Raw genomic sequence first — 110,908 nt, 5'->3', positions numbered from 1 at the left:
TGCTGGAGCTGGTCCCGGGCGTCGGTCGGCCGGTGCCGGCGGCGCAACCACGCGCCGTACTCCAGGTGTGCGTTGGCCAGCTCGAACGGCCACTGCGCGGCGAGCGGGTTGCCGATCGCCTCGACGTGCCAGCGCTCGGCATCGTCGCCGCCGAGCAGGGCTCGGGCGCGGGCGAGCTGGAGCTGGTGGAAGGGGCGTGGCCGCGGCAGCCGGCGCCCGGCCGCCTCGACCACCGTGGCGAGCTGCTCGAGCTCGCCGACGCGGGCCGCGCTCGCCGCGTAGTGGCCGAGCTCGCGGTACGACAGGTGCGGGTGCGCGGCCGCGCCGTCGTCGTCGAAGAGCCCGCTGACCTCGTGCCACGCACCCCGGACGTCGTCCTCGCCCAGGCGGACCCATGACATCGTGATGCCGACCGTGAGGTCGATCGCCACGGCCTCGCCGGGCGGCAGCTCCTGGAGGACCCGGCCGCACAGCTCGCGGGCGACCTCGGTCTCACCACGCAGGGCAGCGACCCGGGCCCGGATCTCGTAGCCGTCGCTGAGACCGTAGCGCTGGTCGCGGGACTCGGCGATGTCCGTGACCAGCCGGCCGGCATCGTCAGCAGCGTCGTAGTCGCCGAGCTGCACCTGCACCAGGGCCAGCGCGATGAGGGTCTGGGCCATCTCCCCGGGAGCATCGGCGGCGCGCATCAGCTCCAGCGAGCGGCCGAGCCGGTCGCGGGCGATCGCGGGCTCGTCGAGCAGCCACGCGGCGGCGCCCAGGAGCATCTCGTGGCTCGCGGCCAGGAACAGCGGGTAGTCCGGGACCGGCGCCCGGTGCACCAGCTCGACGATGTCGTCGGGATCCGACAGCGGGTCGATCAGCATCCGGATCAGGGACCGCGCGGCCGGCAGCATGGCGGGGAAGTCACCCGTCTCCGCCGGGTCGGTGGCGGCGTCGTAGACCTCCAGCCACCGGGCGAGCTCGTCACGGTCCCACGCGGTCCGGTACGCGAGCACGGCGAGCGTGCTCAACGTGCTCCACCCCGAGGGCGGGTCGACCGTGACGACCCGCTCGAGGACGCGCACGAGCGCCCGGCGCGCCGCACTCGACCGGTCGGTCTGGGCCAGGGCGTAGGCAGCAGACTGCGCGGCGCGCGCCTGGACGGACACGTCCTCGGCCTCCAGCTCGAGCCGGCCACCGGCCTCGACCACCCAGTCGAAGCTGCCGGCGTTCACGCTGATCTGCAGGGCCCAGAGCAGTCGCTCCTCGCGGTCGGACCGGTCGGGGCTCAGCTCGGAGGCTCGCGCCATCAGCCGCCCCGCCTCGGCGCTCGCTCCTCGACGGGTCGCCAGCGACGAGGCGGTGACGAGCGCCCGGGCCACGTCCTCGTCCGGCACCACCGTTGCCTCGGCGCGGTGCCAGGCCGCACGCTCGACGTCGTCCTCGTAGGCGGCGGCCAGCGCGGCGTGGGCCGCCATCCGGTCGGTCGTGGTCGCGAGACCGCCCACCGCGGCGGCCACGAGCGGATGCCGGAAGGTCACGACGTGGTCGACCACGGTGACGAGACCGGCCGCCTCGGCCGGCGCCAGCGCCGCGACGAGCTCGGCGGCGTCCGTGGTCCGGCCCAGGACCGCGAGATCGCCGACACCGGTCGCCGCCAGGAGGAGCGCCGACCGGGTGGCGGCCGGCAGCTCGGCCACCTGTTCCCTGAACGCCGTCTCGACGCTCGAGGGGGCCGTCTCGCCGGCGCCGTCGGAGGCGGCTCGACCGAGCTCGAGCAGCGCGAGCGGGTTCCCGGCGGCTCGCTCGATCACCCACGCCGGCGGGCTGGCGACGCCGGCCCGCCGGAGCAGTACCCGCGCGTCGCGGTCGGTCAACCCGGGCAGCGCCAGGTGCGTGTGGTGCCGCAGCGGTGCGGGCGGGACGTCCGCGCGGGTCGCGGCGAGGACGGAGATGTCCGACCCCGCCAGCCGGTTCGCGACGAAGCCGAGCACCGACAGCGTGCTGTCGTCACACCACTGCAGGTCGTCGGCGACGAGGACGACGGCCCGCGACTCACTGACCTGCTCGAGCCAGGCGAGGACGTCGAGCCGGAGCCGCAGGGGGTCCACGACCGTGGCCCGGTCCGGGTCAGGCACGACGTGGTCGAGGACCTCCTCGGCGTCGGGCGCGCTGGCGAGCAGGTCGACGAGGACGCCGAACGCCAGGTCGCGGTCGCTCTCGTACCCGGTCATGCGCAGCACGAGCCAGCCGTCGGCCGCCAGGGCACGGGCGGCCACCGTCAGCACCGAGGTCTTCCCCGAGCCCGGCAGGCCCGTGAGCACGACCGTCCGGTCGCCGGCCGCGAGCAGGTCGCGCACGGCGACCAGGACCGGGTCCCTCCCCACCAGGCCGTCGAGCTCGCCAGCCCAGAATCCGCTCCCGTACGGGCTCACCCATGCACCATAGGTCGCGAAGCTCGCTTCGTGGAGGGTCGGCGTCGACGGACGCGACGTGCGGCTCGCCTACCGGCCGGCGCCGTGGTCGGTGATCTCGGCTGTCGCCGGCCACTGGGTGGAACGGAACAGCCACACCAGGGGCGGGAGCACGACGACGGCGGCGAGACCGACCGCGACCAGCAGGCCGACGAGCGTCGCGCGTGCGCCCGCTCCCTGCTCGATGGTGACCTCGTCGACCAGCAGCCACGGGTACTGCCCGAGGCCCCAGCCCAGCAGCACGGACCCGACCGCGAGCACGGCGGCGACCCGGGCGGCGGCGTACCGGTGCCGGACGAGCAGCACGAGCGTGGCGACACCGGCCAGCCCGGACAGCGCGACGAGCGGAGCGGCGCGGCCGGTGAGGCCGTCGGCCAGGGTCGGCGCGTCGTGGAGGATCGGGACCAGGGCCGCGAAGACCAGCGCACCCGTGGCCACGCCGACGCCCACGGTCCGCCGGCGGAGCGTCCGTGCCAGCGCGACGCGTCCGGCCCGGGCGGCGTCCGCCGTCAGGAAGACGCCCGCGAGGAAGGCGCAGGTCCCGACCGCGATCGCACCGCCGAAGAGCGACGTCGCGTTCAGCCAGGAGTGCCAGCGGTCGCCGTACCCCTCGGCGGGCACCCGGCCGGAGGCGATCGCACCGGCGATGGTCCCGAGGAAGAACGGCGCGAGCAGGGACGAGGCGGCGAAGACAGCGCCGAAGACCCGCGCCTGGCCGAGGGTGCCGGAGTACTTGCGGAACGCGAACGCCGCCCCCCGCAGCACGATGCCGAGCAGCGCGAGCAGGAACGGTACGAAGAGCGTCGTGGTTGCTGCGGCGAACGTCTCCGGGAAGCCGGTCCACCAGGTCACGAGCACGTAGACCAGCCACACGTGGTTGGCCTCCCAGACCGGCCCGATGCTCTCGTCCACCTGGGTCCGGACCGCGGCGCCGCGGGCGCTGCCCCCGGCGGTGAGGTCGAACCAGCCGGTGCCGAAGTCGGCGCCGCCGAACAACCCGTACGCCAGCACCCCGGCGAAGAGCGCCGCGGCCACGAGCTCGGGGAGGCTCACCGTGGAACCTCCTCCGGTCCGTACGGACTCGGCAGGTGCTCCTCGCCGGCCCGCCAGCGCCGCGCCATCGAACGCAGCACGACGTACGCCGCGACGGTCATGCCGAGGTACAGCAGGCAGGCACCCGCGAAGCTCCACCAGATGCCGGGGTTGTCGGTCGCCGCGGCAGGGGTGCGCAGCACGTGCCACACGGTCCACGGCTGCCGCCCGACCTCGGTGGCGACCCACCCGCTCTCCAGGGCCAGGACTGCCAAGGGCCCGGCCAGCACGGCTCCCAGCAGCACCGGTCGGTGGGCGAGCGGGTCCCGGCCCCGCCAGCGGGCGATCCAGAAGACGACCACGGCGACCGCGAGCAGCGTGCCGATCCCGACCATGGTCTGGAAGGCCACGTGGGTGACGTTCACCGGCGGCCAGTCCTCCCGCGGCACCGTGTCGAGCCCGGCGACCGGCTTGCGGAACGAGCCGCGCGCGATGAACGACCCCCAGCGGGGGATCGCCAGGTAGAAGCGCGGGTCGCCGTCGACGAGCAGCCCGCCCATGCGCAGCGGTGCGGGCTGCTCGGTGGTGGTGGCCAGCTCGAACGCCGCGAGCTTCGCCGGCTGCGTCTCCCCGAGCCGCATCCCGAGCACGTGGCCGATCACCGGCTGCACGACCGCGGCCACCGAGGCGAACCCGAAGGGCACCGTGAAGCCGAGCCGGTGGTGGTCGTCGCGGCGGCCACGGAGCATGCCGGCGGCGTAGACGGCGGCGACGACGAAGCCGACCACCATGAACGCTCCCACCCACATGTGGGCGAAGCTCAGGACGGTGCCGCTGCTGAACAGGACCGCCCACGGGTCGACGTCCGTGACCTGGCCGTCGACGACCCGGAACCCGGTGGGCATGTTCATCCAGGCGTTCACCGAGATCACGCAGTAGCTGCCGACGATCCCGGCGACAGCCATCGGGAGCAGCAGCAGGAGGTGCCGTCGCGGCGGCATCCGGTCCCAGCCGTAGAGGTAGAGACCGAGGAAGATCGCCTCGACGAAGAACGACAACCCCTCGAACGCGAACGGAAGGCCGAGCACGTCGCCGTACGGCCCCATCAGCCCGGGCCAGAGCAGCCCCATCTCGAAGCTGAGCACGGTGCCGGACACCGCCCCGATCGCGAACAGGACCGCGGCGACCTTCGACCATCGCCGTGCCAGCCGCAGGGCGACGGCGTCGTCGCGGACCACGCCGCGCCGGTGGACGACGAAGATCATCGTGGGGAACGCGACACCGAAGCAGGCCAGCACGATGTGCCAGCCCAGCGAGACGGCCATCTGCTCGCGCGCCGGTAGCAGCGCGGCGGGGTCGGCGGTGAGCGCACCGAGCAACAGGTCCGGCATGCGCGGCCGGTACCCGACTCACGTCCTCCCACGCGCGTGCTCGCGCGCCGCTGCGGGCACCGTCACGTCATGGCTGACCAGCTCGACGCCTACCGCCACAAGCGGGACTTCGCACGCACCCCCGAGCCCGCGGGAGAGGTCGCGGCCGACGGTGCGGGACGGAGGTTCGTGGTCCAGCGACACCGGGCGAGCCGGCTGCACTACGACCTGCGGTTCGAGATCGACGGCGTCCTGGTCAGCTGGGCGGTCCCGAAGGGACCGACGCTCGACCCAGCGGCCCGCCGCCTGGCGGTGCACGTCGAGGACCACCCGGTGGAGTACCTGCACTTCGAGGGCGTGATCCCGTCGGGGGAGTACGGCGGGGGCGACGTGATCGTGTGGGACACCGGCACCTGGGAACCCGTGCACACCGCGGACCCGGGCGCCGCCGTGCGGTCCGGCGAGCTGCACGCGGAGGTGCACGGCGAGAAGCTGCACGGCCGCCTGGTCCTGGTCCGCCGCGGCGAGGGTGAGGAGTGGATGCTCCTGCACAAGCACGACGCGCACGCCGTCGACGGCTGGGATCCCGAGGACCACCCTCGCTCGGTGCTCAGTGGTCGCACCAACGAGGAGGTCGAGGCGGATCCGGACCGGCTCTGGCGGTCCGACGCTCCGGCCGCGGAGGCGAGCGTGTCGCTGCTCCCCGAGCCGCTGCCCGACGCCGCCATCGACGCCCTCGGGGCGCTGGGACACCAGGGCACCTGGGAGGTCTTCGGCCGCCGGGTGAAGGTCACCAACCTCGACAAGGTGCTGTTCGGGGGCGACCCGCCGATCACGAAGCGGGAGCTGCTCGCCTACACCGCGCGGATCGCGCCGTACGCGCTGCCGTACCTGGAGGGGCGCCCGTTGAACATGCACCGCTATCCCGACGGCGCCGACGGCAAGGGGTTCTGGCACAAGCAGCGCCCGGAGCACGCTCCTGAGTGGCTGAGGTGCTGGGAGAACCCCGACGCGGACGAGGGCGAGACGACCGCGTACGTCGTGCCGGACGAGCCGGCCGCACTCGTCTGGGTCGCCAACTTCGGGGCGCTCGAGTGGCACCCGTGGACCTCGCGCGCCGAGGCCCCGCACGAGCCGACGTACGCCCTCGTCGACCTGGACCCGGGGGAGCGGACCAGCTGGGACGAGCTGCTGGTGCTGGCGCGGCTGCACCGCACGGCGCTGGAGCACCTCGGTGTGGCGGCGCGACCGAAGGTCACCGGGCGGCGCGGGATCCAGGTGTGGATCCCGCTCGTCGCGGGCTACACGTTCGACGACACCCGGGCCTGGGTCGAGAAGCTGTCGCGGACGGTCGGGAAGGTCGTCCCCGAGCTGGTGAGCTGGAAGTGGGAGGTCAAGGCGCGCCGGGGCCTGGCGCGGCTCGACTACACGCAGAACGCGATCAACAAGACGCTGGTGGCGCCGTACTCGCCGCGGCCGGCAGCCGGCGCCCCGGTCTCGGTGCCGATCGGGTGGGACGAGCTCGACGACCCGGACCTCCGGCCCGACCGGTGGACCATCCGGACGGTCCTGGACCGGCTCGCCGATCGCGGCGACCCGTTCCGGGCGCTGCTCGGCGCCGCCCAGGAACTGCCCGAGATCACCTGAGCAGTGCTCCCTACCGCGACCCGGTCGCCCGGAGCCTGGTGGAGATCGGCTCGAGCGCGATGACCAGCTCGCCGAGCTCGCCCTCGTCGAGCCCGGTGTACGGCGCCTCCGCCAGCGCGTCGGTCAGGGCCTCGATCCGCTCCTTGGTCGCACGCCCGGCTCCGGTGAGGTGGCCGGAGGCATCGACGAGGCCGCGGTCGCGCAGCCCGCCCATGACCGTGGCCAGCCTGGCTCGGGGGAGGTGGTGGATGCGGCCGAACGACTCCGCCGGGTGGATGCCCATCTCGAGGGCGCTGAGCACGTGGGCCTCGGTACCGCCGATCCGCTCCGACACCAGGGCCACGATGTGGCCGTCCCCGCGGTGTTCGCGCAGCATGTTGGCGGCGTGCCAGAGCCGGGCCACGGGCTCCTCGGGCACCGGCAGCGCGCGCAGGCCGGCGTACATCACACGCCCCTCGGTCGGCGCGCTCGTCGAGGCCCGGGCGAGGAGGTCGCCGGCCCGGGCGAACCCGGCGGTCTCCACGAGGTCGCCCAGGATTCGGCGCAGTGCCGTCACGCAGCCCTGCTCGCGCGCGGCGTGCGCTGCCGCCGGCGTGGTCGTGTCCCAGACCCGGGGGATGTGGCGGGCCGCCTCGCCGTCGGCGAAGTTGTAGAAGGCCGCATGGACCACCTCGGCGGGGACCAGTCCGAGCGGCGCCGCGCGACCGGCGAAGTAGCCGTCCCAGTAGTTGTCGAAGCCGAGCGCCGCCATCGAGTCGTTCGGCTCGTCGGAGAAGAAGTTGACCAGCGAGATCGGCTCGGTGAGGTCGTACAGCCGCCTGGCAACGGGCTCTCGGTGCTGCATCCTCGTCGTCTCCTGTGCTCGTGGTGGCCGTCTGTCACGAGTACCACGAACAGGTCGAACCCGATACGACAGCTACCCGCGTCGTACGGCGAGGGCCGCCACGTCGTCGTCGCGGGTCGGGTCGCGCACCTCGTCGACAACGGCCTCCAGCCAGGTGTCGAGGGCGGGGGCGTCGATCCGCCGGCACGCGTCGACCAGCCGGTCCATGCCGGCGTCGGTGTCCTCACCGCGCCGTTCGACGAGCCCGTCGGTGAACAGCAGGGCGACGTCGCCCGGGTCGAACGGGACGGTCACGACGTTGCGGGCACCGCCGCCGGCGCCGAGGAGCATGGTCTCCGCATGGGTGACCACCTCGATCGAGCCGCCGGGGCGCAGCAGCAGCGGGGCGGGGTGCCCCGCACTGATCAGCTCGAGGGTGCCGGCGGCCGGGTCGGCGAGGGCGTAGGCGATCGTGACGAGGTGCTCGAGGTCGAGCCGGTCGAAGACCAGGTCGAGGCCGGTCAGCACCGACTCCGGCGCCGGGTCGAGCGCGATGAGGGTGCGGATCGCCGACCGCATCTGCGCCATCACCGAGGCGGCCTGCACGCCCCGGCCCATCACGTCGCCGACGAACGCCGCGATCCGGCCGCCGCCGAGGTCGACCACGTCGTAGAAGTCACCGCCGGCGTCGGTGCGCCCGGAGGGCTGGTAGACGACCGCGGTCTCCCAGCCGGCCAGCTGCGGCAGCCGTTCGGGCAGCACGGCGTGCTGGAGTCGCAGCGCGACGTCGCGGACCTCGGAGTGCAGCTGGGCGTTGTCGATCGCGATCGCCGCCCGCCTCGCCAGGTCCTCGGCGAACGCCAGGTCGTCGGCGTCGAAGCGCCGGCTGCCCTCGCCGGCGACCCAGGTGACCACGCCGAGCGCGCGGTCCCCGGCGATGAGCGGGCAGGACATCATGCTGCGCGGCGCGACGTCCCGCAGCAGCCGGAGGTGCTCGTCGTCGACCGCCCGCGCCTCGAGCATCTCGTCGGTGATGTCGGGCACCAGCACCGACTGGCCGGTGCGCAGCACCTCGCCGGGGCTGGCGTACGCGTCCGGCTCGGGCGGGTAGTCGGTCTGCAGCCGGTCGACCAGGTCGCCCTGACCGGTGTCGGCGTGCGCGAACGCGATCGTGCGCAGCCGGCCGTCCTCCGCCACCACCACCGCGCACCAGTCCGCGAACCAGGGCACCGCGGCCTCGGCCACGGCGGCGAGCGTCGTCTCGTAGTCGAGGTCGCCAGAGAGCCGGACCGTCGCCTCCGCGAGGAACGCCAGCTTCGTCTCGCGGTCGTGGGCGGCTGCCTGCGCCTGGATCCGGTCGATCGCGTGGGCGCACATCTCGGAGAGCAGCGTGAGGAACGCGAGCTCCGGGGCGTCGAACCGACGCCGGCCCGGGAACGACATGGTCACCGCGCCGAGCTCTCGGTCGCCGACCACGAGCGGAAGGCACACCATCGACCGCTCCCCGGTGGCCGCGCGCTCGAGGTCCGGGTAGCGCGCGGCGATCTCGTCGCGCCCGTGCAGCACGAGGACCCGGCGGTTGCGGAGGCACTCGGCGGCCGGCGTCCGGCTGGCACGGGGGAACGACGTCCAGCGGTCGGCCACCCCCGGCGTACCGCCCTTGATCGCGACCAGGGTCAGCGTCTCGTCGTCGACGACCAGGGAGATCGAGCCGACCGTCGCGCCGGCGGCGTCGGTCATCTCGTCGGTGACGACGCGCGCGACGTCCTGAAGGGTGCGGGCGGCGAGCAGGTCGGTGCTGACGTTCGCGAGCCGGTTCAGCCGTCGGGTCAGGATGCGCGCGTGCTGGGTGTCCTCCGCGAGCAGCAGCACGCCGGTCACCCGCTTCCCGTCGTACACGGGCGACCACGACGTCGCGAGCTCGCGGACGTGCTGCCCGGAGCACCGGGCGGAGAGCTCGCCGCTCCACGTGGCACCCATGAGCACCCGTGCCGAGATCTCCTCGGCCGCGCCGACCTCGGCCTCCTCGAACAGCCGCTCCCGCAGCATCGACCCGACCAGGTCGTCGGGCCCCGAGCCGAACAGGGCGGTCGCGGCGCGGTTGGCGTAGACGATCCGCCCGGTGTCGTCGGCCGCCAGGGCGGCGACCATCAGGTCATCGAGCAGCTCCGCGGACGGTTGCCACGCCATGGGCCGATGCTCCCATGCAGCGGGGTACCGCGGAGTGGTTCCGCACAGGATCAGACCACGCGGACCGGGGTCCGTCGCGTGGCGAAGTCCCAGACCCGCTTCGACAGCTCCCGACTCAGCCGGATGCAGCCGTGCGACGACGCCAGATTCGTGCCGAGGAGCCAGTCGGCGTGGATCTGCCTGCCGGTGGCCTTGGACCGGGGGATCCGGTGGAAGCCGATCCCGCACGGCGCGAACCGCACGAAGTCGTCCAGCCAGACGTCGCCGCTGGTCGACTGGTTGAGCTTGATCCGCGCAGCCCGGCCGCAGTAGGAGCCGACGCCGTACGAGCCCCGGTGCAGCACGGAGGGGTTGTCGACCATCGGACCCTGGTCCGCCACGCCGCCCTTCGGGCCGACCAGCCAGACCCAGTTCTGGTGCTGCGAGACCACGATCCGTCGTCCGGACCCGGAGTGACCGGGGACCGGGCGCACGTCGCACCGCGGCGCGTCATCGTCGGCCAGGCGCTGCCGGGTCCGGGCGTCCAGGTGGCCGCTCTGCCGCACGCCCTCGCGGGACTGGAACCGGATCACCGCCGACCGGGTCCACTGCCCGACCTCGCCGTCCGCCGGGCCGGCGTGGCAGCCCAGGTGGTTGAGCCGCTGCTGCGCCGTCACGACCCAGTCCGGCGCCGCGGACGCCGGCGACGGCGCGGTGGAGGCGAGCAGGAGGGCGGCCAGGAAGGCGATGGCGCGGTGCACGACCTCATGGTGCCAACTTCCTCTACGGTGTGCACACCAGTGCTCGGGACGGAGGCGCCGATGGAGGGTGCGGGCGAGAACGCCGACCTGTGGCGGCTCATGCTCCAGCACTCGCCGATCGGCATGGCCGTCGTCGACCTGGGCGGCCGCCTGGTGATGGTGAACCGGGCGCTGGCGGAGATGCTCGGGTACGACGAGGCCGGGCTCTCCCGGCAGGGCTTCCAGGAGCTCACCCACGCCGACGACCTGGACGCGGACCTCGCGCTCTTCCACCAGGCGCTGGCCGGGGAGATCGACTCCTACCGGATCCGCAAGCGCTACCTGCACTCCGCGGGACACGTGGTCTGGGGGGACCTGTCGGTCGCCCTGGTGCGGACCGCGGACGGCGAGCCCCTGCACTTCATCTCCCAGATCCTCGACGTCACCGCGCAGCAGGAGTACGAGGAGCGTCTCGAGGCGGCCCGCGCGGAGCTCGAGGCGATCTTCGAGACGGTGAACGTGGGACTCCTGCTGATCGGACCGGACGGCACCTACCGGCGGATGAACAAGCGGCACGCGCAGAGCATCCACGTCCCGTTCCCCGACGGCCACGAGGGGGCGGCGGGTCAGCTCGGCCACGTGTACCACCTCGACGGCAAGACGCTGATGACGCGCGAGGAGATGCCGTCGTACCGCGCCACGCAGGGCGAGGAGTTCGACGACTACACGTACTGGGTGGGCGCTGACCCGGCGACCCGCCAGGCGTACTCGACCTCGGCCCGGCAGATGTGGGGTCCGGACGGCGAGCGGCTGGGCGCGGCGCTGGCGTACCAGCAGATCACCGAGCTGGTGCGCGCCATCCAGGTCAAGGACGAGTTCGTCGCGTCCGTCTCCCACGAGCTGCGGACGCCACTGACCTCGGTGCTCGGGCACCTGGAGCTGCTCGGGGAGCACCCCGAGCTCACCGAGCAGGTCGCGGCCCGGCTCCGCGTCGTGCAGCGCAACGCGCTCCGTCTCCAGGGGCTGTTGTCCGACCTGCTCCTCATCGGCCAGGTCGCCGACGGCACGCTGGAGCTCCAGCCCGCGCCGCTCGACCTGACCGCCGTGGTGACCGAGGCCGTCGAGGCCGCTCGCGTCTCCGCGGACCGCGGCGGCGTGGCGGTCCGCGTCGACATGCCCGAGCGGGTGCCCGTGGTGGCCGACGGGCAGCGGCTGCGGCAGGTCGTCGACAACCTGCTGTCGAACGCCGTCAAGTACAGCCGCGCCGGTGGCTCGGTCGAGGTGACCGTGCGGCAGGCGGGGGAGGGCGTCGAGCTCGACGTCACCGACACCGGCATCGGCATCGCCGAGGACGAGGTCGACCAGGTGTTCGGCCGCTTCTTCCGCGGCGGCGAGGCCGTCGCGCGACACCTGCCGGGCACCGGCCTCGGGCTGAGCATCGTCGCCTCGATCGTGGGCGCGCACGGGGGCTCGGTCGAGGTCGAGAGCGAGCTCGGCAGGGGCACGACGTTCCGCGTGACCCTGCCGGGCCCACCCGCGTCGACCTAGTGGAAGCTGCCGAGGCCCTCGCGCTCGAGCAGCATGGTCAGGCCGCCGTTCCAGAACGAGAAGCCGGCCCCGGTGATCATCGCCAGGTCCAGGTCCTCGGCCGCCGCGACGACACCCTCGTCGAGCATCCGGCGGGCCTCGTCGGCGAGGCCGGTGAGGACGCGGGTGCGCACCTCCGCCTGCCCGAGCACCATCGGGTCGGCGGGAGTCTCCAGCAGCGCCTCGACCTCGGGGTCGAGAACGCCGTCCGGGCCGTAGTACGACGACTTCCGCGCCGCCACCACGCGCTCGAGGGCGGGCGAGACGTAGAAGCGGTCCGGGAACGCTGCGTGCAGCGTCTCCACGTTGTGGAGCGCGATCGCCGGGCCCACGAGCGCGAGCAGCTGATGAGGCGGCATCGGCGCGACGCCCGCGAAGGCGCCGTCGACGACCGGCACCGGCGTGCCCTCGTCGACGATCCGGCCGACCTCGCCCATGAACCGGCCCAGCAGCCTGTTGACGATGAACGACGGGCTGTCGTTGACCAGGATCGTCGTCTTCTTCAGCGCCTTGCCGGTCGCGAACGCGGTCGCCAGCGTGGCGTCGTCGGTCCGCTCGCCCCTGACGATCTCCAGCAGCGGCATCACCGCGACCGGGTTGAAGAAGTGGAAGCCCACGACCCGCTCGGGGTGCTCGAGGTCCGCCGCCATCTCCGTGATCGAGAGCGACGAGGTGTTGGTCGCGAGGATGCACGCGGGGGAGACGGCCTTCTCGACGTCGGCGAACACCGACTTCTTGACCGACATCTCCTCGAAGACCGCCTCGATCACGAAGTCCGCGTCCCCGAAGACCTCGCCCTTGTCGACGGCGCCGGTCACGAGTGACCTGTGCCGGTTCGCCTTGTCGGCGTTGATCCTGCCCTTGGCGAGCAGCTTGTCGATCTCGGCGTGGACGTAGCCGACGCCCTTGTCGACGCGCTCCTGGTCCAGGTCGGTCAGCACGACCGGCACCTCCAGGCGGCGGACGAACAACAGCGCCAGCTGCGAGGCCATCAGGCCGGCACCGACGATCCCGACCTTGGTGACCGGGCGGGCCAGTGCCCGGTCGGGCGCACCCGCGGGCCGCTTGGCGCGCTTCTGGACGAGGTCGAAGGCGTACAGCGACGCGATCAGCTCCGGCGTGTGCGACATCGCCTCCAGGGCGTCGTCCTCCCGCGCGAAGCCGGCGTCGCGGTCGCCGTCGCGGGCCGCGTCGATCAGCTCGACGGCCTGGAGCGCCGCCGGGCTCGCGCCACCTGTCCGTGACTGCACGAGGCCCCGGGCCCGCTCGATCGCGGCGTCCCACCCGGCGCCGCGGTCGATCTCGGTGCGCTGGACGATCAGCTCGCCGCTCAGCACCGCGTCCGCCCAGAGCAGCGACTGCTCGAGGAAGTCGGCCCCGGAGAACACGGCGTCGGCGAGACCGGCCTTGTAGGCCGCCTCGCCGTTCAGCGTCCTGCCGTTGTTGAGCGGGTTCTCCAGGATCACGGTCACGGCCGCGTCGGCGCCCAGCAGGTTCGGCACCAGGAAGGCGCCGCCCCAGCCCGGGACGAGCCCGAGCATGACCTCGGGCAGCCCGAGCGCGGGCGCGCTGTCCATCACCGTGCGGTAGGTGCAGTGCAGCGCGACCTCGAGGCCGCCGCCCAGCGTGAGGCCGTTGATGAAGCCGAACGATGGCTTGCCACCCTCGCCGAGCTTGCGGAACACGTGGTGACCGAGCTCGGCGACGACGCGCACGCTGTCGGGCCCGCCGCCGGCGACCGAGGTCAGGTCGGCACCGGCCGCCAGGATGAACGGCTTGCCGGTGACCGCGACCGCGACGACCTCGTGGTCCGCGAGCGCGGCGTCGATCGCGCCGTTCAGGGCGAGCAGCGACCGCGGGCCGAACGTGTTCGGCTTCGTGTGGTCCTCGCCGTTGTCCAGCGTGATCAGGCCGAGCACGCCGGAGCGCGGGAGGCGGACCTTGCGCAGGTGCGCCTGCGTCACGCGCTCGGCGTCGGAGGAGATCTCCTGGGCGCGGGCGAGCAGCTTCTCGATCGCCATGTCAGGCCACCTCTCCGGTCCAGTGCGGGTTCTCCCAGATCACGGTGCCGCCCATTCCGATGCCGACGCACATGGTGGTCAGGCCGTAGCGCACCTCGGGGCGCTCCTCGAACGCCTTCGCGAGCTGCGTCATCAGCCGGACGCCCGAGGACGCCAGGGGGTGGCCCATCGCGATCGCGCCGCCGTACGGGTTCACCCGGGCGTCGTCGTCGGCGATGCCGAAGTGCTCCAGGAACGCCAGCACCTGCACGGCGAAGGCCTCGTTGACCTCGAAGGCGCCGATGTCGTCGATCCTCAGGCCGGCGTGCTCGAGGGCCTTCTCGGTGGCCGGGATCGGACCGGCGCCCATCACCTCGGGCTCGACGCCCACGAAGCCGTACGACACGAGCCGCATCTTGACCGGCAGGCCGAGCTCACGCGCGGTCTCCTCGTCGGCGAGCAGCGCCGCGGTCGCGCCGTCGTTAATGCCGGCGGCGTTGCCGGCGGTCACCTTGCCGTGCGGCCGGAACGGCGTCTTCAGGGTCGCGAGCGACTCCATGGTCGTGTCCGGGCGCATCGGCTCGTCGCTGACCGCCAGGCCCCAGCCGAGCTCCTCGGAGCGGGTCGCCACCGGCACCAGGTCGGGCTGGAGCTTGCCGGCGTCGTACGCCGCGGCGGTCCTCTGCTGGGACCGCACGGCGTAGGCGTCCACGCGCTCCCGGGTGATCGTCGGGTAGCGGTCGTGCAGGTTCTCGGCGGTCCTGCCCATCACGAGCGCGTCCGGGTCGACGAGCCGCTCGGACATGATCCGCGGGTTCGGGTCGACGCCCTCGCCCATCGGGTGCCGGCCCATGTGCTCGACGCCGCCGGCGATCGCGACGTCGTACGCGCCGAAGGCGATGCCGGACGCGGTGGTCGTGACCGCGGTCATCGCGCCGGCGCACATCCGGTCGATCGCGTAGCCGGGGACGCTCTGCGGCAGCCCGGACAGCAGCGCGGCGGTGCGGCCGATGGTCAGGCCCTGGTCGCCGATCTGGGTGGTGGCGGCGACCGCGACCTCGTCGACGCGCTCCGGCGGCAGCGACGGGTTGCGCCGCAGCAGCTCACGGATGCACTTGATGACGAGGTCGTCGGCACGGGTCTCGGCGTACTGGCCCTTGGCCTTGCCGAACGGCGTGCGCACGCCGTCGACGAAGACGACCTCTCGCAGCTGACGGGACACTCTGGTCTCCTTGGGGTCGGGATCGCGGTCAGGTTACCCTGCGGTAACTACGGGATCACCCGGTGCCCGTGTGACGTCGCCCTCGCCACTACGCTGTCCCGCATGCCCGACCGCCTGGTCCACATCGTCGACCACGTCCCCGAGCTCGACGACCTCTCGTCCCTGACGATGGTGCTCGTGCTCGACGGCTTCCTCGACGCGGGCAACGCCGCGAGCCGGGCCGCGCAGCACCTCGTCGACCTCTCCGACGGCCGGGTGGTGGCGACCTTCGACGTGGACGAGCTGCACGACTACCGGGCCCGCCGGCCGCCGATGTCCTTCGTGCGCGACCACTACGCGTCGTACGACGCGCCACGGCTGGTCGTGCGGCTGCTCGACGACGCCGGCGGTACGCCGTACCTGCTGCTGCAGGGGCCGGAGCCGGACACCCGGTGGGAGGCGTTCTGCCTCGCGGTGCGGGAGGTGGTGGAGCGCTTCGGCGCTTCGGCGTCACCCGCGTGGTCGGGATGGGGTCGGTCCCGATGGCGGTGCCGCACACCCGCCCGATCGCGATCACCCACCACGCCAACAACCCGGGCCTGCTCACCGGCGAGAGCCCGTGGCGCGGGGAGCTGCGGATCCCCAGCAGCGCGCAGTCCCTCCTCGAGGTCCGGCTGGGGGAGTGGGGCCACGACGCGATGGGCTTCGTCGCGCACGTGCCGCACTACCTCGCGCAGATGGACTACCCGCGCGCGTCCGCCGCGCTGCTGGAGCAGGTCGAGATCGCCGGCCGGCTCACCATCGACCTGTCCGGCCTGCGCGCCGAGGCCGAGGACCGCGAGGCGGAGATCGCCCGCTACCTGTCCGCGAACGAGGAGGTGGGCGAGATCGTCGAGGCGCTGGAGCGGCAGTACGACGCGTTCGAGCGCGCGGAGGAGAGCGGGTCCGGCCTGCTCGCCCAGGAGCAGCGGCTGCCGACCGGCGAGGAGCTCGGCAAGGAGTTCGAGCGGTTCCTCGCCGGCCTCGACGGACCGGACACGGCCGCCGAGGACGAGGACTGATGCCGCGCGACGCCGACGAGCTGCTCGCGCTGCTCGATCTCGAGACGATCGACGACGACCTGTTCCGGGGCGCCCAGATGCCGACCACGCGGCCGATCGTCTTCGGCGGCCAGGTCGCCGCGCAGGCGCTGGTCGCCGCGTCGCGGACCGTCGAGGCGCCGTACGCCGTCCACTCCCTGCACTCCTACTTCCTCCAGCCGGGCGACCCCTCGGTGCCGACGATCTACGACGTGGAGAACCTGCGCGACGGCCGGTCGTTCGTGACCCGGCGGGTGATCGCGCAGCAGCACGGTCGGCCGATCTACGCGCAGACCCTGAACTTCCACAAGCCCGAGTCCGGCTACGAGCACGAGGAGCCGATGCCCGCGGTGCCCTCGCCCGAGGAGTCGCGCCCGGTCGGCCGGCGCGCGCACGGCGAGGAGCACGCCGACGAGTGGGACGTCGCCGAGATCCGGCGGATCGACGAGCTGGAGGACGACCCCACGCGGCCGGCCCGGCAGCGCGTCTGGCTGCGGGTCTCCTCGGAGCTCCCGGAGGACCCGTTCTGGCACGCGGCGGCCTTCACCTACCTCTCCGACATGACGCTGACCGGCGCCGCGCTCTCCGCGCACGGCCTCAGCTTCGGCTCCGGCGAGGTGTTCGTGGCGTCGCTCGACCACACGATCTGGTTCCACCGGCCGTTCCGCGCCGACGACTGGTGGCTCTACGACCAGACGTCGCCCGCGGCCTCCAACGGCCGGGGCCTGGTGCTCGCCAACGTGTTCAGCCGTGGGGGCCGGCTCGTCGCCTCGGTCGCGCAGGAAGCCGTGATCCGGAAGGTGCGCTCGTGAACCCCACCGAGGAGCTTGTCCGCCTGCTCGACCTGGAGGAGCTCGACACCGACCTGTTCCGCGGTCACCAACCGGAGACGCAGCGGGCCCGCGTGTACGGGGGCCAGGTCGCCGCGCAGGCACTGGTCGCCGCCGTACGCACCGTGCCGCCCGAGTTCAGCGTCCACTCGCTGCACTCCTACTTCCTGCTCGGCGGCGACTACGGCGTCCCGATCGTCTACGACGTCGAGCGGCCGCGCGACGGCCGGTCGTTCGTCACCCGGCGCGTGGTCGCGCGGCAGCACGGCCGGCCGATCTACTACCAGTCGCTGAACTTCCAGCGCCCTGAGGAGGGCTGGGAGCACCAGGACGCGATGCCGCCGGTGGGCGCGCCCGAGACCGGCCTCGACCTGGTGGAGGTGATGCGCCAGGGCGGGAACGCCGAGGCGGACGCGCTCGGCAAGGAGTGGGGCTCGCTGGACGTGCGCTGGCTCGGCAACACCCGCTACGGGCTGGAGCCGGACGGCGGCCACGTCTCGCAGGCGCGGATGTGGATCCGGCTGCGCGAGGGCCTGCCGGACGACCCGTCGGTGCACACGGCGGCGTTCACCTACGCCAGCGACGTCAGCCTGCTCGGCTCGACCCTCGCCGCGCACGGTGGCAACCCGGCGAGGACGCAGATGGCCTCGCTGGACCACACGATCTGGTTCCACCAGCCGTTCCGCGCCGACGAGTGGTGGCTCTACGACCAGTGGTCGCCGTCCGCCCAGGGCGCACGGGGGCTGGCGTTCGGCAAGGTCTTCACCCAGGACGGCTCGCTCGTGGCGACCGTCGCCCAGGAGGGGCTGATCCGCCCGCGCCACGACGGGTACGAGGGGCCGGGTCAGGCCTAGCCGGCTCCCGCGATGCCGGCCAGGATCGTCAGGCCCGCGACGCCCAGCCCGAGGAGACCCACGACGACCGTCGCGCCGCCGAGGTGACGGGCGGTGCCGAGGGGTGCGGCGAGTGCGCGACGGGCCAGCAGCAGGGCGCCCGCGGCCAGCACCGCCTGGGCGATGCCGCTCAGGATCACGGTGTCGCTGAGCGCGCTGGAGCCGTTCCGGTTGAGCCACGCCTGCACGGCCAGCAGCCAGGTGCCGTTGCTCAGCAGGCTGAGGCCGGCGATCACCAGACCGGCGATGCCGGCCGCGGTGGGCGTGAGCCAGTCGCTCTCGGAGGGCTGCTGCGGTTCGGACATGTCTTCTCCCCGTGATCGACGCCCTGGGCCGGTGAGGCTACTCGACGTGACGCCAGAGGCACGCGCCGTCGGGGCAGGCCGCGACCAGCCACATCGAGTCCGTGGTCTGCGCGACGGAGATGACCGCGGTGGACGGCAGGCCGAGTCGCGTCCAGCGCCCCGACTCCTCGACCAGGACCTGGCCGCCGCCGGCTGGGTCGCTCACGGCGACGCCGAAGCGTCCGGCAGCGTGGCTCGTGGCGACCCGCACCGGTGCCGGGCCGGCAGGCACGGCCGGGGGACCGGCCACGGTGACGCCACCGCTCGCCGAGAGCCGCCAGGCGGCGAGGTGGTCGCCGGCGTACCCGCCGACGAGGCAGCGGCCCCCGGGGTCGCACGCGACGGAGCCGGCCTCGGCCGGGTCGTCCCCGTCGGTGGGCAGCATGGTCCTGGTCCACGGGCCGTCATCCGTCGGCGAGGTCCAGATCGCCGGCCTGGTGCGCACGCCGTCGCGGAAGGTCGTGACCGAGCCGGCGATCACGACGCCACGGCCCCGGACCGAGGCGCCGTGCGCGGCCGGCTGGGCGCCGTCGCTCGCGGCCAGCGGGCCTGACGATGGCCGGCGTAGCCAGGTCCGGTCGCCGTACTCCCAGATCGCGACGTCCAGCCCCGAGCCCTCGTCGCTGACGCGCGAGCCGACGAGCAGCGGCGGCCCGCCGGCGGGCGTGACGATGCCGACGATGCCCCCGGAGCTGGGGCCGCCGAACGTCTCGAAGTCCTGCACGTCCTCGCGCAGCCCGTCGGGCGCCGACCCCGACCAGGCCGTCCACCGGGTCATGCCGTGGGCGCCGCCCGACCGTCCGCCGATGGCGAAGAGCCGCTCGTCGGCTGCCGCGATGCCGTGCCAGACGACCCGGCGGCCGTAGTAGCTGGCCGGCGACACCGGCAGCTCGTGCACGTCGCCGCCGTCGACGTCGAGCAGGCGCGGCCCCGGGCGACCGCTGACGTCACCGTCGCTCGCGACCAGCACGGTGTCGCCGGGCCCGGCCGCCAGGAGGGCCGGCTGGAACCCACGCGGCAGCCGGACCTCCGTCCAGGCGGTCGCCGGAGCGGGGGAGTCGGCGGCCGTGCAGGCGGTCGCGAGCACCAGCCCGGCGAGCGCGAGCGGCGCGCGCCCGAGGAGCCGTCTCCTGCTCGTGGGCCACCCCCGTCGTACGTCGATGCGTCCGTCCGGCGGCGATCCTAGCGAGGGCCTGCGGGCCCGAGGCAGGATGGGAGCATGTCGGACTACAACGCCACGATCATCGAGGACTTCCGCGCGAACCACGGCCGGGTCGGCGGGGACTTCGAGGGTGCGCCGCTCCTGCTGCTGCACACCACCGGCGCACGCAGCGGGCAGGAGCGGGTCAACCCGGTGATGTACCTGCGCGACGGCGACCGGTACCTCGTGTTCGCGTCCAAGGGCGGCGCCCCCGACAACCCGGACTGGTACCACAACCTCACGGCCCACCCCGACGCCTCCATCGAGGTCGGCGACGACGTGCTCGAGGTCCGCGCGGAGGAGCTGCCCCGCGCCGAGCGCGACGAGAAGTACGCCCAGCAGGCCGCGCTCTACCCCGGCTTCGCGGACTACGAGCGCAACACCGACCGGGTGATCCCGGTGGTGGCGCTCGTCCCGCGCTGAGGCCCGCGCCGCGGGCGAGCCGATCAGCCGACGCGTGTCGCCGCACCCGCGAGATGCGGCGAGCCGTCCCGCGGGGACGAGAGCGAGAACGCGTGGCCGTCCTCGGTCGCCCGCGAGCCGAACGCCACCGTGCCGGGAAGCACGATCGGCTTCTTGAACGCCACGGCGACGGTGACCGCGTCGGGGAGCCGGTTCTCCAGCGCGCCGACGCACCGGGCCATCGACCACATGCCGTGCGCGATCTGCCGCGGGAACCCGAGTGCCTTCGCGGTCAGCGGGTAGAGGTGGATCGGGTTGTGGTCGCCGGACACCCCGGCGTACCGGCGGCCCAGGTCGCCCGGCAGCTGCCAGGTGATGCCGTGTGCGGGAGCCTCGGGGAACGTCGACCCCCCGGGCGCGTCCTGCGACCCGCGACCACGGCGCAGGAACGTCGAGGTCTCCTCCCACACCAGCTCGCCGCGCGAGTGGACCGCCGTGAGCATGTCGAAGACCTGGCCCTTGGGGTGTGCGCGCAGGTGGTCCGGCCGCGCCGTCACCTGCAGCTGCTCGGTGAGCGCGATCGGCCGGTGCTGGGTGATGGAGTTCTCCAGGTGCACCGTGCCGATCGCCGGGAACGGGAACGAGCCCGAGGTCATGATCTGCAGGTGCAGGCCGAACGCCAGCAGGTGCGGGTACGGCAGCGGCAGGGTGTCCTTGCGGGGGAACCCGCACAGGTCGGCGTACCTCCCGACGTGGCTCGCGTCGACGGGTACGTCGTGCCGCACCTCGGAGACGTCCGGGAGCCCGCCGCCGGTCCTGCGGATGCCGGGCAGCAGGTTGACGCCCGGGACGGCCGGCAGCGCGGCCTTGACCAGGGTGGGCAGCACGTCAGGCACCCAGCATCATCTGGCCGCAGACCCGGACCACGTTGCCGTTGACGGCGGTGGAGCCGGGGCTGGCGTACCAGGCGATCGTCTCGGCGACGTCGACGGGCAGGCCGCCCTGCGCCATGGCGTTCAGGCGCTGGCCGACCTCGCGGGTCGCGAACGGCACCGCCGCGGTCATCTGCGTGATGATGAAGCCCGGCGCCACCGCGTTGATCGTGATGCCGCGGTCGAGCTCGTCGGCGAGGGCGTCGACGAGGCCGATCACGCCCGCCTTGGAGGCGGCGTAGTTGGTCTGTCCCACGTTCCCCGCGATGCCGGCGATGGACGCCACCCCGACGATCGAGCCGTTGTCGTTGACCACCTTCTCGTCGAGGAGGTGGCGGGTGATCCGCTCGGGGGCGGTGAGGTTGACCGCGATCACCTGCTCGAACCGGTCACCCTGCTCCGAGCGGGCCATGTTCGCCAGCTTCCGGTCGCGGGTGATGCCGGCGTTGTGCACGACCACGTCGACCCCGCCGTGCTTCTCCCTCAGGTGCCGCGCGATCCGCTGCGGCGCGTCCTTGGCGGTGATGTCGAGCACGAGGTGGTCGCCGTCGAGCTCGGTCATCACGGCCTGGAGCTCGCTGGCCGCCTGCGGTATGTCGACGCCGACGACCGTCGCGCCGTCCCGGTGCAGCACCCGCGCGATCTGCTCGCCGATGCCGCGGCTCGCGCCGGTGACCAGCGCGACGCGGCCCTCGAGCGGGCGCAGCCAGTCACCGACCGCACCGGCGTCCTTGGAGCCGTGCGCGCCGATGCGCACCACCTGGCCCGAGACGTACGCGGACTTCGGCGAGAGCAGGAACGCGAGCGTGCTGTGCACCGCGCCCTCGGCACCCTCGGCGACGTACACGAGCTGGACGGTGCCGCCGCGGCCGATCTCCTTGCCGAGGCTGCGCGTGAAGCCCTCGAGCGCCCGCTGGGCCACCCGCTCGTCGTCCCGGGCCTGGTCCGGTGGCGTGCCGATCACGACGACCCGCGGGCAGCTGTCGAGGCGCCGGAGGAGCGGGGTGAAGAAGTCGCGCAGCTCGACGAGCTGCGCCGACGACGTCAGCCCGGTCGCGTCGAAGACCAGTCCCTTGAACGTGTCGGCACCCGCGTCGTCGGTGACGGCCGCAACGCCGAGCGAGTCGAGGATCCCGACCAGCTCGTCGGCCAGCCGTCCGCGGCCGCCGACCAGGACGGTGCCGTCCACCAGCGCCGCGCCCTCGGCGTACCGTTCGAGCCGGGCGGGCTGGGGGAGGCCCAGCAGCCTGGTCACCTGCTTGCCGATCGCGGACGCGGTGAAGCCCTGGTAGAGATCGCTCATGGTGGGTATGTAACTCCTCGTGTAACTCGGCGTCCACATTTCGTGATCTGCCCCTCATGCACTTCTCTCGTTCCCCCCGCCGAAGGAGGATGAACCCATGCCCACCCCCACATCGGACAGCACTCGCCGCGTCGCCGTCCTCGGCGGCAACCGGATCCCGTTCGCCCGCTCGAACACCGGCTACGCCGACGCCTCCAACCAGGAGATGCTCACCGCCGCGATCGACGGGCTGGTCGAGCGCTTCGGGCTCCAGGGCGAGCGGGTCGGCGAGGTCGTCGCCGGCGCGGTGCTCAAGCACGCGCGCGACTTCAACCTCACCCGCGAGTCGGTGCTGGGCTCGAAGCTCGCGCCCGAGACGCCCGCGATCGACATCCAGCAGGCGTGCGGCACCGGACTCCAGGCCGCCGTCGTGGTCGCCAACGACATCGCGCTCGGCCGGATCGACGCCGGCATCGCCGGCGGCACCGACACCACCTCGGACGCGCCGGTCGCGATCAGCGACAAGCTGCGCAAGAAGCTGATGAAGGTGAACGCCGCTCGGGACACCGCCGGCCGGATCAAGGCGCTCGGTGCCATCCGCCCCGGCGACATCGGCCTGGAGGTCCCGCAGAACGGCGAGCCGCGCACCAAGCTCTCCATGGGCGAGCACGCCGCCCTCACCGCGCTGGAGTGGGAGATCACCCGCGAGGCGCAGGACGAGCTGGCGGCCGCGTCGCACCAGCACCTCGCGGCGGCGTACGAGCGCGGCTTCCTGGACGACCAGATCACGCCGTTCCGGGGCGTCGAGCGCGACAACAACCTGCGTGCCGACTCCTCCGTGGAGAAGCTCGCCAAGCTCAGGCCGGTCTTCGGTCGCGGGGAGGCCGCGACGATGACCGCCGGCAACTCCACGCCGCTCACCGACGGCGCATCCGTCGTGCTCCTGTCCTCCGACGAGTGGGCTGAGGAGCACGGGCTCGAGGCGCTGGCGTACCTGGTCGACAGCGAGACGGCCGCGGTCGACTACGTGCACGGCAACGAGGGCCTGCTGATGGCCCCGGCCTACGCCGTCCCGCGGCTGCTCGCCCGCCACGGTCTCACGTTGCAGGACTTCGACTTCTACGAGATCCACGAGGCGTTCGCCTCGCAGGTGCTCGCGACGCTCAAGGCGTGGGAGGACCCGATCTTCTGCAAGGAGCGCCTCGGCCTGGACGCCCCGCTCGGCTCGATCGACCGCTCGAAGCTGAACGTCAACGGCTCCTCGCTCGCCGCGGGCCACCCGTTCGCCGCCACCGGCGGCCGGATCCTCAACGTCGCCGCGAAGCTGCTCGCCGAGAAGGGCTCCGGTCGGGCCCTCATCTCGATCTGCGCCGCTGGCGGCCAGGGCGTCGTGGCGATCCTGGAGCGGTGAGGTCGAGTCAGCGCTCGGCCAGCGCCACTGCGGAGGCGACCAGGTAGTCGCGGACCTGCTCCGGGGAGATCTGGCCGACGGTGGGGATGCCGGGCGCGGCCTCCTTGACGAGGATGCCGACCCGGGCGAGCTGCAGCGCGCCGAGGCCGCTGGCGTAGAGCGTGTTCGCGAGCAGGACCGGGTCCTCGATGCGGAACTCGCCGGCCTCGACGCCGTCCTCGAGCACCTGGGTGAGAAGCGCCAGGCACGAGGAGATGCCGCGGCCGAGCCGGAACAGCGCGCTCTCGGACATCTCGTCGAGCAGGTCGGGGCCGGTGCGCCGCATCAGCGTCTGGGCGCAGTCCACGAACGCCGGGTGCGCGACCCCGTAGTCGACGAACGCCCCGACCATCGCGGTCAGGCGCTGCTCGGCGTCCTCGCTCGATGCCGATGCCTCGGTCAGCGCGACCCGCAGCTCGTCGAGGTACTCGACCAGCGTGAGCGCGAAGAGCTCCTCCTTGCCGGTGAAGTGCCGGTACACGATCGCCCGGTTGATCCCCACCGCTCTCGCGATGTCCTCGATCTGGGCGTCCCGGACGCCGCGCTCGTCGAACAGCGCGCGGGTCGCGGCGATGATGTCCTTCTCCCGCGCCCGGCGCCGGGCGGCAGCGGCGGTACGCCGGCCGTCGGTCTCGGAGGTGCTCACCGGAGAATCGTACGGCTGTGCAACTGTCAGTTGCACGGGTGTGACGGAGTCCGCGTGCATACTGCTGCGATGGGAGTGCGCCGCTCCTCGACCGTCGCCGTCGCCGGGCTGCTCGCGCTCCCGGTGCTGATGGTCGGCTGCAGCAGCGGCGAGCCCGACCGACCGGCCCCTGTCGCGCGCGCCACCGGCCTCCCGCACGGGTCGCTCGACCAGCACGACTACGACGCTGCGGTCGCCGCCGCCACGGACGCGCTCGGGGCCGACGACACGATCAGTCGTGCGACCGCGACGGTCCAGACCGGACACGTGGGCGCCTCGAACACCGGTCATCCGTGCCGTTCCGAGCGCCGCCTCGAGGTCGCCCTGGTGGGCGACTTCCCCCACATCGTGACGACCGGGACCGTCGCCGGTGGCGACACGACCGTGCGTGAGGTCGACCTCACTGTCGACCCGCAGTCCGGCGAGACCTGCGTGATCTCGGTCCGGACCGCGGCAGCGAGGCCACCTGCCGGAGCGGCCGTCCTCGACCTCGGCTGACCGGCCCGGGCCGCCGCTCAGCCGGTCCGGCGGCCGACCAGGAGGTAGGCCAGCGGGCCGAACGGCTGGACGACGAACGAGAGCACCCACAGCGACTTGCGGCCACGCACCTCGCCGGCCGGTCGCCGCGCGAGGTCACGGCTCGCGGCCGTGGTGAGCACAAGCTCCGCGATCCCACCGGCGATGATCAGCCGCTGCTGCCGCTGGGTGAGGTCGCGCCAGCGCTTCTTCTCCCGTGCCATGCCTCGAGCCTAGGTTCCCGCGAGAAACCCGCGCACCGTGTCGACCGCTGGCGACCAGTCCGTCATCAACCGCCCACACTGGTCTGCAATTCGGCCACTGCGACCTTAGGTCCGGACGCAAGCTGCGAGCGACCCGCCGGCGCGGGGACCGGTCCCTAGAAGTGGCAAGTGGCGGTGACGCGTCCGCTCGGCGTCACCACGAGCTCTCCGGTGGCCTCGAAGCACGGAATGGTCGCCCTGACCGCGGTGTCGAAGCTGTAGCCGTCCGGCAGCCAGCCCCGGGCGACCACGGTCGTGCGTCCGCTGTCGGAGACCACGATCGTGCAGTCGGCGGGGAAGAACTCGTCGACGCCGGGGACGTCTCCCGGCTCGAAGAAGCACTCCTGCTCACCACTGTGGGTGACGTCGGCCGCCGCCGCCGACGGGGACGCGGTCAGGACTACGGACGCCGACGCACCGGCGAGGGCCGATGCGGCGACGAGCGCCAGGCGAGTGTGGGTCTTGGTGCCGATCATGGGGGCCTCCGAGGGACGCGTTGAATCGGGTTCCGCCGAGCGTCGGACCGAGTGGGGATGGGCCCCGCGGCGATCCGGCGGGCGACTTCCACTGCCCCGACGACGCTCCTCCCCGCGACCTGCTGAGTCAACGACACCGGGCAGAAATGACCCGCAAATGGCCTGAAAGTATGGAGGGTAGAGCGGCCGGCTCGGCCGACGCGAGAGCGCCGGATCGCGAGATCCACCGCCGGCCCGGATGCTGTGGCGCGAGGCGGGCCTCGACGGCGTGGACGGGGTGAACCAGTCCACGCTGCGTCGGTGGCGCGACAGGCCATGCCGGTGGCGCGACAGGTGGTGGGTCGAGCACCGGGAGGAGCCGGGCATCGCCAGTCCGGGTGACGGCCGACCTCAGCATCGAGCCCGGCGGACAACTCGCCCAGATTGCACGAGATGTTGCTGCGCTGGTCGTACTCGGCTAGCCGCCGGGTAGGTACGACAGCACGCTGTGGATCGTGTCGATCTCGGAGACCGGCTTGTCGTCGCGGTAGCGCACCACCCGCGCGAACCGCAGCGCCACGCCACCGGGGTAGCGCGTCGAGCGCTGGACGCCGTCGAACGCGATCTCCACCACCTGCTCGGGGCGGACGGTGACGACGTAGCCGTCGGTCGGACCGACGGCGAGCTCGGTGAAGCGCTCGGTCTGCCAGGCGAGCATCTCGTCGGTCATGCCCTTGAAGGTCTTGCCGAGCATCACGAACCCGCCGGTGGCGGGGTCGAGGGCGCCGAGGTGGATGTTGGAGAGCCAGCCCTGCCGCCGCCCGGAGCCCCACTCGATCGCGAGCACGACCAGGTCGAGGGTGTGCACGGGCTTGACCTTGATCCAGGCGGAGCCGCGGCGGCCGGCGTCGTACGGCGCCTGGAGGTCCTTCACCACCACGCCCTCGTGGCCGGAGCCGAGGGTGTCGCGGAGGAACGACTCGGCCTCGTCGGACGAGGCGGTGACCAGCCGGGGGACGCGGTAGCGCTCCGGCACGAGGCGCTCGAGCGCGGCTGCCCGCTCGGAGGCGGGGGCGTCGAGCAGGTCCCGGCCGTCGAGGTGCAGCACGTCGAAGAAGTACGGCGTGACCGCGATCCCTTCGCCCATCGCGGTCCGCGACGCGGTCTCCTGGAACGGCCGCGGCCGACCGGCCTCGTCGAGCGCCAGCGCCTCACCGTCCAGCACGAACGACGTGGCCGGCAGCGCCAGCGCCACCTCGACGACCTCGGGCAGCCGCGCCGTGATGTCCTCCAGCGACCGGGTGGCGACGAGCACCTCGGACCCGGACCGGTGCACCTGGATGCGGATGCCGTCGAGCTTCTGGTCGACCGCGACCGGTGCGCCCGACCCGGCCTTCGCCAGGGCAGCCGGCACGTCCGGAGCGCTGGACGCCAGCATCGGCAGCACCGGTCGGAGCACCTCCAGCCCGACCTCGCCGAGCGCGTCGACACCGGCGAACGCCGCCCGGGCTACCGCCACCGTGGACCCCCCGAGCATCGCGGCCCGGCGCACGGCCCTGAGCGGCACGTCGGCTGCCACCGCCAGGCCCTCCTGGACGAGCGAGTCGAGCGCGCCCTGCCGCACCGCGCCGGTCACGACGCCGCGCAGCCACTGCTGCTCCTCGCCCGTCGCCCGGCGGAGCAGGTCCGCGACCGCCGCTGCCCGCGCCGCCTGAGACCCGGCGCCGGACAGCGCCGCGAGCCGGTCGAACGCCTCGTGCACCTCCACGACGGTGAGCGTCGGCTCGGGAGCGTGCGCCGGCAGGGACGCCAGTCCGCGCCACCCGAGCCCGGTGCGCCGCTGGCGGAGCGTGCCCCCGACGTACGCCGTCACGGTCTCGAGCTCGTCGGGCGAGGCGCGGGCGAGCAGCTCGGCGATGGCCGCGACCTTGGCCTTGCGGGACCGGGTCGCGGCGACGGTGCCGGAGGTGGTGACGACGTCCGCGAGGAGCACGCCCCCATTCAAGGGCACGGCGCCGACAGTAGGGTCGCGCCGTGGGCCGCAAGCAGCGCATCCTCGTGGACGCCGAGCACGCGTTGGAGGCGTTGCTCCGCCGCCGGAAGCGGCGTCGACCGCCCGAGAGCTTCCGGATCGAGGCGTACGGCGGCCACGGCGGCCCGGAGGGTGTCGTGGTCCGCGGCCGGGTGCTCGACAACCCGGCGCCCGCGGCGGCGGTCGAGGGCGAGGGGATCGGGGCGGCGGTACGCCGCAGCCTCGGCCAGTTCGCGACCGACGAGCTCGCCGCCGTACCCCTGCGGGTCGCGGTCGGCGACGCGGTCGCCGACGTGGAGACCGACCGCGAGGGCTACTTCCGGGTCGAGCTGCGCCCGTCCAGGCTGGGTGAGCCGTGGGAGCGCGGCCTGGTCGAGCTGCGCGCGGCGTACCGCGGCCTGGAGCCGGGGTTCCGCACGACGACGGCGATCCGGGTGCCGGGCCCCGACGCCCGGTTCGGGGTCGTCTCGGACGTCGACGACACGATCGTGGAGACCGGGGTGCAGCGCCTGGGGGAGATGCTGCTGCAGACGTTCGCCGGGTCCGAGCTGACCCGCACGCCGTTCGAGGGCGCCCCCGACCTGTACCGCGACCTGGCCGACGGCGACCGCAACCCGGTCTTCTACGTGTCGTCGAGCCCGTGGAACCTGCACTCGTTCCTCAGCGGGTTCCTGCGCCACCGGGACTTCCCGATCGGGCCGTTGCTGCTGCGCGACCTGATCGGCGATCACGACGGCCGGGCCCGCAAGCACGAGCGGATCGAGGAGATCCTGCGGCTGCACCCGCAGCTGTCGTTCGTGCTGATCGGCGACTCGGGGGAGAAGGACCCCGCTATCTACGCCGACATCGTGCGGGCGCACCCCGGCCGGGTCAGCGCCGTCTACATCCGGGAGGTGCGTCTCGACCCGGGCGACGGCCGCGTCGAGCAGGTGACCGACGCCTGGGACGCCGACGTGCCGTTCGTGCTGGCCGCCGACAGCGACGCCGTACGCCGGCACGCCGCCTCGATCGGGCTGCTGTGACGAGGCTGCTGCTCGCGGTCGACGCGCCCTCGCTGCTGCACCGCAACCACCACGCCCGCGCCGAGTCCGGGCTGCTCGACCGCGGCGGCCGGCCCGCGTGGGCGCTGCACGGCATGCTCCGGCAGATCCTGGAGGCGATCGACCAGTTCGCGCCGGACGCCGTGCTGTTCGGCCTCGACGATCGCCGGACGTCGATCCGGGAGACGGCGTACCCCGCCTACAAGGCGGGCCGCGCGGAGAAGGACCCGGCCCTCGTCGACCAGCTCGAGCGGGCCGCCGCCCTCCTCGACGCGCTCGGCATGCTCACCGTGACGCCGGCGGGACTGGAGGCCGACGACGTGAACGCCTCCGCGGCCACCTGGGCCGAGGAGCACGGGTGGAGCTGCGTGCTCGTCACCTCCGACCGCGACGCGTTCGCGCACATCAGCGGGTCGACCCAGGTGCTGCGGCTGATCAGCGGCGGCATCAACGGCTCGCCGCTGCTCAACCCGGCGCGGCTGCGGGCGATGTACGGCATCGCCGCCGAGCACTACCTGGAGTACGCCGCCCTGCGCGGCGACGCCAGCGACAACCTGCCCGGTGTGCCCGGGATCGGCGAGAAGATCGCGCCGTTCCTGCTGTCCGAGATGGGCTCGATGCGGGCTGTCTGGGCGGACATCGACCACTGCGGCGGCGCGACCCTGGTGGCGACGCTGGACTCCTACTGCGCGGAGGTCGGCCGCCCGCGCATCGGTGCCTCCGTCCTGAAGAAGCTCGCCACGCCCGCGGCCCGGGAGCGGTTCGAGTTCAACCTGTCGATGATGTCGGGCCGCACGGACCTCGACCTCGGGCTGACCCCGGACCTGCCGGGCAGCCCCGGCCTGCTGCCCCTCGACCCGGACCGGATCGCCCAGGTGGTCGGCTACCTCGGCGTGCCCGCGACGACGGACCTGGCGATGCGGGTGCTCACCAGCCGGCCGGCAAGCTGGTGAAGTCCGGCTCCCGGCCCTCCGCGAACGCGGTCAGGGCCTCGAGGTTCGCCGGCCCGCCCATCAGCTCCGCGAACGCCGCGTTCTCCCGCTCGCGCGCCGCCGCGATGCCGGGCCGCAGCGGCTCGGTCATCGTCCGCTTCACGGCGACCAGCGACGAGATCGGCCTGGCCGCCAGGAGCTCGGCGTGCCGCCGCGCCTCGGGCAGCAGGTCGTCGGGCTCGCAGACCTTCCAGACGAGGCCCATCTCCCGTGCCTCCTGCGCAGAGATCCACTCGGCCGACAGCAGCACCCACGCGGCGGCCTGACGGCCGACCAGCCGCGGCAGCAGGTACGACGAGGCCGCCTCGGGCGCCACGCCCAGGCTGGTGAACGGGCACTTGAGCCGGGCCGTGGTCGACATGAAAGCGAGGTCCGCGAAGCCGAGGATCGTCGTACCGATGCCGAGGCCGACGCCGTTCACTGCGCAGACGAGCGGCTTCGGGAAGTCCGCGAGCGCGTCGACCAGCCCGACGAACCCGTGCTCGCCGGGCACGAACGCGGGGTCGGTCGCGCGGGCGTGCATCTCGAGCAGGTCGGTGCCGGCGCTGAAGCCGCGCCCGTTCCCGGTCAGCAGCACCACGGCGACGTCGGGGTCGTCCGCAGCCGCGCGCAGCGCCTCCGTGGTCGCGTCGTAGAGCTCCTCGTTGAACGCGTTGAGCGCCTCCGGACGGTCCAGGGTCAGCGTCCGGACCCGGGCCCGGTCCTCGATCTGCAGGGTCATGCCGCCTATCCTCGCGGACGTGGACGGTCGGGTGCGGGAGTGGCGTCCGGACTGGCCCTGCCCGGTCGGCGCCACCCTCGCGACCCACCGCCGCGGGAGCGGCGACCCGACGTATCGCATCGTCGGCGATCAGCACTGGCGCGGCATCGGCACCCCGGCGGGTCCGGCCACGCTCCTCGTGGAGCCCCTCACCAGCGCGGGCGTCGTGCGCGCCGAGGCCTGGGGGCCCGGCGCCGAGTGGGTCCTCGAGTCGGTCCCCGAGCTCCTCGGCGCCGGCGACGACACGACCGGCTTCGACGCGGACCGCCACCCGCTCGTCGCGGAGGCCTGGCGTCGGTACTCGCACTGGCGGATCGGCCGCACCGGTCTGGTCATGGAGGCGCTGACCCCGGCGGTCATCGAGCAGAAGGTGACCGGCCAAGAGGCGTTCGCGGGGTTCCGGATGCTCGTGCACCGGTACGGCGAACGGGCACCCGGCCCGGGCCGCGAGCTGAAGCTCTGGGTGCAGCCCGACGCCGCCACGATCCGCCGGGTCCCCTCCTGGGAGTGGCTGCGGATGCACGTCGACCCGGCCCGCTCGCGCACCCTCGTCGGCGCCGCCCGGGTGGCGGAGTCGCTCGAGCGCACCGTCGGGCTGCCGGGCGACGAGGTCGAGCGCCGGCTGACCAGCCTTCCCGGCATCGGCGCCTGGACGGCCGCCGAGGTGCGCCAGCGCGCCCACGGTGACGCCGACGCGGTGAGCTTCGGCGACTACCACGTGGCGAAGGACCTCGGCTGGGCCGTGGCCGGCCGGGACTTCGACGACGCCGAGATGGCGGAGTTCCTGGAGCCGTGGCGACCGCACCGCGGCCGGGTCCCGGTGCTGCTCGCCTTGGCCGCCGGGCGGCGCCCGCGGCACGGCGCGCGGATGGCGCCGCGCACCCACCTGCCCGCCCGCGTCACGAGGACCTGATGGACCTGACCCCGCTGCGCACGGCCACGCCCGACGAGGCGGCCGCGTTCTTCGCCGACGCCGATGCCGAGGCCCTGGTCGCCGCCGTCACCGGCACCCCGGACGAGGAGCTGCTCGAGCTGATCGGCCGCGACGGGATCCGGCCGGTGGCGATCGAGGGGATCCTCGCGCGGCTGCACGAGTACGCCGTACCGGAGCGGCTCGCCGCTCTGCACGGTACGGTCCGCATCGACCTGGAGCGCCGCGGGAAGCTGCTCGAGAGCCACGTCCTCCGGTTCGCGGGCGGCACCATCGAGCTCACCCGGGCCGACCCGGTCGACGTCGTGCTCCGGACCAGCATCCTGCGGTTCGTCCGGCTCGTGAGCGGCGAGCTCAACGCCGGGCTGGAGTACCTCTCCGGCAAGCTCGACATCGAGGGCGACGCGACGCTCGCGCTGGCGGTCGGCGGCATCTTCCGCGTGCCCGGCAGCGACGTCGTCGCCGTCGACCCGACCGCGCTCGACCCGGTCGACGTGGCGACCGTCCTCGAGGACGCACCGCGCGAGCACCTCGAGAAGGTGATGGCGTCGGGGTTCCGGCCGGTCGTGCTCGGCGAGATCTTCCGGCGCCTGCCCGAGTACGTCGACCAGCACCGGGCCCGCGGCGTCGAGCTGGCCGTGGCCTTCCGGCTGCTCGGCAACCCGTCCGGCGAGGTCGAGCGCTACGTCGTCCGCGTCTCCGACGGGGTCGCGACCGTGACCGAGGGCGAGGAGGGCGAGGAGCGCGACGCCACCGTGACGTGCCAGGCGCACGACTACCTGCGCCTCGCGACCGGCCACCTCAACCCGCTGACCGGCGTGCTCAAGGGACAGCTCAAGGTGAAGGGCGACCGGACCAAGGCGCTCAGGCTCAGCTCGGTGATCGACATCCCGCAGCCGCGCTGACCCTTGACGGCCCGCCACCGGCTGGGTTTGCTCGGGCCATGGGAAGCCCTACGGTCCAGCCGGGCGAGATGCGCCTGGAGGTGGTCGTCGTACCGGTCTCGGACGTCGACCGCGCGAAGAACTTCTACGAGGGCCTCGGGTGGCGCCTCGACGCCGACCTGACGGTCGAAGACGGGTACCACGTGGTGCAGCTGACGCCTCCGGGCTCCGGGTGCTCGATCATCTTCGGCGAGGGGGTCACGACCGCCCCGCCGGGGTCCTACCAGGGCCTCCAGCTGTCGGTGTACGACATCGACGCGGCGAAGGCGGACCTCGAGTCCAGGGGCGTCGAGGTGACCGGCCCGTTCCACGACGCGACCGGGATCTTCCACCACGCCGGCATGGCCGGCCGCGTCGACGGTCCGGCCCCCGACCACGCCGACTACGGCTCCTTCCTAGCGTTCAGCGACCCCGACGGCAACGGGTGGCTGTGCCAGGAGATCCGCACCCGGCTCCCGGGGCGGTGACCACGATGACGACGTCGTACGACTCGGTCGCCGACCTCGCCGACGCCCTGCGGCGCGCAGCCGCCGCGCACGGTGAGCACGAGGCACGCACCGGCGAGGCGGACGCGAACTGGCCGGACTGGTACGCGCTGTACATGGTGCGCGAGCGCGCTGGCGAAGAGCTGCCGACCTAGGCATTCAGTCCTGCGACAGCAGCTGCGACACCAGGACGAGGTCAGCGCCATGGAGAAGGCAGCAGGGGTCTGACGGACGGAGCGGCGGTGCTCCCGAGCCGGGGACCGCCGCTCCGACCTCTCACCAGTCGTGGTGGTGGTGCCTGAGCGGCTGCAGCTCGTGCGCGACCACGTAGCTCCCGACGCCGAGGCCCAGCGCCTTGCCCTGACGGTCCGCGTTGCGGAAGTGCAGGCCGGCCCAGATGCGGGCCTCGACGATCTCGGCGAGCACCTGCGAGAAGCTGTCGAAGCTTCGGACGGTCACGTCCCCTGGCTGCAGGAACGCCGAGATGCTCGTGATCGAGAAGCCGCCGTCGACCCTGTCGCCGAAGTACTTCCACAGGACGCGGACGTTGGCACCGTCGAGGCAGAGGTGCCCCGAAGGGTGCTCGGGGTACGGCGCCGCGATCAGCGGTGCCCAGTCCGGATCCGGGGTGGTGGCCGGGTTGCCGTCCTCCGCGGCGCGCTGGATGGCGTTCCAGGGACGCCAGAAGTCCCAGTGGTACTTGTCGTTCCAGCAGCTGATCGCCGCGTCGCCCGCGCTGAGGTTCTGCAGGGCGAGGAGCCGCGCCGTGTCCAGCGCGTCGAGCCCGTGGCGCATCGAGAGCTCGCGGCCGACCTCGTTCCAGCTCCGGACCGGCGTGCTCTGCCACCAACGGGCGATGTAGGTCTGGGTCGTCGTCCGAGTGGTGCTCTCGAGCGCACCGATCTGCTTGACCTCGTTGAACTCAGCCGCATACCTGGCGGTGTCGAGCCCGAGCGGGCCTCGGGTGCGGAACTGCGAGGCCGACTTCAGGACGAACGGCTGCACCCCGCCGACCCACGGCGTGGGGTCCAGGACCGGCAGCCCGGTGGCCGGGTCCGTCAACGGCGACCAGTGCCCGGGGGCGTCGTTGGGAACCCACTGCGAGGGTCCGAACCTACCGTCGCCCGTGCGGGCCGCGATCATGGCCGCGGCGGCGGCCTCGCCGGCGGCGATCCCCGCCTTCTCGGCCCAGCCGTCGGGAACGTCGGCGAGCGCGTCGGCGTACTGCGTCGCCAGTGTGCTGAGCATGGTGGTCCGCGTGGCCTCCGGGAGGTTGGGCACGCCGGCCAGGATGTTGTGGAGCACGCCCGCGCTGGCAGCTGCCACCGCGGCGTCCTCCGAGGCCCACCTCGGGTAGCGCTTCACCAGCAGGTACGGCCGGAAGTGCCGGTGACCGATCGCGTTGACCGCGTCGAAGACCGCACCCTGGACCATGGCCATGTGGACGGCCGCGGCGGGCGGAGCCCCACCGGCGGGGCCGGGCAGGCTGATCAGCGTGTTGACCGCGATCTCGTCCCACGCTCTGACCGCATCGCCGCTGGCGCTGCTCCCGTGGTCGTGGTCCGTGACGGCCTGGGCGGACGACGCCGACACGCTCGTGAGGGCGAGCGCCGCTGCAGTCATCACCCCGACAAACATCCTGCTCGATCTCATCGCTCCTCCTAGGGGAGTGACGAGGACGCGACGGCCCGAGGTGCGCCCTCCGGGTGGTGTCGATCCTTCCCAGTGAAGCCCACGACGACCCGAGCGCGCATCACACCGGTTGACGAGATCGGGACTAGGGCAGGAACGCGCGGGTCAGCGCCGCGTCGAAGGCACGGCCCGGCAGCAGCCGGCGTGCCGCGGGATGACCCGTGCCCCCTTGCCGGACGCGTAGCGGGTGCGCGGACGCGAGGCCGTCGGGCCTTCACGATCGTCCGCGCCGAGGTCGTGGGGCCACTGGACATCAGCCGGATGCGAATGCCGCGGAGGGGAGCGCAGCGTTCCAGGCCGCTGGGCCGGGTCAGGCGTGGGTGGCGAGGAACGCGGAAACCGTCTGGTCTGCGACGGTCAGGTCGACCGGTGCGGTCGGTGGTTCGTTGTGGCTCCGCTGCAGCACGTAGTCGGTCACGTCGTCGTTGAGGCAGCTGTCGGGCGGGCAGCCAGCGAGTCAGTGCCCCACTAGACCGGTCAGCAGTGGCGCTCGCATCCGGCGTCGACAGGTGCACGCTCATCGGCTCCGGTAAAGGCTCGCAGTCTCGGACCGCGAATAGGGACACACTCAGTCAGAGCAGCGGCCGCAGGGGCGCGAGGATCGCCTCGGTGAACTTGCGGTGCAGGTCCCGCGCCTCCCACTCGCCGTGGGTGAGCTCGAGGCAGTTCGACTCGTCGGTGCGGAAGATCTCCTCGAGGTTGGCCGCGAAGGCCTCGTCGATCACCTCGATGTTGATCTCGTAATTGCCCTGGAGGCTGAGGCGGTCGACGTTCGCCGTGCCGACCGTCGACCAGGTGCCGTCGATCGTGGAGGTCTTCGCGTGCACCATGGCGTCGCGGAACCGGAAGATCCGCACCCCGGCGTTCAGCAGCTGCGTGAAGTAGCCGCGGGAGATCCAGTCCGCGACGATGTGGTTCGACTTCAGCGGCAGCAGCAGGCGTACGTCGACCCCGCGCCCGGCCGCGTCCTTGATCGCGTCGACGAAGTCCTGATCGGGGCAGAAGTAGGCAGCCGTCAGCCAGATGTTGGTCGACGCGCGGTTGATCGCCTCGATGTACATCGACCGGATGGGGAACATCCACAGCCGCGGCACGTTGCGGTGGAACCGGATCCGCGGCTCCCAGGTGGACGCGGTCTCGAGCAGCAACGGCCGCTCCGACGTCCCGATCCGGCGCCGCCGGTTGAGGTTCCAGAAGTCCGCGAACGCGCGCTTGAGGTCCCAGACGCCCGGGCCGGTGATGCGCACGTGCGTGTCGCGCCACTCGGTGGCGTACGCCGACCCGACGTTGTAGCCGCCGACGAACCCGACCGCGTCGTCGACGACCAGGATCTTGCGGTGGTCGCGGCCGTAGCGAGCGAGGTCGAAGAACTTCCAGCCGGCCGGGTAGACCGGGTAGCGCAGGACCTTCATCGTCGGCGGGAACCGCTTGAACCGCGGCGAGACGACGAGGTTCGCGAACCCGTCGTAGATGACGTAGACCTCGACGCCCCGGTCGGCAGCCGCGGAGAGCGCCGCCTTGAACCGCTCGCCGACCTCGTCGCCCTTCCAGATGTAGGTCTCGAAGAGGATCTGCCGCTGTGCCTGCTCGATGGCGCCGAGCATGGCGTCGTAGAGGTCGCGGCCGTAGGTGTACGTCGTGAGCGTGCCCTCGCCGACCTCGACCTCGTGCGGCGCCGTGACGGGGAACGGCCGCGGCTTCTTGCCGCGGCGGCGGTAGGAGTCGACCAGCGACATCCCGATCGCCAGCGCGAGCTGGACGCCGAAGACGGCCATCAGCGTGCGGCGGAGGATTCGGATCACCCGCGCGGACGGCGAAGGCGTGCGGCGGGTCACGGAGACAATCTAGCCAGACGAGAGGAGCCCCCGCCGGTCGGCGGGGGCCCCTCTGACGACGCTGCCGGTCACTCCTCCGAGTAGGTGACCACGACCGGGATGTTGGTCTTGGGCACGCACAGCGCCCAGATCTTCGTCTTGAAGGGGTGCTGCACGCCGTCGAACTGGACCGACCGGGGCCAGGAGTCCGCACGCTCCGGAGCGACGCTGTCGGTGCCCCCGTCTACGCTCGGAGTATGCGACCAGTGACGGATCTCGAGCGCCGCGTGGCGCCGTTCAAGGTGGTCTCCGACTACCAGCCGTCGGGCGACCAGCCCACGGCCATCGCGGAGATCTCACGCCGGATCCGGGCCGGCGTCCAGGACGTCGTGCTCCTCGGCGCCACCGGCACCGGCAAGACCGCGACGGTCGCCTGGGTCGCGGAGCAGGTGCAGCGCCCGATCCTGGTCATGCAGCCGAACAAGACGCTCGCCGCGCAGTTCGCCAACGAGCTGCGCCAGCTGTTCCCGGACAACGCCGTCGAGTACTTCGTCTCCTACTACGACTACTACCAGCCCGAGGCCTACGTCCCGCAGACGGACACCTATATCGAGAAGGACTCCTCGATCAACGAGGAGGTGGAGCGGCTGCGCCACTCCGCGACCAACAGCCTGCTCACCCGCCGCGACGTGATCGTGGTCAGCACCGTCTCCTGCATCTACGGCCTCGGCACCCCGCAGGAGTACGTCGACCGGATGATCCGGCTGAAGGTGGGGGAGGAGCACGACCGCGACTCGATCCTGCGCCGGCTCGTCGAGATCCAGTACACCCGCAACGACATGACGTTCACCCGGGGCACGTTCCGGGTGCGCGGCGACACCCTGGAGATCTTCCCGGTCTACGAGGAGCACGCCGTCCGGGTCGAGTTCTTCGGCGACGAGATCGAGCGGCTGATGACGCTGCACCCGCTGACCGGGGAGGTCGTGACGGAGGACCAGGAGCTCTACGTCTTCCCGGCGACCCACTACGTCGCAGGTCCGGAGCGGATGGAGCGCGCCATCCGGGGCATCGAGCTCGAGCTCGAGGACCAGCTCGCGAAGTTCGAGCGCGAGGGCAAGCTGCTGGAGGCGCAGCGGCTGCGGATGCGCACGACCTACGACGTCGAGATGATGCGGCAGGTCGGGTCGTGCTCCGGCATCGAGAACTACTCGATGCACATCGACGGCCGCTCCCGCGGGTCGGCGCCGAACTGCCTGCTCGACTACTTCCCCGAGGACTTCCTGCTCGTCGTCGACGAGTCGCACGTCGCCGTGCCCCAGATCGGCGGCATGTACGAGGGCGACATGTCCCGCAAGCGGAACCTCGTCGACCACGGGTTCCGGCTGCCCAGCGCGATGGACAACCGACCGCTGCGCTGGGAGGAGTTCCTGGACCGGATCGGGCAGACGATCTACCTCTCCGCGACCCCGGGCAACTACGAGCTCGACAAGGTCGGCGGCGACACCGTCGAGCAGATCATCCGGCCGACCGGCCTGGTCGACCCCGAGGTGATCGTGAAGCCGACCAAGGGCCAGATCGACGACCTGATCCACGAGATCAACACCCGGGTGGAGAAGAACGAGCGGGTCCTGGTCACCACGCTGACCAAGAAGATGTCCGAGGACCTCACCGACTACCTCCTCGACGCCGGCATCCGCACCCGGTACCTCCACTCCGAGGTGGACACGCTGAAGCGGATCGAGCTGCTCCGCGACCTGCGCCTGGGGCAGTACGACGTCCTGGTCGGCATCAACCTGCTCAGGGAGGGCCTCGACCTGCCCGAGGTGTCGCTGGTCGCGATCCTGGACGCGGACAAGGAGGGCTTCCTCCGCTCCGACAAGTCGCTGATCCAGACGATCGGCCGCGCGGCGCGCAACGTCTCCGGCCAGGTGCACATGTACGCCGACAGGATCACTCCCTCGATGGAGTCGGCGATCGACGAGACCAACCGGCGCCGGGCCAAGCAGGTCGCCTACAACGAGGCGAACGGCGTCGACCCCCAGCCGCTGCGCAAGAAGATCGCCGACATCACCGACATGCTGGCCCGCGAGGACGAGAGCACCCAGGCACTGCTCGAGACCTGGCAGCACCAGGACCCGAAGAACCGGAAGGCGCCGGTCCCGGCGCTCTCCCGGCTGGCGGGCGGCGAGGCCGGTCAGCACAGCAAGGACCTCGCCGGGCTGCCGAGCGCGGAGCTCGCCCAGCTGATCCAGGAGCTCACCGACCAGATGAAGGGGGCGGCCGCCGAGCTGCACTTCGAGGTGGCGGCGCGGCTCCGCGACGAGATCTCCGACCTCAAGAAGGAGCTGCGGCAGATGATGGAAGCGGGCGTGAAGTGAGCCGGGTCCGGCAGGTGCAGGTGACCTTCGACTGCGCCGACCCGCGGTCGCTCTCGACGTTCTGGAACGCCACTCTCGGCTACGCCTTCCCGCCGCCCCCGCCCGGCTTCGGTTCCTGGGACGACTTCTCGGCGACCTTGCCCGAGGAGAAGCGCAACATGGCGTCCGCCTCGGTCGATCCCGGCGGCGCCGGCCCGCGGCTGTTCTTCCAGCAGGTCCCCGAGGGCAAGACCGTGAAGAACCGCGTCCACCTCGACGTCCGCGCGGCGCCCGGGCTGGAGGGCGACGAGCGGATGGCCGCCCTGGAGGCCGAGGCCGACCGCCTGGTCGCGCTCGGCGCGACCCGGATGAAGCGGTTCGAGCCGGAGCCGCCGATGAGCGCCGGCTTCCTGGTCATGCAGGACCCCGAGGGCAACGAGTTCTGCCTCGACTGAACCACCTAGAATCCGCGGAGTGAATCAGCCCCCGACCACCACGGCCCGCGCCTGGTCGGTCTGGGTCGTCGGTCTCCTGGTCTACCTGGTCGCGGTCTTCCACCGGTCCTCGCTCGCGGTGGCCGGCCTCGCGGCCACCGAGCGCTTCGACATCTCGGCCTCGCAGCTGGCGACGTTCACGATGGTCCAGCTGGTCGTGTACGCCGCTATGCAGATCCCGGTCGGGCTCCTGGTCGACCGGTTCGGCTCGCGCAGCGTGCTGCTGTGCGGCACCGTGCTGCTGACCTGCGCGCAGGCCGGGTTCGCGCTGGCCGAGACCTACCCGGAGGCGCTGGTCGCCCGGGTCTTCGTCGGCATGGGCGATGCGATGACGTTCATCTGCGTGCTGCGCCTGGTGAGCAGCTGGTTCCCGGCCCGCCGGATCCCGCTGGTCACCCAGCTGACCGGCACGCTGGGGCAGCTCGGCGCGGTCGGGGCCGCCGTCCCCATGACCTGGGCGCTGGGGCACCTCGGCTGGACCGAGGCGTACCTGATCGCAGCCTCGCTCGGCCTCGCCCTCGCGGTCGCCGTCCTCCTCGTCCTCCACGACTCGCCCACGCACCGCAATCTGCGCGGCCCCTCGCTCTCGCTCGCGGCCGTGCGCGCCAGCCTCGCCGCGTCCTGGGCGCACCCCGGCACCCGCCTGGGGTTCTGGATGCACTTCTCCACGCAGTTCAGCGCCACCGCCCTGAGCCTGCTCTGGGGCTACCCCTTCTTCGTCAAGGGCGAGCTCCAGTCGTCCTCGACGGCAGGCCTGCTGCTGACGCTGATGGTGCTGGCGGTGATGGCCGCGGGCCCGACGCTCGGGTGGCTGGTCGGCAACCACCCGTGGCAGCGCTCGACGATGGTGCTGGGCATCGTCTCCTCGATCGTCGTCGTGTGGACCGCCGTGCTGCTCTGGCCCGGCCACGCGCCGACGCCGCTCCTGGTCGTCCTGGTGATCGTCGTCGGCGTCGGGGGACCGGCCTCGATGATCGGCTTCGACGTCGGCCGCACGTCGAACCCGAAGGAGCGGTTCGCCAGTGCCAGCGGGATCATCAACCAGGGCGGGTTCATCGCCAGCCTCCTGCTGGTGATCGCGATCGGCCTCGTCCTCGACTGGCGTACCCCCGGCTCGAGCACCGACTACACGCCCTCGGGGTTCCGCTGGGCGATGTCCGTGCAGTACGTCCTGTGGGCGGTCGGCCTGTCGCAGGTCTACCGCTACCGGGTGCAGGCCCGCCGCGTCATCAACCGCGCCGAGCTCGAAGAAGGCGCGCGAGCACCGGGGTGAACGCCAGGATCACGAGCAGCCGGAACAGCTGCACCGCCATCACGTAGGTCACGTCCGAGCCGCTGTCCGCGGCCGTGGCGAGCACCGCGAACAGGCCGCCGGGCGTGGTCGCGAGGTACGCCGTCAGCCCGTCGACCGGCGTCAGCCGGGCCAGCACCGCGCCGAGCAGCGCGGTCGCCGCGACCATCGCCGCGATGATGAGCAGGACGACGGGCAGCATCCGCGCGATCGAGGCCAGGCTGGCCCGGGTGAACCGGAGTCCGACCTGGACGCCGATCAGCGCGTAGGCCAGCCACTGCAGGGCGATCGGCACCGCCGGCGCGCCGAGCCAGCCGGTCGCGGTCAGGGCCACCGCCACCGCCAGCGGGCCGAGCAGGGTCGCGGTGCTGATCGGCACCAGCCGGGCGAGCACCATGCCGAGCGCCAGCGCGATCGCGGTGTAGGCGAGGTCCTCGGCCCAGCCCTCGCCGTTCGCCGTGAACGTCCCCAGGCCGTGGTCGGGGTGGAAGACCACCGCGGTCACCAGGGGCATCGAGACGAGCACGACGAACACCCGGAGGTACTGCACGACGGTGACCACGCGGTCGTCGGCGCCGAGGTCGCGCGCGATCGCGACGACGCCGGACGCACCGCCCGCGATCATCGCGAAGGCGCCGGTCACCTCGCTGACGTCGCGCCGGATCGCGAGGGTGCGGCCGGCGAGCAGGCTGATGACGACCGTCGCCGCGGTGACGCCGAGGATCGGCAGCAGCGCCGGGCCCATGTCGGCGAGCGCGGACAGGCTGACCAGGGAGCCGATGGTGATGCCGATCAGCGCCTGGCCCAGCCGGAACGACCACGGCGGCAGCGTCAGCGGGGTCGGCGAGGTCAGCGCGTGCGCCATGCCGCCGAGCAACGAGCCGAACAGCACGGCCGACGGCACCCGCAGCACGGACAGGGCCACGCTGAGGGCGACGGTCACGCCCAGGACGAGCAGCACCGCCTGCAGGGGTGTCCGCTCGCGCCCGGTCATCGCACCTACGCTACGGACGTGACCAACATCGATCTCGGAAGGCCCGTGCAGGGCGATGTCGTCGACCTGATCCTCGATGATCACCGTCGATTCGAGGCGCTGCTGCGGGACCTGCGTGACAGCAGCCAGGACCGCGACGCCGTACGACGAGCCTTCGCCGCCCTGCACGTCGCGCACGCGGAGGCGGAGGAGAGGTTCGTCTACCCGAAGCTGAAGCGGAAGAACGCCGTCGACGACCACGAGGCCGACCATGGCGTCGAGGAGCACGCCGAGGGCAACCAGGCGCTGCTGGGGGTGCTCGAGCTCTCGGGCACCGACACCCAGGACTTCGACGACGCGGTCGAGGAGCTCGCCCGGCTGGTGAACCACCACCTGACCGAGGAGGAGCTCACCATCCTCAACCCGGCCCGCGAGGCCGTCGGCCCGCAGGTCCGCGCCGACCTCGGCGAGCAGTTCGCCACCGAGCGCAACCGGCAGATCGACGAGGACTGCGGCCGGCTCGAGAACGTCCGCCGGATCGTGGCCGAGGCGCGCCGCACGGGCCTGCTGGACGACGAGGACGGCGATGACTAGATCAGGTCATCGAGGCGGGCGACCAGCGAGTCCCGCACCGCCTGGGTGACGGCGGCGTCGACCCGGCGCTCCAGGTCGTCCTGGTCGTCGAGGTCCGCCAGCACGGCGCGCAGGTCCAGGTCGTCGATCGCGCGGGTCAGCACGTCGTCGGTCTTCAACGCCGCGTCGACCACGGCGCCGGGCAGCGCCCGGATGGCGGCCTCGAGGAACGGGTTGAGCTCGGCGTTGTCGAGCGCGTCGTCCACGAGGTCGGACGCCGGCGGCAGGATCCCCTCGTCCTTCATCCGCTGGACCGCCGCGAGCAGTCCGTCGTGCAGGGCGTCGACCTGGGCATCGGTGCGCGGCCCGGGCTGGGCGAGCTCCAGCGTCAGCGCCTCGCGGCTGACGCCGAGCGTGCACGCGGCGTCGTCGAGCCCGATGAGCACCAGCCGCTCGGTGAGGCCGTCGATCCCGTCGGCCTGGGAGCTGACGGTCCGCGCGGCGCACGGGTCGGCGCTGTGGAGCGGCTCGAGTCCGCCACCACCGGCCACGAGCTGGACGGTGAGCACGGCGCCGACCAGCGCGAGGCAGAACGCCGGCAGCCCGTTCACGTCGCGACCTTCCGGCGGGGTGCGACCACGACGAGCAGGGCGAGGAGCGCGAGCCCCGCGCCGATCAGGAACGAGTCGCGGAACGCCCGCGTCGCCGCCCGCTCGACCTGGGCGCCGAGGTCGCGCTCGAGGCGGTCCGCCGCGGGCTGCTGGGCGGGATCGAGGTCGAGCGTCGCGAAGGCCGCGTGCAGGTCCGGGACCCGGCCCTGCTGCGCCCTCAGCTCGCCCCCGAGCGCCTGGGCGACCGCGATCTTGTCCTGCGGGGGCAGGGGCGCGTCGAGCACCAGGGAGGTGATCGCCTCCTGCGCCGGGACCTGGGCGTCTAGCAGGTCCGCGGTGAACACCGGCGTGAGGATGGCGAGCCCGACGACGACGCCCGCGTGCCGGGCGCCGATGGTCCATCCCGCGTGCTTCACGCGCGGCAGCCGCAGCTCCATCGCCTGCGAGGTGAGGTGCTCGACGGTGAGGCCGAGCCCCAGGCCGACCAGCGCCTGCGGCGCCACGGTCCAGAGCAGGTCGGCCGCGGGCAGCAGCGCCAGGCACACCAGCCCGCCGGCGACCAGGAAGCACCCGGACGCCACCTCGACCTCGCGGGACGGCCGGAAGAGGCGCGCGACGGGTCGCGCGGCCAGGGCCGCGAGCGGGACGACGGACACGGCCAGCGCCGCGGTGGCGGGGGACCGGCGCCAGCCCTCGACGAGCAGGAGGACCAGCAGGAACAGCGCCGCGGTCAGGGCGGCCGACAGCAGGGCGAGGGTCAGGTTCGGGCGCAGTGCCGGGCGGTGCCGGTCCGCCGACGGCTGCGGGGGAGCGGACAGCAGCAGCGCGGCCGGGACGGCAAGGATCGCGAAGGGCACCTGCACCACGAAGATCGCCTGCCAGGAGAACGCCTGCGTGAGGATGCCGCCCGCGACCGGGCCGGCAGCGGTGCCCACCACGCCTGCGGCCACCCACGTCGCGACGCCGCGACGCTCGCCGTACTCCGCGGCCAGCAGCTCCAGGCAGCCGAGGAGGGCGAACGCGCCACCGACCGCCTGCACGCACCGCGCGCTGACCAGCCCCTCGATGGAGCCAGCACCGGCGCACCACGCCGAGGCGACCGCGAAGACCGCGATGCCCGCCGCGGTCAGCCGCCGCGGCCGGGTCCGGGCCAGGAGCAGCCCCGCCGGCACGGCGACCAGCGCGAGCACCAGGTTGTAGGCGATCAGCACCCACGCGACCTCGCCCACGGTCGTCCGCAGGGCGAACAGGATGGCGGGCAGTGCGAGCGTGACGATCGCGGAGTCGGCCAGGACGAGCGCCACGGTGACCGCGAGCAGCGGGGCGGCGAGGCGGCGCACCCGGCCATCCTGTCAGGTCCGTGCCGGGCCGGTGCCGCGGATTGCAGGCAGCACCAATGTGGAGGCGGCGGATCCGGCGTAGGCAGGGGGAGTCGATCCACGCCCGAGGGCGCATGACCCCCGGGCAACCCGTACAAGGAGCGTGGCATGGGAACCATCACGACGGCTGACGGCACGGAGATCTTCTACAAGGACTGGGGCTCGGGCCAACCGATCGTGTTCAGCCACGGGTGGCCCCTGTCCGCCGACGACTGGGACAACCAGATGCTGTTCTTCGTCCAGCAGGGCTATCGCGTCGTCGCCCACGACCGCCGCGGGCACGGGCGCTCGACGCAGACCGGCGAGGGCCACGACATGGACCACTACGCCGCCGACCTGGCCGCGGTGGTCGACCACCTCGACCTGCACGACGCCGTGCACGTCGGCCACTCCACGGGCGGCGGGGAGGTCACGCGGTACGTCGCCCGCCACGGCGGCGACCGGGTGGCCAAGGCGGTGCTGGTCAGCGCGGTTCCCCCGCTGATGCTCCGGACCGACGCCAACCCCGGCGGGCTCCCGATGGAGGTCTTCGACGGCTACCGGGAGGGTACGGCGACCCAGCGCGCCCAGTTCTACCTCGACGTCGCCTCGGGACCGTTCTACGGCTACAACCGGCCCGGAGCCGAGCCCTCCCAGGGCGTCATCCGGAACTGGTGGCGGCAGGGGATGATGGGCGGCGCGAAGGCCCATTACGACGGCATCAAGGCGTTCTCCGAGACCGACTTCACCGAGGACCTCCGGCAGATCCGGGTCCCGACGCTGGTCATGCACGGCGACGACGACCAGGTCGTGCCGATCGCCGACTCGGCCGAGCTCTCCGCGGAGCTGCTCAGCGACGGCGCGCTCAAGGTGTACCCGGGATTCCCCCACGGGATGTGCACGGTCGACGCAGACGTCATCAACGCCGACCTGCTCGAGTTCGTGAAGTCGTGAGAGCCCGGCGCGGCGGCGTGGCGAGGCTCAGGCCTCCGGCCGGCGAGCGACGACGGCCAGGCTGACGAGCCGCGCGACGACGAGCGCGACGTAGAAGACCCCGGCGACCATCTCGACCATCGCGAAGGATCGGGCGTGCCCGCCGACGGGAACGACGTCGGAGAGCCCGACGCTCGTCAGCGTGCTGAACGACAGGAAGAGCAGCTCGAACCAGCTCCGGTCACCGACGCCGGTCGCGCCGATGAACGAGCCGGGCCAGACGACCTGGCAGGCGGCGAACACGTAGGCGAACCCCCAGGCGACGACCGTGAACGCGGCTCCGGTCGCGAACAGCTCGTCCCGGGTCACCCGGTCGTCGTGGAAGAGGTACCGGATCATCGCGTAGGAGATGTAGAAGTAGAAGGGCGCGTGGAGGAACGCCGAGGTCAGCACGATCGGGTCGCTGTGCGGCTGCCAGGCCTCGAGGATCGTGAGGACCATCGCGGGCGCACCCAGCAGCACGGCGACCCAGGTCAGCGCCGGCGTCGGTCGGACGGCCGCGAGCGCGGCGAGGACGATCCCGAGCTGCACGGTCCCGACCACGGCGCGGCCCCACGCCGTCTGGTCGAGGAACGGGTACGCCAGCACGGCGACGAGCTGGGTGGACATCAGGACCGCGGACGGGTGCGCGCGGACGGTCGCGGCGCGCGTCCGCAGGCTCACCACGGCAGCCAGCCCGGCGGCCGCTGCTGCTTGTCGCGCTGCCGCTCCAGGCGCCGGATCTCGTGGTCGACGATCTCGGTCCGGGACATCGCGGTGCGCACGAGGTTCAGCAGGCTGAAGGCGATCACGAAGGCCGGCCAGAAGAAGTAGGGGTCGAAGCCCCCGTGCCGCCAGGAGGTCGCGAACCAGATCGCGGTGGTGACCAGGCTCGCGCCGAGGAAGGAGAAGGACGCCTCGCGCCGCTTGGTCCGCCAGTGCCGCTCCGCCATCGCCTCGAGGTCGGACCGGGTGGCGTGCGCCAGGCTGGTGCCGGTGGACGGCTGCCGAACGACCAGGTCGCCGAGCAGCGGGTTCAGCTCGCCCAGCACCCGCACCCCGAGCGCCTGCTCGGAGCGCTGCTCGTACTCGTCACGGTCGAGGCGGCCGTCGGCGTACGCCTCGTCGAGGACCTGCTGGACCACGATCCGGTCGTGGTCGGAGGCGCGGATCGGCGCGTAGCGGCTGTCGCGCGGGTCGTGGGTGAACGACGACCAGACCTCCCTGTCCACCTCCACATCGTAGGAGGCGGCCCGGCGGGGCCGGTCCAGCCCACGTTTCGCCCCCGTCACCCCGGGGGAGGACGGTCGTTGACATCGGTGGGAGAACCGGTTCTACCCGGAGTGGACGCTCGTTGCCTGAAACGAGAACACGTTCTACTCTGTGGCAGCTGTCTAGACATGGGCAGCGAACAGGGGAGGTGAGGGATGGCGTTCTCTGCCGTGTCGGTGATCCGGGGACCCGGCGAGATCGCGGCGATGGTCGTCGAGGTCACCAAGCGCATCTTCACGCGCCCCTTCCAGTTCCGGGAGTTCGTGGAGCAGGCGTGGTTCATCACCAGCGTCACCCTCCTGCCGACGATCCTGGTCTCGATCCCGTTCGGAGCGGTCATCTCGCTCCAGGTCGGCAACCTCACCGGGCAGCTCGGCGCCCAGTCGTTCGCCGGCGCCACCGCCGTGCTCGCGACCGTCCGGGAGGCGGCGCCGATCGCGGCCGCCCTGATCATCGCCGGCGCCGCCGGCTCCGCCATCTGCTCCGACATGGGCGCCCGCAAGATCCGCGAGGAGATCGACGCCATGGAGGTCCTCGGCGTCGACCCCCTGGAGCGGCTGGTGGTCCCGCGCGTGGTGGCGACCATGTTCGTCGCCGCGATGATCAACGGCATCGTGATCGCCGCCGGCATCGGCGGCGGCTACTTCTTCACCGTCATCGTCCAGGGCGGCTCCGCCGGCGCCTTCCTCGCGAACTTCACCGTGCTCGCCAGCCTGCCCGACCTCTACATCGCGATGATCAAGGCGGTCGTCTTCGGCTGGCTGGCCGCGATCGTCGGCGCCTACAAGGGCCTGAACGCCGGCGGCGGGCCGAGCGGCGTCGGCCGGGCCGTCAACGAGTCCGTGATCGTGGCGTTCATGCTGCTGTTCTTCCTCAACGCGATCATCACCGCGATCTACTTCCAGGTCGTCCCACCCCCGGGGCTCTGACGACTGACATGGCCAGCATCGGTGCCATGGGCAGCTCCTTCGTCAAGGGACGCCGCGACTCCCTCGAGACGTACGGCGACCAGCTGCTGTTCTACGTCAAGGCGCTGGCGTGGACGCCGCGCGCCATCAAGCGCTACCCGCGCGAGATCGTCAACACGCTGGCCGAGGTCACCTTCGGCGCCGGCGGCCTGAGCCTGATCGCCGGCACCGTGGGCGTGATCGCGTTCCTGGCGTTCTTCGCCGGCACCGAGGTCGGCATCCAGGGCTACGCGTCGCTGAGCCAGATCGGCGTCGCGAAGTTCAGCGCGTTCATCTCGGCGTACTTCAACACCCGGGAGGTGGCGCCGCTGGTCTCGGCGATCGCGCTGGCCGCCACCGTCGGCTGCGGCTACACCGCGCGGCTCGGTGCGATGCGCATCTCCGAGGAGATCGACGCGCTGGAGGTGATGGGCATCCCGTCGCTGCCGTTCCTGGTGACGACCCGGATGATCGCCGCGTTCATCGCGGTGATCCCGCTTTACATCGTCGCGCTGTCCGCGTCGTACCTCTCGCCGCGGCTGATCACCACGATGATCTACGGGCAGTCACCCGGCACGTACGACCACTACTTCCTGCAGTTCCTGCCGCCCGTCGACATGCTCTGGTCGTTCTTCAAGCTGCTGTTCCTCGCGGTCGCGGTGATCCTGGTGCACTGCTACTACGGCTACACCGCCTCCGGCGGCCCCGCCGGGGTCGGCATGGCGGTCGGCCGTGCGATCCGGACCAGCATCGTGACGATCGTGGTCGCGGACTTCTTCCTCAGCTTCGCGATCTGGGGCTCCACCACCACGGTGAGGATCACCGGCTGATGCTGGTGAACGTCTACCACGACAGCCCGCGTGAGCACCGACGGCTGCTGGTCGCGGGCGTCGCCTTCCTGACCGTGATCGCGCTGCTGATCGGTCTCTCCATCGCGGTGTACAACAAGACCTTCTCCCGGGTCACCACGGTCACGATCGAGGCCGACCGGGCGGGCCTCCAGCTCGCGAAGTTCGGCGACGTGCGCGTCAACGGGGCGCTGGTCGGGCAGGTCCGCAAGGTCGACCAGAAGGGCGACCAGGCCCTGATCACCGTCGCGATCGACCCCGACGAGGCCGAGCAGATCCCGGAGAACGTGTCGGTGCAGATCCTGCCGACGACGCTGTTCGGCCAGAAGTTCATCTCGCTCGTCGTGCCTGACGACCCGTCGTCGACCCCGCTCGCGGATGGGGACGTCATCCCCGCCGACCGGGTGGACACCAACGTCGAGCTGAGCCAGGTCCTGAACCGGCTCTTCCCGCTGCTGCGCTCGATCCGGCCCGCGGACCTGAACGCGACGCTCAACGCGCTCTCGACCGCGCTGGCCGGTCGCGGCGAGCAGCTCGGCCGGACGATGGACCAGCTCGACCACTACCTCGGCCAGATCGACGACCACCTGCCGACGCTGCGGACCGACCTGGTCAAGCTCGCGGACGTCGCCCGGACCTACGACAGCGCGGCGCCCGACCTCCTCGGCGTGCTGCGGGACGTGACGATCACCGGCCAGACCGTGATCGACGACAAGCAGCAGCTGAGCACCTTCTTCTCCGACCTCGGCGGGCTCGCCGACACCTCCACCCGAGTGCTGCACGAGAACGCGACCAACCTGATCCGGGTCGGCCAGGTGACCGAGCCGGTGCTGCGGCTCCTCGCGGTCTACTCGCCCGAGCTGCCGTGCCTGATCGAGGGCGCGGCGCGCTACGCACCCCGCCTGGCCCGGACCTTCGAGGGCAACCAGGTCAAGCAGTACATCGAGTTCGGCACCCCGCAGTACCACCCCTACGACCAGCACGACAAGCCGGTGTACGGCGAGGTCGGGCACGGTCCCTGGTGCCTCGGCCTGCCGGACGCACCGGTCCCGGCCCCGCCCGTCGCGCTCAAGCAGGGCAGCGACATCGACGAGCACCCGCCCACGTCGCCGGTGCCGACGCAGCTCGGCCTCAACCGGCCCGGCGCGGACTACTCCGGGTCCGAGGGCGAGCAGCAGATCGTCAACGCGCTGCTCGCCGAGCGGACCGGCCGGGCCGCCGACACGTTCGGCTCGCTCGGTGCGCTGATGTTCGGCCCCCTCCTGCGTGCGGGGGTGGGCGCGAGGTGAGCCGCAACTCGACCACGATCGCCGCCGGCATCAAGCTCGGCATCTTCACGCTTGCCTCAGTGCTGGTCACCGGCCTGCTCGCGGTGATCATGGGCAACTTCGGCTTCGGCAGCCAGACGACGTACCACGCGATCTTCAGCACCGCCTCGATGCTCCAGAAGGGTGACGACGTCCGGGTCGCGGGCGTGAGCGTCGGCGAGGTGAAGGACGTCGAGCACTACGACCGCACCGGGGCACTGGTGACGTTCAAGGTCGCCTCCGACGTGCCGCTGACAACCGCGTCGCACGCGGAGATCCGCTACCTGAACCTCGTCGGCGACCGCTACCTCGCGCTCGAGGAGGGCGCGGACGCCGACGCCGAGCCGCTGGAGGACGGTGGCACGATCCCGATCGCGCAGACCAGACCCGCGCTGGACCTGACGGTGCTGTTCAACGGGTTCCAGCCGCTGTTCCAGGCCCTGAACCCGCAGCAGGTCAACGACCTGAGCATGAACCTCGTGCAGGTGCTCCAGGGCGAGGGCGGGACCGTCCAGGGCCTCCTCGCGAAGACCGCGTCGCTGACCAACACCCTCGCCGACCGCGACCAGCTGATCGGGCACGTCGTCGACAACCTCACCCAGACCCTCCAGACCGTCGACAGCCGGCACCAGCAGCTCAACGACTTGGTGATCGGCCTGAAGAACTGGATGGCCGACCTCGCCCGCGACCGGCACGTCATCGGCTCCTCGATCGACAACATCTCCGACCTGACCGTGGTGGTCGCCGACCTGCTGCGCCAGGGGCGACCGCTGGTGAAGTCCGACGTCGCGAAGCTGCGCCGGCTGGCCACGCTCCTGAACGAGCCGAAGAACCGGGCGAACCTCACCGACCTGCTCGACCGGCTGCCCGAGTCGATGACGGACCAGACCCGGACCGGCACGTACGGCTCCTGGTACAGCTACTACATCTGCGGCTTCAGCGGCCGTATCACGCTGCCGGCCGGGCTCAGTGCGCTGCCGGGCGTCAAGCAGCTGCTGGGCCAGCTCAACCACCTGGACTTCCACTCGACCGCACCGCGCTGCAACGGAGCCACCGCGCCATGAGCATCTCGAGGACGTACAGCCAGACCCAGATCCTGCGGCTGGGCGCGATCACGGTGGTCGCGATGCTGCTGGTGATGGCGGCGGCCTTCAACCTCTCCCAGTTCCCGGGCTTCAAGGGCGGCACCTACAAGGCGGAGTTCAGCGACGCCAGCGGGCTGCACGTCGGGAACATGGTCCAGGTCGGCGGCATCCGGGTCGGCCGGGTGGACGACGTCAGCCTCGAGGACAGCAACAAGGTGCTGGTCACCTTCGACATCGACAAGGGCGTCGACTTCGGTCCCGAGAGCCGGGCGTCGATCGAGGTGCTGAACCTGCTGGGTGAGAAGTACCTCGACCTCCAGCCTGCGGGGGACGGGCAGATGCCCGAGAACGACGTGATCCCGCTCGACCGCACCGAGTCGGCCTACGACATCGTCGGGGTCTTCGGCGACCTCACCCAGACCACCGAGCGGATCGACACCGACCAGCTCAAGGACGCGCTCGACGTGGTGGCCGACACGACCAACCACGCGGCGCCGGAGATCGAGTCGAGCTTCCGCGGCATCGCGCGGCTGTCCGAGAGCATCGCCTCGCGCGACGACCAGATCCAGGCACTGCTGACGAGCTCCCAGAGCGTCAGCAAGGTGCTCGCGGCCCGCAGCCAGGACCTGGTCGACCTGATGAAGCACAGCGACCTCGTGCTCCAGGAGGTCAAGCAGCGCAAGCAGGCGATCCACCTGTTGCTCGTGAACGCCCGGCAGCTCGCCATCCAGCTGAAGGGCGTCGCCCGGGACAACCAGGCGCAGATGGCGCCGGCGCTGAAGCAGGTGAACGACCTGCTCGGGCTGCTCAACAGCAAAGACCAGGAGCTGAAGGCGACCCTGCACGCGCTCGGACCGTACGTGTCGATCCTCGGCAACATCATCGGCACCGGCCCCTGGTTCGACGCCTACGCGTCCAACCTGGCCGCGATCCCGACCGGCGAGTTCCAGCCCGGCCCCCTGGAGGGACAGTGAACGCCCTGAGCAGGGTCAGCGGGCGCGCCATCGCGGTGGCGCTCGCGGTGGTGCTGCTGACCACGACCTACTTCGTCTTCCTCCGCGACCACACCGAGACGAAGACCGTCACCGCGCACTTCCCGCGCGCCGTCAGCATCTACCAGGGCAGCGACGTCCGCATCCTCGGCGTGAACGTCGGCCGGGTCACCGCGGTGATCCCCGAGGGCAACTCGGTGCGGGTCGACATGGAGTACGACGCGAAGTACCACGTGCCCGCCGATGCCAAGGCGGTCATCGTGACGCCCACCCTGGTCGCCGACCGGTTCGTCCAGCTGACGCCCGCCTACCAGTCCGGGGACGAGCTGATGGCGGACGGTGCGGACATCGCGCTCGCCGACACCGGCGTGCCGGTCGAGCTGGACCGCATCTACGCCAGCCTGCGCGACCTGTCCGAGGCACTCGGGCCCAACGGCGTCAACAAGGACGGCACCCTCGACCACGTGCTGGCCGCCGGCGCGCACGCGCTTGACGGCAAGGGCCAGCTCGGCAACCAGATGCTGACCCAGCTCGCGGCCGCCGCACAGACGTTCGGCAACGGCGCCGGACCGCTCTTCGACACCGTCAGCCGGCTGGCGCAGTTCACGACCACGCTGGCCCAGAACGACCGCTTCGTGCGCGCGTTCATCCAGGACCTCGCCGGCGTCTCCGGCCAGCTCGCGGACGAGCGGACCGAGGTCCAGGGCGCCCTCGCCGCCGTGGCGGACTCGGTCGGCACCGTGAAGAGCTTCGTCCACGACAACCGGGCGCGCCTGGTCGAGAGCGTCGAACGCCTGACCCGCGTGATGAAGACCATCAACTCCGAGCGGTCCAGCATCGAGACCGCGCTCCGCGTCGCCCCGACCGCGATCGGCAACCTGACCCTCGCCTACAACACCAGGACGGGCACCATCGGGTCCCGGATCGGGATCAGCGGCAACGTGTGGGACGCCGACGGGTTCCTGTGCGGGGTCGTGCAGCAGTCCGGGCTGCCGCAGGCCAGTGCCGACCTGGCCTGCCGGCTGTTCAAGCAGCTCCTGGAGCCGGTCGAGGGCCAGCTGCCGACCATCCCGCCGGGTCAGGGCGGGAAGAGCTCCACCTCCGCATCGACCGGCGGCTACAACCGGGTGCAGCAGTACGCCGCATCGGGCGCCGGGTCCCTCGACTCGCTGATGGGAGGCGGGTCGTGATCCGGCTGCTGCGCACGGGAGTCCTCCTGGTCGTCCTCGCCCTGGTTGCCGGTGCGTGCAAGTTCGACGGCGCCTACGACCTCCCGCTGCCCGGCGGGCCGGTGTCCGACGACAACTCGTTCCAGGTCACGGCGGAGTTCCAGGACATCCTCAACGTCGTACCCAAGTCGCCGGTCATGGTCGACGACGTCACCGTCGGCGAGGTGACCGACGTCGAGCGGGTCGGGTGGCACGCCGAGGTCACGCTGCGGATCAAGAGCGACGTCGACCTGCCCGACAACGCGGTCGCCGAGATCCGCCAGGTCAGCCTGCTCGGTGAGAAGTACGTCGCGCTCGAGGCGCCCGCGACCGGGGCGACCGGCAAGCTCTCCGAGGGTGACAACATCGATCTGTCGGACACCGGACGCAACCCCGAGGTCGAGGAGGTGCTGGGCGCGCTGTCGTTCCTGCTGAGCGGCGGCGGCGTCGAGCAGCTCGGCACCATCACCCACGAGCTGAACGCGGTGATGGACGGCCGGACCGACCGGCTGCGGCACCTGCTCGGCTCCCTCGACGACGTCGTCGGCACCATCGACGCCCAGAAGGACGACATCCTCGACGCGATGGATGCGGTGGACCACCTGACGGCCACCCTGAACGGCGAGAAGCACACGATCACGAGCGCCCTCGACGTGATGGGCCCGGCCGTCCAGGTGCTGGCCGCGCAGCACGACCAGCTGATCGCCATGCTGACCTCGCTCGACAGGCTCGGCGCGGTCGGCACCCGCGTGATCGGGCGGAGCAAGGACGACATCCTGAAGTCGCTGGACCACCTGCAGCCCCTGCTGCAGCGGCTGTACGAGGCCGGCGACAAGCTCGCACCCGGCCTCAACCTGCTGGTCAGCTTCCCGTTCCCGAAGGAGGCGTCGGAGATCGTCAAGGGCGACTACGCCAACACCTCGATCCGCGCCGACATCAACCTCGAGAACATCATCCCGAGCGGCCACGACGGCGGCGGCCTCCCGCCGGTGATCCCGGACCCCGGGCAGACCGTCGACGCGGTCACCAAGTGCCTGCAGAGCCTCGACCTCCAGAGCAAGGCGTGCCAGAAGGTGCTCGACAGCGTCGACCTGGTCAAGAAGCTGCAGCAGGAGTGCAAGCGGAAGAAGTACGACGGCAACCCGGTCTGCACGATCGTCGAGGCGCTCCCCGGTGCCGGGGACGGCCCGCTCGGCGGCCTGCTCGGCCGGGCCCTCATCGACGGCACGCCGAGCCCCGCTCCGAGCCCGGCGGCCCTCTACGGAGGCACCCCATGAGCCACGGCGTCAAGCTCCGCATCGCGGCGTTCCTCGTCCTCAGCGCGGTCGGGGTGGTCTACATCGCCGGGTCCTACCTCGGCCTGGTCGACCGGGTGCTCGGCCGCGGCATCACGGTGCACGCGACCCTGCCGACCTCCGGCGGCCTGTTCGAGGGCAGCGAGGTGACGTACCGCGGCGTGAAGATCGGCAAGGTCTCGGCGATGAACGCCAAGACCGACGGCGTCGACCTGACCCTGGCGCTCCAGGACGGCACCGAGCTGCCCGAGGACTCGCCGATGTACGTGCACAACCTGTCGGCGGTGGGGGAGCAGTACCTCGACTTCGAGCCGCCGAACGAGGAGGGGCCGTACGCCGAGGCCGGCTACACCTTCCACGGCGACGCCGACTCGCTCCCCGTCGACGAGGGCGACCTGCTCGTCGAGCTCGACAGGTTCGTGAGCTCGGTCGACAAGGACAACCTGCGGACCGTCGTCCGCGAGCTCGGCACCATGTTCGACGACACCGGCCGGCCGCTCCAGCACCTGCTGGACAGCGGCAGCGAGTTCGTCCGCCAGGCGTCGGAGCACACGGCCGACACCATCCGGCTGCTCGACCGCGGCGAGCGGGTGCTGAGCACGCAGCAGGGGCAGGGCGACAACATCCGGAGCCTGGCGCGGAACCTGCACAGCATCACCAGCGCCCTGGCCGCGAGCGACGACGACCTCGACAAGGTCCTCACCGACACCCCGGGCGCCGCGCGGGAGGTCGACGGGCTGCTCGAGGACCTCGAGCCGACCCTGCCGGTGCTGCTGGGCAACGCCGTCAGCGTCAACCAGGTCGTGGTCTCGAACCTCGCGGGCGTCGAGCAGCTCCTCGTGACCTACCCGCGGGTGATCTCGGCGGGCTTCACGGGCACCCCCGGCGACGGCTACGGCCACGTCAACCTCCAGCTCGACAACTCCGTCCCCCCGTGCACCGAGGGCTACAAGCCGCGCAACCAGTGGCGGCCGCCGAGCGACCTCACCGACAGCCCCATCTTCCCGGCGCAGTGCGCGAGCGGACCGCCGTACGTGATGCGCGGCCCCCAGCACTCGCCGGAGAACACGCGCACCGGCTCGCCCGGGGCGGTCTACCGGTCGTCGTACGACCCGGCGACGGGTTTCGTGTCGGGTGCCGTCGACGCACAGGGAGACCCCGTACGCTTCGTCGATCAGGGCAACCTGTCGATCCTGGGAGGGGACGCATGGAAGTGGCTGCTGGTCGGCCCGGTGACGAGCCGGTGACCGCTGGCGGTACTCGGGCCCGTCTGGACATCGGTCTCTTCGTGCTGGTGCTCGTCCTCGCCTGCGCGTGTGTGTTCGGCGGCGTGCTCGTCGTCCAGCAGCACCGGGAGAACCAGCGCGCCGCGGTCGAGCAGGAGCGGTACGGCGACGTGCTCGCCGCCGCCCGCGACGAGGTGAAGGCGTTCATCAACATCGACTACCGCAACGCCCAGGAGAGCATCGGGGCGGTCGCGGCCGGAGCGACCGGCGACTTCAAGAAGCAGTACGACAGCTCGACCGACGGCGTCGTGAAGGTCCTCCGGCGCGAGCAGTCGGTCATGGACGGCGACGTGCTCTGGGCCGGCGTCGTCGACGTCGACGCCGACAGCGCGACCGTCCTCGCGGCGACCACCGGCACCGTGGCGAACCGGTCCACCAGGAACCAGCAGGTCGCGCGGTACTTCCGGCTCAAGCTGGACCTCCAGAAGGTCGGTGACCAGTGGCTCACCTCGAACCTGGAGTTCGTCGGATGACGACCTCCGGCGGACTGGGGTCCCGCAACCCGACCGGGCGCCCGCGCAAGATCGCCGGCCAGACCCGCCCGGTCGACGCGCCCGCCGACAAGTCCGTCGACGAGCCCGGGCACCAGCCGGACCACGAGGCGCCCGCGCCGCCGGGACCACCGGAGCCCGGTGCTCCCGGGGCGGAGCAGCCCCGTCGCGGCGGACGGAACCGGACCACGATCGCCCTCCTCGTGGCGGCCGTGGTGCTGGTCGTCGTCGGTGCCCTCGAGCTGGTCTACCTCAACCACGACCCGTCGCCGACCGTGTCGGCGTCCCGGCCGGTCGTCGTGGGTGACGCCACCCGCGGCGAGGCGGTCGAGACGGCGGCGCGCTCGACCGAGGAGATCCTCTCCACGACGTACGAGAACTACGACGACCAGGTCGCGCAGGCGACCGCCAAGATGACCGACTCCTTCGCGAAGCAGTACCAGCAGACCGCCGACGGCATCCGCGACCAGTTCATCGCCAACAAGACGCAGCTCCAGGTGAAGGCCGTGGGGCAGAGCGTCGTGCAGGCGTCCCCGTCGCAGGTGCAGGCGCTGCTGTTCCTCAACCAGTACGTGCAGAAGGTCGAGGACGGGCAGCCGAAGACCGACTTCGCGCAGTACCGGGCGCTGGTGACGGTCGTGCACACCGACCACGGCTGGTTGGTGTCGAGCATCGACACGAAGTGACCGGTGTGCGAAACTAGAACACGTTCCAGTTGAGGCCGGCTTCGGGGAAGGGCAGGATCGCGGCGTGTCCCAGCAGTCAGCAGCGCACACCCACGACACCGACCTCCTCGTCATCGGCGCCGGCCCCACGGGGCTCTTCGCCGCCTACTACGCGGGCTTCCGGGGGATGCGGATCGCGGTCGTCGACTCACTCCCGGAGCTCGGCGGCCAGATCACGGCCATGTACCCGGAGAAGCAGATCCTGGACGTCGCCGGCTTCCCGAGCATCAAGGGCCGCGACCTCGTCGAGGGTCTGGTGAGCCAGGCCGCGACCGGGAGCCCGGCGTACTTCCTCGACCGCACCGCGAGCACCCTCACCGAGCACGAGGAGGGCGTGGTCGTCGGCCTCGACGACGGCACGGAGATCCACGCGAAAGCGGTGTTGATCACCGCCGGGATCGGCAAGTTCAGCCCTCGGCCCCTGCCCGCCGGGGACGGCTGGCTCGGCCGCGGCCTGGAGTTCTTCGTGCCGAGCTTCGCGCCGTACGCCGGCAAGGACGTCGTCATCGTCGGCGGGGGAGACAGCGCCTTCGACTGGGCGCTCCACCTCGAGCCGGTCGCCCACTCGGTGACGCTCGTGCACCGGCGCGACGCGTTCCGCGCGCACCAGCGGACCGTCGAGGCCGTGCGCTCCTCGTCGGTCGAGATCGTCACGAGGGCGGAGGTCTCCGCGCTCAAGGGCAACGGCGTCCTGGAGTCGATCGACATCACCGTCGACGGCGAGGTCACCAACCGCCCGGCCCAGGCGGTCGTCGCCGCCCTCGGTTTCGTCGCCGACCTCGGTCCGCTCCAGCACTGGGGCATCGAGGTCGAGAAGCGGCACGTCGTCGTCGACTCCGCGATGCGCACCAACCTGCAGCGGGTCTTCGCGGCCGGCGACGTCACCGAGTACCCCGGCAAGGTCCGCCTGATCGCCGTGGGCTTCGGCGAGGCCGCCACCGCCGTCAACAACGCCGCGGTCGTCGTCGACCCGAGCGCCCACGTGTTCCCCGGTCACTCCTCGGAAGGAAGCTGAGCATGAAGATCAAGGTCGACTTCGACCTGTGCGAGTCGAACGCCCTGTGCGAGTCGCTCGCGCCCGAGGTGTTCGAGCTGGACGACGACGACTTCCTCCAGCTGCGCACCGAGGAGACGACGCCCGAGAACGTCGATGCCGTGAAGCGGGCCGTCGCGGCCTGCCCGCGCGCCGCCATCTCGCTGGAGGACTGACGTGGGAGACGTGTCCCTGGACGGCAAGGTCGCGGTCGTCACCGGAGCCGGTGCGGGCCTCGGCCGGGCCGAGGCCCTGGCGCTGGCCGACGCCGGGGCGCGGGTCGTGCTGAACGACCTGCCCGGCGGTGCCGACGAGGCCGCCGAGGAGATCCGCTCCCGCGGCGGGAAGGCGACGGTCGTCGCCGGCGACGTGGGGGAGCGGGCGACGGCCGACGCGATGGTCACCGCTGCCGTCGACGGCTTCGGTCGGCTCGACGTGGTCGTCAACAACGCCGGCATCACCCGGGACCGGATGCTCTTCAACATGTCGGACGAGGAGTGGGACCAGGTGGTGCACATCCACCTGCGCGGTCACTTCCTGCTCTCGCGCAACGCGGCGGCGTACTGGCGCGCGCAGGCCAAGGAGTCCGGCCCGGTCGGCGCGGCCGTGGTCAACACCGCCTCCGAGGCGTTCCTCTCCGGACCGCCCGGACAGGCCAACTACGGCGCCGCCAAGGCCGGCATCGCCGCGCTCACCGTCTCGACGGCGCGGGCGCTGGCCAGCAGCGGCGTGCGGGCGAACGCGATCTGCCCGCGCGCCCGGACCGCCATGACTGCGCAGGTCTTCGGCGCGGACGAGTCCGGGCTCGACGTCGACCCCTACTCACCCGACCACGTCGCACCGGTCGTGGCGTACCTCGCCTCCCCGGCGGCGGCGAACATCACCGGCCAGGTCTTCGTCGTGTACGGCGGCATGGTGGCCCTGGTCGCGGCGCCGGTGGTGGAGCAGCGGTTCGACAAGTCCGGCAACCTCTGGACGCTGGACGACCTGGACAAGCAGCTCGGCGGCTACTTCGACGGCCGGGACCCGGCCCAGGGCTTCGCCGCCGACTCGATCATGAAGCTGACGGTGTGAGATGAGCAGGCTCGAGGGCAAGGTCGCGATCGTCACCGGCGGCGCGATGGGACAGGGCGCGGGCATCTGCCGCGCGTTCGTGGCCGAGGGCGCGCGGGTGGTGGTCGCGGACATCGCCAAGGAGCAGGGTCAGGCGCTCGCCGACGAGCTCTGCGAGGTCTCCGGGGGCGCCAACGCCCACTTCGCCCACCACGACGTCAGCGACCAGGCGTCCTGGAGCACCCTGGTCGAGGACGCCAACCAGCGCTTCGGCCCGGTCAACGTGCTCGCGAACAACGCCGGGCTGCTGCGCTTCGGCGAGATCGAGACGATGCCGCTCGACGAGTTCGAGCTGCTGTTCCGGGTGAACCAGCTCGGCTGCTTCCTCGGCATGCAGGCGGTCACGCAGACGATGCGCACGAACGGCGGCGGCTCGATCATCAACGCCTCGTCGGTCGAGGGCCTGGCGGGCATGGCGAACTGCACTGCGTACGCCGCGACCAAGTGGGCGATCCGGGGCATGACCAAGTGCGCGGCGATGGAGCTCGGCCCGAAGCAGATCCGGGTGAACTCCGTGCACCCCGGCATGATCGACACCCCGATGACCCGGGTCCACGGCGGCGACGCCGCGATGGAGTTCGGCGCCTCGAAGGTGCCGCTGCGCCGGGTCGGCCACCCCGAGGACGTCGCACCGCTGTACGTCTTCCTGGCCAGCGACGAGTCGGCGTACATCAACGGCGCCGAGATCTCGATCGACGGCGGCGTCACCGCGACGCACGCGTTCGGCGGCTGAGGTGCCCAACCAGCGCGGCCAGGTCGTCATGTCGGACGACGAGGTCACGGAGTTCCTGGTCCAGCAGCGCTCGTCGACGCTCGCGACCCACGGCCCGCAGGGCCAGATCCACCTGGTCGGCATGTGGTACGCCGTGCTCGACGGCGAGATCTGGTTCGAGACCAAGAAGAAGGCGCAGAAGACCCTCAACCTGCGCCGGGACCCGCGCTGCTCGTTCCTCGTCGAGACCGGTCACACCTACGACCAGCTCCGCGGCATCGCGATCGAGGGCGAGGGTGTCGTCGTCGAGGACGAGGACGTCGTCTGGGACGTCTGCCTCAACATCTTCGAGCGCTACAACGGCGAGTACACCGAGGAGATGAAGCCGTTCGTGGAGTTCATGGCGCACAACCGTGCCGCGATCCGCCTCGACCGGCGACGGACCCGCTCCTGGGACCACCGCAAGCTCGGGCTCCCCGTGATGGAGCTCGGCGGATCGACCGCGGCGTACCTGGAGTGAGGGGCCACCGCTAGCCTTCCCCGGTGAGCACGCCGTCCGCCCCTGCGACGTCGGCGCGGCGCGTGCTCGGCGAGGTGGTGCGGTTCCTCCTGGTGGGCGGCCTCGCGACCGTCGTCTCCTTCGTGGGCTTCAACGCCCTCGTCCACGGACTGGCGCTGGGCTCGGCGCCCCTGCACGACCAGCCCCTGACGGCGTTCGTCCTGGTCAGCGTGCTGGCGGGCTGCGTGGCGTACGCCGGGATGCGCGCCTGGGCGTTCCGCGATCGCGAGATCGGCGACGCCTCGACCGGGCTCGTGCGGTTCTTCGGGCTCGGCGCGCTCACGATGGCGATCCCCGTGGTCTGCCTCTGGGTCAGCCGGCACGTGCTCGGGCAGGCCGGTCCGATCGCCGACAACCTGGCGGCCAACGTCATCGGCCTCGGCCTCGGCACCGCGACCCGGTTCTGGGTCTTCCGCCGGTTCGTGTTCGACCAGCCGGGCCCCGAGCCCTGCTCGAACGCCGCATGAGCCGCGGGGACCACGTCTACGTACGTCGGCGTCGGCACTACAGCCACCACGGGATCGACTGCGGCGACGGCACGGTCATCCAGTACGTCGGCGTACGCCGCTCGATCCGGCGCATCGTCCGGACGTCGTGGACGGAGTTCGCGGCCGGCGACGAGGTCCACGTGCGCTCGTACAAGGTCGGCCTGCCCGCGGACAAGATCGTGGCCAACGCCGAGTCGCTCCTCGGGACGGAGGGCTACCGCCTCGTCACGAACAACTGCGAGCACTTCGCGACCTGGTCGTCGACGGGCGCCAAGGCCAGCAGCCAGGTCCGGAAGTGGGCGGTCGCGGCGCCCGGGGCGGTCGCCTCGGTCGGCGCCGTCGACGCGGTCGGCGGGCACCTGATGGTGCTGGGCTCGCTGAGCATGGGCGTGTACGCGCTGGTGCGGCCGCTGCGGCGTCGCCGGGTCCAGGTCGCCTGACGCCGGCCGCGTCCCGGCCGCATCGGTGGGGGCGTAGGGTCGTGGGACGGAGCCGTTCAGGCTTCCTCTCAGAGAGATTCCCCATGAGCGACAAGTCGCCGCGGCAGAACATGTCCAAGAAGTCCGGGAAGTCCATCAAGGAGAAGCGCGCCGAGAAGCGCGGCAAGGGCGTCGAGGAGACGTTCTCCGACAAGGTCCACCCGGCGAAGAAGAAGTAGTGACGCTGCTGGGGCTCGGGGTCATCGGCTCGTCGGCCAAGGAGAACGAGCACCGGCTGCCGCTCCATCCCGAGCACATCCCGCACCTGGACCCCGACCTCCGGGCCCGGATGACGCTCGAGCACGGGTACGGCGCGCGGTTCGGTGTCTCGGACGAGTCCCTCGGCGACCACGTCGCCGGATTCGCGTCGCGCGCCGAGCTGCTGTCGGCCTCCGACGTCGTGCTGCTGCCCAAGCCGCAGCACGCGGACGTCGCCGCCCTGGGTCCGGGTCAGGTGCTGTGGGGCTGGCCGCACTGCGTCCAGGACCGTGAGCTCACGCAGCTCGCGATCGACCGGCGGCTGACCCTGATCGCCTTCGAGGCGATGAACCACTGGACCCGGGACGGCGGAGTCGGCCTGCACGTGTTCCACAAGAACAACGAGCTGGCCGGGTACTGCTCGGTGCTCCACGCGCTCCAGCTCGCGGGCATCACCGGTGACTACGGGCGACGCCTGACGGCAGTGGTGATCGGGTTCGGAGCGACCGCCCGGGGTGCGGTCACCGCGCTCAACGCGCACGGCGTCCACCAGGTCGCCGTGCTGACGAACCGGGGCGTGGCGGCGGTCGGGTCACCGATCCACTCCGTGCTGATCCGCCAGTTCGACCACGAGCCGGACGGCGAGCACCTGAGCCACGTCATCACCGAGCGCGGCCGCGAGCCGCTCGCGGCCTACCTGGCCGAGAACGATGTCGTCGTGAACTGCACCCTCCAGGACCCAGCGCACCCGCTCGTCTACCTCCAGACCGAGGACGTGGACGCGTTCCGTCCCGGCAGCGTGATCGTCGACGTCTCCTGCGACCTGGGGATGGGCTTCAGCTGGGCGCGACCGACGGGCTTCGAGGACCCCACCTTCCTGGTGGGGAACAACGTCCTCTACTACGCGGTGGACCACAGCCCGTCGTACCTGTGGGGCTCGGCGACCTGGGAGAACAGCAACGCACTGATCCCCTTCCTGCGTCCGGTGCTCGAGGGCCCCGCGGCCTGGGACGCGGACGAGACCCTGAGCCGGGCCATCGAGATCCGGGAGGGCCGGGTGGTCAACCCCGCGATCCTGGCGTACCAGGGCCGGTCCGCGGAGCCTCCGCACGTGCGAGTTGCGGTGCCCGAGTAGCGTCGAGAGCAACCGACCTGTCGGGCCAGCTCGTCGAGCTGCAGGACAGGACTGAAGGGCGGACGTCGTGCCGACGTCACCGACCACCTCCATTCCCGTCGCGACCGTGGAAGGGCGCGTGCCGCTGCGGCTCGAGCTCGACGACGATCCCGTCGGCTTCCTGCACGGCGCCTGGTGGCCCCGGTCCCGCGACCTCCAGCCCGAGGCCGCCGACCTGGTCGACCACTTCCCGGCCGCCGTGGGCAGGATCAATCGCCTGCTGATCTCGCGACCGGACTGGGACAGCCCGGCGGCCGACGGCCGGGCCCTCCGGCGGATCGTTGCGCGGCGCGGGCCGATCAAGGTCGGCTCGTTCCCCAGCGACGACACCCACCTGATGATCCTCACCATGGCCACGGGTCGGCGCCTGCGCCTCGTGGTCGTGCCCAGCGACCTCGACGATGCCGAGGGCGCGCGCCGGATGCGAGCGGTGGCCGAGCACGGCATGCCGGCCGGCACCGACGCCGACTGGGACCGCTGGGACGACGAGACGCCCGCGCACTGAGTGCGAGGCGCGCCTGCCCCCCCCGACGATTCCGGACACAGCGGGGCGGGAACGTGGCAGCATCGCGCCATGGGAGCGCGGAGGGTGGCGGCTGCGGCCGTCGCGTCGGGATGTGTGCTGGCCGGCCTGCTGACGAGCGGGGCCACCGCGGCAGGTCCCACGACGTACACGATCCGGCCGAGCGTGAACCAGCTCTACGTCCTGGATGCGACACCGGGCGCGGAGCTCTCGCTGGTGCACGACGGCGCGGTCGTCGGGACCGGCACCGTCGATTCCCTGGGCAGCCTGGCCTGGCGTGAGCTGGAGGCCGGCACCTACTCCGTGCGCGAGGAAGGGACGGAGTCCGGACCTGTCGCCGTCACCGACTTCGACGGCCAGCCCCCGGCGCAGTCGTTCTACGACGGCCAGACGCTGAGCAAGGGCTTCAACTACATCACCACGCGGGACGGGACGACGCTCTCGGCCGAGGTGTCGCTGCCGGGCGGCCCGGGCCCGTTCCCGACGGTCGTCGAGTACTCCGGGTACGACCCGAGCAACCCCGCGAACACGACGTTCGCCCAGCTCTTCAACAGCCTCGGCTTCGCGTACGTCGGGGTGAACGTCCGGGGCACCGGCTGCTCGGGCGGGGCGTTCATGACCTTCGAGCCGGTCCAGAGCGTCGACGGGTACGACGTCATCGAGACGGTGGCCGCCCAGCCCTGGGTCGCCGGCAAGGTCGGCATGGTCGGCATCTCCTACCCGGGCATCGAGCAGCTCTACGTCGCCCGCACCCAGCCGCCGGACCTGGCGGCGGTCACTCCGCTGTCGGTCATCGACGACACCTACCGCGGCACGCTGTACCCGGGCGGCATCCTCAACACCGGCTTCGCCGTCCCCTGGGCGAACGACCGGGCCGAGCAGGCGATGCCGTACGGCCAGCAGTGGAGCAAGGACCGGGCGGACGCCGGCGACACGGTCTGCGCCGACAACCAGCGGGTGCGCCTGCAGAACGTCGACCTCGGCAGCATGATCGAGGCGAACCCGTTCTACTCGCCGGAGATCGGCGACCCGATCAGCCCGAGCGTCTGGGCGCACGACATCGACGTCCCGGTCTTCATCGCCGGTGCCTGGCAGGACGAGCAGACCGGCGGCCACTGGCCGGCGCTGCTCGACGACCTCACCGGCTCGCCGCACGTGTACGCCAACCTGGTCAACGGGTCGCACATCGAGTCCCTGAGCCTGGGCATCTTCGGCCGGTACGCCGACTTCCTCGACCTGTACGTCGGGCACCGGGTGCCCGGCACGTCGAAGAACTTCGTCGCCCCGATCCTGGCGCAGTCGCTCACCGGGGTGGGCGGGCTCCAGCTCCCGAAGGGCATCGACTACTCCGGCCTGGACTACGCGCAGGCACTCGCGAAGTACGAGTCGCAGAAGCCGGTTCGGGTCCTCTTCGAGGAAGGCGCCGCAGCCGGGCAGCCGGCCGGTTCGCCGCTGCCGCGGTTCACCCGGACGTTCTCCTCCTGGCCGCTCGAGTCCGTCCGGCCGACGTCGTTCTACCTCTCGGGCCGCAGGCTGGGCGCCGCCCCGCCGAAGGACACCCAGCGGACCGGCCGGCGCAGCTACCGGGCGGACCCGTCGGCACTCCCGGCCACGGACTTCCCGGGCGGCAACATCTGGGCCGCGAACCCGACGTACGACTGGCGGCAGATCCCCGCGGGCAAGGGCCTCGGCTGGATCACGGCACCGTTGAGGAGGACGGTGGTCGCGGTCGGCACCGGGTCGGTGGACCTCTGGGTCCGCTCGTCGGCCCCGGACACCGACCTCGAGGCCACGCTGAGCGAGGTCCGGCCCGACGGCACCGAGGTCTACGTGCAGTCCGGGTGGCTGAGGGCCAGCCATCGCAAGCTGGACCTGACCCGCTCGACCCAGATCTCGCCCGTGCACACGGACCTCGCGTCGGACGCGGCCCCGTTGCCGGCCGGTGTGTGGACCAAGGTGCGGGTCGAGCTGTTCCCGTTCGCCCAACCCTTCCGGAAGGGCTCGCGTATCCGGCTCACGCTGGACGCCCCCGGCGGTGCCAAGCCGCTGTGGGCCTTCGACAGCACCGTCTCCCACGGTGAGCGGGTCCTCGTGGCAGCCGACCGCCGGCACCCGTCGCGCCTGGTCCTGCCGGTCGTCCCGGGCGTGCAGGTGCCCGCAACGGCGCCGGACTGCGCGTCGCTGCGCAGCCAGCCCTGCCGGACCTATCCCGGCTGAGCGGCCGGCGACCTCAGTCGCGTAGCAGCAGCTTGACCGCGACCTCGATCTGCTGACCGGTCTCGGCGGCGTTGGTGCGGCCGGTGACCCAGCCGACGAGCGCCGAGAGCCAGACGTCGCCGATCACGCGGGCGACCTGGACGTCCTCCTCGGTGACCTCGTCGTGACCGGTGGGGTACATCGCGCGGGTCAGCATCGCGGTGAGCAGCATGCCGACCTGGTGGATCTCGGCGGCGACGGAGGAGTCCGCGAACATGAAGGCCCTGGTGAGCGCCTCGGTGAGCTTCGGGTCGCTCTGCATGCCGCGGGTGGTCCGCTTGAGCACGGTGATGACGCGCTCGGCGGTCGTGTCGCCCTCGATCGGCCGGTCGCGGAGCGCCAGCTCGGTGCGCTCGAACTCGCGCTGCAGCGCGGACACCAGGAGGTGGATCTTCGAGGGGAAGTACCGGTACAGCGTGCCGAGGGCGACGTCGGCGCGCTCGGCGACCGCCCGCATCTGCACCGCGTCGAATCCGCCCTGTGACGCGAGCGCGATGGTCGCGTCGAGGATGCGCTTGCGTCGGTCGCGCTGGGCGGCGGAGCCCAGGTCCTCGACCGTCAGCGAGTTGGCGCTGCTCACACGGACCCCCATGGTGGTCTTCGGTTCGGAACTGGTGGCCCGTCGAGTCTAGAGAACCCCCGAGTGTTCCGTTGGTCAGGGCCATTAGGCTAGCAATTCATGGGCTAAAATAGGAACACGTTCCAGTTTGCCGGTACGGCGCGTCCCCCACGCCCGTCGTTCAGCCAGAGCCAGAGAGGGTGCGGATGCGGGTCGCGCTGTTGTCGTACCGGAGCAAGCCCCACTGCGGTGGTCAGGGCATCTACATCCGGCACCTGAGCCGGGAGCTGGTGGCCCTGGGCCACTCCGTGGAGGTGTTCTCCGGCCAGCCGTACCCGGAGCTCGACCCCGGCGTCGAGCTCACCAGGCTGCCGAGCCTGGACCTCTACCGCGAGCCGGACCCGTTCCGGGTGCCGAAGCTCAAGGAGTTCCGGGACCGGATCGACGTCGAGGAGTTCGCGACGATGTGCGCGGCGGGCTTTCCGGAGCCGAAGACGTTCAGCCTGCGTGCGGTCCGCGCCCTGAGGGACCGGGTCGACGACTTCGACATCGTCCACGACAACCAGGTGCTCGGCTACGGCATGCTCGAGATCGAGAAGCTCGGGCTGCCGCTGATCACCACGCTGCACCACCCGATCAGCTACGACCGCCGCATCGACATCGCCTCCACCCGGAACCCGTGGCGGAAGTTCACGCTGCGACGCTGGTACGGCTTCGTGAAGATGCAGGCGAAGGTCGCCCGGCAGGCACGCCGGATCCTGACGCCGTCGCAGACCTCCCGCCGCGACATCGCCCGCGACTTCGGCGTGGACCCGGCGAGGATGCAGGTCATCCTGCTCGGCGTCGACGACGCCTTCGTGCCGCCCACCAAGCCGCGCGTCCCGGGCCGGATCATGGCGATGGCCAGCGCGGACGCGCCGATGAAGGGCATCTCGACGCTGCTCGAGGCGTTCGCCAAGCTGCGCACCGAGCGCGACGTCGAGCTCGTGCTGGTCACCAAGCCGACGCCGGGCGGCCGCACCGAGCAGCTCATCGAGAAGCTCTCGATCGGCGACGCGGTCCGGTTCGTCCACGGCATCAGCGACGCCGAGCTGGTCGAGCTGATGGGCTCGGCGGAGCTGGCGTGCGTGCCGTCGCTGTACGAGGGATTCTCGCTGCCCACGGCCGAGCTGATGGCCTGCGGTACGCCGCTGGTCGTGTCCGACGCGGGCGCCATCCCCGAGGTGGTCGGCCCGGACGGGCTCTGCGCCGACCTGGTCACCCCGGGCGACGTGGGCGAGCTGGAGGGCGCGATCGCCGCGATGCTCGACGACCCGGACCGCCGGGTGCGGTACGGCCTCGCCGGGCGCAAGCGCGTCGAGGAGCTGTTCAGCTGGCGCGCGGTGGCCCAGAAGGTCGCCGCGGCCTACGAAGAAGTGATCGAGGACTACCGAGGAGAACAGCAGTGCTGACCGTTGACTTCGACCGGCTGGGGCTGCGCCCGGGTGACCGCGTGCTCGACATGGGCGCCGGCGGCGGGCGGCACGCCTTCGAGATGTACCGGCGCGGCGCCGACGTGATCGCGTTCGACATGGACGCCGACGAGCTGGCCGGGGTGCTGGAGATCTTCGGCGCGATGAAGGAGCAGGGCGAGGTCCCCGAGGGCGCCCAGGCCGACATCAAGCAGGGCGACGCGCTCGAGCTGCCCTTCGCGGACGGCGAGTTCGACCGGATCGTCGCCGCCGAGGTCCTCGAGCACATCCACGCCGACGTCGACGCGATCAAGGAGCTGGTCCGGGTCCTCCGCCCGGGGGGCACGCTGGCCATCTCGGTGCCGCGGTGGCTGCCCGAGGTCATCAACTGGAAGCTCTCCGACGACTACCACAACGCCGAGGGCGGGCACATCCGGATCTACACCGACCACGAGCTGGTCGACAAGGTGACCAAGGCCGGCCGCTACAACGACGGCACGCCCGGCGCCGCGATGGTCTTCGAGGGCAAGGAGTACGCCCACGGGCTGCACGCGCCGTACTGGTGGATCAAGTGCGCGGTCGGCGTCGACAACGACGACCACCCGGCCGCGAAGGCGTACCACAAGCTCCTGGTCTGGGAGATCATGAAGCAGCCCCGGGCGCTCCGGTACGCCGGCAAGGTCCTCGACCCGCTGATCGGCAAGAGCATGGTCCTGTACTTCCGCAAGCCGGACGTGGCATGAGCCTTCCCTACGTCGACGGCGTGCTGAGCCCCGGCCAGGTCGCGGACACCGCGGCGTCCATCGCGGCCATGCAGGAGCCGTGCGGGGCCGTCCCGTGGACCGTGGGCGAGCACGTCGACATGTGGAACCACGTCGAGGCCGCGATGGCCATGCTCGTCGGCGGCCAGGTCGAGGCGGCCGAGCGCGCCTACGCGTGGATGCCGGGCCTGCAGCGCGCGGACGGCTCGTTCCCGATGAAGATCGTGGCCGGTGAGCCCGAGGACGAGCGCGGGGACGTCAACATGTCGGCGTACCTCGCCGTCGGCGTCTGGCACCACTGGCTGGTGCGTCGCGACATCGGGTTCGTGCACCGGTACTGGCCGGTCGTGCGGTCGGCGCTGGACTGGGTCGTGGCGCAGCAGGTGTCGTGGGGCGGCATCAACTGGACGCCCACCGAGGACTTCTGCCTGCTCACGGGCAACGCGAGCATCTACCACTCGCTGCGCGCGGGGGTCGCGCTCGCCGACCTGCTCGACGACCCGCAGCCGGAGTGGGAGCTGGCCGGCGGCCGGCTCGGGCACGCCGTGCGCGAGCACCGCGACCTGTTCGAGGACAAGTCCGCGCACTCGATGGACTGGTACTACCCGGTCCTCGGCGGCGCGGTCCGGGGCCGCGACGCGTTCGAGCTGCTCGAGAGCCGGTGGGACGACTTCGTCCGGCCCGGTCTCGGGATCCTCTGCGTCGACACCAACCCGTGGGTGACCGGCGCCGAGACCTGCGAGCTGGCGCTGGCGCTCGACACGCTCGGCGACCACCGGCGCGCGCTGACGCTGCTGAAGGACATGCAGCACCTGCGCGAGGAAGACGGTCGCTACTGGACCGGCTGGGTCTACGACGACCACACCCAGACCGAGGAGCCGCGCGACGTCCACTGGCCGGTGGAGCACACGACGTACACCGCTGCGGCCGTGATCCTGGCGGTGGACGCGCTCGGCGAGGTCGCGGGGCACAGCACGGCCGGCTCGGGGATCATGCGCGGGACCTCGCTGGCGCCGCACTTCTCCGAGCTCGCGCTCGAGTGCGGCTGCCCGTCAGCCGACTCCGTCGCCGGCGTCACCGGCCGTCCGGCGTAGCACCCGCACCGAGCCCAGCGCCTCCACCTCGGTGAACGCACCGCCCTCGAGCGCGCGGAGGAACACGTGGTACGGCGGCTGCCCGCCGTCCGCCGGGTCCGGGAAGACGTCGTGGATCACGAGCAGGCCGCCACGCATGATCCACGGCGCCCAGCCGGAGTAGTCGTTCTGCGCGTGCTCCTCGGCGTGCCCGCCGTCGATGAACAGCAGGGACAGGGGAGTGCGCCAGAGGGCGCTGACCGTCGTCGACCGGCCGACGACCGCGACCACGACGTCCTCCAGCCCGGCACGCGCGATCGTCCGGCGGAAGACCGGCAGCGTGTCCATCAGCCCGGTCTCGTGGTCGACGAGCGAGGTGTCGTGGTGCTCCCAGCCGGCCTGGTTCTCCTCCGAGCCGCGGTGGTGGTCCACGGTGAACACTGTCCCGCCCACCTCGCGCGCGGCGGCGCCGAGGTAGATCGCGGACTTGCCGCAGTAGGTCCCGACCTCGAGCGCCGGACCGTGGGGAAGGCGCTCGCGGGCGTACCGGTGGAGCAGCAGGCCCTCGTCCCCGGGCATGAAGCCCTTGGCGTCGAGCGCGTGCGGCAGCAGGTCGGCGGGCATCTCGGTCACGGGGCCGGAGTCTAGTAGGATTGGAACACGTTCTAGTTTCGAGGAGCCGCATGTCCATCGGGATCTCCGACGAGCACGTCGAGCTCGCCTCAAGCCTGCGCAAGTGGGCGTCCGACCTGAAGGGCCGCGAGCTGGCTCGTGCGGCCGAGGACGACCCCGGCGAGACGTTCGCGAGCGCCTGGGGCGCGTTGGTGGAGATGGGCGTGCCGGGGATCGGCGTGCCGGAGTCCGCCGGCGGCGGGGGCGGCACGACCCTCGACGTCGCGGTGGCGCTCGAGGCCTGCGCCCACGAGCTCGTCCCCGGGCCGCTGCTCGGGCCGGCGGTCGCCGCCGCACTGCTCGACGGACTGCCGGAGGACGCGGTGGTCGGACTCGTGCTGGGCGAGGTCGTCTGGGACGCGCCGTCGGCGACCCACGTGCTCGCCGAGGTCGACGGCCGGTGGCGGCTGCTGCCCCGCGGCGCCGTCGAGCTGAGCCCGGTCCTCGGGCTGGACCTGTCCCGCCGCTTCGGCGGCCTGCGGGTGCTGGACCCGGCCGCCGGCGACCCCGTGGACGTGACGACCGGGCTGGTCCGGCGTACTGCCGTCACGCTCGCGGCCGCCGAGGCCGCCGGCGTCGCGCGCTGGTGCCTGGCGACCGCGGTGGAGTACGCCAAGGTCCGCGAGCAGTTCGGGCAGAAGATCGGCAGCTTCCAGGCGATCAAGCATCTGTGCGCCGAGATGCTGGAGACCGCCGAGTCGGTGACGGCGACCGCCTGGGACGTCGCGGCCGTGGCCGGGGGAGATGAGGAGCAGTGGGCGTTCGCGGCCGACGTCGCCGCGGCGATCGCCTTCGACGGCGCGGTCGCGGTCGCCAAGGCCTGCATCCAGGTCCTCGGGGGCATCGGCTTCACCTTCGAGCACGACGCGCACCTCTACCTGCGTCGCGCGCTGACGCTCCGGGCGCTGGTCGGCGACCGCGACGAGGCGGCCGAGCGGCTGACCGCCGCGGCGGTCTCGGGCGTACGACGGCGCGTCGAGCTCGACCTGGAGGGACGCGACGAGCCGCTCCGGGAGGAGATCCGCGAGAACGTCGAGGGGATCGCGGCGCTGCCGGAGGACGAGCGGCGGGCCGCGTTCGTCGAGACCGGGTACCTGGCGCCGCACTGGCCGGCGCCGTACGGCCTCGGTGCGGACCCGGTGGCCCAGATCGTGATCGACCAGGAGCTCGCCCGGGCCGGCGTGGGTCGTCCGGACATCGTGATCGCGGGCTGGGCGGTGCCGACGATCCTGGAGCACGGCACCGACGAGCAGCGGGAGCGGTTCGTGCGGCCCTCGCTGCTCGGCGACCTGGTCTGGTGCCAGCTCTTCTCCGAGCCCGGTGCGGGATCGGACCTGGCGTCGCTCCGCACGAAGGCCGAGAAGGTCGACGGCGGCTGGCGGCTGACCGGCCAGAAGGTCTGGAACTCGGTCGCCGAGCGCGCCGACTGGGGCATCTGCCTCGCCCGCACCAACCCCGAAGCCAAGAAGCACCAGGGGATCACCTACTTCCTCGTGGACATGAGGAACAGCGACGGCATCGAGGTCCGTCCGCTGCGCGAGATCACGGGCAAGGCGCTCTTCAACGAGGTGTTCCTCGACGAGGTCTTCGTGCCCGACGACCTCGTGGTCGGTGACGTGGACGACGGGTGGAAGCTGGCCCGGACCACCCTCGCCAACGAGCGCGTCGCGATGGGCTCGACCCGGCTGAGCCACAGCGTCGAGCGGGCGGTCGGGATCGCCGGGGACGGGGTCACGGCGGCGCAGCGGGTCCGCGTCGGCCACGCCGTCGCGCTGTCCACCGTCTGCTCGCTGCTGGGGGTGCGCTCGACGATGCGTTCGCTCGCCGGTCAGGGCCCGGGCGCGGAGTCGAGCGTGGCCAAGCTGCTCGGCGTACGGAACCGCCAGGACGGTGCGGAGCTGGTGGTCGAGCTGCACGGGGACCGGATCCTGCTCGACGCCGACGACCGCCTGGCGGCCGACGTGTGGGAGCTGCTCAACACCCGGTGCCTGTCGATCGCCGGCGGTACGACGCAGATCCTCCGCAACGTGGTCGGCGAGCGCATCCTGGGGCTCCCACGCTGAACAGTCGGCTGAGTGCCGGGCGAAGGACTCGGCCTTCCTCCGTTTTTCCCCCTTATGGGTTGCGCGACAGTTCCGCGACCGGAGTTACGCTGGCCAGACCATGCCGACCGTGCGACCGCTGCGCCTGGCGCTGACAGCGACGCTCACGCTCGTGAGCGTCGCTGTCGTCGTGCACCCGTGGACGAGTCAGCCGTCCGTCCAGCAGGTGACCGGCCCGATCGACACGCTGGTCACGACCGCGGAGCCCTCGTCGCCCGCACTGCCCGCACTGCCGCCGCTCCCGGTGACCGCGGGCGGCCGGGTCGACGCCGCCCGGGACGTGGCCCCGGCGGCCGCGACGCCGTCCGGCGACATCCCGCTCACGGCGATGCTCGCCTACCAGCGCGCGGCGACCGTCGTCGACCAGGTCGACGGCACCTGCGGGCTGTCCTGGACGCTGCTGGCCGCCGTCGGAGGCGTCGAGTCCGACCACGGCCGGTTCGGCGGCGCCGTGCTCGGTGACGACGGCGTCTCGGCCCCGCTGATCCGCGGTGTCGCGCTGAACGGTGCCGGCGATGTCGCCCGGGTGACCGACACCGACGCCGGACGCCTGGACGGCGACCGGCGCTGGGACCGCGCGGTCGGCCCCATGCAGTTCCTCCCCTCGACCTGGACCAGCGTCGGGGTGGACGCCGACGGCGACGGCAAGCGCTCCGCCGACGACCTCGACGACGCCGCTCTCGGTGCCGCGGTGTTCCTCTGCTCCGCGCCCGGCACGCTCGACACCCGAGCCGGTGTCCGGACCGCGCTGCACCGCTACAACCCGTCGGCGGCGTACGTCGCCCGGGTGATGGCGCTCGCGCACGCGTACCGCACCGGCGACTACACGCTCCCCACCCCGTCCGACGGCCCGAGCATCATCGCGCGCGCGGCGGCGCCGCTGCCGACCGCGGGGCATCCCGGAGCCAGCCAGCACGAGCAGCACGCCGCAGGCCAGCAGCACTCCGCCCAGACCGGCAGCGGGCACCAGGGCAACGGTCACCAGACGGAGCCGGCCCCGCAGCCCACGCCCGACCCGACCCCCGACCCGACCCCCGACCCGACGCCCGACCCGACGCCCGACCCGTCCACCGGCCCGGCTCCTCCGACCGAGCTCACCGGCGTGCTGCAAGCCTGCGGCACCGAGGCCGAGCCGGCCTGGTGCGTGGACGACACGGTCCTCGACGTCGGCGACGCCGCCTACCTGGCCGCCCACGCGCTGGCCGACTTCGACGCCGACGGCACGACCGAGACGAACGCCGATGAGCTCGCCGGACTCGCCGGCGCCGAGGTCACCGTCACGGTCGCGTCGGCCGGCGACGCGCCGGCGGTGCTGCTGGCGCTCGGCGACGACGACTACGTCGTGGCCGAGGACTCCGACCGCGGCCGCTGATCACGCGCGCGCCGCCAGCCGTTCCAGTGCCAGTGCAGGTACCGGTCGATCGCCCGCACCACGTGCGCGCTGCGGATCGACGGGAACACGTCGAAGGCGTGCTGGGCGCCCGGCAGCTCGGCGTACACGACGGTGGCCCCTGACCTCTCGCGCAGCCGCTGCACGAAGAGCCGGGCCTGCTCGACCGACACGAGTGAGTCGTGCGCGCCGTGCAGGACGAAGAAGTCCGGCGCCTCGTCGGTGATCCGCAGCAGGGGGGTCCCGGCCTCGAAGACCTTGGGGGTCTCGGCCCAGGTGCGCCGGACGACCCGGGGTGCCAGGAAGCGGTCCCGCATCTGTTCGGCGCTGCGCAGGCCCGTGGAGCCGGCGAAGTCGTACACCCCGTAGTGCGGGACCGCGACGGCCACGCTGGTGTCCGCCTCCTCGAAGCCGGGCTGGTACGCCGGGTCGTTCGGGGTGACCGCGGCCAGGGCCGCCAGGTGGCCGCCGGCCGAGCCGCCGGTGATGGCGAGGTACTCCGGGTCGCCGCCGTACTCCTCGATGTTCCCGCGGATCCAGGCGATCGCGCGCTTCACGTCGATGATCTGGGCCGGGAACGGGTCCCGGGGCGCGAGGCGGTAGTTGATGGCGACGCACACCCAGCCCTTCGCGGCGAGGTGCTGCATCAGCGGGATGCCCTGCTGGTCCTTGGTGCCGATCGTCCAGGCGCCGCCGTGCACCTGGAGCAGGACCGGCGCGGCCTCCTGCCCGCGACGATCGCCGGCGGCCGGCCGGTAGACGTCGAGCAGGCCGCGCTTGCCGTGCTCGGGCGCGTAGGCGATGTCCTTCTCGACGACCACGTCGGCGTTGCGCATCCGGAACGGGTTCACCAGCTTCCGCCACGGGGTGGCGAGCTCGGCCGGAGTCGGCAGCTCGTCGAGCTGCTCGGCGTAGTCCGCGCCGATGCCCTCGGCCAGCGCGTCCTCGGCGTCCTTCTGCACGCGGCGGGCCTGGTCGACGAGGTAGGCCTGACCGGCCAGGTTGAGCGCGGCCAGGGCCAGCCCGCCGCGGCCGCGCGGGCGGCGTACGGCGTGCAGGGCGGTGTCGGCAGCCGTCAGGCCGAGCAGGTGGGGGGCGAGCTCGGTGGTGAGCCAGCCGGCCGCGAACGACGGGATGGCGGTGCGGTAGCCGGGCAACGGGCGGATCGCGTTCGCCGTCAGGGCGGCGGTCACGAGCTGGCGGCGCAGGAACGACATGTCAGCCAATCTAGGAGGGGGTCGATCCGGGAGCAGGACTGAGAGTGTGGTCACGCGTGTCGTCGGCGTGCGACCCTCGTTACGAATTGAAACACGTTCCACTTGGTGAAGGGGAGGCTCATGGAGCGGCTGTCGGGACTCGATGCGAGCTTCCTGTACCTGGAGACGCCGGCGCAGCTGATGCACGTCTGCGGCGTCATCGTGCTGGACCCGGGGACGATGCCGGAGGGCTACTCCTACCCGGCGTTCCGCGACGAGCTCGAGCGGCGGGTCCGCGACGTCCCGGAGTTCACCCGCAAGCTGCGCCGGGTGCCGATGGGCATCGACCACCCGGTCTGGGTGCAGGACAGCCACTTCGACATCGACCGCCACGTGCACCGGCTCGCGCTGCCGTCCCCGGGCGGGTACGCCGAGCTGGTGGAGCTCACCGGCCACCTCGCCGGCCTGCCCCTGGACCGCTCGGCGCCGTTGTGGGAGATGTGGGTGATCGAGGGCTACCAGGACGACAAGGTCGTGGTGTTCTCCAAGATGCACCACGCGACCGTCGACGGCGTCTCCGGCTCGAACCTGATCTCGCACCTCTGCAGCCTGGAGCCGGACGCCGACCCGATGGTGTCCGCCGAGCCGCGGTCCGCCGGCCACGAGCCGGGCCACGCCGAGCTGTTCGGCCGCGGAGTGCTGGGCCTGCTGACCCGGCCGCTCGCCGCCGTACGCCTCGTCGCCCCGTCGGCGCAGCTGGTCACGAAGACGGTCGGCCGGGCCCGGGCGGGCACCGCGATGGCGGCCCCCTTCTCGGCGCCGCGCACGTCGTTCAACGGCACGATCACCGGGCACCGCGCGATCGCGCTGGCCGACATGTCGCTCGACGACATCCGGCAGATCAAGAACGCCACCGGCACCACCGTCAACGACGTGGTGCTCTCCGTCGCCGGCGGCGCGCTGCGCGCGTACCTCGAGGATCGCGACGAGCTGCCCTCGCACTCGCTGCTGGCGACCGTGCCGGTCTCGGTGCGCGAGCAGTCGCAGCGCTCCGGCGGCGCCAACAAGGTCTCGGCCCTGTTCGCCAAGCTCGGCACCGACACCGAGGACCCGCTCGAGCGGCTGCGAGACCTCGCCGAGCGCAACAGGTTCGCCAAGGAGCACCACTCCGCGATCAGCGCCGATTCGCTCCAGGACTGGGCGGAGTTCGCCGCGCCCCGGACCTTCGGCCTCGCGGTGCGCACGTACGCCAGCCTGAAGATGCCCGAGTGGCACCCGGTCGTGCACAACCTGGTGATCTCCAACGTCCCGGGCCCGCCGGTGCCGCTCTACTTCATGGGGGCCCGGATCGAGGCGCTCTACCCGCTGGGCCCGGTGTTCCACGGCGCCGGCCTCAACGTCACCGTCATGTCGAACAACGGCCGGGTGCACGTCGGGATCATCGCCTGCAAGGAGTCGGTGCCCGCCGTCGACGACCTGGTGCAGCGGTTCCCGGCCGAGCTCGCCGCGCTCAAGGCCGCCGTGGTCGCCGCGGACACCCCGACGCCGATCCGGCGGGCCCGCAGGTCCGGTGCGAAGACGGCGGCCGCCGCGAAGGCGTGAGCTCAGGCCGACTCGGAGGAGGACGGGGGTGAGGGGCTCCGGCGCGGGAAGTCGCGGCGCCGGGCGTTGACGGTGCCGACGGCCTCGACCAGGGCCGGTACGAACAGCTCGGACTCCAGCACGCACGCGGCATGACCGGCCGGGATGTCGTGGATGGTCGCCCCGGGGATCCGGCGCGCGAGCCCGACCTGGTTCTCCGCCGGGAGCACCTTGTCCTTGAGCGTCACCACGACCGCCGTGGGGACGTCGATGCGGTGCAGCCAGGGGCGCGAGTGGTGCCGCCCCAGGGCGGCCACCGCCTGGCCGACCGCCCAGGGCGAGGTGCTGCGGAACTCCTCCACCGCCCAGTCGTGGATGTCCAGCGGTGCGATGCCGAGGGTGCGGTTCGTGGCCCGGCCCGCGGCCCGCGCGGCGCGCGCCGCCGTGCGGTTGCGGGACAGCCCGCGCGTAGCGAGCATCGTGAGCTCCATGCTCGCGTGGAAGCTCCGCTCGGCGACCGTGGAGCGGAACCGGTCCGTGGTCGCGCACAGCACCAGCCCCCCGATCCGGTCCGGGTGCTGGCGCCAGACCCGCTGCGCGACGATCGAGCCCATCGAGAAGCCGGCCACGATCGGCTCGGACAGCCCGAGCTCGTCGATCAGGGCGGCCACGTCGTCGGCACAGTCGACGAGCGAGAACTCGGGCGACTGGATGCCGCGGCCGTGCCAGCGCTGGTCCATGGTGACGACGCGGAAGCGCTGCGAGAGCGCCTCGATGGACGGGAACCAGGTGAGCAGACCGGTGCAGCCGACGGCGTGCAGCAGCACGACGGCGGGGGAGTCGGGGCTCGGCCCGGGGGTGTCGGTCACGAAGGTCGACCCGCGTCCCGGGAGGTCGATCATCCGCCCCTGGGGGATCCGCACGTACGGCACGTACACGCGGCTCTTGAGGAGGCCACGCGGGGACAGCATCAGGAGCCTTCTCACTCTCGACGGGCATGCGGTTCTGGAGTAGAACAGGTTACAGTTTCGCACGGCAGGTATCCGAACTGCGGCAGGAGATGCTGGTGACCGACGAAGTCGAGGCCGTCCGCTCGGTCGTGCGCGAGGTCCTGGGCCGCGCCACCGACGACGCCGAGGCGACCTGGGCGGCGCTCGGCGCTGCCGGGCTGCTCGCCCTCCCGGTCCCGGAGGCACAGGGGGGCGAGGGGCTCGGGCTGGCCGAGGTCGCCGTGCTGCTCCGCGAGAGCGGTCAGCAGGCGCGGCCGCTCCCGATCTGGGAGACGCTCTGCTGCGGCGTGCTGGCCGTCGCCGCGGCCGGCTCCGAGGACCAGCGGGCTGCGCTGCTGCCCGGCGTGGCCGCGGGCGAGACGCTGCTGACGCCGGCGCTGCGCGACGTGGCGGGCGGGAGCACGACGTACGCCGACGGCACCGTGCGCGGCCGCAAGATCGGGGTCACGTACGCCGACCGCGCGGCCCGGCTGCTGGTGACCGCGTCCTCGGCGGACGGCCCCGTGGTCGCGCTCGTCGACCCGCACGGTCCCGGCGTCGAGCTGCTGGAGTCGATGTCGAGCCTCGGCACGCCGCAGCACACGGTCGTGCTCGACGGCGCGCCGGCCGAGCCGCTGCCGGGAGCGAACGCCGCGCGGGTGCTCGAGGAGCTCGCCGCCGCCGGCCTCTGCCTGACCGCCGCCGGCCTGGTCGCCGGGGCGCGCGACCTCACTGCGACGTACATCAAGGGCCGCACCCAGTTCGGCCGGGCGCTCGCGGAGTTCCAGGCGGTGGCGATGCAGATCGCGGACGTCTACATCGCCTCGCGGACCGTCGACCTCGCGGCGGAGAACGCCGCCTGGCGGATCGCGAACGGCCTGGACGTCACCGACGACCTCGCGGTCGCGGCGTACTGGGTGTGCCACGAGGCGCCGGGCGCGATGCGCACCTGCCACCACCTGCACGGCGGCATGGGCGTCGACATCACCTACCCGATGTCGCGCTACTTCTCGTGGGTCACCGACATCGTGCACGCGCTCGACATACGCCCGGAGGAGGTGCAGGTCGAGGACCCCACCACCAAGAACCTCGAGCTCACCGAGTCCCAGCGCGCGCTCAAGGCCGAGCTGCGCGCGTACTTCACCGGCCTCGCGGACGAGAACGAGCACCGCGACATGGCGCTCGACCGGCACGGCGAGACCTACCAGCGCGTCGTCCGCCAGATGGGGGAGGACGGCTGGATGGGCATCGGCTGGCCGAAGGAGTACGGCGGCCACGGGCTCGGCGAGATCGAGCAGACGATCTTCGCGAACGAGGCCCAGCGCGCCGACGTGCACCTGCCGGCGGTGACGCTGCAGACCGTCGGCCCGACGCTGATCCGGTACGGCACCGAGAAGCAGAAGGACCTGTTCCTGAAGCGGATCCTGGCCGGGGACGTGCACTTCGCGATCGGCTACTCGGAGCCGGACGCCGGCACCGACCTCGCGTCGCTGCGGACCACCGCCAGGCGCGATGGTGACCACTACGTGGTCAACGGGCAGAAGCTGTGGACCACCGGCGGCCACCAGGCCGACTACCTGTGGCTCGCGGTGCGCACCGACCCGGACGCCCCGAAGCACCGGGGCATCTCGATCCTGATCGTCGACACCACGGACCCGGGCTACTCACACACCCCGATCATCACCGCCGACGGGTCGCACCACGTCAACGCGACGTACTTCAACGACGTACGTGTCCCCGTCGACATGCTGGTGGGCGAGGAGAACCAGGGCTGGAAGCTGATCACCACCCAGCTCAACCACGAGCGCGTGATGCTCGGCCCGGCCGGCCGGCTCGAGGGCCTGCGGGACCGGGTGGCGGAGTGGGCCACCAAGGCGGGGGTCGTCGACCGGCCCGACGTACACCGGACGATGGGCGAGGTGACGGCGGTGTTCCGCGTCAACGAGCTGCTCAACTGGGAGGTCGCGCGAGCCGCCGCGGTGGGCGAGATCTCCGTGGGCGACGCGTCGTCCTCGAAGGTGTTCGCGGCCGACCAGGTCCAGCACCTCGCGGCCGACCTGGCCGGCATCGTGCACCGGTACGGCGACCCGTCGGACGAGGAGACCGACCAGCTGATGAGATACCTGGACGGGCAGGCCAAGCGGAACCTCGTCCTCACCTTCGGTGGCGGCGTGCAGGAGGTGCAGCGCGAGCTGATCGCGATGTTCGGCATGGGCCTGCCGCGGGTGCCCCGATGAGTGGCGACGCGAGCACGGACCGGCACCGGCGGATCATGGCCGAGGCCGAGCGGATCAAGGCGCTCGGCGAGGCCTCGGAGTCGATGGCACCGTACGAGGTGAACCAGCCGACGATCGGCACCTGGCTGGACGCGATGGGCTACGAGAACGACCGGTTCCGCAAGGGCGAGGCCCCGCCGTCGATGGCGCAGGTGTGGACGATGCCCGGGCTCGGGCGCCGCCGTCCCGACGACGACCCGCTGAGCCGGATGATGGAGGTGCTGACCGCCGAGGGCTACACCGCGGTGCTCGGCACCAACTGCGAGCAGACCTATGAGCGCTACCTGCGCGTGGGCGAGGAGCTCCGGGTCACCACGGCGCTCGACTCGGTGGCCGGGCCGAAGAGTACCGCGATGGGCGAGGGCTACTTCGTGACGTCGCGGAACACCTGGTACGTCCGCCATCAGGACGGGCAGACCGAGAAGGTCGCCTCGATGCTGTTCCGGGTGCTCAAGTTCGTCCCGAGGGAGAAGGCATGACCGCCGGCGTCATCCGGCCGATGATCGGGCAGGACTCCCGGTTCTTCTGGGAGGGGACGGCGCTCGGCGAGCTGCGGATCCAGACCTGCAACGCATGTGGCCTGCTCCGCTTCCCGCCGGGGCCGGCCTGCCCGTCGTGCGGCGCCCTGGACCGCGGCCACGTGGTGGCCGCCGGCACCGGCACGGTCTTCTCGTACGTCGTGCACCGGCACCCGCCCGTCCCGGGCAAGGAGCTGCCGATCGTGATCGCGCTGATCGACCTCGACGAGGGCGTGCGGATGGTCGGCGAGGTCGTGGACGTGGCCGACGACGAGATCGAGATCGGGATGCCGCTGCGGGTGGACTACCGGCGCATCGACGACGAGCTGACGCTGCCCGTGTGGAGGAGAGCATGAAGGTGGGCGAGACGATCCCCGAGTGGTCGCTGCCGATGACCCCGACCACGATCGTGAGCACCGCGATCGCGACCCGGGACTGGCAGGACGTCCACCACGACCGCGACGTCGCGCAGGCGGCCGGGTCGAAGGACATCTTCATGAACATCCTGACCACCAACGGCCTGGTCGAGAAGTACGTCGTCGACTGGGCCGGCCCGGACACCGAGCTCAAGGGCATCGCGATCCGGCTCGGGGCGCCCGCGCACCCCTACGACACCCTGACGTTCAGCGGCACCGTCGAGTCCGTCGAGGACGGGATCGCGACGATCTCGGTCGTCGGCCGGGTCTCGCTCGGCGACCACGTCACCGGGACCGTGCAGGTGGCGGTGTGAGCCTCTACCGCAAGGCCGCGATCGCCGGTATCGGCGCGACCGAGTTCTCCAAGGAGTCCGGCCGCTCCGAGCTCCAGCTCTCCGTCGAGGCGGTGCAGCACGCGCTGGCCGACTGCGGGCTGACGCCCGCGGACGTCGACGGGTTCACGACGTTCACCATGGACACCTCCTCGGAGATCGCGGTCGCCCGCGAGCTCGGCTGCGGCGAGCTGCGGTTCTTCAGCCGGATCAACTTCGGCGGCGGCGGCGCGTGCGCGACCGTGCAGCAGGCCGCGATGGCGGTCGCCACCGGCGTGGCCGACTGCGTGGTGGCGTACCGCGGCTTCAACGAGCGGTCCGGCTCGCGCTTCGGCCAGTTCTCGGTCGCGGCGGCGACCCAGGTGAACACCAACGGCCTCGACAACGCCTGGACCTATCCGATGGGCCTCGGGAGCCCGGCCGCGACGGTCGCCATGCAGGCGCGGCGCTACCTGCACGAGTACGGCGCCACCTCGGAGGACTTCGGCCGCGTGGCCGTGGCCGACCGGAGGCACGCCGCCACGAACCCGAACGCGTTCTTCTACGGCAAGCCGATCACGATCGAGGACCACCAGGCCTCGCGGATGATCGTCGACCCGCTGCACCTGCTCGACTGCTGCCAGGAGAGCGACGGCGCGGTCGCGCTGGTGATCGTCTCGGCCGAGCGCGCCCGCGACCTCGCCCGGAAGCCGGCGTACGTCTCGGCGGCGGCCCAGGGCAGCGGCGTGGACCAGTTCGTGATGACGTCGTACTACCGCGACGACATCGGCATCCCGGAGATGGGCGTCGTCGGGCGCGAGCTGTGGCGGCAGAGCGGACTCGGCCCCGACGACATGCAGATGGCGATCCTCTACGACCACTTCACGCCGTACGTCCTCATGCAGCTCGAGGAGCTCGGCTTCTGCGGCCGCGGCGAGGCGCCCGGCTTCGTCGCCGACGGCGCCATCGAGATCGGCGGCAAGCTGCCGCTGAACACCCACGGCGGCCAGCTCGGCGAGGCCTACATCCACGGCATGAACGGCATCGCCGAGGCCGTCCGCCAGGTCCGCGGCACCTCGGTCAACCCGGTCCACAACGTCGAGCACGTCCTGGTCACCGCCGGCACGGGCGTCCCCACCTCGGGCCTGGTGCTGTCCGCCTGACCGGGTCGTCCGCCTCTGGGCGGTGAATACGCCGCCCTCAGGCGGACGACCCGAAGCCCGGACCCGCGTCGACCAGGCGTTCCACGTCCGCGAGGTCCAGATCGAAGGGCCCGACCCGGGTGAGGACCCAGGACGCGCCGCTCTCCAGCCACGGCTCGTGGTCATGGTCGGCGCGCAGGTCGACGACCAGGTCGTACGGCGCTCCCGGCACCTGGTCGGCCACCATCGTCACGTCGGCCGGCGAGCCGAGCCCGATCACGAAGAACCCGTCGTACGCCGCGGCCCGGCGCATCGGAGCGGCGTTCGGGAACCGGCCCGCGAGCCAGATGGGCACCCGCGGCGCCGGGAGGAACCGCACGTCGCGTGCGACGTAGTGGGGACCCTCGTGGGCCACCTGTCCACCCGACAGGAGACCGGTGAGCACCGCGAGGCCGTCGTCGAGCATCTCACCGCGGACCTGCGGCGAGGCCTCGTCGCCGAACGCGCTGAACTCGCCCACCCAGTCGTCGCCGAGGCCGAGCCCGAGGACGAACCGGCCCTCGGAGAGCACGGCGAGCGAGGCCGCCTGGCGGGCCAGGACCTGCGGCCGCCGGCGGGCCAGGGGAGTGACCATCGGGCCGAACAGGACCGACGAGGTGCGCATGGCCACGGCAGCGCAGCAGGTCCACACGTCCGCGATGGCCGACACGCGCTCGCCGTACTGCAGGTGGTCCCAGAGGAAGAACCCCTCCCAGCCCGCCGCCTCGGCACGAGCCGCGAGGTCGCCGACCACCCGCGGGTCGGCGAGGGCGTCGAACGGCGCGACGAACAGTCCGCGGCGGATCACGAGAGCTTCTCGCCGAAGAACGCCAGTACGCGGTCGACCGCCTCCTGGGAGCGGTGCTCGGTGACGGTCGAGTGACCCCTGCCCTCCAGTTCGACCCGGATGAACGCGTCGCCGATCTCCCGGGTGAGGGTGTCGAAGCGGGTCCCGACCGCGGGGTCCTTCCGGTAGCGCAGCCCGAGGACCTCGCAGCCGCCGGCGGCCCGCGAGCGTACGGCGGCCAGGTCGCCGGCCGACAGGTTCAGGTCGGCCGCGCGGCGGCGGCCCACGGCGAACGGCAGCGACGGCTGCGCCAGCACCGGCGCCGCCACGGAGGTGTCGACCATCATCGCGAGCGCGAACCCCCCGGTGAAGCACATCCCGACGGCGCCCACGCCGGATCCGCCGAGCTCCTCGTGGAGCGAGCGGGCCAGGCTGCGCAGCCAGACCGCGACCGGCGATGTCTCGCCACGGGCCATCGTGGTGAACTCGCGGCTGACGCACGTCCGCGGCAGGACCTTGAGCACGTTGACCGCCGTCATCGGCGCCTCGGGCGTGCCGAACAGCTGCGGCATCACCACCGTGTAGCCGGCCGCGACCACCTCCTCGCCGAACCCGATGACGCCCGGCGTCAGTCCCGGCATCTCGTGGATCACGATCACGCCCGGGCCGGTCCCCTTGCGGTACGTCGGGTGCGTGGTCCCGTCGTCGCTGTGGGTGCCGTGCGTCCAGCTCGACAGGAGGCTCATGGGGACGAGTATGTCGGGCCGCGATGAGTTCGCGGCTCCGCCCGGATCACAGGAGACGAGGGCAGCAGCAGACGCTGCCCCTTCCGGGAGGACACCATGCTCGACGCTCGACACCGCCGGTGGGTCATCGTGCTCACCTCGATCGGTTCCTTCATGGCCGCGATCGACACCCTCGTGGTCGCGACGGCCATCCCGACCATCCGGGGCGACCTGCACGCGTCGCTGCCGCAGCTCGAATGGACCGTCAACGCCTACAACCTCAGCCTCGCCGTCCTCCTGGTCCCCGCCGCCGTCCTCGGCGACCGGCTCGGCCGGGCGCGCTGCTACGCGGCCGGCATCGGCCTGTTCGCCCTGGCCTCGCTCGGCTGCGCGGTCGCGGACGGAGCGGGCGTGCTGATCGCGATGCGCGCGTTCCAGGGCGCCGGTGGTGCGCTGGTGCTGACGCTCGGGCTCGCCCTGCTGACCGGCGCCTTCCCGGCGGAACGGCGCGGCCAGGCGGTCGGCCTGTACAGCGCGGTCACCGGCATCGCGGTCGCGTGCGGGCCGTTGCTCGGCGGCCTGGTGGTCGGCGGCCTCGACTGGCACTGGATCTTCTGGGTCAACGTCCCGATCGGGCTGGTCGCCGTACCGCTGGTGCTGCGGTACGTGCCGGAGGTACGGGTGCCGGACAGCACGCTCGACGTAGCGGGCGTGGCGCTGCTCGGTGCCGGCTGCTTCGCGCTGGTCTGGGCGCTGGTCCGCAGCGCGACCGAGGGCTGGAGCGCGCCCGAGGTGCTCGGGATCACCGGCACCGGCGTGGTCCTGCTCGGGTCCTTCGCGGCCTGGGAACGCCGGGCCGCGCACCCGCTCATCCCCGCGGCCCTGCTGACCAGGCGCGGCTTCTCCGCCGGCAACGTCGCCGCGTTCCTGACGTTGGCCTCGCTGTTCTCCGCGGTCTTCTTCTACGGGCAGCTGCTCCAGTTCGGGTACGGCGACAGCGCCCTCGAGGCAGGTGTGCGGCTGATGGCGTGGACCGGGACGTTCATCGTCGTGGCGCCGTTCGCCGGGGCCCTGGCGGACCGGATCGGGGAGCGGCCGCTGCTCGCGACGGGGCTCGCGATCCAGTCGCTCGCGATGGTGTGGTTCGCCACCACGGTCACCGCCGGCGGCGACTACCTCGATGCGCTCGGGCCGTTCGTGGTCGGCGGCATCGGCGTCTCGATGGCGGTTCCGTGCGGCCAGAGCGCGGTCGTCGGGTCGGTCGAGGACCGGGACGTCGGCACGGCGTCCGGGGTGAACGCCACGATGCGCGAGCTCGGTGGCGTGTTCGGCGTGGCGCTCACCGTGGCGGTGTTCGGGGCGTACGGCGGCTACGGGTCGCCGCAGGACTTCGTGGACGGCTTCCGGCCGGCGCTGCTGACCGCGGCGGGACTCTCGGCCCTGGGCGCGCTCACCGGGCTCGCCCTGCCCGCCCGCCGACGGTCCGTCGTCCCGGCGGCCGTGGCGGTGGCGTCATGAGCCGGATCATGGTGCGGTACCGGGTCCGGCCCGACGCCGCCGCGGAGAACGAGCGGCTCATCGGCGAGGTGTTCGAGGAGCTGGCCGCCGAGCAGCCCGAGGGGTTCACGTACCAGTCGATGGTGCTCTCCGACGGCGTGACGTTCGTGCACATCGTCGACGGCGACAGCGCGGCGCTGCCGACCTTGGCGGCGTTCCAGCGGTTCGCGTCGACTGTCGGCGATCGGTGCGAGGATCCTCCCCAGCAGACATCGGTCCGGATCGTCGGCAGCTACGAGGGGAGGACGGCGTGACCGCCATCGACACCACGACGTTCGACGAGCTCGTCGCACCGCTGCGCCCCGGCCTGCTGCTGCACTGCTACCGGATGCTCGCGTCGTCCCACGACGCCGAGGACGCCGTGCAGGAGACGTTGCTGCGCGCGTGGCGGAGCATCGACCGGTTCGAGGGCCGCAGCGCCCTCAACACCTGGCTGGTCACCATCGCCACGAACGTCTGCCTCCGCGAGATCGAGCGCCGGGGCCGCCGGCTCCGGCCGGTGGACCTCTCGCCCGCGGGAGACCCCGTGGCCGGCCTCGGCGCACCCCTCACCGAGACGGTCTGGCTCGACCCGCTCCCGGCGGCCGGGCTCACCTGGTCGGCGACCCCGGCCGACGCGGTCTACGAGCAGAAGGAGGCGGTCGAGCTCGCGTTCGTCGCCGCGCTCCAGCACCTCCTGCCGCTGCAGCGCGCCGTGCTGGTGATGCGCGACGTCCTGGCGATGTCGGCTGCCGAGGTCGCCACGGCGCTCGAGACGTCGACGGCCGCGGTCAACAGCGCGCTCCAGCGCGCCCGGGCCGGGATGCAGGAGCGGCTCCCGGACCGCAGCCAGCAGCGCGTGCTCCGCGATCTCGGCGACGAGACCGTCCGGGCCAGGGTCGGGGCGTTCGTGGCGGCGTGGGAGCGCGCGGACGTCGACGCCGTGGTGGCGCTGCTCGCCGATGACGCCGTGATCACGATGCCGCCGTACGCCGAGTGGTACGCCGGCCGGGAGGATCTCCGCTGGTTCCTCTCGCACGTCCCGCTGCAGCCGGGCCGCCGGTGGTCGTGCACGCCGACCCTCGCCAACGGGCAGGTCGCCGTCGAGAAGCGGCTCTGGGACGACGGGATCGGCGCGCTCCTCTCGCACAGCGTCAACGTGCTGACGTTCGACGACCGTGGCGACATCCTGCGGATCGACGCGTTCCTGGACCCGGAGCTGGTGCGCTGAGGACGGTCACTCGCTGACCAGGGTCGCCACGTGGTCGGGCACGTACGTCGCCTGGTCGCGTGGCGGCCGTTCGTACCCGGTGCCCGGCGGCCGCTCCGGCACCTCGATCTCCGGCTGGTCGACCTGGGTGTAGGGGATCGTGGAGAGGAGGTGGGCGATCATGTTCAGCCGCGCCTCCTTCTTCACGTCGCCCTCGACGACGTACCACGGCGCCTCCGGGATGTCGGTGTGCGTCATCATCTCGTCCTTGGCGCGCGAGTAGTCCTCCCAGTGGGTGATCGACTCGAGGTCGGTCGTGGAGAGCTTCCAGCGGCGCATCGGGTCGTCGATCCGGCCCCGGAACCGTCGCTGCTGCTCCTCGTCGCTGACCGAGAACCAGTACTTCCGCAGCATGATCCCGTCCTCGACGAGGAGCCGCTCGAAGGTCGGGCACTGGTGCAGGAACCGCCGGTGCTCCTCGGGCGTGCAGAAGCCGAGCACGTGCTCGACGCCGGCGCGGTTGTACCAGGACCGGTCGAACAGCACGACCTCGCCGCGGGCCGGGAGCTGCTCGACGTACCGCTGGAAGTACCACTGCCCGCGCTGCCGCTCGCTCGGCGTCGGGAGCGCCGCGATGCGGACGACCCGCGGGTTCAGGTACTGCGTGATCCGCTTGATCGCCCCACCCTTGCCAGCGGCGTCGCGGCCCTCGAAGACCACGACCACGCGCTCGCCCTCGGCGCGCACCCACTCCTGGACCTCGACCAGCTCCTGCTGGAGCCGGAGCAGCTCGGCCTCGTAGGCCGCCGACCCCAGGCGCTTGCGCTGCTTGCCCATGGGGCAGCCTAAGCACGTGACCGACCTCCCCGTGCTCGACCCCGAGGAGCAGCGGGTCCTGGGCAGCCTGCTGGAGAAGCAGCTGACCGTCCCCGCGACGTACCCGCTCACCCTCAACGCGCTGCGGACGGCGTGCAACCAGAGCAACAACCGGGACCCGGTCACGGGGTACGACGAGCAGACCGTCGAGCAGGTCGGTCGTCGGCTCAAGGACCGCGGGCTGGTCCGGATCGTGTGGTCGGCGAGCGGCCGGCGCACGCTGAAGTACCACCAGGTCCTCGACGAGGTGCTCGACCTGGGCGAGGACGAGCGCGCCCTGGTCACGGTGCTGCTGCTGCGCGGTCCCCAGGCGCCGGGCGAGCTGCGCACCCGCACGGACCGGCTGCACGCCTTCGCCGACCGGACGGCCGTCGAGGAGACGCTGGGCCGGATGGGCGCTCGGGGCCTGGTCCGCGAGCTGCCCCGGCGCGGCGGCGACCGCGACAGCCGCTGGACGCACCTGCTCGGCGCGGACCCCGCGCCCGAGGAGCCGAGTTCCACGGTGGAGGTCGCGCGAGGCGCGGAGCGGGACGACCGCGTGCGGGCCTCCTACGACGCGGTCGCGACGGCGTACGCCGACAGCCTGCTCACCGAGCTCGCCGGGCTGCCGTTCGAGACCTGGCTGCTGGACCGGGTCGCCGCGCACGCCGACGGCGGCCCCGTCGTCGAGGTCGGCTGCGGGCCCGGGCACGTGACGGCGTACCTCGCCGCGGCCGGCGCCGCCGCGACCGGCATCGACCTGTCGCCGGGGATGGTCGCCGAGGCCCAGCGCCGGTTCCCCGACGGCACCTACGAGGTCGGTGACCTGCGCACGCTGATGCGGCCGACGACGGCGGCCGGCTGGGCGGCCGTGCTCGGCTGGTACTCGCTGATCCACCTGGCACCGTCCGAGCTCCCGGCCGCGATCGAGGCGCTGGCCCGGCCGCTCGACGCAGGCGGCTGGCTGGTGCTCGCGATGCACGCCGGCACCGAGGTGCGCCACCACGACGAGTGGTTCGACGCCCCGATCGACCTGGACTTCGTCCACCACCAGGAGGACGAGGTCGTCGCGCTGGTGCGGGCGGCCGGCCTGGTCGACATCGAGTGGTACCGCCGGGGCGCCCTCGAGCACCGCGGGGAGACCTCGAACCGCCTCTACGTCCTCGCCCGCAAACGTTGAGACGGTCAGGCGAGGGTGAGCAGGACGTCGGCGAGGACGGGGGCGCCGTCGCGGTCACCGCCGGCGACGCTCGCGGCGGCCAGGATCCGGCCGTCCTCACACCAGCCGCGGACCCGGATGGTCTCGCCGGGGTAGACGACGCCGGCGAACTTCACGCCGAAGCCACCGACCCGCGCGGCGTCACCGTCGAGCAGCGTGTCGGTGAGCGTGTGGAGCACGATGCCGTACGAGCAGAGCCCGTGCAGGATCGGCGCCGGGAACCCGGCGGACTTCGCGAAGTCCGGGTCGGCGTGCAGGGGGTTGCGGTCACCGCACAGCCGGTAGAGCAGCGCCTGCTGGGGGAGTACGTCGTACGTCGTGTCGACGTCCGGGTCCCGATCGGGCAGCTCGACCGGCGTCGCGCTGCCGCGGTCGCCGCCCCACCCGCCCTCGCCGCGCACGAAGATCGAGGAGCGCGTGGTCCACAGCCGCTCACCGGAGGGCGCGGTGGCGACGCCCTCCTGCCAGATGACAGCGGCCCTGCCCTTGTCCCAGATCTCGCTGATCCGGGTGGTCACGCTGGCGGCTCCCGACGTCGGCAGCGGCGCCTCGACGGAGATCGACTGGGAGCCGTGCACGACCTGGGCGAGGTTGATGTCGCACCCCGGCAGGTCCAGCGGCGGCGGGTCGGTCATGTGGAACGTCGGCGCGACCACGCCGAAGGACGGCAGCACCTGCAGCGCCGGACCCTCCAGCGTGTACGAGAGGTCGGTGGCGCCGATCGCGAGCTGGTAGAGCAGCACGTCGCTCTCGGTCCAGGAGAACTCGGTCGTGCCGAGCTCGGCGCCGATCGCGACGTCCGGGTCGATGGGCATCAGGCGCTCTCCTGCGAGATGGTCTCGGCGGCCAGGTAGCCGAAGGTCAGGGCGGGACCGATGGTGGCACCGGGGCCGGCGTACGTGCGGCCCATGACGGCCGACGAGCAGTTTCCGGCGGCGTACAGCCCCGCGATCACCGAGCCGTCCGGCCGGAGCACCCGCGCCCGCTCGTCGGTGACGAGCCCACCCTTGGTGCCGAGGTCGCCGGGCACGATCCTCACGGCGTAGAACGGCCCGTGGTCGATGGGGTGCAGTGACGGGTTCGGCTTCACGGTGGGGTCGGAGTAGTACTTGTCGTACGCCGACTCCCCGCGGTGGAAGTCCTCGTCGATCCCGGCCCTCGCGAAGCCGTTGAAGCGGGTCACCGTCTCGGTGAGCGCGCCGGGCGGCAGGTCGATCTGCTCGGCGAGCTCCTCGAGCGTCGCGGCCTTCCTCACGGTGCCGTTCTTGTACCAGCGGCCGGGGAAGGGCTGGCGCGGCGAGAGCCCGGCGAACAGGTAGCGGTTGCGGTAGCGCTGGTCGATGACCATCCAGGCAGGCACATGGCCGACGCCGGTGGCCTCGCCCCTGTAGATCTCGTGCACCGCCTCGACGTACGGCAGCGCCTCGTTCATGAACCGCCGGCCGGCCTGGTTGACGATGATCGACCCGGGCAGGTTGCGCTCGGCCAGGCAGAACCACGGGCCGGACGGCAGCGGGATCGTCGGCCCCCACCAGGCGTCGTCCATCAGGTCGACCTGCGCACCCGCGGCGATGCCGGCGAGGACGCCGCCGCCGGTGTTGAACTGCGAGCCGGTCGTCCAGTCGACGGAGGTGGGCTGCGGCTGGTACTTCTCGCGCATCTCGAGGTTCTTCTCGAAGCCGCCGCTGCCGAGGATCACCCCGCGGCGGGCGCTGACCACGACCTCGGCGCCGTCGCGCCGCACGCGTACGCCGACCACCCGACCGTCCTCGAGGACGAGGTCCAGGAGCTCGGTGTCGTAGCGGACGGGTACGCCGGCGTCCATCAGGCCCTTGCGCAGGCCGATGGCGATCGCGTTGCCCATCGCGAACATCTGCTGGCCGCGGACCAGGCTCACGACCCGCCGGACCAGCACCTTGAGCATCGTCAGCGGGCCGCGGACGGTGCGCAGCCCCAGGCTGATCTTCCGGTAGTCGGCCTGCGTGACGATCAGGTTCGCCGGGGCCTTGGTGTACTGCGGGTGCAGCCGGTCCAGCTCCTCGCCGAGGAACCGGGCATCCATCGGGATCGGCTCCGCCGACCGGCCGGCGGCGCGGCCGCCGGGCGCCTCCGGGTGGTAGTCGGCGTACTGCGGGACCCAGGTGAACCGCAGCGGCGTCCGCTCCTTGATGAAGTCCAGGACCTCGGGGCCGCGGTCGAGGTAGGTGTCGCGCCGGACCTTCGGGACGACGTCGCCGACGATCGAGTCGAGGTAGAGCCTCGAGAGCTCCGGGTCGTCGCCCTGCCCGGCGGCTCTCAGCGCGTAGTTGTTGGGGATCCAGACGCCCCCACCGCTGCGTGCGGTCGACCCGCCGAAGTACGAGCTCTTCTCGAGGAGGACGGTGTCGAGGCCGCGCGCGGCGGCCGCGAGCGCGGCCGTCATGCCGGCACCGCCGGCGCCGACGACCACGACGTCGACGCTCTCCGATTCCCGGGGAGGAAGGGGGGTCGTCATGGCCAGAAACTGTAACAGGTTCTACTATCGTCACGTGACGTCCCAGGACTCGATCTCCGCCGCCGTGAGTCGTCTCTCGGAAGCGCAGGCGACCCGCATGCCGTGTGCTCCGGTGCGTGACCTGATCGGCACCGACGACCTCGACGCGGCGTACGCCGTGCAACAGGGTCTCGTGCAGGCGCGGATCGCCGGGGGAGCGCGCGTCGTCGGCCGCAAGATCGGCGCGACCTCGGAGGCCGTGCAGACCCAGCTCGGCGTCGACCAGCCGGACTTCGGCTACCTCCTCGACGACATGGACGTCTCCCCCCGGGACGGCCGGAGCGGCCCGATCTCGATGCGCACGCTCCTGCAGCCCCGGGTGGAGGCCGAGGTCGCGTTCGTGCTGGCGCGTGACATCGACGACGAGGGCATCACGCTGGACGTGGTGCGGGACGCGGTGGACGTCGCGCTGCCGGCGTTGGAGATCGTCGACTCGCGGATCGCTGACTGGCGGATCGGCTTCACCGACACGGTGGCCGACAACGCGTCCAGCGGGCTGTTCGTCGTCGGCGCCGACGGGCAGAAGCTGGACGACCTGGAGCCCCGCGACGTCACGATGTCGCTGACCATCAACGGCGAGGAGCGCTCGGCCGGCACCGGCGCCGCGTGCCTGGGTGACCCGCTCGAGGCGCTGCGCTGGCTCGCCGTGCAGGCCCAGCGGTTCGGCGACCCGCTGCGCGCCGGCCACCTGATCCTGTCCGGGGCCCTGGGCCCGTTCGTGCCGTTCGCCCCGGGGGACCGGGTCGAGGCGACCATCAGCGGCTTCGCGCCGCTCCGCGTCACCTTCGAGGAGTGACTGGATGTCCAAGAAGACAGCTGCCATCGTCGGACCCGGCAACATCGGCACCGACCTGATGTACAAGCTCCTCAGGTCCGAGGTGATCGAGCCACGCTGGATGATCGGTGTCGACCCGTCCAGCGAAGGCCTGCGGCTGGCGACCGGGGAGGGGCTCGAGGCCAGCCACGAGGGCGTCGACTGGCTGCTCAAGCAGGACGAGCTGCCAGACCTGATCTTCGAGGCGACCTCGGCGTACGTGCACCGCGAGTACGCGCCGCGCTACGAGGAGGCCGGCATCCGGGCCGTCGACCTGACGCCGGCTGCCGTCGGTCCGGCCGTGATCCCGCCGGTGAACGGCGAGGAGCACGTCGGCGCGATGAACGTCAACATGATCACCTGCGGCGGCCAGGCGACGATCCCGATGGTCGCGGCCGTCTCCCGGGCCGCCACCGTGTCGTACGCCGAGATCGTCGCCTCGGTCTCGTCGGTCTCCGCCGGGCCGGGGACCCGCGCCAACATCGACGAGTTCACGCGAACGACCGCGGCCGGGGTCCAGTCGATCGGGGGCGCCCAGCAGGGCAAGGCGATCATCATCCTCAACCCCGCCGAGCCGCCGATGATCATGCGCGACACGATCTTCTGCGCCGTACCGCCGGACGCCGACCGGGACGCGATCGTGGCGGCGGTCGTCGCGATGGAGAAGGCCGTGCAGGAGTACGTGCCGGGCTACCGGCTGCTGCAGGAGCCGCAGATCGACGACCCGTCGCCCGCGACCCGCGGCCAGACCAAGGTGTCGATCTTCGTGGAAGTGGAGGGCGCCGGCGACTACCTGCCGCCGTACTCCGGCAACCTGGACATCATGACCGCCGCCGCCACGCAGGTCGGCGAGAACATTGCGAGGGCGATCGCATGACCGACATCAACGCACTCACCCGCACCTGGTCCGGCACCCACGGCACCGAGCCGTGGGGCGAGCTCGACCTGCGACTGACCGACACGTGCCTGCGCGACGGGTCGCACCACAAGCGACACCAGTTCACCGCGCAGGAGTGCCATGACATCGTCGAGGCGCTCGACGCCTCCGGCGTGCCGGTCATCGAGGTCACGCACGGCGACGGCCTCGGCGGCTCGTCGTTCAACTACGGCTTCTCCAGGACGTGGGAGCAGGAGCTGATCCGGATCGCGGCCGAGACCGCGAAGCGCGCGAAGATCGCGTTCCTGATGCTGCCCGGTGTCGGCACCAAGGACGACATCCGTGCGGCCCAGGACAACGGCGGCCAGATCTGCCGGATCGCCACCCACTGCACCGAGGCGGACGTCTCGATCCAGCACTTCGGGCTGGCGCGTGAGCTCGGGCTGGAGACCGTCGGCTTCCTGATGATGAGCCACACCCAGCCGCCCGAGGTGCTCGCGAAGCAGGCCCGGATCATGGTCGACGCGGGCTGCCAGTGCGTGTACGTCGTCGACTCCGCCGGCGCGCTGATCATGGAGCAGACCGCGGACCGGGTCGCCGCGCTGGTCGCCGAGATCGGCGACGTGGCCGACGTGGGCTTCCACGGCCACGAGAACCTCGGCCTCGGCGTCGCCAACACGATCATCGCGGCCCGCGCGGGCGCGACCCAGATCGACGGCTCTGTCCGCCGCTTCGGCGCCGGTGCCGGCAACACGCCGCTCGAGGCGTTCATCGGCGTCTGCGACAAGCTCGGCTGGGAGACCGGCGTGGACTTCCTCCAGATCGTCGACGCCTCCGAGGACGTCATCAAGCCGGCGATGCCCGAGGAGTGCCAGCTGGACCGGATGACGCTGATGATGGGGTACGCCGGGGTCTACTCCTCGTTCCTCAAGCACGCCGGCAACGCCGCCGACCGCTACGGCGTCTCGGGCGCGAAGATCCTGCTCGAGGCCGGCCGCCGCAAGCTGATCGGCGGTCAGGAGGACCAGCTCATCGACATCGCGCTGATGCTCAAGGCCGAACGGGAGAAGGAAGCGGCGAACTCCCCGGCGTGAGGAGACGTCTCGCCCGGTTGTCGCGCCGCGACCGGTGCCTGCGACCCTGAGGGCGTGACCCCGACCGGGCTGCGGCCCACCACCCGATGGCTGTGGCCGCTCGTCGCCGATCTCGCGTGCGTGCTCGCCCTCGCGCTCGGCGGCAAGAGCTCGCACGAGGCGAGTGACTCCGACTGGGTCGTGCTCGTCATCGTGTGGCCCTTCGCACTGGCCGTCGGCCTGGCGCACGTGGTGCTGGCCCGGCGTGGCCGTCCCGCGGGTCCGCTCTGGCCCGAGGGGGTCCTGGTCCTCGCGGTCACCTACGGGCTCGGCATGCTCCTGCGTGGACTCTCCGGCCGCGGTCTCGCTCCCGGCTTCCTCGTCGTGGCTGCGGTGTTCCTCGCGGTGACGATGCTGGGTTGGCGGGTCGTGGTCGGGCTCGTCGTGCGACGCGGTCGTGTGACGTAGGAGCTTGCGCCCGAACCCTGCCGCGACCGGCGGGCCCGGGTGTTGCCAGCGAGCTCGCGTCCCTCACCAGGGCGTTTCGCTCTGCGCGTGCGGCGGGCACACTGGATGCCCGATCACGAGGCACCTCGTGTGCCCCGACAGTGGAGCGTCCACATGTCCGCCCCAGCGCCTCCTCCCACTCCGGCTCCCGCTCCGGTGGGTCCGCCGACCGTGCCACCGGTCGCGCTGCGGACGTACACGGCGATCCGCATGGGCGTGGTCGTCGTCATCGTCGCCTTGGCGTTCGCGGTGTGGCGGGAGATCGTGACCGACCCCGAGGGGTGCGTCCAGCGATCGTTGAGCGCGTACTACTACACACCGGTCCGGCCGGTGTTCGCCGGCGCGCTGATCGTGATCGGGTTCTCGATGGCAGTCATGTGGGGCAAGACGTTCCTCGAGGACGCGGCGTTGAACCTCGCGGGACTGCTGCTGACCTTCGTGGCGCTGAATCCCACGTTGGACGCGGCCTACTGCAACATCGATGAGGCGACGGCGGGAGGGACGGCTCCCCACAGCGACGAGACCCACAAGATCACGCCCAGCGAGCTGATCGATGCCAACGCGTCCACCATCAGCCGCGGAGTCTTCACCCTCCTCGTCGCGCTGACTGCGCTCCTGATCGTGATTGCGATCGCCGGCGAGGTGGTGCGTCGCCGGGCGGAACGGGACGCCAGGGCCTTCCCGTCGGGCCTCGTGAAGAACTACCGGATCACGTGGGTGCTGGCTGCCTCGGCCGTTGTCGTGTACTGGGTGCTGTTCCTGGACGCCAACAACCGGCTCTCCTTCTCGGCGGACGGGCCGAGCGGCACGGCGAACGAGGGCAGCTGGTTCTACCACGGCGCGCACGGATGGTCGGCGAACATCGCGGTCATGCTTGTCTTCATCGCGGTGGTGGCAGCCGCGCGGGAGAAGCTGCCTCCGGCTCCGGCCCAGCCGTCCTCACCCTGGTGGCACGTCTGGGTGTGGCTGATCCGAGCGTCGAAGTTCGCCTGGCGGAACAAGAATCCGCTGACCTGGGAGGTCTGGTCGAACACGTGGGCGTGGATGTACACGGCGTGTGCGATCGCGATGGCGGTCGTCGCCGTCGTGGTGAAGGCCGGCGACAAGCTCGGTCTGTTCTCGTGGTGGCCGTGGGTCGATGAGCACGCCACGTTCGTCGTGGAAGCGATCCTGATCACCCTCATCGGCGTCTTCTGGATGATCCAGACGTTCGATCGGCGGAGGGATGGAGCTCCGCGGTACTGACCGACCCTGCGGACGCGCGATGGAGGGCGAGGGGCAGGAACTCGCCTCGCGGTCGCCGTGCCCGGGCGACCCAGCTCGTCGACGATGCCGCCCGGTCTCAGCGCCGCGTCTGATTCTCGCCAGCATCCGCCGCGTCCGCTTGATGGGCTTGCTCCACGTGGCCGCTCGACACGACGGTCGCGAAGCCATGGAGAGAGGACCTGATCGTGAAGATCGCGCTCGTCACCGGCGCCAACCGGGGGATCGGTCTGGCTGCCGCTCGGCGGCTCGCACGCGAATGCGGCCACGTGATCCTTGCCGCCCGGAAGGCCGACGCCGCTTCCGAGGCGGCAGATCGGCTGGTGCGTGAGGGGTTCTCATCGAGCGGCATCACCATGGACGTCACCGACCGGGCGTCTGTGCGTGCTGCCGCTGTTGAGGTCTCCGAGCGGTTCGGGCATCTCGACGTGCTGGTCAACAACGCGGGGATCCTGCCCGAGGCGACCAACCCGGAGCCGAAGGAGGTGCTCGACCTGGCGATGTTCGAGCAGACCTACCCGGGCCGCGACCCTCAGCACCGACGACCCGACCGGAACGTTCATCGACGCCAACGGGCCCGTGAAGTGGTGAGACCGCGCCGGCGTCTGGTCAGCCGCCATCCGTACCCGTCCCCCCGGCGTGCTGTTCCGCGGCGGACGTCAGGCGTCCGCCTGCGGGTCAGTACTCGCCCTTGATCACGAAGAACGAGCCCCGGATCGTGCCGGCCAGCTTCGACTTCTGGCGGGCGAACTTGAACCGGTCCGCGAGCTCCTCGGGGACCTCCATGCCGTCGGAGAGCTTGAACCCGACGGCGCGCTTGCCACCGTCGGCGACCGTGTACATCACGTTGATCGAGAGGCCGGACCGGTAGAAGACGTAGGCCATCCGGATGCCGTCGACCTCGAAGGCCGTCGCCTCGAGCGGGGGTGAGCTGATGACGAGGTCGCGCTCCTCGGCGAGGATCCGGTGCACGTACTCGACGACCTCGGCCGCCTCGTCCGCCGGCTCGACGGTGAAGACGTGGTCGTACTTGTTCTTGAAGTACCGCGCCTCGTTGGCCCGCAGGCCGGCGAGGGCATCGGCGACCGGGGACGACTCCAGCCCGGTCGTAGAGACATCCACGAAGTCGACGACGTAGCTCATGGCGCCACGCTAGTGGCTAGCGTGGGCGGCGTGACGGGTTGGACACGACGGGCGGTCCTCGGCGCGGGCGCCGTCGGGGCGCTGTCGGCGTGCTCGTCGGACGGCGACCGTCCGTCGCCGTCGCCCACCCCGAGCGGGTCCTCGCCGACGACGAGCGGCAAGATCCGCTGGGGCCGCCTCGAGCGGTCGGTCCGGGGCACGCTCACGCGCCCAGGTGACCCGGCGTACGACCAGGTCCGCCTGCTCCAGAACCCCCGGTACGACGGCGAGCACCCGCTCGCGGTCCTCTCGGTGGCGTCGGAGCAGGACGTCGCCACGGGCCTGATCTTCGCGCGTGACCACGACGTCCCGGTCGCGCTGAGGTCGGGCGGGCACAGCTACCCCGGCTGGTCCGGCGGCGGTTCGCCGCGCGCTCTCGTGCTCGACTGCCGGCCGCTCGACCAAGTGCAGCTGGACGGGGCGACAGCCACCGTCGGGGCGGGTGCCGCGCTCGCGCACGTCTACGAGGAGATCGGCCGGCGGGGGCGGGCGATCGCGGCCGGCTCCTGCGCGACGGTCGGCATCGCCGGGCTGACGCTCGGCGGCGGGGTAGGCGTGCTCACCCGCGCCCTCGGGCTCGCCTGCGACGCGGTCACCTCGATGCGGGTGGTGACCGCGGACGGGAAGCTGCGCACCGCCACCGCCGACGAGGAGCCCGACCTGTTCTGGGCGCTGCGCGGCGGCGGCGGGGGACACCTCGGCATGGTCACGTCGTTCGTCCTCGACACGGTCGCCGCGCCGACGATCAGCTCGACGTTCCTCTCCTGGCCGTTCTCGGCCGCGGCGCAGGTCGTCGAGGCGTGGCAGCAGTGGGCGCCGACGGCCGACGACCGGCTCTGGTCGACCCTGAAGGTGCTGGGCGGCGCCACGCACCCGGGCGAGCCGACACTGATCCTCTCGGGCACCTGGACGGGACCCACGGCTGAGCTCGACGGCCAGCTCGCCGGCCTTCTCGACCACGTGCCGAGCCCGAGCGTCCGCTCCGACCATGTCCGCGGCTACCTCGAGGCGATGCAGGCGTACGCCGGCTCGGGGGAGCGCGAGTCGCTCGCGGCCACCTCGCACGTGATGTACGACGCGCTCGACGTCGACGGGATCGCGGACCTGCTGGACCAGGTGCGGGCCGCGCAGTCCTCCGGCCTGAAGGAGGCCGGCATCTCGATGGACGCGCTGGGCGGCAAGGTCGCCGACCTGGCGCCGGCGGACACGGCGTTCGTGCACCGCCGGGCACTCGCGACGGTGCAGTACACGGCGACGTTCCCGCCCGGCAGTCCGAGGTCCGCCGACGACTACGTGCGCGGCTTCCGTGCGGCGATGCTGCCGCACTGGGGCAACCACGCCTACGTCAACTACGCCGACCCGACGATCGAGGACTACCTGACGGCGTACTTCGGTGCGAACGCCGACCGGCTCACCCGGGTGCGCGGGCAGTACGACCCGGACGGCTTCTTCACCCAGCCCCAGGGCTTCTAGCCGGCGAGCGCGGCGAGGTCGCGCCACCACGAGAGCCGGTTCGGCCGCCCGTCGTAGTCCTTGCGCTGGTTCGCCCCGCTCACGCCGGGCAGGACGAACACCTGGGCCGGGCCGAGGAACCAGTCCGCCGGGCCCAGGCCGGGGCGCCGTACGCCGAGCGCCCGGGCCGCCTCGTGAGCGACCGTCTTGCTAGTGAACGCGAGCCAGTCGGGCCGCCAGCCCTCCAGCTTCTCCACGAGCGCGTCGATCTCGACCCAGCGCGGGTCCCAGTGCCCGACCAGGTCGGTCAGGCCCAGGCCCAGCTCGGCGACCCGGGCGTCCTCGTCGGGCCGCAGCCGCCGCGGCGCCAGGCCACTCAGGTGCAGCGACTCCCAGAAGCTGTTGCCGGGCGTCTCGTAGTAGTGGTCGCGCAGCCTGGTGCTCTCCGCGCCCGCCAGCCCGCAGAAGACGATGCGCGGCTCGGGCGCCACGATGTCGGGCAGGACCTCCACCCGGACAGCGTTGCGGGCTCAGGCGGTCAACGCAACACCTCGGCTAGTGCTTGTGATGGTGTCTTGAAGGCGAGGGTCTGTCGAGGACGGTCGTTGAGCTCGAGTGCGATGGCGTCGAGGTCGTCTTGTGTGAGAGTGCGGAAGTCGAGTCGTCGGGGCATGTACTGGCGCAGCAGCCCGTTGGTGTTCTCGTTGCTGCCGCGCTGCCAGGGCGACTTCGGGTCGCAGAAGTAGACGTCGATGCCGGTCTGGTTGGTGAACCGCTTGTGCTCGGCCATCTCGTGGCCCTGGTCCCAGGTCAGCGACTTCGCCAGGTGCTTGGGCAGGTGCTGCACTGCTGCGGCCAGGGCGTCGGCGACGGCGTCGGCCTTGTGGTTGCCGGCCGGCAACCCGACCAGCAGCAGGTAGCGGGTGGACCGTTCGACCAGGGTGGCGACCGGACTCATGCCCCGGCCGAAGACCAGGTCGCCTTCCCAGTGACCGGGCACGGCACGGTCCTCGGCTTCAGCTGGGCGTTCGCTGATGTTGACGATCCCCGGCCGGGAACCTCGACCATCAGGCAGCCGCATCCCGTGCGAGCGTCGGATGACCCGGCCGGTGCGCAGGTAGGCGGTCAGCTCCTTGCGCAGGGCACCGCGGGACTGCACGAACAGGGTGCGGTAGATGCTCTCGTGCGACACGTGCATCCCTGGGTCGTCGGGATAGGTCAGCTTCAACCAACCGGCGATCTGTTGGGGCGACCACCGGCATTGAAGCTTCTCGGTCACGATGCCAGCCAGCACTGGGTTGCCGGCCAACTTGCACGTCTTTGGACGGGTCGACCTGGCCCACGCGGCTTGGTCAGCGACCGTGGCCCGGTACCGGCGCCGGCCGCCGTTGCCGCTGACCTCACGGCTGATCGTCGACGGCGACCGACCCAGACCTGCCGCGATCGCCCGAAGCGACAACCCGGCGGCCAGACCACGCGAGATCTCTTCGCGCTCTTCGAGGCTCAATCGACCGACTTCTCGATGTCGTGGATCAGGTCTGATCCCACCGCACCGAATCAGGTAGGTCCGCACCGTGCTGGTCGGCAGACCCAGAGCCCGAGCAGTCGGCTTGACCGAGTGCCCGGACCGCAACCGCCTCCAGATCTCGTCGATGTCTGCAGGCGACAACCGCTGATAGCTCTGACGCGCCATCGCGACCTCCTTCAATCAGGAAGTGTTGCGATGACTCATTGAGAGCGCCGTCTCAACCGGACCAAGGGCGTGCGTACGCCGGCACCGGTCAGGACGGGTACGCGCCCATGGCCATGAGCCACGCGCGGGGATCGGTGTCGTCCTCGTAGATGCTGCCGCCGAAGGGATGCACCTCGAAGTGGAGGTGGCAACCGGTGGCGTTGCCCTCCTGGCCGACCCGGCCGAGCGGGGCGCCCGACACGACGGCTTGGCCGTCGGCGACCTCGAGAGCCTGCAGGTGGGCGTACCAGGTGGTGAGCGAGCCGGTCGCCGTGCTGACCATCACGAGCCATCGACCCGACCAGGCCTGGTCGGTGCGGACCATCACGGTCCCGCCGTTGGCGGCGACGACGAGGGAGCCGCAGGCCGCGGCGAGGTCGTCGCCGGTGTGGGTGGTGTGCCAGCGACCGCTCCGGGCTCCGAAGTTGTCGAGGTCGCGGAACGGCGTGCCGGGCGCCAGAGGGAACGTGATCGCCCCGTCGTGCCCGCCAGCGAGGGCGTCGCGCACGACGCGGTCCTCGCGGGCGAGCTCCGTGAGCTCGGACTGCGCCGAGCGCACCTCCGCGAGGACGGACCGACGCGCCCGGTCCGCCGCGGCCAGCGCCTCGCGGGCGGCTCGGAGCCGCCCATCCGCCTCCCGCACCGCCCCTTCGAAGGCGAGCGCGGCGACCTCGAGCTCCTGCCGGGACCGGTCCGCGGCCTCGACGCCGGCGACCTGGCTGCGGCCCAGCTCCTCCAGGCGGGTCAGGTCCTCGAGGATGCTCGCGTCGTCGGCGGTCAGCGCCTCCGCGACCGGCGCGAGCTGCGTCATCGTGTAGCTGCCGGTGAGCGCCGAGACGAGGACGTCGCGGTCATGACGGTACTGCTGCTGAGCGGTACCCAGGGCATCCCGCGCCGCCCGCAGCTGCGCGTCGGCCGCGCGTGACGCGGCGCCGGCCGCCCACGCGGCCTCCTGCGCCGCGTCGTACGCCGTCGTGCGGTCTCGCAGCCGGGTGGCGAGGTCGGCCAACCGTTGCCGGGCGGCGGCCGTGCCCGCGCTGTCGGTCGGGTGGGGGCGCAGGAGGCCGGGGGAGACGTGCCAGGTGGCCGCGGCCGCGACCGTGCGGGCCAGGACCTGTGCCTGTCTCCGGTCGGCCGAGCGGGAGGCGGCCGGGACCAGCGCCGTCATGCTGTCGGCCGGTGCCAGCTGGAGTGCGATCCGCTGGGCGTGCGCGGGCCCGGCCGCCGCCCCCACCGTCACGACGGCGACGACGGCCGCACCTGCACACACGCGCGCCGCGGCGCGCTTCCCCCGATTCCCCACGCTGGACAGCGAACGGCGTCGGCGCCGCCGCTGGTGGTTGCGCCCGGGGCGTCTCCCCAAAATTGGTGGTGCGGAAGGACCCGATCACCCCCTCTGGTCCAGTCCACCCCGGGCCGAGCCCGACGAGGCCCCGCGTCTGGCCCGAAACGAGAACGTGTTCTAGTATCGACCTGTCCATACACGTGACAGGAGATGCGATGTCCCAGGCTGTTCTCGACGGCGTCCGTGATCTGCTCCCCGGTATCCGGGAGCGGGCCGACGAGGCCGAGCGACTTCGCGTGGTTCCCGAGGCCTCGATCAAGGAGCTGGAGGAGGTCGGGTTCTTCCGGCTGCTCCAGCCGCGCCGCTTCGGCGGCCACGAGGCCGACCCCGTCGACTTCTACACCGCCGTCCGCGACATCGCGGGCGCCTGCGGCTCGACCGGCTGGGTCTCCAGCGTGGTGGGCGTGCACCCGTGGCAGGTCGCGCTGTTCGCCGACGAGGCGCAGCAGGCCGTCTGGGGTGCCGACACCACGACCCGGCTGAGCTCGTCGTACGCGCCGACCGGCAAGGCGGTGCTGACCGAAGGCGGCTACACGCTCTCCGGCAAGTGGAGCTTCTCGTCCGGCTGCGACCATTGCGGCTGGGTGCTGCTGGGCGGGCTGGTGTTCAACGCGGACGGCAACGTCGTGGACTTCAAGACCTTCATGGTGCCGCGCGAGAACTACACCATCGTGGACGTCTGGAACGTCGTCGGCCTGGCCGGCACCGGCTCGAACGACATCGTGGTCGAGGACGTGTTCGTGCCGGAGGCCTTCACGCTGTCGATGAGCGACACCGGCCGGTGCTTCGGGCCGGGCCAGGAGCAGAACACCTCCGACCTGTACAAGCTGCCGTTCCACTCGATCTTCACCGGCACCATCACCACGCCGATCATCGGCATGGCGGCGGGCGCGTACGCCGAGCACGTCGACATGCAGCAGAAGCGCGTGCGGGCGGCGTACCTCGGTGAGAAGGCGTCGCTCGACCCGTTCGCGGCGGTCCGGATCGCGAAGGCGTCCTCCGAGATCGACGCCGCCTGGGCGCTGCTGGTCAACAACATCCGCGAGGAGCAGGCCTGCGTCGAGCGTGGGGAGAAGATCCCGCTGCAGCTGCGGCTCAAGGTGCGCCGCGACCAGGTGCTGGGCACCCAGCGCGCGATCGACGCGATCGACTCGCTCTTCGAGGCGTCCGGCGGCCGGGCGCTCGCGACCGGCTCCTACCTCCAGCGGGCCTGGCGCGACGCGCACGCCGGCCGGGTGCACGCCGCGAACGACCCGGAGCGGGCGTTGCAGATGTACGGCGCCCACGAGTTCGGGCACAAGGTCGACCCGGGGATGTACTGAGTTGGCCGACATGGTGACGATCACCAAGGAGAGCGTCCGGCGATCCGCCAAGGCGAAGGACATCACGCTCACCTACTACGAGGCCGGCCCCGCGTCGACGGAGCCGACCGGCCCGGGCGGTGGACTGCCGCTCGTCATGCTGCACGGCGGTGGGCCGGGGGCATCGGCGTGGTCGAACTTCGGCAGCGCGCTGCCGAGGTTCGCCGCGTCGTTCCGGACCCTGCTCGTGGACCAGCCCGGCTTCGGCGGCTCCGACAAGCCGCCGGTCGTCGGCAACTTCTACCGCCACGCCGCCGACCACGTGGTCGCGCTGCTCGACGAGCTCGGCATCGAGCGCGTCCACCTGCTCGGCAACAGCCTCGGCGGCGGTACGGCGATGCGCCTGGCGCTCACCTACCCCGACCGCGTCGGCCGGCTGATCCTGATGGGCCCGGGCGGCCTGTCGCTCAACCTGTTCCACGCCGACCCGACCGAGGGCGTGCAGCGGCTGATGGACTTCGGCGCCGAGCCGACCCGCGAGAACCTCCGCGCGTTCATCTCGACCATGGTCGTCAACCAGGAGCTGGTGACCGACGAGCTGGTCGAGGAGCGGTTCGCCGACGCGACGGCGCCCGGCGCGCAGGACGCGATGCGCTCGATGGGCATGTCGTTCTGGAACCCGGACACCGCCGAGGACGGCATGCTGTGGCGCGAGGCGCACCACCTGCGCAAGCACACGCTGCTCACCTGGGGCCGCGAGGACCGGGTCAACCCGCTCGACGGGGCCTTCACCGCGCTCAAGCTGATCCCCAAGGCGCAGCTGCATGTCTTCCCCAACTGCGGGCACTGGGCGCAGATCGAGGCGGCGGATGAGTTCGCCGAGATCTCCACCGCGTTCCTGGCCCGCCATGTCGAGAGGAGCCGCGCGTGAGCATCGACGTCAAGTCCATGGGCTATGTCCGGGTCGCCAGCACGGACCTCGCGCAGTGGGAGACCTTCGCCGGCAAGGTCCTGGGGCTGGCGAAGGGCCGCGGGCCGAACCCTGACCACCAGTACTGGCGGATCGACGAGGTCTCCGCGCGACTGGTCGTCGTACCGTCCGACGTCGACCAGCTCGACTGCGTGGGCTGGGAGCTCGCCGACCACCGCGCCCTGCAGGAGGCGCGGGAGCACCTCCAGAAGGCCGGCGTCGACTTCGAGGAGGGCACGAAGGAGGAGCTCGACGAGCGCCGCGTCCAGGAGCTGATCCGCTTCTCCGACCCGTTCGACAACGTCTTCGAGCTGTTCCACGGCATCACCTACGAGTCGCGGCCGGTCGTCACGCCGTACGCCGCCACGTTCGTCACCGGCGACCAGGGCATGGGCCACATCGTGCTCCCGGTCCTCGACGACGTGGAGGCGCTCCGCTTCTACACCGACGTGCTGGGCTTCCGGCTGCGTGACTCGATGAGCATGCCGGGGGAGTTCGTCGGCAAGGAGCCGGGCTCGAAGGTCTGGCTGCGGTTCCTCGGCGTGAACCCGCGGCACCACTCGCTGGCGTTCCTGCCGATGCCGAACCCGGCCAAGTGCGTGCACATCATGCTCGAGGTCGACGAGCTCGACCACGTCGGTCGAGCGCTGGAGCGGGTGCGCAAGCACCAGGCGCCGCTGTCGGCGACCCTGGGGCGGCACATGAACGACGAGATGGTCTCCTTCTACGTGAAGTCGCCGGGCGGCTTCGACGTCGAGTTCGGCACCGAAGGCCTCACCGTCGACGACGCGCGCTGGGTCGCGCGGGAGTCGACCGCGGTGTCGTACTGGGGCCACGACTTCGGTGCTGGAGCCCAGTGACTTCCGACGCGGTGGAAGACTGACGTCATGGCCTCGGACCGTGGAGCTTCGGACGATGAGATCCCCGACGGGATGAGCCCGGACGCGCGGGAGACCTGGCCGAGCCCCGAGCTGATCAACTCCTGGCTGGGCGACCAGGACATCGACTTCGAGTTCCGTCCGGGTGAGGACGTCGCTGTCCACGACGACCCCGAGCACGTCGCCGCCGCGCGGCGCTTCCGCGACGTCCTGGGCCGGTTCGCCTCGGGCGTCACCGTCGTCACCGGTACGTCGGGCGGCGAGCCGGTCGGCCTGACCTGCCAGTCGTTCTCCAGCGTGTCGCTCGAGCCCCCGCTGGTGGTCTTCATCCCGGCGAAGTCCTCGCGGGCATGGCCGCTGATCCAGCGCTCGGGCAAGTTCTGCGTGAGCTTCCTGGCCGCCGACCAGGCCGAGTTGTCGAACACGATGGCCAGCCGCGGCGTCGACAAGTTCGCCGACGTGAAGTGGACCCCGTCGCCGGAGACCGGCTCGCCGATGCTGGACGGCGCGCTCGCCCGGGTCGACTGCACCATCCACGCGGTGCACGAGGCCGGCGACCACTACGTCGTGATCGGGCGGGTCGTGGACCTCGCGATCCAGGACGACGGCGACCGGGACCCGCTGCTGTTCTACCGCGGCGAGTACCGGACCACCGGTCCGCGTTGAGGGGGCTGTTCGCCGTCGAGTGACGTGAGATGGCTCCGAAACGGGCCGTTCTCCAGCCATTTCGCGTCACTCGACGACCCCGGCGCAGCCGGGCACTGGTTCCGGGTCAGGCGAGCGCGTCCAGCAGGAGCGTGGTGACCTCGTCCGGCCGCTCGAGGTTGGGCAGGTGACCCGCCCAGGGCAGCACGGTGCGGCGCGCGTCAGGAAGTCTCTGCGCAAGAGCGTCGGCCACCAGCGCGAAGTAGTCGAGGTCACGTGCCCCGCTGACGACGTACGCCGGCATGGTGGCCTGCGTCAGGTCGATGGGGGGACCCGGCTCGCGGGGCACGTCGTCGCCGGCAGCGAGCTGGACCTCGAACGCGGTGCGCTGCATCTCGCGGACCAGCGCCCGCGTCGCGGTCCTCGCCTCCGGCCCGAGGAAGGTCTCGACGTTGAGCTCCACCGCACCGGTGACGTCGCCCGCCTCCAGCAGCGCCTCCTCGCGCTCGGCGAACGCCCGCGCCGCCGGTGTCGGGTCGACGTCGTCGGCATCTGCGCACAGCAGCACCAGCCGGCTCACGCGGCCCGGCCATGCCGAGGCAACCTGCTGGGCGATCACGCCGCCGGCCGAGGAGCCGACCAGGGCCGCCTCCTCGATACCGAGCTCGTCGAGCAGGCCGATGACGTCCTCGGCGTCGGAGTAGGCGGCAGACGGTTCCGTGGGCAGCGGGCTTCGGCCCCAGCCGCGCCGGTCGTAGCGGACCACACGGTGGCGGCTGGCGAGCGCCTCCCACTGCGGATCCCACTGCCGCAGATCGGTGACGCCGGAGTGGAGGAGGAGGAGGACGGTCGGGCCCCGGCCCGCGGTCTGGTGGTGAAGAGGGCTCATTGCCCAGAGCATCTCGGACAACGCGCTCCCTCGGCCACTCGTTTAGACCCGGTCAGTACGACGGCAGCCGGTCCGCGTCGCTCTTGGCGAACCCCGTCCACGTCGTACGCCGCGGGTTGGCGACGGTGGCCGGTGCCTGCTCCTGGCGGTCGCCGACGCCGTCGAAGTGCGGCTCGAGGTGCAGGTCGAGGTCCGACGGGTTGGTCATGAAGGTCGTCATGGCGACGACGCTAGGAGTGACGGGTGTGACTGAGGAGGTTTCCGCCCGAACCGGGCCGATCGGTCCAGAGCGGTCGGTAACGAGTGGTCCACGAGACGTGCACAGCCCCGGAACAGCCCTTGACTACGGGCGCCAGTCGCGCCCGAACCAGCGCCGTACCCGGTCCGTCCCGAACGCCGCCTTGTCCGCCGCGAGCGCCCGACTGGGGCCTTCCAGCGCGCCGGTCGGCGCCTGCCCGCCCAGGAACGTCACGTCGACCTTGCCGACCTCGCCGCCGCCGAACTCCAGGTAGCAGGTGCCGTGGCCGTCGTACGTCGCCGCGGACGACTCGCCGCGCGCCCGGGCGACCAGCTGGGCGGCCACCACGGCGGCCTGGCCCTCCGCGAACACGCCGGCCTTCGGCGTGCCGACGCTGGTGACGTCGCCGACGGCGTACACGTCCTCGTAGCGGGTCCGCAGGGTCGAGGGGTCGACCGGGATCCAGCCGTCCTCGGTGAGCCCGGCCGCGACCACGACGTCGGGAGCGCGGTGCACGGGGACGCCGAGGAACAGGTCGAACGCGAGCTCGGCGCCGTCGGCGAGGACGGCCACCCGGCGCTGGGGGTCGAGCGAGCGCACCGTCGCGCCCGGGTGCCAGGCGATGCCGCGCTGCGCGAACTCCGCCAGCAGCGCGGCTGAGGCGGACGGCGACGGCGGGATGGGCGCGCCGAGCGGCATCACGAGCGAGACGGTCGAGACGTCCAGCAGGCCGCGCCGGCGGAGGTGGTCGTGGACCAGGAGCGCCGTCTCGCTCGGCGCCGGCGGGCACTTGAACGGCGTGGACGTGACGGCGACGACCACGCGCCCGCCGGGGAAGGCGTCGATGACGTCGCGGAGGGCGAACGCCCCGGCGACCGTGTAGAACTCGTGGCCGGCCTCGAGCAGCCCGGGCGTCGCCTCGGGGTGCAGGTCCGCGCCGAGCGCGACGACCAGGACGTCGCCGTCCAGCGAGCCGGCGTCGGTCCCGACGCGGCGGGAGACCGGGTCGATCGACGTGACGGTGGCCTGGACGAACCGGACGCCGTTCGGGACCCGGTCGGCGTAGCGGTGCTCGACGTGGTCGGCGGTCGCCCGGCCGAACATCACGTCGAGCTTGGAGAACCCGAAGACGAAGCCGTCGGCCCGGTCGACGAGGGTCACCTCGACGGCAGCGCCGAGCGCCCCGTCGAGTGCCGTGGCCAGCTCGAGCCCACCGAAGCCGGCCCCCAGGATGAGGACACGCATGACTGGACGCTAGTGGTCGCGACGGTGCGGCGCAGGCGCTTCGGCGACGTTGACGGTCGGGGTCCCGCCGCCGACCCGGGCGATCACGGCGAGCGACGGCTCGCCGGCCGGGTTGCTCTCGCGATGGACCGTGTACGCCGGCACGTGCACGAAGTCGCCCGCGACCGCGTCCAGGTAGCCCTCGTGGCCCTCGAACTCGAAGCGCAGGACCCCGCGCACGACGTACAGGCTCGACTCGTTGCGGTCGTGGTGGTGCCAGCCGGACACCGCACCGGGCGCCGTCTCGACCTGCCCGGCCCACAGCAACGGCAGCTCGAACGCGCGCTCGCGGTCCATGCCCGGCGTCGGGTCGGCCGGCACCAGGTCCGCGGGACCGAGGACGCGCACCGGCCGGGGGAGCTCGAGACCCATGGCCTCAGAGTGTCACGCGGGCGCGGTGCTCGCGCGGCGATCCGTACAGCTGGCCGAGGGCGTGCGCGCGCTTGAAGACCAGGTGCGCGTCGTGCTCCCAGGTGATCGCGATGCCGCCGTGCAGCTGGATGGTCTCGCCGGCGATCGTGGCGAGCGCCTCGCAGCAGTAGGACTTCGCGACGTGGGCGAGCTCCTCGGCGTCGTCGGCGTGCGTCGCGACGGCGTATGACCCCGCCCAGGACGCCGACCGCGACATCTCGGCCAGCACCAGCATGTCCGCCATCCGGTGCTTGAGCGCCTGGAAGGACCCGATCGGCCGGCCGAACTGCACCCGCTCCTGCGAGTAGGCCACGGTCATGTCGAGGGCGCGCGCCGCGCACCCGGCGGCCAGCGCGGCACAGCCGACCGCACCGACCAGGCGCGCCCGGTCGCGGGCCGCCGGGCCGTCACCGATCCGGGTGCTCGTGCCGCCCGTCACCGTCGCGAGACGGATCGTCTGGTCCATGCTCGGGACCCAGGCGCGCTCGGCGTCCTCGACCTCGAAGAGCCCGTCGTCCGTGGCGACCACGACGATGCTCGCGAGGTCACCGTCCAGCACGGGGCCGGCATCGTCCAGGGCTCCGTCGACGAGCGCCGCGACCTCGCCGGCCGCGATGCGGGGGAGCAGCCGGGCCTTCGCGTCGTCGTTTGCGCCGGCCAGCAGCGCCTCCGCGGTCACCACCGAGCTGAGCAGCGGCGACGGCACGAGCGAGCGGCCGATCTCCTCCAGCACGACGGCCGCCTCGAAGAGCGAGGCGCCGAAGCCGTCGTGCTCCTCCGGGACGGCGAGGGCGGCCACCCCGATCTGGTCGCACAGCGTCCGCCAGAGCTCCTCGTCGTACCGCTCGACCCGGGCGTCGCCGCGCCTGTCGAGCAGCGAGCGCACCGTCGAGGCCAGCTCCTGCTGCTCCTCCGAGAGCGCGAACTCCATCAGAGCAGCCCTGCCAGGACCCGGCCGCGGTGGTACGCCGGGGTGCCCCAGGCCGTCACCAGCGCGCGCACCTTGGTCAGCCAGATGCTCAGGTCGAACTCCTGGGTGTAGCCGATCGCGCCGTGCACCTGAAGCCCCGTGCGGGACGCGAGGTACGCCGCGTCCCCCGCTGCCACCTTCGCGGCCGAGGCCGGCACCTCGCCGAGCGCCGCGCCCAGCACGAGCGGACGGGCGAAGTCGAGGGCGATGCGGACGTCTGCGAGCGCGTGCTTGATCGCCTGGTAGGACCCGATCTCGCGGCCGAACTGCTTGCGCTGCTGCACGTACGTCACCGAGTCCGCGAGGATCCGCTCGCCGGCGCCGAGCAGCTGGGCCGCGGTCGCGAGCACGGCCAGGTCGAAGGCCTCCTCGTGCACCTCGCCGTCGCCGCTGACGCGGAACAGGTGCCGGGTGCGGTCGACGGAGTCGACCCGCTCGCCGACGGACGTCGCGGGCGACGAGCCGACGTACACCCGGTCGGCGACGTCGGCGTCGAGCGCGTACGGCACGTGTGGCGGCAGTGCCACGGTGGCCACCCCGTCGACCTCGCGCCCCAGCGCCACCGGGAGGTACGCCGCGGACTCGACCCACGGGCCGGGCACGGCGTGCCGGCCGAGTGCTTCGAACGCCAGGCAGACCTCGACCGGCGTCGCGTCGGTCGCGAGCGAGGTGACGCCGAGGTCGGCCAGCCGGGCCCAGAGCTTCAGGCCCGGGCCGTGGTCGTCCTCCGCCCACGCCCGCGCGGCGCCGACCGGGTCGGCTGCGGAGAGCAGGCTCTCGAGCGCGGCGGCGAAGTCGCGCTGGTCGTCGTCGAGCTCGAACCTCACCCGCGCACCTCCCGAGGCAGGCCGAGGATCCGCTCGGCGACGATGTTGCGCTGGATCTCGTTGGTGCCCGCGTAGATCGGCCCGGAGAGCGAGAACGTGTAGCCGTCGAGCCACCTCGACCCGACCTCGGCCTCCGGCCCGAGCAGGTCGAGCGCGGTCTCGTGAAGGGCGACGTCCAGCTCGGACCAGAACACCTTGTTGACCGAGCCGGCGGCACCCATGTCGCCGCCTCCGGCCAGGCGGGTGACCGTCCCCCAGGTGTAGAGGCGGTAGGCCTGCGCACCGAGCCAGGCATCGACGACACCGTCCCTGAACGCCGGGTCGGGGCGCTCGCGGTAGAGGTCGACCAGGCGGTCGGCGGCGGCGCAGAAGCGGCCGGGGGAGCGCAGCGACAGCCCGCGTTCGTTGCCGGCCGTCGACATCGCGACCCGCCACCCGTCGCCGGGGGCGCCGAGCACGTCGGCGTCGGGCACGAACACGTCCTCGAAGAAGATCTCCGCGAACCCGGCCTCGCCGTCGAGCTGGGCGATCGGGCGGACGGTGATGCCCTCGGCGTCGAGGGGGAAGAGGAAGTACGTCAGCCCGTGGTGCCGCTGGGCCTCCGGGTCCGAGCGGAACAGCCCGAACCCCCAGTGTGCGAACGTCGCCCGGGAGGACCAGGTCTTCTGGCCGTTGAGGACCCAGCCGCCGCGTTCGTCGTCGCGACGTGCGGTCGAGCGGAGCGAGGCGAGGTCGGACCCGGCCTCGGGCTCGGACCAGCACTGCGCCCAGACCTGCTCCCCGGTCGCCATCGACGGCAGGAACCGGTCCTGCTGGTCCGGGGTGCCGTGGTCGAAGAGGATCGGCGAGAGCAGGAAGATGCCGTTCTGGCTCACCCGGCCGGGCGCACCGGCGCGGTAGTACTCCTCCTCGAACACCACCCACTCGACCAGCGACGCCTCACGGCCGTGGTGCGCCTCGGGCCACGACACCACCGACCATCGGGCATCGGCGAGCTTGCGCTCCCACGCCTGGTGGGCGAGGAAGCCCTCGGCGGTGTCCATCGAGGGCAGCGGCTCGCCCGGCACGTTGGCCGCGAGCCATTCGCGTGCCTCGGCCTGGAAGGCGAGCTCCGACTCGCTCAGCGTCAGGTCCATCCCGGTCAGGCTTCCTTCTCCGTGTTCGGTGGTCGAGTGGCCGCCGAGGGATGAGGTGGCGTATCGAGACCCCTCAGCTCCGTCTTCAGCACCTTGCCGGACAGGTTCCGAGGCAGCGCGTCGACCAGCTCGACGTGCCGCGGCACCTTGAAGTTCGCCAGCCGCTGCCTCGCGAAGGCGATGACGTCGTCGGCGGAGACCGACCCGACGACGTACGCCATGCCGACCTCGCCCATCCGCTCGTCGGGCACGCCGACCACGGCGACGTCGCTCACGCCGTCCATCCGGGCGAGCGCCTGCTCGACCTCGGCGGGGTACACGTTGAATCCGCCGGAGATGTACATGTCCTTGAGCCGGTCGGTGATGGTGAGGTTGCCGTCCTCGTCGAGCACGCCCACGTCGCCGGTGTGCAGCCAGCCGTCCCCGTCGATCGCCTCGGCGGTGGCCTCCGGGTCGTCGAGGTAGCCGAGCATCACGAACTCGCCGCGGACCAGGAGCTCGCCGTTCTCGGCGATGCTCGTCTCCATGCCGGGGATCGCGCGCCCGCAGGTGGTCGCGACCGTCTCGGCGGAGTCACCCTCGCGGCACATGGTCACGACCACCGCCTCGGTCATGCCGAAGGCCGTCACGACCTGGTCGATCGCGAGCTCCTGCCGCATCCGCTCGATGAGCACGACGGGGACGACGGCGGCGCCGGTGACCGCGAGGCGCAGCGACGAGAGGTCGCGCTCGGTGCGTCCGGGAGCGGCGAGCAGGGACTGGTAGATCGTCGGCGCGCCGGGCAGCACCGTGATCCGCTCGGCCTCGATCAGCCGCATCGTCTCGTCGAGGTCGAAGGTCGCGAGCGGGTAGAGCGTCGCGCCGGTGAGCAGGCCGGTGACGATGCCGACCTTGTAGCCGAAGGAGTGGAAGAACGGGTTGACCACCAGGTACCGGTCGTCGCTGGTCACGCCCCCGAGAGAGCCCCAGGCATCCGCGACGCCGACCGTCTGCCGGTGCGCGGACATCGCACCCTTGGGGCGACCGGTCGTGCCCGAGGTGAACAGGATGTCGGCGACGTCATCGGGCGAGACCGCAGCCGCCACGGTGTCGATGTCTCCCGCCTC

General features: G+C 72.1%; 111 protein-coding genes and 1 pseudogene (2 of these 112 only partly in view). 67 read left to right on the top strand and 45 right to left on the bottom strand.

Annotated elements, in window-relative coordinates; genetic code table 11:
* From ACVW2K_RS16955 to ACVW2K_RS16945, 3 genes are all read right to left on the bottom strand, one after another.
* A protein-coding gene (locus ACVW2K_RS16955; protein ID WP_457203315.1) for a LuxR C-terminal-related transcriptional regulator crosses the window boundary here: on the bottom strand, positions 1-2,417 show its 5' portion. 295 nt of this gene lie to the left of the window's left edge; the window shows 2,417 of its 2,712 coding nt (coding positions 1-2,417); the start codon lies at positions 2,415-2,417; its stop codon lies off the left edge, out of view.
* A gap of 69 nt (positions 2,418-2,486) precedes the next feature.
* A complete protein-coding gene (locus ACVW2K_RS16950) occupies positions 2,487-3,509 on the bottom strand; it encodes a cytochrome d ubiquinol oxidase subunit II (protein ID WP_457203314.1) in 1,023 nt (340 codons plus the stop codon).
* Positions 3,506-4,879: a cytochrome ubiquinol oxidase subunit I gene (locus ACVW2K_RS16945; RefSeq protein ID WP_457203313.1), complete on the bottom strand. Its 1,374-nt coding sequence runs from the start codon at positions 4,877-4,879 to the stop codon at positions 3,506-3,508. Before ACVW2K_RS16945 ends, ACVW2K_RS16950 begins: the two co-directional genes overlap by 4 nt.
* A 69-nt stretch (positions 4,880-4,948) precedes the next feature.
* Here ACVW2K_RS16945 and ligD point away from each other — a divergent pair, with 69 nt between their 5' ends.
* Positions 4,949-6,505 carry a non-homologous end-joining DNA ligase LigD gene (ligD, locus tag ACVW2K_RS16940; RefSeq protein WP_457203312.1) on the top strand — a complete coding sequence of 519 codons (1,557 nt, stop codon included), beginning with the start codon at positions 4,949-4,951 and terminating at the stop codon, positions 6,503-6,505.
* A 10-nt stretch (positions 6,506-6,515) separates the two neighbouring features.
* On the opposite strand, the gene ACVW2K_RS16935 is transcribed toward ligD, so the two are convergent.
* The 3 genes from ACVW2K_RS16935 to ACVW2K_RS16925 form a co-directional block, all read right to left on the bottom strand.
* A complete protein-coding gene (locus ACVW2K_RS16935) occupies positions 6,516-7,349 on the bottom strand; it encodes an SCO6745 family protein (RefSeq protein ID WP_457203311.1) in 834 nt (277 codons plus the stop codon).
* A 72-nt stretch (positions 7,350-7,421) separates the two neighbouring features.
* Positions 7,422-9,518, bottom strand: a complete 2,097-nt coding sequence (locus tag ACVW2K_RS16930; RefSeq protein WP_457203310.1) for a SpoIIE family protein phosphatase — start codon at positions 9,516-9,518, stop codon at positions 7,422-7,424.
* Positions 9,519-9,568: 50 nt separating this feature from the next.
* Positions 9,569-10,258, bottom strand: a complete 690-nt coding sequence (locus ACVW2K_RS16925) for a L,D-transpeptidase family protein (protein ID WP_457203309.1) — start codon at positions 10,256-10,258, stop codon at positions 9,569-9,571.
* A gap of 39 nt (positions 10,259-10,297) precedes the next feature.
* Here ACVW2K_RS16925 and ACVW2K_RS16920 point away from each other — a divergent pair, with 39 nt between their 5' ends.
* Positions 10,298-11,785 carry an ATP-binding protein gene (locus ACVW2K_RS16920; protein ID WP_457203308.1) on the top strand — a complete coding sequence of 496 codons (1,488 nt, stop codon included), beginning with the start codon at positions 10,298-10,300 and terminating at the stop codon, positions 11,783-11,785.
* Here the strand turns inward: ACVW2K_RS16920 and ACVW2K_RS16915 are convergent.
* Complete coding sequence (locus ACVW2K_RS16915) at positions 11,782-13,845, bottom strand: 3-hydroxyacyl-CoA dehydrogenase NAD-binding domain-containing protein (RefSeq protein WP_457203307.1); 2,064 nt, start codon at positions 13,843-13,845, stop codon at positions 11,782-11,784. The genes ACVW2K_RS16920 and ACVW2K_RS16915 overlap by 4 nt on opposite strands.
* 1 nt (position 13,846) lies before the next feature.
* Complete coding sequence (locus ACVW2K_RS16910; protein ID WP_028638090.1) at positions 13,847-15,046, bottom strand: thiolase family protein; 1,200 nt, start codon at positions 15,044-15,046, stop codon at positions 13,847-13,849.
* Between the two features lie 102 nt (positions 15,047-15,148).
* Here ACVW2K_RS16910 and ACVW2K_RS16905 point away from each other — a divergent pair.
* The 4 genes and pseudogenes from ACVW2K_RS16905 to ACVW2K_RS16890 all read left to right on the top strand — a co-directional run.
* A pseudogene (locus tag ACVW2K_RS16905) lies at positions 15,149-15,493 on the top strand (PAC2 family protein); the annotation flags it as partial.
* A gap of 74 nt (positions 15,494-15,567) precedes the next feature.
* A complete protein-coding gene (locus tag ACVW2K_RS16900; protein ID WP_457203306.1) occupies positions 15,568-16,086 on the top strand; it encodes a PAC2 family protein in 519 nt (172 codons plus the stop codon).
* Entirely contained in the window at positions 16,086-16,916 is an 831-nt protein-coding gene (locus tag ACVW2K_RS16895) for an acyl-CoA thioesterase (protein ID WP_457203305.1), read from the top strand. The genes ACVW2K_RS16900 and ACVW2K_RS16895 overlap by 1 nt, the downstream gene beginning before the upstream one ends.
* Positions 16,913-17,788: an acyl-CoA thioesterase gene (locus tag ACVW2K_RS16890; RefSeq protein WP_036570752.1), complete on the top strand. Its 876-nt coding sequence runs from the start codon at positions 16,913-16,915 to the stop codon at positions 17,786-17,788. Before ACVW2K_RS16895 ends, ACVW2K_RS16890 begins: the two co-directional genes overlap by 4 nt.
* Here the strand turns inward: ACVW2K_RS16890 and ACVW2K_RS16885 are convergent.
* Together ACVW2K_RS16885 and ACVW2K_RS16880 are read right to left on the bottom strand one after the other, a co-directional pair.
* Positions 17,785-18,132: a hypothetical protein gene (locus ACVW2K_RS16885; protein ID WP_457203304.1), complete on the bottom strand. Its 348-nt coding sequence runs from the start codon at positions 18,130-18,132 to the stop codon at positions 17,785-17,787. The two genes, ACVW2K_RS16890 and ACVW2K_RS16885, sit on opposite strands and share 4 nt — an antisense overlap.
* Positions 18,133-18,169: 37 nt before the next feature.
* Positions 18,170-19,258, bottom strand: coding sequence for a hypothetical protein (locus ACVW2K_RS16880; protein WP_457203303.1), 1,089 nt, complete (start codon positions 19,256-19,258; stop codon positions 18,170-18,172).
* Between the two features lie 132 nt (positions 19,259-19,390).
* On the opposite strand from ACVW2K_RS16880, the gene ACVW2K_RS16875 reads away from it, so the two are divergent.
* The gene (locus ACVW2K_RS16875; protein ID WP_028638094.1) at positions 19,391-19,795 is read left to right on the top strand and encodes a nitroreductase family deazaflavin-dependent oxidoreductase; all 405 of its coding nucleotides are present in this window, start codon (positions 19,391-19,393) and stop codon (positions 19,793-19,795) included.
* Between the two features lie 23 nt (positions 19,796-19,818).
* Here the strand turns inward: ACVW2K_RS16875 and ACVW2K_RS16870 are convergent, their stop codons facing one another.
* Complete coding sequence (locus ACVW2K_RS16870) at positions 19,819-20,670, bottom strand: MaoC family dehydratase (protein ID WP_457203302.1); 852 nt, start codon at positions 20,668-20,670, stop codon at positions 19,819-19,821.
* Positions 20,663-22,009: a 3-oxoacyl-ACP reductase gene (locus tag ACVW2K_RS16865; RefSeq protein WP_457203301.1), complete on the bottom strand. Its 1,347-nt coding sequence runs from the start codon at positions 22,007-22,009 to the stop codon at positions 20,663-20,665. The genes ACVW2K_RS16870 and ACVW2K_RS16865 overlap by 8 nt, the downstream gene beginning before the upstream one ends.
* 97 nt (positions 22,010-22,106) lie before the next feature.
* Between ACVW2K_RS16865 and ACVW2K_RS16860 the strand changes: the two genes are divergently transcribed.
* Complete coding sequence (locus ACVW2K_RS16860; protein ID WP_457203300.1) at positions 22,107-23,399, top strand: acetyl-CoA C-acetyltransferase; 1,293 nt, start codon at positions 22,107-22,109, stop codon at positions 23,397-23,399.
* Positions 23,400-23,406: 7 nt separating this feature from the next.
* Here the strand turns inward: ACVW2K_RS16860 and ACVW2K_RS16855 are convergent, their stop codons facing one another.
* Positions 23,407-24,084 (bottom strand): TetR/AcrR family transcriptional regulator, encoded by a 678-nt coding sequence (locus ACVW2K_RS16855; protein WP_028638098.1) that lies wholly within the window; start codon positions 24,082-24,084, stop codon positions 23,407-23,409.
* 69 nt (positions 24,085-24,153) lie between these two features.
* Here ACVW2K_RS16855 and ACVW2K_RS16850 point away from each other — a divergent pair, with 69 nt between their 5' ends.
* On the top strand, positions 24,154-24,621 hold the full coding sequence (locus tag ACVW2K_RS16850; RefSeq protein WP_457203299.1) for a hypothetical protein: 468 nt from the start codon (positions 24,154-24,156) through the stop codon (positions 24,619-24,621).
* A 17-nt stretch (positions 24,622-24,638) separates the two neighbouring features.
* Here the strand turns inward: ACVW2K_RS16850 and ACVW2K_RS16845 are convergent, their stop codons facing one another.
* The 3 genes from ACVW2K_RS16845 to ACVW2K_RS16835 form a co-directional block, all read right to left on the bottom strand.
* Positions 24,639-24,863: a PLDc N-terminal domain-containing protein gene (locus tag ACVW2K_RS16845; RefSeq protein WP_028638100.1), complete on the bottom strand. Its 225-nt coding sequence runs from the start codon at positions 24,861-24,863 to the stop codon at positions 24,639-24,641.
* Between the two features lie 155 nt (positions 24,864-25,018).
* On the bottom strand, positions 25,019-25,378 hold the full coding sequence (locus tag ACVW2K_RS16840) for a hypothetical protein (protein WP_028638101.1): 360 nt from the start codon (positions 25,376-25,378) through the stop codon (positions 25,019-25,021).
* A gap of 457 nt (positions 25,379-25,835) precedes the next feature.
* Positions 25,836-27,368 carry an ATP-dependent DNA ligase gene (locus tag ACVW2K_RS16835; protein WP_457203298.1) on the bottom strand — a complete coding sequence of 511 codons (1,533 nt, stop codon included), beginning with the start codon at positions 27,366-27,368 and terminating at the stop codon, positions 25,836-25,838.
* Positions 27,369-27,391: 23 nt separating this feature from the next.
* On the opposite strand from ACVW2K_RS16835, the gene ACVW2K_RS16830 reads away from it, so the two are divergent.
* On the top strand, positions 27,392-28,411 hold the full coding sequence (locus ACVW2K_RS16830; RefSeq protein WP_457203297.1) for an App1 family protein: 1,020 nt from the start codon (positions 27,392-27,394) through the stop codon (positions 28,409-28,411).
* The gene (locus tag ACVW2K_RS16825) at positions 28,408-29,382 is read left to right on the top strand and encodes a 5'-3' exonuclease (RefSeq protein ID WP_028638103.1); all 975 of its coding nucleotides are present in this window, start codon (positions 28,408-28,410) and stop codon (positions 29,380-29,382) included. The genes ACVW2K_RS16830 and ACVW2K_RS16825 overlap by 4 nt, the downstream gene beginning before the upstream one ends.
* Here ACVW2K_RS16825 and ACVW2K_RS16820 read toward each other — a convergent pair.
* Positions 29,357-30,142 carry an enoyl-CoA hydratase/isomerase family protein gene (locus tag ACVW2K_RS16820; RefSeq protein WP_457203296.1) on the bottom strand — a complete coding sequence of 262 codons (786 nt, stop codon included), beginning with the start codon at positions 30,140-30,142 and terminating at the stop codon, positions 29,357-29,359. The genes ACVW2K_RS16825 and ACVW2K_RS16820 overlap by 26 nt on opposite strands.
* 19 nt (positions 30,143-30,161) lie before the next feature.
* On the opposite strand from ACVW2K_RS16820, the gene ACVW2K_RS16815 reads away from it, so the two are divergent.
* Genes ACVW2K_RS16815 through ACVW2K_RS16800 form a run of 4 tightly spaced genes read left to right on the top strand, consistent with a single transcriptional unit; the run spans position 30,162 to position 32,696 of the window.
* Entirely contained in the window at positions 30,162-31,094 is a 933-nt protein-coding gene (locus ACVW2K_RS16815) for a DNA-3-methyladenine glycosylase family protein (RefSeq protein WP_457203295.1), read from the top strand.
* Positions 31,094-32,017: an SCP2 sterol-binding domain-containing protein gene (locus ACVW2K_RS16810; protein WP_457203294.1), complete on the top strand. Its 924-nt coding sequence runs from the start codon at positions 31,094-31,096 to the stop codon at positions 32,015-32,017. Before ACVW2K_RS16815 ends, ACVW2K_RS16810 begins: the two co-directional genes overlap by 1 nt.
* A gap of 38 nt (positions 32,018-32,055) precedes the next feature.
* The gene (locus ACVW2K_RS16805) at positions 32,056-32,523 is read left to right on the top strand and encodes a VOC family protein (protein WP_457203293.1); all 468 of its coding nucleotides are present in this window, start codon (positions 32,056-32,058) and stop codon (positions 32,521-32,523) included.
* Positions 32,524-32,528: 5 nt separating this feature from the next.
* Positions 32,529-32,696: a hypothetical protein gene (locus ACVW2K_RS16800; RefSeq protein WP_457203292.1), complete on the top strand. Its 168-nt coding sequence runs from the start codon at positions 32,529-32,531 to the stop codon at positions 32,694-32,696.
* Between the two features lie 121 nt (positions 32,697-32,817).
* Here the strand turns inward: ACVW2K_RS16800 and ACVW2K_RS16795 are convergent, their stop codons facing one another.
* The gene (locus ACVW2K_RS16795) at positions 32,818-34,164 is read right to left on the bottom strand and encodes a vanadium-dependent haloperoxidase (RefSeq protein WP_457203291.1); all 1,347 of its coding nucleotides are present in this window, start codon (positions 34,162-34,164) and stop codon (positions 32,818-32,820) included.
* A 641-nt stretch (positions 34,165-34,805) separates the two neighbouring features.
* Complete coding sequence (locus ACVW2K_RS16790) at positions 34,806-36,068, bottom strand: phospholipase D-like domain-containing protein (protein ID WP_036570764.1); 1,263 nt, start codon at positions 36,066-36,068, stop codon at positions 34,806-34,808.
* Between the two features lie 236 nt (positions 36,069-36,304).
* Between ACVW2K_RS16790 and uvrB the strand changes: the two genes are divergently transcribed.
* From uvrB to ACVW2K_RS16775, 3 genes are read left to right on the top strand one after another with little or no spacing between them, the layout of a single operon-like run.
* Positions 36,305-38,425: an excinuclease ABC subunit UvrB gene (gene uvrB, locus ACVW2K_RS16785; RefSeq protein WP_028638110.1), complete on the top strand. Its 2,121-nt coding sequence runs from the start codon at positions 36,305-36,307 to the stop codon at positions 38,423-38,425.
* Positions 38,422-38,859, top strand: coding sequence for a VOC family protein (locus ACVW2K_RS16780; RefSeq protein ID WP_457203290.1), 438 nt, complete (start codon positions 38,422-38,424; stop codon positions 38,857-38,859). The genes uvrB and ACVW2K_RS16780 overlap by 4 nt, the downstream gene beginning before the upstream one ends.
* 19 nt (positions 38,860-38,878) lie before the next feature.
* Positions 38,879-40,171 (top strand): MFS transporter, encoded by a 1,293-nt coding sequence (locus ACVW2K_RS16775; protein WP_457203289.1) that lies wholly within the window; start codon positions 38,879-38,881, stop codon positions 40,169-40,171.
* Here the strand turns inward: ACVW2K_RS16775 and ACVW2K_RS16770 are convergent.
* Positions 40,128-41,183 (bottom strand): AbrB family transcriptional regulator, encoded by a 1,056-nt coding sequence (locus tag ACVW2K_RS16770; protein WP_457203288.1) that lies wholly within the window; start codon positions 41,181-41,183, stop codon positions 40,128-40,130. The two genes, ACVW2K_RS16775 and ACVW2K_RS16770, sit on opposite strands and share 44 nt — an antisense overlap.
* A gap of 18 nt (positions 41,184-41,201) precedes the next feature.
* Here ACVW2K_RS16770 and ACVW2K_RS16765 point away from each other — a divergent pair, with 18 nt between their 5' ends.
* Entirely contained in the window at positions 41,202-41,756 is a 555-nt protein-coding gene (locus tag ACVW2K_RS16765) for a hemerythrin domain-containing protein (RefSeq protein WP_457203287.1), read from the top strand.
* On the opposite strand, the gene ACVW2K_RS16760 is transcribed toward ACVW2K_RS16765, so the two are convergent.
* Together ACVW2K_RS16760 and ACVW2K_RS16755 are read right to left on the bottom strand one after the other, a co-directional pair.
* Positions 41,753-42,346 (bottom strand): hypothetical protein, encoded by a 594-nt coding sequence (locus ACVW2K_RS16760; RefSeq protein ID WP_457203286.1) that lies wholly within the window; start codon positions 42,344-42,346, stop codon positions 41,753-41,755. The two genes, ACVW2K_RS16765 and ACVW2K_RS16760, sit on opposite strands and share 4 nt — an antisense overlap.
* Entirely contained in the window at positions 42,343-43,686 is a 1,344-nt protein-coding gene (locus ACVW2K_RS16755) for an MFS transporter (protein WP_457203285.1), read from the bottom strand. Before ACVW2K_RS16755 ends, ACVW2K_RS16760 begins: the two co-directional genes overlap by 4 nt.
* Positions 43,687-43,833: 147 nt before the next feature.
* On the opposite strand from ACVW2K_RS16755, the gene ACVW2K_RS16750 reads away from it, so the two are divergent.
* Entirely contained in the window at positions 43,834-44,658 is an 825-nt protein-coding gene (locus ACVW2K_RS16750) for an alpha/beta fold hydrolase (RefSeq protein ID WP_457203284.1), read from the top strand.
* A 27-nt stretch (positions 44,659-44,685) separates the two neighbouring features.
* Here the strand turns inward: ACVW2K_RS16750 and ACVW2K_RS16745 are convergent, their stop codons facing one another.
* Positions 44,686-45,360, bottom strand: a complete 675-nt coding sequence (locus ACVW2K_RS16745) for a potassium channel family protein (RefSeq protein WP_231496243.1) — start codon at positions 45,358-45,360, stop codon at positions 44,686-44,688.
* Entirely contained in the window at positions 45,357-45,908 is a 552-nt protein-coding gene (locus ACVW2K_RS16740; protein WP_197025365.1) for a DUF1707 SHOCT-like domain-containing protein, read from the bottom strand. The genes ACVW2K_RS16745 and ACVW2K_RS16740 overlap by 4 nt, the downstream gene beginning before the upstream one ends.
* Positions 45,909-46,103: 195 nt before the next feature.
* Between ACVW2K_RS16740 and ACVW2K_RS16735 the strand changes: the two genes are divergently transcribed.
* From ACVW2K_RS16735 to ACVW2K_RS16635, 21 genes are all read left to right on the top strand, one after another.
* Positions 46,104-46,877, top strand: a complete 774-nt coding sequence (locus ACVW2K_RS16735; protein WP_028638119.1) for an MlaE family ABC transporter permease — start codon at positions 46,104-46,106, stop codon at positions 46,875-46,877.
* 8 nt (positions 46,878-46,885) lie between these two features.
* A complete protein-coding gene (locus tag ACVW2K_RS16730; RefSeq protein ID WP_457203283.1) occupies positions 46,886-47,725 on the top strand; it encodes an MlaE family ABC transporter permease in 840 nt (279 codons plus the stop codon).
* Entirely contained in the window at positions 47,725-49,032 is a 1,308-nt protein-coding gene (locus ACVW2K_RS16725) for an MCE family protein (protein WP_028638121.1), read from the top strand. The genes ACVW2K_RS16730 and ACVW2K_RS16725 overlap by 1 nt, the downstream gene beginning before the upstream one ends.
* On the top strand, positions 49,029-50,114 hold the full coding sequence (locus ACVW2K_RS16720; protein ID WP_457203282.1) for an MCE family protein: 1,086 nt from the start codon (positions 49,029-49,031) through the stop codon (positions 50,112-50,114). Before ACVW2K_RS16725 ends, ACVW2K_RS16720 begins: the two co-directional genes overlap by 4 nt.
* Complete coding sequence (locus ACVW2K_RS16715; protein ID WP_457203281.1) at positions 50,111-51,109, top strand: MCE family protein; 999 nt, start codon at positions 50,111-50,113, stop codon at positions 51,107-51,109. The genes ACVW2K_RS16720 and ACVW2K_RS16715 overlap by 4 nt, the downstream gene beginning before the upstream one ends.
* Positions 51,106-52,317, top strand: a complete 1,212-nt coding sequence (locus ACVW2K_RS16710; protein ID WP_457203280.1) for an MCE family protein — start codon at positions 51,106-51,108, stop codon at positions 52,315-52,317. The genes ACVW2K_RS16715 and ACVW2K_RS16710 overlap by 4 nt, the downstream gene beginning before the upstream one ends.
* Positions 52,314-53,612 (top strand): MCE family protein, encoded by a 1,299-nt coding sequence (locus tag ACVW2K_RS16705; RefSeq protein ID WP_457203279.1) that lies wholly within the window; start codon positions 52,314-52,316, stop codon positions 53,610-53,612. Before ACVW2K_RS16710 ends, ACVW2K_RS16705 begins: the two co-directional genes overlap by 4 nt.
* Positions 53,609-54,877 (top strand): MCE family protein, encoded by a 1,269-nt coding sequence (locus tag ACVW2K_RS16700; protein ID WP_457203278.1) that lies wholly within the window; start codon positions 53,609-53,611, stop codon positions 54,875-54,877. The genes ACVW2K_RS16705 and ACVW2K_RS16700 overlap by 4 nt, the downstream gene beginning before the upstream one ends.
* Positions 54,838-55,389 carry a hypothetical protein gene (locus ACVW2K_RS16695; RefSeq protein ID WP_457203277.1) on the top strand — a complete coding sequence of 184 codons (552 nt, stop codon included), beginning with the start codon at positions 54,838-54,840 and terminating at the stop codon, positions 55,387-55,389. Before ACVW2K_RS16700 ends, ACVW2K_RS16695 begins: the two co-directional genes overlap by 40 nt.
* On the top strand, positions 55,386-56,093 hold the full coding sequence (locus ACVW2K_RS16690) for a hypothetical protein (protein ID WP_028638125.1): 708 nt from the start codon (positions 55,386-55,388) through the stop codon (positions 56,091-56,093). Before ACVW2K_RS16695 ends, ACVW2K_RS16690 begins: the two co-directional genes overlap by 4 nt.
* Before the next feature lie 64 nt (positions 56,094-56,157).
* Complete coding sequence (locus ACVW2K_RS16685; RefSeq protein WP_457203276.1) at positions 56,158-57,147, top strand: NAD(P)/FAD-dependent oxidoreductase; 990 nt, start codon at positions 56,158-56,160, stop codon at positions 57,145-57,147.
* A 2-nt stretch (positions 57,148-57,149) separates the two neighbouring features.
* Positions 57,150-57,341 (top strand): ferredoxin, encoded by a 192-nt coding sequence (locus ACVW2K_RS16680; protein WP_028638127.1) that lies wholly within the window; start codon positions 57,150-57,152, stop codon positions 57,339-57,341.
* 1 nt (position 57,342) lies between these two features.
* Positions 57,343-58,239 carry a 3-oxoacyl-ACP reductase gene (locus ACVW2K_RS16675; RefSeq protein WP_457203275.1) on the top strand — a complete coding sequence of 299 codons (897 nt, stop codon included), beginning with the start codon at positions 57,343-57,345 and terminating at the stop codon, positions 58,237-58,239.
* A 1-nt stretch (position 58,240) separates the two neighbouring features.
* On the top strand, positions 58,241-59,011 hold the full coding sequence (locus ACVW2K_RS16670) for an SDR family NAD(P)-dependent oxidoreductase (RefSeq protein WP_457203274.1): 771 nt from the start codon (positions 58,241-58,243) through the stop codon (positions 59,009-59,011).
* Position 59,012: 1 nt separating this feature from the next.
* Positions 59,013-59,510, top strand: coding sequence for a pyridoxamine 5'-phosphate oxidase family protein (locus ACVW2K_RS16665; protein ID WP_028638130.1), 498 nt, complete (start codon positions 59,013-59,015; stop codon positions 59,508-59,510).
* A 23-nt stretch (positions 59,511-59,533) separates the two neighbouring features.
* A complete protein-coding gene (locus ACVW2K_RS16660; protein ID WP_457203273.1) occupies positions 59,534-60,016 on the top strand; it encodes a GtrA family protein in 483 nt (160 codons plus the stop codon).
* The gene (locus tag ACVW2K_RS16655; RefSeq protein WP_457203272.1) at positions 60,013-60,477 is read left to right on the top strand and encodes a lecithin retinol acyltransferase family protein; all 465 of its coding nucleotides are present in this window, start codon (positions 60,013-60,015) and stop codon (positions 60,475-60,477) included. Before ACVW2K_RS16660 ends, ACVW2K_RS16655 begins: the two co-directional genes overlap by 4 nt.
* 83 nt (positions 60,478-60,560) lie before the next feature.
* The gene (locus tag ACVW2K_RS16650) at positions 60,561-60,695 is read left to right on the top strand and encodes a hypothetical protein (RefSeq protein WP_269320359.1); all 135 of its coding nucleotides are present in this window, start codon (positions 60,561-60,563) and stop codon (positions 60,693-60,695) included.
* On the top strand, positions 60,695-61,849 hold the full coding sequence (locus ACVW2K_RS16645; protein WP_457203271.1) for a N(5)-(carboxyethyl)ornithine synthase: 1,155 nt from the start codon (positions 60,695-60,697) through the stop codon (positions 61,847-61,849). Before ACVW2K_RS16650 ends, ACVW2K_RS16645 begins: the two co-directional genes overlap by 1 nt.
* A gap of 118 nt (positions 61,850-61,967) precedes the next feature.
* On the top strand, positions 61,968-62,393 hold the full coding sequence (locus ACVW2K_RS16640) for a DUF5994 family protein (protein ID WP_457203270.1): 426 nt from the start codon (positions 61,968-61,970) through the stop codon (positions 62,391-62,393).
* A 69-nt stretch (positions 62,394-62,462) separates the two neighbouring features.
* Positions 62,463-64,628: a CocE/NonD family hydrolase gene (locus ACVW2K_RS16635; protein ID WP_457203269.1), complete on the top strand. Its 2,166-nt coding sequence runs from the start codon at positions 62,463-62,465 to the stop codon at positions 64,626-64,628.
* A gap of 13 nt (positions 64,629-64,641) precedes the next feature.
* On the opposite strand, the gene ACVW2K_RS16630 is transcribed toward ACVW2K_RS16635, so the two are convergent.
* On the bottom strand, positions 64,642-65,247 hold the full coding sequence (locus tag ACVW2K_RS16630; RefSeq protein ID WP_231496245.1) for a TetR family transcriptional regulator: 606 nt from the start codon (positions 65,245-65,247) through the stop codon (positions 64,642-64,644).
* Between the two features lie 185 nt (positions 65,248-65,432).
* On the opposite strand from ACVW2K_RS16630, the gene ACVW2K_RS16625 reads away from it, so the two are divergent.
* The 3 genes from ACVW2K_RS16625 to ACVW2K_RS16615 are packed head-to-tail and all read left to right on the top strand — an operon-like array spanning position 65,433 to position 68,532.
* Positions 65,433-66,677 carry a glycosyltransferase family 4 protein gene (locus ACVW2K_RS16625; RefSeq protein ID WP_457203268.1) on the top strand — a complete coding sequence of 415 codons (1,245 nt, stop codon included), beginning with the start codon at positions 65,433-65,435 and terminating at the stop codon, positions 66,675-66,677.
* Positions 66,671-67,420, top strand: coding sequence for a class I SAM-dependent methyltransferase (locus ACVW2K_RS16620; protein WP_028638136.1), 750 nt, complete (start codon positions 66,671-66,673; stop codon positions 67,418-67,420). Before ACVW2K_RS16625 ends, ACVW2K_RS16620 begins: the two co-directional genes overlap by 7 nt.
* Complete coding sequence (locus tag ACVW2K_RS16615; RefSeq protein WP_457203267.1) at positions 67,417-68,532, top strand: prenyltransferase; 1,116 nt, start codon at positions 67,417-67,419, stop codon at positions 68,530-68,532. Before ACVW2K_RS16620 ends, ACVW2K_RS16615 begins: the two co-directional genes overlap by 4 nt.
* Here ACVW2K_RS16615 and ACVW2K_RS16610 read toward each other — a convergent pair.
* The gene (locus ACVW2K_RS16610) at positions 68,491-69,135 is read right to left on the bottom strand and encodes a class I SAM-dependent methyltransferase (protein ID WP_457204083.1); all 645 of its coding nucleotides are present in this window, start codon (positions 69,133-69,135) and stop codon (positions 68,491-68,493) included. The genes ACVW2K_RS16615 and ACVW2K_RS16610 overlap by 42 nt on opposite strands.
* 59 nt (positions 69,136-69,194) lie before the next feature.
* Between ACVW2K_RS16610 and ACVW2K_RS16605 the strand changes: the two genes are divergently transcribed.
* Positions 69,195-71,246: an acyl-CoA dehydrogenase family protein gene (locus tag ACVW2K_RS16605; protein ID WP_457203266.1), complete on the top strand. Its 2,052-nt coding sequence runs from the start codon at positions 69,195-69,197 to the stop codon at positions 71,244-71,246.
* Between the two features lie 100 nt (positions 71,247-71,346).
* Positions 71,347-72,657, top strand: coding sequence for a lytic transglycosylase domain-containing protein (locus ACVW2K_RS16600; protein ID WP_457203265.1), 1,311 nt, complete (start codon positions 71,347-71,349; stop codon positions 72,655-72,657).
* Here the strand turns inward: ACVW2K_RS16600 and ACVW2K_RS16595 are convergent.
* On the bottom strand, positions 72,621-73,892 hold the full coding sequence (locus tag ACVW2K_RS16595; RefSeq protein ID WP_457203264.1) for an alpha/beta hydrolase fold domain-containing protein: 1,272 nt from the start codon (positions 73,890-73,892) through the stop codon (positions 72,621-72,623). The genes ACVW2K_RS16600 and ACVW2K_RS16595 overlap by 37 nt on opposite strands.
* Positions 73,893-73,997: 105 nt before the next feature.
* On the opposite strand from ACVW2K_RS16595, the gene ACVW2K_RS16590 reads away from it, so the two are divergent.
* A complete protein-coding gene (locus ACVW2K_RS16590; protein ID WP_457203263.1) occupies positions 73,998-75,473 on the top strand; it encodes a WS/DGAT/MGAT family O-acyltransferase in 1,476 nt (491 codons plus the stop codon).
* 2 nt (positions 75,474-75,475) lie between these two features.
* On the opposite strand, the gene ACVW2K_RS16585 is transcribed toward ACVW2K_RS16590, so the two are convergent.
* Complete coding sequence (locus ACVW2K_RS16585) at positions 75,476-76,423, bottom strand: alpha/beta fold hydrolase (protein WP_457203262.1); 948 nt, start codon at positions 76,421-76,423, stop codon at positions 75,476-75,478.
* An 89-nt stretch (positions 76,424-76,512) separates the two neighbouring features.
* Between ACVW2K_RS16585 and ACVW2K_RS16580 the strand changes: the two genes are divergently transcribed.
* Genes ACVW2K_RS16580 through ACVW2K_RS16560 form a run of 5 tightly spaced genes read left to right on the top strand, consistent with a single transcriptional unit; the run spans position 76,513 to position 81,125 of the window.
* Positions 76,513-78,678 carry an acyl-CoA dehydrogenase gene (locus ACVW2K_RS16580; protein ID WP_457203261.1) on the top strand — a complete coding sequence of 722 codons (2,166 nt, stop codon included), beginning with the start codon at positions 76,513-76,515 and terminating at the stop codon, positions 78,676-78,678.
* Complete coding sequence (locus tag ACVW2K_RS16575; RefSeq protein WP_457203260.1) at positions 78,675-79,196, top strand: FAS1-like dehydratase domain-containing protein; 522 nt, start codon at positions 78,675-78,677, stop codon at positions 79,194-79,196. The genes ACVW2K_RS16580 and ACVW2K_RS16575 overlap by 4 nt, the downstream gene beginning before the upstream one ends.
* Positions 79,193-79,591 carry a Zn-ribbon domain-containing OB-fold protein gene (locus tag ACVW2K_RS16570; protein ID WP_028638144.1) on the top strand — a complete coding sequence of 133 codons (399 nt, stop codon included), beginning with the start codon at positions 79,193-79,195 and terminating at the stop codon, positions 79,589-79,591. Before ACVW2K_RS16575 ends, ACVW2K_RS16570 begins: the two co-directional genes overlap by 4 nt.
* Complete coding sequence (locus ACVW2K_RS16565; protein ID WP_457203259.1) at positions 79,588-79,965, top strand: MaoC family dehydratase; 378 nt, start codon at positions 79,588-79,590, stop codon at positions 79,963-79,965. The genes ACVW2K_RS16570 and ACVW2K_RS16565 overlap by 4 nt, the downstream gene beginning before the upstream one ends.
* On the top strand, positions 79,962-81,125 hold the full coding sequence (locus ACVW2K_RS16560; protein WP_457203258.1) for a lipid-transfer protein: 1,164 nt from the start codon (positions 79,962-79,964) through the stop codon (positions 81,123-81,125). Before ACVW2K_RS16565 ends, ACVW2K_RS16560 begins: the two co-directional genes overlap by 4 nt.
* A gap of 37 nt (positions 81,126-81,162) precedes the next feature.
* Here the strand turns inward: ACVW2K_RS16560 and ACVW2K_RS16555 are convergent, their stop codons facing one another.
* Entirely contained in the window at positions 81,163-81,951 is a 789-nt protein-coding gene (locus tag ACVW2K_RS16555; protein ID WP_457203257.1) for an LLM class flavin-dependent oxidoreductase, read from the bottom strand.
* Positions 81,948-82,676, bottom strand: coding sequence for a dienelactone hydrolase family protein (locus ACVW2K_RS16550; protein WP_457203256.1), 729 nt, complete (start codon positions 82,674-82,676; stop codon positions 81,948-81,950). The genes ACVW2K_RS16555 and ACVW2K_RS16550 overlap by 4 nt, the downstream gene beginning before the upstream one ends.
* Positions 82,677-82,772: 96 nt before the next feature.
* On the opposite strand from ACVW2K_RS16550, the gene ACVW2K_RS16545 reads away from it, so the two are divergent.
* From ACVW2K_RS16545 to ACVW2K_RS16535, 3 genes are read left to right on the top strand one after another with little or no spacing between them, the layout of a single operon-like run.
* Positions 82,773-84,173 (top strand): MFS transporter, encoded by a 1,401-nt coding sequence (locus ACVW2K_RS16545; protein WP_457203255.1) that lies wholly within the window; start codon positions 82,773-82,775, stop codon positions 84,171-84,173.
* On the top strand, positions 84,170-84,466 hold the full coding sequence (locus ACVW2K_RS16540; protein WP_457203254.1) for a hypothetical protein: 297 nt from the start codon (positions 84,170-84,172) through the stop codon (positions 84,464-84,466). Before ACVW2K_RS16545 ends, ACVW2K_RS16540 begins: the two co-directional genes overlap by 4 nt.
* Positions 84,463-85,422, top strand: coding sequence for an RNA polymerase subunit sigma-70 (locus ACVW2K_RS16535; RefSeq protein ID WP_028638150.1), 960 nt, complete (start codon positions 84,463-84,465; stop codon positions 85,420-85,422). Before ACVW2K_RS16540 ends, ACVW2K_RS16535 begins: the two co-directional genes overlap by 4 nt.
* A 6-nt stretch (positions 85,423-85,428) precedes the next feature.
* Here the strand turns inward: ACVW2K_RS16535 and ppk2 are convergent, their stop codons facing one another.
* Entirely contained in the window at positions 85,429-86,238 is an 810-nt protein-coding gene (ppk2, locus tag ACVW2K_RS16530) for a polyphosphate kinase 2 (RefSeq protein ID WP_457203253.1), read from the bottom strand.
* A gap of 16 nt (positions 86,239-86,254) precedes the next feature.
* Between ppk2 and ACVW2K_RS16525 the strand changes: the two genes are divergently transcribed.
* A complete protein-coding gene (locus tag ACVW2K_RS16525; RefSeq protein ID WP_457203252.1) occupies positions 86,255-87,436 on the top strand; it encodes a DUF480 domain-containing protein in 1,182 nt (393 codons plus the stop codon).
* A gap of 5 nt (positions 87,437-87,441) precedes the next feature.
* Here ACVW2K_RS16525 and ACVW2K_RS16520 read toward each other — a convergent pair whose 3' ends face one another.
* Together ACVW2K_RS16520 and kstD are read right to left on the bottom strand one after the other, a co-directional pair.
* Positions 87,442-88,290, bottom strand: coding sequence for a MaoC/PaaZ C-terminal domain-containing protein (locus tag ACVW2K_RS16520; protein ID WP_457203251.1), 849 nt, complete (start codon positions 88,288-88,290; stop codon positions 87,442-87,444).
* Positions 88,290-89,969 (bottom strand): 3-oxosteroid 1-dehydrogenase, encoded by a 1,680-nt coding sequence (gene kstD, locus ACVW2K_RS16515; protein WP_457203250.1) that lies wholly within the window; start codon positions 89,967-89,969, stop codon positions 88,290-88,292. The genes ACVW2K_RS16520 and kstD overlap by 1 nt, the downstream gene beginning before the upstream one ends.
* Before the next feature lie 34 nt (positions 89,970-90,003).
* Here kstD and ACVW2K_RS16510 point away from each other — a divergent pair, with 34 nt between their 5' ends.
* The 6 genes from ACVW2K_RS16510 (at position 90,004) to ACVW2K_RS16485 (ending at position 95,237) form a co-directional block, all read left to right on the top strand.
* A complete protein-coding gene (locus ACVW2K_RS16510; RefSeq protein WP_457203249.1) occupies positions 90,004-90,804 on the top strand; it encodes a 2-keto-4-pentenoate hydratase in 801 nt (266 codons plus the stop codon).
* A gap of 4 nt (positions 90,805-90,808) precedes the next feature.
* Positions 90,809-91,699 carry an acetaldehyde dehydrogenase (acetylating) gene (locus tag ACVW2K_RS16505; protein ID WP_457203248.1) on the top strand — a complete coding sequence of 297 codons (891 nt, stop codon included), beginning with the start codon at positions 90,809-90,811 and terminating at the stop codon, positions 91,697-91,699.
* Positions 91,696-92,793 (top strand): 4-hydroxy-2-oxovalerate aldolase, encoded by a 1,098-nt coding sequence (gene dmpG, locus ACVW2K_RS16500; protein WP_457203247.1) that lies wholly within the window; start codon positions 91,696-91,698, stop codon positions 92,791-92,793. The genes ACVW2K_RS16505 and dmpG overlap by 4 nt, the downstream gene beginning before the upstream one ends.
* A gap of 54 nt (positions 92,794-92,847) precedes the next feature.
* Complete coding sequence (locus ACVW2K_RS16495) at positions 92,848-93,240, top strand: DUF3054 domain-containing protein (protein ID WP_457203246.1); 393 nt, start codon at positions 92,848-92,850, stop codon at positions 93,238-93,240.
* Between the two features lie 195 nt (positions 93,241-93,435).
* A complete protein-coding gene (locus tag ACVW2K_RS16490; protein ID WP_457203245.1) occupies positions 93,436-94,524 on the top strand; it encodes a hypothetical protein in 1,089 nt (362 codons plus the stop codon).
* Positions 94,525-94,730: 206 nt separating this feature from the next.
* Positions 94,731-95,237 carry an SDR family NAD(P)-dependent oxidoreductase gene (locus ACVW2K_RS16485; protein ID WP_457203244.1) on the top strand — a complete coding sequence of 169 codons (507 nt, stop codon included), beginning with the start codon at positions 94,731-94,733 and terminating at the stop codon, positions 95,235-95,237.
* On the opposite strand, the gene ACVW2K_RS16480 is transcribed toward ACVW2K_RS16485, so the two are convergent.
* Positions 95,221-95,685, bottom strand: a complete 465-nt coding sequence (locus ACVW2K_RS16480; protein ID WP_028638161.1) for a hypothetical protein — start codon at positions 95,683-95,685, stop codon at positions 95,221-95,223. The two genes, ACVW2K_RS16485 and ACVW2K_RS16480, sit on opposite strands and share 17 nt — an antisense overlap.
* A 30-nt stretch (positions 95,686-95,715) precedes the next feature.
* On the opposite strand from ACVW2K_RS16480, the gene ACVW2K_RS16475 reads away from it, so the two are divergent.
* Positions 95,716-97,197 carry an FAD-binding oxidoreductase gene (locus tag ACVW2K_RS16475; RefSeq protein WP_457203243.1) on the top strand — a complete coding sequence of 494 codons (1,482 nt, stop codon included), beginning with the start codon at positions 95,716-95,718 and terminating at the stop codon, positions 97,195-97,197.
* Here the strand turns inward: ACVW2K_RS16475 and ACVW2K_RS16470 are convergent.
* The 3 genes from ACVW2K_RS16470 to ACVW2K_RS16460 form a co-directional block, all read right to left on the bottom strand.
* The gene (locus ACVW2K_RS16470) at positions 97,194-97,688 is read right to left on the bottom strand and encodes a mismatch-specific DNA-glycosylase (protein ID WP_051549365.1); all 495 of its coding nucleotides are present in this window, start codon (positions 97,686-97,688) and stop codon (positions 97,194-97,196) included. The two genes, ACVW2K_RS16475 and ACVW2K_RS16470, sit on opposite strands and share 4 nt — an antisense overlap.
* 26 nt (positions 97,689-97,714) lie before the next feature.
* Positions 97,715-98,869, bottom strand: coding sequence for an IS30 family transposase (locus tag ACVW2K_RS16465; RefSeq protein WP_457203242.1), 1,155 nt, complete (start codon positions 98,867-98,869; stop codon positions 97,715-97,717).
* An 88-nt stretch (positions 98,870-98,957) separates the two neighbouring features.
* Positions 98,958-100,211 carry a M23 family metallopeptidase gene (locus tag ACVW2K_RS16460; RefSeq protein WP_457203241.1) on the bottom strand — a complete coding sequence of 418 codons (1,254 nt, stop codon included), beginning with the start codon at positions 100,209-100,211 and terminating at the stop codon, positions 98,958-98,960.
* A 197-nt stretch (positions 100,212-100,408) separates the two neighbouring features.
* On the opposite strand from ACVW2K_RS16460, the gene hsaA reads away from it, so the two are divergent.
* The 4 genes from hsaA to ACVW2K_RS16440 are packed head-to-tail and all read left to right on the top strand — an operon-like array spanning position 100,409 to position 104,068.
* Entirely contained in the window at positions 100,409-101,575 is a 1,167-nt protein-coding gene (hsaA, locus tag ACVW2K_RS16455; protein ID WP_457203240.1) for a 3-hydroxy-9,10-secoandrosta-1,3,5(10)-triene-9,17-dione monooxygenase oxygenase subunit, read from the top strand.
* Between the two features lie 10 nt (positions 101,576-101,585).
* A complete protein-coding gene (gene hsaD, locus ACVW2K_RS16450) occupies positions 101,586-102,485 on the top strand; it encodes a 4,5:9,10-diseco-3-hydroxy-5,9,17-trioxoandrosta-1(10),2-diene-4-oate hydrolase (protein ID WP_457203239.1) in 900 nt (299 codons plus the stop codon).
* On the top strand, positions 102,482-103,384 hold the full coding sequence (hsaC, locus tag ACVW2K_RS16445) for an iron-dependent extradiol dioxygenase HsaC (RefSeq protein ID WP_457203238.1): 903 nt from the start codon (positions 102,482-102,484) through the stop codon (positions 103,382-103,384). The genes hsaD and hsaC overlap by 4 nt, the downstream gene beginning before the upstream one ends.
* A gap of 27 nt (positions 103,385-103,411) precedes the next feature.
* Positions 103,412-104,068 carry a flavin reductase family protein gene (locus tag ACVW2K_RS16440; RefSeq protein WP_231496246.1) on the top strand — a complete coding sequence of 219 codons (657 nt, stop codon included), beginning with the start codon at positions 103,412-103,414 and terminating at the stop codon, positions 104,066-104,068.
* A gap of 106 nt (positions 104,069-104,174) precedes the next feature.
* On the opposite strand, the gene ACVW2K_RS16435 is transcribed toward ACVW2K_RS16440, so the two are convergent.
* From ACVW2K_RS16435 to ACVW2K_RS16400, 8 genes are all read right to left on the bottom strand, one after another.
* Positions 104,175-104,936 (bottom strand): alpha/beta fold hydrolase, encoded by a 762-nt coding sequence (locus ACVW2K_RS16435; protein ID WP_457203237.1) that lies wholly within the window; start codon positions 104,934-104,936, stop codon positions 104,175-104,177.
* 52 nt (positions 104,937-104,988) lie between these two features.
* On the bottom strand, positions 104,989-105,156 hold the full coding sequence (locus tag ACVW2K_RS16430) for a hypothetical protein (RefSeq protein ID WP_155992162.1): 168 nt from the start codon (positions 105,154-105,156) through the stop codon (positions 104,989-104,991).
* A gap of 123 nt (positions 105,157-105,279) precedes the next feature.
* Positions 105,280-106,419: an NAD(P)/FAD-dependent oxidoreductase gene (locus ACVW2K_RS16425; protein WP_457203236.1), complete on the bottom strand. Its 1,140-nt coding sequence runs from the start codon at positions 106,417-106,419 to the stop codon at positions 105,280-105,282.
* A gap of 9 nt (positions 106,420-106,428) precedes the next feature.
* Positions 106,429-106,830, bottom strand: a complete 402-nt coding sequence (locus ACVW2K_RS16420; RefSeq protein ID WP_036570785.1) for a cupin domain-containing protein — start codon at positions 106,828-106,830, stop codon at positions 106,429-106,431.
* 4 nt (positions 106,831-106,834) lie between these two features.
* Entirely contained in the window at positions 106,835-107,800 is a 966-nt protein-coding gene (locus ACVW2K_RS16415) for an acyl-CoA dehydrogenase family protein (RefSeq protein ID WP_457203235.1), read from the bottom strand.
* Entirely contained in the window at positions 107,800-108,666 is an 867-nt protein-coding gene (locus tag ACVW2K_RS16410) for an acyl-CoA dehydrogenase family protein (protein ID WP_457203234.1), read from the bottom strand. The genes ACVW2K_RS16415 and ACVW2K_RS16410 overlap by 1 nt, the downstream gene beginning before the upstream one ends.
* The gene (locus ACVW2K_RS16405; RefSeq protein WP_457203233.1) at positions 108,663-109,802 is read right to left on the bottom strand and encodes an acyl-CoA dehydrogenase family protein; all 1,140 of its coding nucleotides are present in this window, start codon (positions 109,800-109,802) and stop codon (positions 108,663-108,665) included. The genes ACVW2K_RS16410 and ACVW2K_RS16405 overlap by 4 nt, the downstream gene beginning before the upstream one ends.
* Before the next feature lie 5 nt (positions 109,803-109,807).
* On the bottom strand, positions 109,808-110,908 hold the 3' portion of the coding sequence (locus ACVW2K_RS16400; RefSeq protein ID WP_457203232.1) for a FadD3 family acyl-CoA ligase. It continues 426 nt past the right edge of the window; the window shows 1,101 of its 1,527 coding nt (coding positions 427-1,527); its start codon lies beyond the right edge, outside the window; it ends in the stop codon at positions 109,808-109,810.

It is taken from the genome of Nocardioides sp. HB32 (assembly GCF_054058995.1).
The sequence above is the reverse complement of the archived record's forward strand: the minus strand, read 5'-3'. Positions and strand labels throughout refer to the sequence as shown.

Excerpts from the sequence above, each read along its gene's own strand:
- ACVW2K_RS16550 (WP_457203256.1), bottom strand. The coding sequence starts at position 82,676 with ATGAGCCTCCTGTCGAGCTGGACGCACGGCACCCACAGCGACGACGGG.
- ACVW2K_RS16935 (WP_457203311.1), bottom strand. The coding sequence starts at position 7,349 with ATGCAGCACCGAGAGCCCGTTGCCAGGCGGCTGTACGACCTCACCGAG.
- ACVW2K_RS16650 (WP_269320359.1), top strand. The coding sequence starts at position 60,561 with ATGAGCGACAAGTCGCCGCGGCAGAACATGTCCAAGAAGTCCGGGAAG.
- uvrB (WP_028638110.1), top strand. The coding sequence starts at position 36,305 with ATGCGACCAGTGACGGATCTCGAGCGCCGCGTGGCGCCGTTCAAGGTG.
- ACVW2K_RS16545 (WP_457203255.1), top strand. The coding sequence starts at position 82,773 with ATGCTCGACGCTCGACACCGCCGGTGGGTCATCGTGCTCACCTCGATC.
- ACVW2K_RS16625 (WP_457203268.1), top strand. The coding sequence starts at position 65,433 with ATGCGGGTCGCGCTGTTGTCGTACCGGAGCAAGCCCCACTGCGGTGGT.
- ACVW2K_RS16820 (WP_457203296.1), bottom strand. The coding sequence starts at position 30,142 with ATGACCCTGCAGATCGAGGACCGGGCCCGGGTCCGGACGCTGACCCTG.
- ACVW2K_RS16420 (WP_036570785.1), bottom strand. The coding sequence starts at position 106,830 with ATGGGTCTCGAGCTCCCCCGGCCGGTGCGCGTCCTCGGTCCCGCGGAC.
- ACVW2K_RS16730 (WP_457203283.1), top strand. The coding sequence starts at position 46,886 with ATGGCCAGCATCGGTGCCATGGGCAGCTCCTTCGTCAAGGGACGCCGC.
- ACVW2K_RS16610 (WP_457204083.1), bottom strand. The coding sequence starts at position 69,135 with ATGCCCGCCGACCTGCTGCCGCACGCGCTCGACGCCAAGGGCTTCATG.
- hsaA (WP_457203240.1), top strand. The coding sequence starts at position 100,409 with ATGTCCCAGGCTGTTCTCGACGGCGTCCGTGATCTGCTCCCCGGTATC.
- ACVW2K_RS16615 (WP_457203267.1), top strand. The coding sequence starts at position 67,417 with ATGAGCCTTCCCTACGTCGACGGCGTGCTGAGCCCCGGCCAGGTCGCG.
- ACVW2K_RS16605 (WP_457203266.1), top strand. The coding sequence starts at position 69,195 with ATGTCCATCGGGATCTCCGACGAGCACGTCGAGCTCGCCTCAAGCCTG.
- ACVW2K_RS16795 (WP_457203291.1), bottom strand. The coding sequence starts at position 34,164 with ATGACTGCAGCGGCGCTCGCCCTCACGAGCGTGTCGGCGTCGTCCGCC.
- ACVW2K_RS16700 (WP_457203278.1), top strand. The coding sequence starts at position 53,609 with ATGAGCCACGGCGTCAAGCTCCGCATCGCGGCGTTCCTCGTCCTCAGC.
- ACVW2K_RS16845 (WP_028638100.1), bottom strand. The coding sequence starts at position 24,863 with ATGGCACGGGAGAAGAAGCGCTGGCGCGACCTCACCCAGCGGCAGCAG.
- ACVW2K_RS16540 (WP_457203254.1), top strand. The coding sequence starts at position 84,170 with ATGAGCCGGATCATGGTGCGGTACCGGGTCCGGCCCGACGCCGCCGCG.
- ACVW2K_RS16885 (WP_457203304.1), bottom strand. The coding sequence starts at position 18,132 with ATGTCCGAACCGCAGCAGCCCTCCGAGAGCGACTGGCTCACGCCCACC.
- ACVW2K_RS16715 (WP_457203281.1), top strand. The coding sequence starts at position 50,111 with ATGAGCATCTCGAGGACGTACAGCCAGACCCAGATCCTGCGGCTGGGC.
- ACVW2K_RS16405 (WP_457203233.1), bottom strand. The coding sequence starts at position 109,802 with ATGGACCTGACGCTGAGCGAGTCGGAGCTCGCCTTCCAGGCCGAGGCA.
- ligD (WP_457203312.1), top strand. The coding sequence starts at position 4,949 with ATGGCTGACCAGCTCGACGCCTACCGCCACAAGCGGGACTTCGCACGC.
- ACVW2K_RS16425 (WP_457203236.1), bottom strand. The coding sequence starts at position 106,419 with ATGCGTGTCCTCATCCTGGGGGCCGGCTTCGGTGGGCTCGAGCTGGCC.
- ACVW2K_RS16945 (WP_457203313.1), bottom strand. The coding sequence starts at position 4,879 with ATGCCGGACCTGTTGCTCGGTGCGCTCACCGCCGACCCCGCCGCGCTG.
- ACVW2K_RS16585 (WP_457203262.1), bottom strand. The coding sequence starts at position 76,423 with ATGCTGTCCCCGCGTGGCCTCCTCAAGAGCCGCGTGTACGTGCCGTAC.
- ACVW2K_RS16930 (WP_457203310.1), bottom strand. The coding sequence starts at position 9,518 with ATGGCGTGGCAACCGTCCGCGGAGCTGCTCGATGACCTGATGGTCGCC.
- dmpG (WP_457203247.1), top strand. The coding sequence starts at position 91,696 with ATGACCGACATCAACGCACTCACCCGCACCTGGTCCGGCACCCACGGC.
- ACVW2K_RS16415 (WP_457203235.1), bottom strand. The coding sequence starts at position 107,800 with ATGGAGTTCGCGCTCTCGGAGGAGCAGCAGGAGCTGGCCTCGACGGTG.
- ACVW2K_RS16735 (WP_028638119.1), top strand. The coding sequence starts at position 46,104 with ATGGCGTTCTCTGCCGTGTCGGTGATCCGGGGACCCGGCGAGATCGCG.
- ACVW2K_RS16800 (WP_457203292.1), top strand. The coding sequence starts at position 32,529 with ATGACGACGTCGTACGACTCGGTCGCCGACCTCGCCGACGCCCTGCGG.
- ACVW2K_RS16750 (WP_457203284.1), top strand. The coding sequence starts at position 43,834 with ATGGGAACCATCACGACGGCTGACGGCACGGAGATCTTCTACAAGGAC.
- ACVW2K_RS16895 (WP_457203305.1), top strand. The coding sequence starts at position 16,086 with ATGCCGCGCGACGCCGACGAGCTGCTCGCGCTGCTCGATCTCGAGACG.
- ACVW2K_RS16480 (WP_028638161.1), bottom strand. The coding sequence starts at position 95,685 with ATGAGCTACGTCGTCGACTTCGTGGATGTCTCTACGACCGGGCTGGAG.
- ACVW2K_RS16600 (WP_457203265.1), top strand. The coding sequence starts at position 71,347 with ATGCCGACCGTGCGACCGCTGCGCCTGGCGCTGACAGCGACGCTCACG.
- ppk2 (WP_457203253.1), bottom strand. The coding sequence starts at position 86,238 with ATGGGCAAGCAGCGCAAGCGCCTGGGGTCGGCGGCCTACGAGGCCGAG.
- ACVW2K_RS16810 (WP_457203294.1), top strand. The coding sequence starts at position 31,094 with ATGGACCTGACCCCGCTGCGCACGGCCACGCCCGACGAGGCGGCCGCG.
- ACVW2K_RS16430 (WP_155992162.1), bottom strand. The coding sequence starts at position 105,156 with ATGACGACCTTCATGACCAACCCGTCGGACCTCGACCTGCACCTCGAG.
- ACVW2K_RS16695 (WP_457203277.1), top strand. The coding sequence starts at position 54,838 with ATGGAAGTGGCTGCTGGTCGGCCCGGTGACGAGCCGGTGACCGCTGGC.
- ACVW2K_RS16915 (WP_457203307.1), bottom strand. The coding sequence starts at position 13,845 with ATGGCGATCGAGAAGCTGCTCGCCCGCGCCCAGGAGATCTCCTCCGAC.
- ACVW2K_RS16770 (WP_457203288.1), bottom strand. The coding sequence starts at position 41,183 with ATGACCGGGCGCGAGCGGACACCCCTGCAGGCGGTGCTGCTCGTCCTG.
- ACVW2K_RS16680 (WP_028638127.1), top strand. The coding sequence starts at position 57,150 with ATGAAGATCAAGGTCGACTTCGACCTGTGCGAGTCGAACGCCCTGTGC.
- ACVW2K_RS16725 (WP_028638121.1), top strand. The coding sequence starts at position 47,725 with ATGCTGGTGAACGTCTACCACGACAGCCCGCGTGAGCACCGACGGCTG.
- ACVW2K_RS16465 (WP_457203242.1), bottom strand. The coding sequence starts at position 98,869 with ATGGCGCGTCAGAGCTATCAGCGGTTGTCGCCTGCAGACATCGACGAG.
- ACVW2K_RS16860 (WP_457203300.1), top strand. The coding sequence starts at position 22,107 with ATGCCCACCCCCACATCGGACAGCACTCGCCGCGTCGCCGTCCTCGGC.
- ACVW2K_RS16505 (WP_457203248.1), top strand. The coding sequence starts at position 90,809 with ATGTCCAAGAAGACAGCTGCCATCGTCGGACCCGGCAACATCGGCACC.
- ACVW2K_RS16900 (WP_457203306.1), top strand. The coding sequence starts at position 15,568 with ATGGCGGTGCCGCACACCCGCCCGATCGCGATCACCCACCACGCCAAC.
- ACVW2K_RS16575 (WP_457203260.1), top strand. The coding sequence starts at position 78,675 with ATGAGTGGCGACGCGAGCACGGACCGGCACCGGCGGATCATGGCCGAG.
- ACVW2K_RS16690 (WP_028638125.1), top strand. The coding sequence starts at position 55,386 with ATGACGACCTCCGGCGGACTGGGGTCCCGCAACCCGACCGGGCGCCCG.
- ACVW2K_RS16595 (WP_457203264.1), bottom strand. The coding sequence starts at position 73,892 with ATGTCGTTCCTGCGCCGCCAGCTCGTGACCGCCGCCCTGACGGCGAAC.
- hsaD (WP_457203239.1), top strand. The coding sequence starts at position 101,586 with ATGGTGACGATCACCAAGGAGAGCGTCCGGCGATCCGCCAAGGCGAAG.
- ACVW2K_RS16865 (WP_457203301.1), bottom strand. The coding sequence starts at position 22,009 with ATGAGCGATCTCTACCAGGGCTTCACCGCGTCCGCGATCGGCAAGCAG.
- ACVW2K_RS16520 (WP_457203251.1), bottom strand. The coding sequence starts at position 88,290 with ATGCCCATCGACCCGGACGTCGCGATCGGCGCCGAGCTCGGCACGACC.
- ACVW2K_RS16440 (WP_231496246.1), top strand. The coding sequence starts at position 103,412 with ATGGCCTCGGACCGTGGAGCTTCGGACGATGAGATCCCCGACGGGATG.
- ACVW2K_RS16570 (WP_028638144.1), top strand. The coding sequence starts at position 79,193 with ATGACCGCCGGCGTCATCCGGCCGATGATCGGGCAGGACTCCCGGTTC.
- ACVW2K_RS16850 (WP_457203299.1), top strand. The coding sequence starts at position 24,154 with ATGGGAGTGCGCCGCTCCTCGACCGTCGCCGTCGCCGGGCTGCTCGCG.
- ACVW2K_RS16435 (WP_457203237.1), bottom strand. The coding sequence starts at position 104,936 with ATGAGCCCTCTTCACCACCAGACCGCGGGCCGGGGCCCGACCGTCCTC.
- kstD (WP_457203250.1), bottom strand. The coding sequence starts at position 89,969 with ATGACGACCCCCCTTCCTCCCCGGGAATCGGAGAGCGTCGACGTCGTG.
- ACVW2K_RS16840 (WP_028638101.1), bottom strand. The coding sequence starts at position 25,378 with ATGATCGGCACCAAGACCCACACTCGCCTGGCGCTCGTCGCCGCATCG.
- ACVW2K_RS16670 (WP_457203274.1), top strand. The coding sequence starts at position 58,241 with ATGAGCAGGCTCGAGGGCAAGGTCGCGATCGTCACCGGCGGCGCGATG.
- ACVW2K_RS16805 (WP_457203293.1), top strand. The coding sequence starts at position 32,056 with ATGGGAAGCCCTACGGTCCAGCCGGGCGAGATGCGCCTGGAGGTGGTC.
- ACVW2K_RS16565 (WP_457203259.1), top strand. The coding sequence starts at position 79,588 with ATGAAGGTGGGCGAGACGATCCCCGAGTGGTCGCTGCCGATGACCCCG.
- ACVW2K_RS16580 (WP_457203261.1), top strand. The coding sequence starts at position 76,513 with ATGCTGGTGACCGACGAAGTCGAGGCCGTCCGCTCGGTCGTGCGCGAG.
- ACVW2K_RS16635 (WP_457203269.1), top strand. The coding sequence starts at position 62,463 with ATGGGAGCGCGGAGGGTGGCGGCTGCGGCCGTCGCGTCGGGATGTGTG.
- ACVW2K_RS16875 (WP_028638094.1), top strand. The coding sequence starts at position 19,391 with ATGTCGGACTACAACGCCACGATCATCGAGGACTTCCGCGCGAACCAC.
- ACVW2K_RS16655 (WP_457203272.1), top strand. The coding sequence starts at position 60,013 with ATGAGCCGCGGGGACCACGTCTACGTACGTCGGCGTCGGCACTACAGC.